Here is a 113556-nt window from a genome sequence, read left to right as displayed (position 1 = left end):
CGTTGCAGCAGCGGCGTCAAAGCCGGTGGTGCGCACGGTGAGCACCTTGGTCGCGTCCAGGCTCTGCACCGTGGCAATGGCGTTGCCCGCGTAGATGGGGCGCTCAAAGGTATCGGCGCTGATCACCTTGGTGATGTCGCTGACCTGGGCCACGTCCAGCTTCGCGGCCACACGCGGGGCCACGTTCTTGCCACTGGCGGTGGCGGGGAACAGGAGGTGGCTGTAGCCTGAGGCGATGGCCAGGACTTGGGCAGCGACGTTCTCGGCCAGGCCATGGGCCAGGCCGGCGTCGTCGGCGTGGATGACTTTGCTCACACCGGCGATTTGGGCGGCTTGTGCGGCAGCGGCAGCGGCGTTGTGCCCGGCCACCAGCACGTGCACATCACCCCCACAGGCCAGGGCTGCGGTCACGGTGTTGAGGGTGGCGCCTTTGATGCTGGCGTTGTCGTGTTCGGCAATAACAAGTGCTGTCATGGTCAGATCACCTTGGCTTCGTTTTTCAGTTTGTCGACGAGGGCGGCGACATCAGCCACCTTGATGCCGGCCTTGCGCCCGGCGGGCTCGGCCACCTTGATCGTTTTGAGGCGCGGCTTCACATCCACACCCAGGCCTTCGGGCTTGACCACGTCGAGCTGCTTCTTCTTGGCCTTCATGATGTTGGGCAGCGTCACGTAGCGCGGCTCGTTCAGGCGCAAGTCGGTGGTGATGACGGCTGGGATGGACAGAGCCACGGTTTCCAGGCCACCGTCCACTTCGCGGGTGACGTTGACCTTGTCGCCAGCCACTTCAACCTTGGAGGCGAAGGTGCCTTGGGGCAGGTCGGCCAAAGCGGCCAGCATCTGGCCGGTCTGGTTGGCGTCGTCGTCGATGGCCTGTTTGCCCAGAATGACCAGGCCGGGTTGTTCCTTGTCCACCAGGGCTTTCAGGAGCTTGGCCACGGCCAGGGGCTGGAGTTCTTCGCTGGTTTCGACCAGGATGGCGCGGTCGGCGCCGATGGCCATGGCGGTGCGCAGGGTTTCCTGGCACTGGGTGACACCGCAGGAGACGGCGATCACTTCAGTCACCACACCTTTTTCTTTCAGGCGCACCGCTTCTTCGACGGCGATCTCGTCAAACGGGTTCATGCTCATCTTCACGTTGGCGATGTCCACACCCGTGCCGTCCGACTTCACCCGGACCTTCACGTTGTAGTCCACCACGCGTTTGACGGGGACCAAGACTTTCATACCTGCGGCTCCTGAAAGGTTGTAAAAAAAACGTGCCAACGAATTTACGTTTACGTCAACGTCAACTTCGTCTTCGATTGTAGAACGAGATCAGCAGAAAAAACGAACGACCGTGCTTTTTTATGGATTATACGGGTGGAGCGCCTTTGGCAACGTGCATGACACGTTGCGGAAACGGTATTTCAATGCCATGGCTCCGGAAAGACTTGAGGATGGCGCGGTTGATCTCCGACTTGAGGTTGTTCTGGCCATTTTCGGGGTCGGCCAACCAGTAGCCAACCGTGAACTCCAGCCCATCGGCGCCAAACGCGGTCATGGCCACCGAGGGGCCTGGGTCTTGGAGCACACGGGGCGACGCCCCTGCCGCCTCCAGCAGCAGGCGAGTCACCAGCTCCACGTCGCTGTCGTAGGCCACCGACACCACGGTGGACTGCCACACCTTGGGATCGGCCAGCGACAGATTCTCCACCCGGCTGGTGATGAGGGTTTCATTGGGCACGATGGCTTCACGCCCGGCCAGCGAGCGGATCACTGTGTAACGAGCATTGATGTCCGTGATGCGGCCCTCGAACGTGTCCACCCGCACAATGTCGCCAATGCGCATGCTGCGCTCGGCCAGGATCACAAATCCGCTGACGTAGTTGGCCGCCAGCCGCTGCAGACCCAAACCAATACCCACCCCGACCGCGCCACCCAGCACCGACAGAGCAGTCAGGTCGATGCCGACAGCAGACAGCGCCACCAACAGGCCGACAAACATCAACAGCGCACGCGTGGCGTTGCTGATGGCCTTGCGCAACGAAAGCTGGCCGCCCACCGCCGAACGCAGCAAACGCGCCTCGATGGCCGATGACACCCACAGGCTGAGAATCAGCACACCACCTGCGGTGATGGCACCTTCGATCACGTTGCGCAAACTGATCTGGCTGCTGCCCACCTTCCAGGAAATCTGGTCCATTTCGGCCAGCACCACGGGCAACAGGCCACTGACCCACAACACCATGGCCAGCCAGGCCACCCACGAAATGGTGCGCTCCACCGCGCGCACCCAGGCGGTTTCCTCAAAGGCCGCGCGCATCACCTTGACGCACACGCGGATGACCACCAAGGACACCAGCACCGGGATCACCACCTTGAACGCCGCCAGCGGCGCCCACTTGAGCAGCAGCGCGCGCGCGATGTAGCTCAGGCCCAGCAACAGCGTGGGGAACAACACGCCGTCGAACAGGCTGCGACCAAACAGAATGGAGCGAGGGTCGATGCCGCCACCGAGGGAGCGTCGCAGCAGCGCCACCAGGCCCAAGGCCAACAACACACACAGCGCCAGCGCGGCGAGTTCGACCAGCACGCCGGGCTGGGAAAAGCCCTGCAGCCAGGCAGAAAAGTCGTCGATGGGGCGGGCGGACGTGGTGCTGCTCATGCCTGGCCCTCCTGGCCGGGCGCGACGGGACGCCATGCGGGGGCCCGCTTCTCGATGAAGGCGGCAACGCCCTCTTGCGCCACACCGTGCACCATGTTGCACGCCATGGTCTGACCGGCAAGCTGGTAGGCGGCTTCTATGCCGGTCTCACGTTGCTGGTAGAACAGCGCCTTGCCCATGGCCACCGCCTCGCGGGGTTTGGACAGGATGGCGGCGACCAGGCGTTCGACCTCGGCATCCAGGCTGCCCAGCGGCACCACCCGGTTCACCAGCCCGCGCGTTTTCGCTTCCGCCGCGCCGATGAAGTCACCCGTCAGCAACATTTCCATGGCCTGTTTGGCGGGCATGTTGCGCACCAGCGGCACGCTGGGCGTGGCACAGAACAGGCCCACGTCGATGCCGTTCACACCGAAACTGGCCGTGTCGGCCGCGACCGCCAGGTCACACTGAGCCACCAGTTGGCAACCCGCCGCCGTGGCCAGGCCCTGCACCCGCGCAATCACAGGGACCGCAAGCTTCTGGATGGACAACATCACCCGGCTGCACTGGGCAAACAGGCGCTGGTAGTAGGCCAGTTCGGGCCGCGCACGCATTTCCTTGAGGTTGTGACCGGCGCAAAACGCTTTGCCGGCCGCCGCCAGCACCACGGCGCGGGCGTTGTCGTCGCGGGCCACGTCGTCCAGGGCTGCTTGCAGCGCCACCAGCATGGCCTCGCTGAGCACGTTGTAGGCCTGAGGGGTGTGGAGCGTCAGGGTGTGCACGCCGCGTGGGTCACGGGCGTGCAGCAAGGGTGTGTCTGAAACAGGGACTTGGTTCATCCCCGAATTGTGAACCAAGGCCCATGACCGTTGCATGGCACGGGCCGCTCTGCAGCCCGCGCGTGGTGGCTCATCAAGGCTGCGACGAGCCGTCGTCGCGCCAATAACGCGACAGCCAACGCGTCATCAATTTGCCCGCAGCTTCACGCCCACCCAAACCGAAGGACAGCGCCACCGCCACCGCAATCGCGCCCAGCGTCAGGCCGAACGCGAGGTTGACGATGTCGTCTGCAATACCCATGGCCCGCAAGCCCATGGCCACCACCAACGCCACGATGGCCACGCGCGCGATCCGCGCAAGCCCCTGCGAGTGGGGTCCGCTGGCCCGGTCGATGGCGTCATGGGCCAGGTTGGCGAGCCAGAAGCCGATGATCAGGATGACCGAGCCCAACAGGATATCGCCGCCAAACCGGATGAAGGTGGACACGATGTCGCCCACCTGCGTGAAACCCAGTTGCTGCGCCGCCTCGACCGTGGCAAACAACATGGCAAAAAACAGCGCAACGTGCCCCACGAAGGCGGAGGCAGTCGTCCGCTCGAAGGCGTGCTGCAAGCCAATCAGGCTGGGCAGGCGATCAAACCCCAGCGTGGTCAGAAGACCGGCCAGCAAGCGGGTGGCAAACGAGGCCACGAGCCAAGTCAGCACCAAAATGAGGCCGGCCGCAATGATGTGTGGAACAGCAGCCATCATCATGCCCAGCATGTCGGTGGCAGGTCGCGAGATGGCCTCGATTTTGAGTGCATCGAGTGCCGCGATCAGCGCCGGCACAAACACCGCCACGAACACGATCATGCCCGCCACCTGCGACAAGCGCACCGTGTCGCCCAAGCCGGCGCTTTGCGCCAGGCGGTCGCTGCCCGCCGTCTGCAGCAGCTTGGCGCTGAGCTTGCTCAACACGGTGGCAAGAATCCAACCCACCCCACCGATGACAACTGCGGCGACCGCATGAGGCACCATGTCCAGGGACTTGGTCACCATGGCGCGCAATGGGTCGAGCAAACCTTCCATTTGCAGCGCGCCAAGAATGGCCGGGACGAACAGCAGGATCACCAGCCAGAACAAGGCCTGCGCCAACCCATCGCTGATCGGCGCCATGTCCGCGTGTTCGGCCAGCGATTCGTCCAACGATGTTTTGGCCAGCACTTTGGTGACGGCCAACCGCACCACGCTGGCGAGCAGCCAGGCCACCAGCGCCAGCACCAGTCCGGCCATCAACCTGGGAGCGTATTCAAACACCTCGGTGAACAGCGCCCCCAGAGGTCCAGACACCAAGGTCAAATCGAGCGAATTGAGCACGGCGGCCAACACGAACAAGAGCACGGCCCAAAACAAGGTCAGCGCAACACCGCTCTCCAGATTCAACGCCTGCCCGGTGATGCGTTGAAACCCGCTGTTCAGCCCCAGCAGGCCCAGCCCACGGCGTGCACCGGCCCGCACCAGCACAGCGGCCACCCAGCCCAAAACCAGCACCGCCAGCGCACCCAACAACTGCGGCACCTGCCCGCCCAGCCCGGCCTGCACCGCATCCCACATGGTGTTCCAATGGATGTTCATTTGTTTCCTCCCCTGTTGTCACGGTAAAAAAAGTGGGCCACAGGAGGCCCGCCGCCAAAAAAATCAGACGTCGGCCAGCACCCTCAGGTGTGCCTCCACGCTGCGCGCCAGGGCGCTGAGGTTGTAGCCCCCTTCGAGGCAGCTCACGATGCGGCCCTGGGCGTGCCGTTTGGCCACCTGCACGATGCGCTCGGTGATCCAGGTGTAGTCGTTCTCCACCAGTCCCATCTGCCCCATGTCGTCCTCCCGGTGGGCGTCAAAGCCGGCGCTGATGAAAATCATCTGTGGCCGGAACGCCTCCAGCCGGGGCAGCCACATCATGTCGATCAGTTCGCGCACGTCCATGCCACGCGTGTAGGCCGGCACCGGCAAGTTGACCAGGTTGGGGGCGTTCGAGTGTTCGCACTCCGGGTAGAACGGGTGCTGGTAGAAGCTGCACATCAGGATGCGTTCATCGCCCGCTACGATGTCTTCGGTGCCGTTGCCGTGGTGCACGTCAAAATCGATGATGGCCACACGCTTGAGCCCATGCCGCGCCAGTGCGTATTTGGCGGCAATCGCCACGTTGTTGAAAAAACAAAAGCCCATGGCCTTGTCATGGGTCGCGTGATGGCCGGGCGGGCGCACCGCACAGAACGCGTTCTCCAGCTCGCCAGCCATCACCGCGTCGGTGGCGTCGATGGCCGCACCCGCCGCCATCAACGCGGCCTCCCACGTGTGGCGGTTGATGGAGGTGTCCGGGTCGATGTTGGCGTGGGAGGGACCACCGGCCTGCATGTCCTCGATGAGGCGATCACTCAGCCCACGCAAGGCGGCCACGTGCATGCGGTCGTGCGCCAGTTCAACATCCGACAGCGCCGCCGGGGTGGGCTCTCGGCGCTCCAGGGCGTGGTCCAAGCCCGTGATCAGCAGCCGGTCTTCGATGGCGTCCAGGCGTTGGGGGCATTCGGGATGGCCCTCGCCCATCTCATGACGCCTGAACAGGGTGTGGGTGAAATATCCGGTCGGCTTCATGGCAACAAATTTCCGCTATGGTGCCGGCATGGACGACACACGCCGACAAATTCACGATCTGCTGGATCAGCTTAACACGGTCATCTTGGGCAAACCTGACCAGGTGCACGATGGCGTGGCCTGCCTGCTGGCGGGAGGCCACCTGCTGATCGAAGACGTGCCTGGGGTGGGCAAGACCACCCTGGCCCATGCCCTGGCCCGCTGCTTCGGCCTGCAGTTCTCGCGCGTGCAGTTCACCGCCGACCTGATGCCCAGCGACCTCACCGGCGTATCGATCTACGAACGCGAAAAACAGGGCTTTGTCTTCCACCCCGGCCCGGTGTTCGCGCAAGTGCTGCTGGCCGACGAGATCAACCGCGCCAGCCCCAAAACCCAAAGCGCCCTGCTCGAAGCCATGGAGGAAAAGCAGGTGACGGTGGAAGGGGAAACCCGGCCCTTGCCTGAACCTTTTTTTGTGATCGCCACCCAAAACCCACACGACCAACTGGGCACCTATGCCCTGCCTGAGTCCCAGCTCGATCGGTTTCACATGCGCCTGTCGCTGGGTTACCCAGACCGAGCCGCAGAACGCGCGCTGTTGCGGGGCGAAGACCGGCGCGACATGCTGAGCACCCTGAAACCGTTGATGGATCTCGCTGGCCTGCGTGCGGCACAAAAGTCGGTGCTGGCGGTGCACACCGCCGATGCGGTGCTGAATTACCTGCAAGACCTGGTGGCCGCCACGCGCTCGGGGCGGTGGTTTGTGCAGGGCTTGAGCCCACGCGCCGCGCTGGCCGTGCTGAAAGCGGCCAAGGCCCAGGCCTGGCTGGACCAACGCGACTATGTGGCACCGGACGACATCACGGCCGTGTTGCCACAAACCATCGCCCACAGGCTGGTGGTGACCGGCGATGCCGGGCGGGGCCCGCAGGAGCAGGTGCGCGCCATGATCGCCGCAGTGGCATTGCCGTGACCAAGACCCCGGAGCGCCCCAGGCTGCGTGGCCGCCTCACGCGCTGGTTCATCAACCGGCTGCCACGCGCCGACCAACTGCGGTTGACCCACCGCAACGTCTACATTTTGCCCACGCGCGCCGGCCTGATGCTGGGGCTGACCCTCATGCTGCTGCTCGTGGGCAGCATCAACTACCAGCTCAACCTGGGCTACCTGCTCACCTTTTTGCTGCTGGGCTGCAGCGTGGTCGGCATGCATGTGTGCCACGGCAACCTGCGCGGCCTGCAGCTGCGGCTAGAGCCACCCGAGCCGTGTTTTGTCCGCCAGAATGCGGTCATCAACATCACCCTGGACAACCCGGGCCGCGCCCGCCATGGCATTGCGATGGGGGAGGCCGGCACCGACCACTGGAGTTGGACCGACGTGCCCGCCGAGGGCAGCGCCCGTGTGCAGGTAGGCTGGTCGCCGCCAAGTCGGGGGCGCCACCCGCTGCCGCGGCTCACGGCCCAGACCGGTTTTCCCCTGGGCACCTTCCGGGTTTGGACCTACTGGCGGCCGGCGGCAGAGCTGCTGGTCTACCCCGCGCCCGAGTCGCCCGCGCCGCCGCTGCCCCCCGGTGAACCTCGACCAGGTGGCGTGAACGCACGCCATGCGCACCGCAGCGGCGAATTCGACGGTGTGCGCAGCTACCGCCGGGGCGATCCGATGAAAGCCGTGGCCTGGAAAAAAGCCGCGCAGGTGTGGGCCGCTGGCCGCGATGAACTGGTCAGCCGCGACCAGTCCGCCCACTTGCAAACGCATGAGCTGTGGCTGGACCCCGCACAGTGTGGCGGCGCGGACATCGAACACCGGCTGTCCCGCGTTTGCGCCTGGGTGCTGGCAGCCGAGCGGCTCGGGTTGGACTACGGTTTGCGGCTGCCCAGCCAGGAGATCCCACCCGACCAGGGCCCGGCCCACCAACGGCGTTGCCTGGAGGCACTCGCGCTGTGCTGAAGCCCCTCAACACCCCATTGGCAGGCCTGCCACGCGAGGTGCGCGATACCCTGTTCCTGCTCACCGTGATCGGCTGGGTGGTACTCATGCAGGCCGCGCACATCCCACCGTGGTGCCTGGGCCTCACCGGCGCCCTGCTGGGCTGGCGCGCCTACCTCACCGTCCGGCTGCGCCCTCTGCCCGGCCTGTGGACACGGGTGGCGCTGCTGGCGCTCGCGGTTGGCGCCACGTACGCCACCCACCGCACCATCCTGGGCCGCGACGCCGGGGTCACGCTCATCGTGGTGCTGCTGGCCCTCAAGACACTGGAGCTGCGCGCCCGCCGCGACGCTTTTGTGGTGTTTTTCTTGTCCTTTTTCACCCTGCTGACGCATTTTTTCTACTCGCAGTCCCTGCTGACTGCGGTGGGCATCCTGCTGGCGCTGTGGGGGTTGCTGACCGCGCTGGTCAACGCCCACATGCCCGTGGGGCACCCGCCGTTGTGGTCGGCCGCGCGGCTGGCCGGTGGCATGGCCTTGCTGGGCGCGCCCATCATGTTGGTGCTGTTCATGTTGTTCCCACGCATGGCGCCACTGTGGGGCATTCCCAGCGATGGCATGACCGGGCGCAGCGGCCTGTCGCCCACCATGAGCGTGGGCAGCATCGCCTCGCTGGCGCTGGACGACAGCATCGTCATGCGCCTGAGCTTCGATGGCCGCCCCCCCCCACAACGCACCTTGTACTTCCGGGGGCCGGTGCTGAGCCGCTTTGACGGCCGCACCTGGCAACCTGCGGTCGATGGTCTGCTGCCCGGCCGAGGCATGCGTGCGCCCGTGACCACCCAGGGTTCGCCGGTGCGCTACCAAGTCACCCTGGAACCCAGCAACCGGCCCTGGCTGCTGTTATTGGACACCGCCACCGAGACTCCCACCGGGCCGAGCCTGGGTCCACAAGACCTTGTCCGCACGCCCGACCTGCAATGGCTGCTGCGCCGGCCCGTGACCGACCTGCTGCGCTACGACGCCCAGAGTTTTGTGGACTTTCAATACGGGCCGCAGCAGGCTGTGCTGGGCCTGCAAGAGCACGTGGACCTGCCACCGGGCTTCAACCCCCGCACCTTGGCGCTGGCACAAAGCCTGCGCCAGAACACACCCAGCGCCACGCCCCAGCAGTTGGTGGAGCAGGCCCTCGAACGCCTGCGCACCGGTGGCTACACCTACACGCTGGAGCCAGGCCTTTATGGCGAACACACGGCCGACGAATTCTGGTTCGATCGCAAGGCCGGCTTCTGCGAACACATCGCCTCCAGCTTTGTCGTCCTGATGCGCGCGCTGGACATCCCGGCACGCATCGTGACCGGCTACCAAGGCGGCGAGGTCAACTCGGTGGACGGGTTCTGGACCGTGCGCCAGAGCGACGCCCATGCCTGGGCCGAGGTCTGGCTGGCCGGGCGTGGCTGGGTGCGCGTGGATCCCACTTCGTCGGTGGCGCCAGGGCGCACCGGCACGCTGCAGCGGCTGCGGCCCGAGCCCGGCCTGCTGGGCGCCGCCATGCTGACCGTGAGTCCTGACATGGCCGCCCGCCTGCGCGCGCTGTGGGAAGCCGCCAACAACAGTTGGAACCAATGGGTGCTCAACTACACCCAAAGCCGCCAGTTCGATCTGCTGCGCCGGCTGGGTCTTCAGGCCACCGACTGGACCGACCTCCTCCACGCTATGGTGGCCGTGGTGGTGGGCGCCGCCGCCCTGGGCGCACTCTGGACCTTGTGGGAACGCCACCACACGGACCCATGGCTGCGACAGCTGGAGCGCGCCCGCGCGCGCCTGCGGCGCGAGGGTGTCACCGTGCCCTTCAACAGCACGCCACGCCAACTGGCACAACTGCTGCCCACCCACCTCACACCCGAAGACCGCGCAGAACGCCACCGCTGGCTGATGGAAATGGAAGCACAGCGTTACCGCGCGGCGTCCGCGTCAGGTCAAAGGACATCCGGTTCCAAATTGTGATGCCCCCGCAAGCGAGGGTTTTGTTCAGCGTGGGAGGAGGTCAGCGAGGTCGCCGCGCTCCTTCAGCTTGGTGTACGCCCGGTTCAGGCGCTGCAAGGCCTCGGTCTTGTTCAGCGATTTCGGGATCGCGAGGTGAAGCGGATCGACGGCAACGACCTTGGGCAGGACCACGAACTCATCGGCCCGGTCCTTGAATTCGGGCGTGGATTCGATCATCGTCTTCACGCCCACGCGTCCAGCGCCGACAAAAATGGCATCGACACGGCCGGAGAGCAGCTTGCGCATGCGGTTGAGCTGGTTCGGGTCGCGATCGACCAGGATGTCGCCGCGAGCGATCGCCGCGTCGACCTCGTCGCGGTAGCTGGAACCGAGTCCGGCACCGATCAACTTGCCCTTCAGATCGCTCAGCGACTCGAAGCGGAACTCACGCCCCTTCTTCACCACCAGCACCACCTCGGTCGGGTAGATCGGCACGGAGTAGTCCATCTGCATCGACCGCTCTGTGGTCCATGAAATATTGGCCACCGCGCCCTGCTCCCGCTGCGCCATCCAAAGTGCCCTCGCCCACGGTACAAGCTGAATCTCATACCGGTCACCAGTTTCCTTTTCCAGGCGCGACAGGATGGCCGGAAAGGCCCCGGCCACCACGCCAGCGTTCATGTAGGACACAGGGGGAAATTCGTCGCTGCCGTAGACCGTGATGACCTCGGCGTGGAGCGGGAGCACGATCACGAAGAGCAGACCTGCCAGGCGGCGAGTGATCGAAGCGGATGACAAAACCATAGCTTTCAAGTGTGCCACGGCTTCGCATCAAAGCGCCTGCAGCGCAGCTTCCCATTGAGGGTTCGCCCCGTTGGGCTTGTGGATGCCGCGCCGCGAATGCACGTGCGCAGGCTCAATGCCAGGACTTTGTCCAGACCCGCCGGCTGTGGCTACACTCAAACGCGAACCCAGTTGATCGCCATGGCCTTCCCTTCCTTCTCCGCCGTCCCCAATACTCCTGCCTATGTCAACCGCCCAGCCTGGGGCTTTGTAGGTGCCGCGCTCGCGAGCCTGCTGATGATGGGCACCGCCCCGGTTGAGGCCAACACCACTCAAACCACCCAAAAGACGGGCCCAAAAGAGCGCGCCACGCCCTCGTTCCGGTATGCGGGCCACGAAGCCGCGATGGCTTTCGCCGATCAGGTCGCTGCCCGCCACGGGCTGGCCCCCCAGTGGGTTCGGCAGCACATCGGCCAGGCCGAACGTGTGCCAGCGGTGCTCAAACTCATTGCCCCGCCACCCAGCCCAGCGGCCAAGAACTGGGCCGCCTACCGCGAGCGCTTCATCGAGCCGGTGCGGGTACAGGCCGGTTTGCGCTTCTGGCAAGCCCACAGCGATGCCTTGGCGCGCGCGCAGGCCGAATACGGTGTGCCGGCCGAGCTGGTGGTCGGCATCATCGGGGTGGAGACGTTGTACGGCCGGCACACGGGCAACTTCCGTGTGCTGGACGCCCTGGCCACGCTGGCCTTTGACTTCCCTACCAGCCACCCGCGTGCCGCCGCACGCGCCGAGTACTTTCAAGGTGAACTGGCGCAGCTGTTGCTGATGTCAAAACGCCACAACGTGCCCCCCAGCCAATGGCGGGGCAGCTATGCAGGCGCCATGGGGTTGCCCCAGTTCATGCCCACGAGCTGGGAGCGCTTCGCGGTTGATTTCGATGGCGATGGCAAGGTCGACCTGCAAGGCAGTCCGGCGGACGCCATCGGCTCGGTGGCCCACTACCTCAAAGCCTACGGCTGGCAAAGCGGCATGCCCACCCACTACCCCGCGCGCTTTGATGAAGCCACGCTGGATCTCGACACGCTGTTGGCACCTGACATCCTGCCCAGCTTCAGCGTGGCCACCCTGCAGTCCAAAGGGGTGCGGCTGGACGAGGACGCCCAGCGCCATGTGGGTTTGCTCGCACTGGTGCAGCTACACAACGGCGACCCGGCAGCGGGGGGCGCCCCACCCAGCTACGTCATTGGCACCGACAATTTCTACACCGTCACCCGCTACAACTGGAGTAGCTACTACGCCTTGGCGGTGATCGAATTGGGCCAAACCGTGGCACGCGAGCGGGCGGCCCAAATGTCAAAACCCAAGCCCACCGATTAACAAAAATTGCCGACCAACGGCACTTGACTCACACTCCCGCTGTTGAAAAACAGCAATATTTTGGGGAGTGGACATGGAGTTTTTTGCGACAGCGCCGGCGCCTTCGGCAGCGCCCCGGTCCGCGACTGTCCCGTGGTGTGTCCTGCTGGTGGATGACGACGCGGAAGTGCACGATGTGACCCGCTTGGCCCTGCGCAAGTTTGAGTTCCAGCAGCGTGGGCTGGAGTTGCTGTCAGCCTACTCTGCCCGGGAAGCCCAGCAGGTGTTCCAGCGTCGCAACGACATCGCTCTGGCGGTGGTCGACGTTGTCATGGAAACCGAACACGCGGGCCTGGAACTGGTGCGCTGGCTGCGCGAGACCGACCAAAGCCCGCTCACCCGCCTGGTGTTGCGCACCGGGCAGGCCGGCCTGGCGCCCGAGGAGCAGGTGATCCGCCAGTTCGACATCGACGCCTACAAGGAAAAAACCGAACTGACCACCCTGAAGTTGCGCAGCGTGTTGTACACGTCTCTGCGCAACTACCGCGCGCTGGCCGACAAAGACCTCCACATGGACAGCCTGCTGATGCTGATGCGCGAACTGCCGGCGTTGCGCGCCGCTGGCCCTTATGAGGCGGAGCTTCGTGCCAAGGCCTTGTTGCGCTCGGGTTTCCAGATCGACGCAGCCGAACTCAGCTGGGCTGAAGCCCCCCTGTCAGGCGGCACAAGCCCACGCATGCGCGTGCATGAAGGTGCGCTCCTGCGCCTGAGTCAACGACAACAAGCCCATCTGAACGCCTGGCTGGACGCGCTGAGCGCCGCCTGGCCACAGCCCTCCACCGCCGCCTGAGTTTCCCTGCCACTGGTCGCCAGCGCGATGCCACCGTTGACCCAAGGCCCCGCACGGCGGTCCTTGTCCGGGTTGCTGGTCAAGTCGATCCTCATCGTCGCCTGGACGGTGGGGCTGCTCATCAGCTTGGTGCAGGTGGCCTACGACCTGCACCAGGTGCGGCAGTTGCCTGCAGACAACCTGGCCACAGTCCGCGGCATGACACAAGAGCCGCTGGACGCCAGCGTCTACGGGATGGATCAGGCCCGGGTGGCAGATATGCTGGCCGGCCTTCTGACGCTCCCCTACATACGCGAAGCACGGGTGGTGTTGGACGACGGATCGGTTCTGGCCGAGGCCACTGGCCCCAAAAGAACGCATGGGCAACCCTGGCTCAACGACCTGCTGTTTGGGCCGGCACGCCAGTACATGTGGTCCATACATTCGCCGCCTGGACGCGAATTCCAGTGGCTGGGCGAGATCCACATCACCTACGACACCCACGCGGAAGCGAATGCGTTTCTCGCGCGTGCTGGTGCCATCTTGGTCGGCACCATGTTTTACGCGCTGGTGCTGGCCGCGCTGCTGCTGCTGACCTACGACCGGGTGTTGCGCCGCCCCCTGGTCAACATCATCCAGTCCATCCAGTCGGCCGACGTGGACCGACCCGAATCGGCCCGCCTGGCCGTGCCCGCCGGCCACGAAATGACCGAAATTGGGCAACTGGCCGCCATCGCCAACCAGCACCTGGGTTCCATCGACCGCCTGCTCACCCAGCTGCGCGAAGCAGAACAGCGTCTCAACGACTACTCGGACCAGCTCGAAGTGACGGTGGCCGAGCGCACACGCGAACTCAGCCTCAGCCTGGAACAGCTGCAGAACGCCCGCGACCAGTTGATCAACAACGAACGCCTGGCCTCGCTGGGCACGCTGGTGGCGGGGGTGGCGCACGAGGTGAACACGCCGCTGGGCATTGCCGTGACCGCAGCGTCTGTGGTGAGCGAGGCCCTCGATTCGATCCGAGACCACTTTCAGGCCGACAGCCTCACGCGGGAAACCTTCTCAGCGCTGATGCGGGAGGCCCACGAAGGCCAGCTCATTGTGGTGGGCAACCTGTCCAGAGCGGCCAAGCTGGTGCGCGACTTCAAACAGGCTGCGGCCAACCAAGCGGACGAAACGCTGTGCGAATACGACATCGCCCAGACCACGCGAGCGCTGATCGCCAGCCTGCACCCGGAGACCAAAAAAATCCCCGTTGTGCCCCACTTCGAAGGCCCTGTGTCGCTCAAAGGCATGGGCTACCCCGGTGTCCTCATGCAGGTGCTGACCAACCTCATCATGAACAGCGTGCGCCACGCTTTTGAGGGTGTTGCCAAACCGTTGATCGCCATCGAGTTGCGTGAGGCCCACGGTCAGGTGGAACTGATCTACCGAGACAACGGCATGGGCGTGCCGGCGGCACTGCACAACCGCATTTTTGAACCCCTGTTCACCACCCGGCGAGGCCGGGGTGGCACCGGCCTGGGGTTGAACATCGTCTACAACCTGGTGACACAAAAAATGGCCGGGCAACTTGACTTCTGGTCAGCACCCCAGCGCGGCGTCACCTTCCGCCTGCGTTTTGCGCTCAAGCAAGCCTGGGACCAACACGACGCACCTGAAGGTTTGAAGCCAGACGTTGTTGTGCCGGTTTGAACCGAACGCCACCAGCACAGCGAGCCACAAGCACAGCGAGGCCATCACGGCAGCTCACTGCGACAGCAGCGGCAGGTGTTTTCGCTGCAGTTCCCGCAAGCCGTCGGTGGCTTGCAGCTTGAGCAACTCTTGGTCAAAACCTTTGCGCAAAACCTCACCGTGTGGATGTTGTTTGGAAAAGGCAACGCCAAAACCATCGTTCGACACCTGACCCACCATGCGAACCTTCACGTTGCGAAGTTCCGGGTTGGTCTGAAGTCGCCAAGCGGCGACCGTTGCGCCCGTCACCGCAAGCTCGATGCGCCCCCGCTCCAGCATGAGCAACAAGGCCGAATCGCTGGCCGCCGAGACGCGGACGATGGCTTTGTTGTTCTTGAACCAGCCGGGGTACTGGTAGCCCTGGACAAAGCCCACTGTGCGCCCCTCCAGGCCATTGGCATCGATGGTTTGACGTGGCGCTGCGGCGCGGGCCAGCACCGCCAGCGGCTCGTTGAACAAGGGGGTGGAGTGCAACGCATAGTCTTTGCGTATGTCGTCGCTGAAAACCGAATTGAAGCAGCCGGCGATCTTGCCTATCCGCGTTTCGTGCATGCAACGGCCAAAGGGCATGACCACGAGCTCAACGGGCACGCCCATGTTGCGAAACACCAGGCGCACCACCTCGACCGCGTAACCACGTGGTGGTTGCCCAGGCCCGTCAACCCAGGCAAACGGCGGCCAGTCGTCTTCGACACCGATGACGGACACGGTGGTGTTGGCGGGCGGCTCCGCCTCCGGGTCGGCCGCGACCGACCGCACCACCACCACACCGGCCACCACACCGGCCACTGCCGTGGCCAGCGACGCCCATACCCACGCCCCAAGTCTCATACCGCCCTCCCAAGCCTTGCGCATACAGGCGCACTTTTTTCATTATGGTGCCCAAAGTGACATACAAAACCAGCAAAAAATCACCCGTCTGCTCAAAATGCATGCCCGGTAGCGCCGCAACCAATGCTGCCGTCAAGGCTCCAGAGCAGACAGGTGTTTGCTCCGCAAAGCGGTGAAAACGCCCCGGGCCTGCAGCTTCACCAGCGCCTGATCAAAGCCGTGGCGCAGTGCCTCACCCTGGGGGTGGCGACGCGAAAACGCGACCCCAAACCCGTCGTTGGACACCTCCCCCACCAAGCGCAGTTTCACACCGCGCAGTTCCGGGGCCGTTTGCAGGTACCACGCGGCCATGGTCGGACCGTAGAGGGCAAAATCCACACGCCCCCGGGCCAGCATGAGCAACAAAGCCTTGTCATTGCGGGCCGGCACCCGGGTGATGGTGGTGCTTTTGATGAACCAATCCGGGTACTGATAAGACTGCACATAACCCACCGTGCGGCCTTGCATGGCCTGTTGGTCCACCACCTCACGCGGGGCAGACGCCAGGGCCAACACACCCAGCGGTTCATGGAACAGCGGTGCCTGGTGCAGGTGGAACTCCTTGGCCGTGTCTTCGTTGAACATGGAGTTGAAGCAGGCCGCCACTTTGCCCAAACGCGCTTCACGCATGCAGCGCTCAAAGGGAAGGACCACAAGCTTCAAGGGCACCTTCATTTCACTGAAGGCCAAGCGCACCACATCCACCGAGTAGCCCTGGGGCTGACCGTCTTGCCCCACCCAGGCAAACGGCGCGCAATCGTCTTCCACACCCACCACCACCGGCTTCGGCGCGGAGGGCGTCGGCGTGGCGCCGGCATGAGACAACACACCGCCCAACACCAACACCGCGGCCAGCAGCGGGCGGCAGACGCTCTTTTTCATCGACACACTCCCTGTCCACGTCCATCTGCGTGGTTGCCCGGTATTGTGCCGAACGCCAGGGCTGTGGCAAGCCCGGCGACGCCTGCGCGCCGGGTCAGTCGAGGCTGGGCACCAAAAAGTCCTGGCTGATGCGCCCACCCAGTTCGTTCACCCGGTCGAGGAACTGCGTGAGGAAGGCGTGCAACCCGGTGGCCAGGATTTCGTCGATGCGCCCGTACTGCAGATCGGCACGCAACTTGCCCGCACGCCGCTCGGTTTCAGACGAGTGGTCATTGGCCACCACCGCCAGGTTGCTGACCAGCTCGTTCATGCTGGCGTGCAGGCTGCGCGGCATGTCGGCACGCAGGATCAGCAATTCGGCCACACGCTCCGGTTTGATCACGTCGCGGTAGACCTTGCGGTAGACCTCAAAGCCGCTGACCGAACGCAGGATGGCACTCCAGTGGTAGAAGTCGTACTCCTGATCGAGTTCGCTGGCGGTGCCAAAAAAATCGCTATGCACCGCGTGAAACTTCACGTCCAGCAGGCGCGCCGTGTTGTCGGCACGCTCCAGAAAGGTGCCCATGCGGTAGAAGTGGAAGGCTTCGTCTTGCAGCATGGTGCCGATGGCCACGCCACGCGAGAGGTGGGAGCGGAACTTGACCCATTCGAAAAACTGACCCGGATCGCGCTCGAACTCCTTGCCCTTGAGCATGCGCGTGAGTTCCAGCCAAGTTTGGTTCTGGGTTTCCCACAGTTCGGTGGTGAGGGCGCCGCGCACGGCGCGCGCGTTTTCACGCGCCGCACGCAGGCAGGACACGATGCTCGAGGGGTTGTCCTCGTCGCGCACCATGAAGTCCAGCACATCGCGGGGTTTGACCTCGCCCTGTCCGTAACGGCTGCGGTAGCTGGGCATCAGCTCGCTGATGGTGAGCAGGCCTTCCCAGCCCACTTCGGCCACGGCGGCCGATTGGGGCAGCAAGGAGGTCTGGTAGTTGACATCCAGCATGCGAGCGGTGTTTTCGGCGCGCTCGGTGTAGCGGGACATCCAGAACAGGTGATCGGCGGTTCGTGACAGCATCTTGTTTCGCCTTCTTTCAGTCTTCCAGAATCCAAGTGTCTTTTGTACCGCCACCCTGTGACGAATTCACGACCAGCGAGCCTTCCTTGAGGGCCACACGGGTCAGGCCACCGGGCACCATCTGCACCTCCTTACCGGAGAGCACAAAAGGACGCAGGTCGATGTGGCGCGGGGCCACGCCACTTTGCACGTAGGTCGGGCAGGTGGACAGGCTCAGCGTGGGCTGGGCGATGTAACCGTCGGGCTTGGCCTTGACCGCCTGACGAAACGCCTCCACCTCGGCCTTGGTGGCCGCCGGCCCCACCAGCATGCCGTAGCCACCAGCGCCGTGCACCTCCTTGACCACCAGTTCCTGCATGTGGTCCAGCATGTACTTGAGGTCGTCGGGCTTGCGGCCCATGTAGGTGGGCACGTTGTTCAATATCGGCTTCTCGCCGAGGTAGAAGTCGATCATCTGCGGCACGTAGGGGTAGATGGACTTGTCATCGGCCACACCGGTGCCAACGGCGTTGCAGATGGTCACATTGCCCTTTCGGTAAGCATCCAGCAGGCCGGCACAACCCAGGGTGCTGGTGGGGCGGAACACCAGGGGATCGAGAAAATCGTCATCGACCCGGCGGTAGATCACATCCACCCGCACCGGCCCGCGTGTGGTGCGCATGTAGACGAAGTGGTCCTTGACGAACAGGTCTTGTCCCTCGACCAGCTCCACACCCATCTGCTGCGCCAGGAAGGCGTGTTCGAAGTAGGCGCTGTTGTACATGCCCGGTGTGAGCACCACCACCGTGGGTTCGGCGGTGTGGGCGGGGCTGGAGGCGCGCAGGGTCTCCAGCAGCAGGTCGGGGTAATGGGCCACCGGGGCCACCCGGTTCTGCGCGAACAGCTCGGGAAACAGCCGCATCATCATCTTGCGGTCTTCGAGCATGTAGCTCACGCCGCTGGGCACGCGCAGGTTGTCTTCGAGCACGTAGTACTCGCCCTCGCCCGCCGCGTTCGGTGCCCGCACGATGTCGATGCCAGCGATGTGGGAGTAGATGTGGTTGGGCACATCCACGCCCACCATCTCAGGCCGGAACTGGGCGTTCTGGGTGATCTGATCGGCGGGAATGACACCCGCCTTGATGATCTCCTGGCCGTGGTAAACATCGTGGATAAAGGCGTTGAGCGCGGTCACGCGCTGGACCAAACCCTTTTCCATCGAAGCCCACTCGTGGGCAGGAATGATCCGGGGAATGAGATCGAAGGGAATCAGACGCTCGGTGCCGGAGCCGTCTTCGTCCTTGGCGCCGTAAACGGCAAAGGTGATGCCGACACGGCGAAAAATCATCTCGGCTTCTTCGCGCCGGGCCGCCATCACCTCGGGTGGCTGTTCGCCCAGCCAGGTGGCATAGGCCTTGTAATGTGGCCGCAGGCTCTCGGGCCCGGTGTACATCTCGTCGAACTGCTGAAGTTGCATGTGATCTCACTCCTGTCTGATTCAAGCATAGCAAGTACCGCGCCAACTGACCGCAAGCCACGGTCACGGTGTGGCCTAGTCGGCGGCTGGCATCGCATCGTCGCCCCGCTCGGGCATGGTATGCCGATCGGGACGCTGGGCGGGCGCCCGCCAATGCCAGTAGCGGCGCGCGGCGTCGCGGTGGCAGTGCAGCTGATCGGGTTGGGCACTGCTCCAGCGCATTTCGCCGCACGATGGCGACGCTCGCCACTGCGCACCTCGGGCCTCGTACCGCGCCACGACTTCGGGCGCCGGGTGGCCAAACCGGTTCAGATGCCCGGCCTGTATGAGTGCCCAGGTCGGCATCAATTCGTTGAGCCAGACCGGGCTGGACGATGAGCGGCTGCCGTGGTGCGGCACCACCAGCACGTCGGCCCGCTCGCCCGGGTGGCGGGCCGCCAACCTCACCTCCTGGTCGTGTCCGACGTCGCCGGTCAACCATGCCACCTGCCGGCCGTTGCTGATCCGCAGCACGCAGGACAGCGCATTGGCCGGCGCGCCCACGCGCAGGTGATCGGCCGGGTCGGGGTGCTTCACCTCAAAGGTCACGCCGTCCCAGACCCAGCGCTGGCCCGTTTCGCACAAGGCGGGGCCCGTGGGTGCGAAACCACGTGTGGCATGCGTGGGCACATAGGACGCCAGCCAACCCGCTTGTGGCTGGGCCCGCAAGACCGAATCGGCGCCGCCTGCGTGGTCGCTGTCGCGGTGGCTGATCACCAGCACATCGAGCCGTTCGCCCAGGCGCCGCAGCCAGGGCACCAGCACCCGCTCGCCCACATCCCCACCGCTGCGGTAGCGCGCGCCGGCGTCAAACAGCAGGCTGTGGTGGGCGGTCCGAACCAGTATCGCGCTGCCCTGCCCCACGTCGGGCGCCCACACATCGAACGCGCCAGCGGCAGGGCGCGCCGGCACAAAAGCCAGGGCGGGCCATGCCAACAGGGCACCGAGGCAACGCCAGGGCAACGGCACCCTCACCACGGCCAGCACCGCACCACACACACCCATCACCGCCACCGGCCACGGCGGTGCTGGCGCATGCCAAACAGCCAGCGGCCACTGGGCCATCGGTTGGAGCACCGCCGACATCACCGTCAACGCCCAGGCGGCCACGTCCCACACAGGGGCGGCCAACACGCCCAACAAAACCAGTGGCGTGACCAGCAGCGTCACCCAGGGAATGGCCAGCAAGTTGGCCAACAGCCCGACCACCGACACCTGACCAAACAACAACAGGGTGAGGGGCGCCAGCGCCAGCGTCATCACCGACTGCTCGCGCAGCATCGAGCGCAGGGCCTGCCCCGCAGAGGCCGTCTGTTGGCCCTGGGGGTTTGACACAAACAGCAGCATCACCGCCACAAAGCTGAGCCAGAAACCGGGCTGCAGGCCGGCCCACGGGTCTGCGGCCAGCACCAGCGCCAGGCACCACAACCACACCAGGGGCCACGGCCAGTCCAGCCCATGCCAGCGCAGCACCACCACCGTGGCCAGCATGAACACCGTGCGCTGAGCCGGCACACCCCAGCCCGCCAGCAGCGCATACGCTGTGGCCAACAACAGCCCACCCAACGCGGCCGCCACCGGTGTCGGCCAACGCAGCAGCAGCCCGGGCCACACCGGTGCCAGCCGCCGCCAAACCAGCCCCACGAGGCGGGTGGCCAGCCAGGCGAACAGCGTGATGTGCAGGCCAGAGATGGCCATCAGGTGGGCCACGCCGGTGTCGCGGTACACCTGCCAGTCGTCGCGGGCGATGGCCGACTGGTTGCCCACCAGCAATGCCGCGATCACACCAGCGGCGCGTGCATCCGTCACCCGCTGCACCACCGCCGATGTCAGCTCGCCGCGCCAGCGGTCGATCGGGTGGCGAGCGCTGTCGCCAACCCACTCGGGAGCGGGCACCTGGCGCCCGCTGCGCACCACACCCGTGGCACCAATGCCCTGCTCCCACAGCCACAACTCGCGGTCAAACCCGTGCGGATTGGCCAAACCATGCGGTGCACGCAACCGCACAGGCCAGCGCCACACCTGGCCGGCCTTCAACGTGTCGGGCGCGGCGGGCCAGAACAGCCGCACCCGCTTGGGCAGCTCGACGGGACGTCCGTCCAGGTCGGCCGAATCGACACGGACCACCAGCATCTGCCCATCGGGATGGCTCTGGGGCAAATCGGCCACGACCCCACGCAACCACAGCGGGCGCTCCTCCCACTGCGGCGCCAGGACATCGGCCTGCAGCGGCAGCGCACGCCACCCTGTCGTGGCAAAACCCAGCAACGCGGCACACAGAAGCGCGAGGCCGGGTTGCCACACACGCCCGCCCACGGCCGCCGCCGGCGCCACCCGCCAGGCCCAAGCGGCAACCAGAGCCACGCACAGAACCACCCCATAGGCAGCAACAGGCCACAGCTGCGGCTGCTGCCATTGCAGCGCCACCCCGATCGCCCATCCCGCCAGCCACGGCCACATGAAACGGCACTCATTCCATCAACACAGGCTGCCCCATTTGAGTGGATGGTGTCGGATGTCATGAAATGTTGGCGCGGTCCTTGCTAGTATGGCCGTGCGGCATTCTGTTCTGTGCATGCTGCTGTTCTCCCTGACGAAAGCTTATCGCATGGCCATCCACGTTGCCCTGAACCACGTCACCCACTACACCTACGACCGCCCCATCAAACTGGGGCCCCAGGTGGTGCGCTTGCGGCCGGCGCCACACAGCCGCACCAAGGTGCTGTCCTACTCGCAGCGGGTGGAGCCGACCCAGCATTTCATCAACTGGCAACAAGACCCGTTCGCCAACTACCAGGCACGCCTGGTGTTCCCGGAGTCCACGCGCGAATTCAAAGTCACGGTGGACCTGGTGGTCGAGATGGCGGTCTACAACCCCTTCGATTTTTTCCTTGAACCGCATGCTGAGGAATTCCCTTTCGCCTACTCGGCCGACCAGCTCAAGGAGCTGCAGCCCTACCTGGCCAAAGGCGAGCTCACGCCCGCGTTCAAGGCCTACCTGGCCAGTGTGGACAACAAGAAGCAGCGCACCATCGACTTCCTGGTCGGCATCAACCAGAAGCTGCAGGGCGACATCGGCTACCTGATCCGCATGGAGCCCGGTGTACAGACGCCGGAAGAAACTCTGACCAAGGCCAGCGGCTCCTGCCGCGACTCGGGCTGGCTGCTGGTGCAGTTGCTGCGCCACATGGGCCTGGCCGCGCGTTTTGTCTCGGGCTACCTGATCCAGCTCGCGCCCGACGTGAAGGCGGTGGACGGTCCCAGCGGCCCTGAGGCCGACTTCACCGACCTGCACGCCTGGTGCGAGGTCTTCCTGCCCGGTGCTGGCTGGATTGGCCTGGACCCGACCTCGGGCCTGCTGGCCGGTGAAGGCCACATCCCGCTGGCCTGCACACCGCAGCCCAGCAGCGCCGCTCCGATCGAAGGCGCGCTGGACGAATGCGAAGTGACCTTCAGCCACCACATGGGCGTGAGCCGGGTGTACGAATCGCCGCGCGTGACCCGTCCCTACACCGACGAACAATGGACCGCCATCGACGCCCTGGGCCAGCAGGTGGACAAGGAGCTGGTGGCCGGCGACGTGCGCCTGACCATGGGCGGCGAGCCCACCTTTGTGGCCACGCGCGACCGCGACGCCGCCGAGTGGAACACCGACGCCCTGGGCCCCACCAAACGCCATTACGCCACCGAGCTGTTGCACCGCCTGCGCCTGCAGTACGGCGACGGCGGCTTTCTGCACCTGGGCCAGGGCAAGTGGTACCCAGGCGAGCAGCTGCCGCGCTGGGCCTTGTCGCTGTTCTGGCGTGCCGATGGCGAGCCGATTTGGCACAACCCCGCCCTGTTTGCCGACGAACGCGAACCGGCCAAATACACCGCCGACGATGCCCGCCGTTTCAGCCAGGCGCTGGCGCGCAAGCTGGGTCTGTCCACCCAGCACATCACGCCCGGTTACGAGGACACGTTTTACTACCTGTGGCGCGAACGCCGCCTGCCGGTCAACGTGGACCCCTTTGACGCCAAGCTGGACGACGAGATGGAGCGCCAGCGCCTGCGCCGCGTGTTTGGCCAAGGGCTGGAGGCGGTGGTGGGCTACGTGTTGCCGCTGCAGGCCCACGCCATGCCCGGCCCCAACGCCGCCAAGGGCGTGCGCACCCTGGGACTGGGCGGCACCCGCTGGACCACCGGCCCCTGGTTTTTCCGCGACGAGCGCATGTACCTCATGCCGGGCGACTCGCCCATGGGCTACCGCCTGCCGCTGGACTCGCTGCCCTGGGTCAGCAAGGCCGACTACCCCTACCTGATCGAACAAGACCCACTGGGCCAGCGCGACGCCTTGCCCGAGGGCAGCGCCTTCAAGCGCCAGTACGCGCCGCACCAGATCGGCGGCGGTTTCGCCGAAGGCGGCGTGGTCTCCATGCAGAACGCCGAGTTCGGTGTGCACAGCGACGACGGCACACCCGCCTGGCAAGGCGACCCCAGCGGCCAGGGCGTGCCCGGGGCCGCACCCGCCCAGCCCATGAGCACACGCTACCCGGCACGTGGCGAATCGGCCGCGTGGCTGACCCGCACCGCGTTGTGCATCGAAGCCCGCGACCCACAACGCGCCAACGGCCCCAAAGCCGAAGCCAGCGTGGGAGGCAAAAGCAGCCACCTCTACATCTTCATGCCGCCGCTGGCGCGTCTGGAGGACTACCTGGATCTGCTTGCCGCCATCGAGGCCACGGCCGAGAAGCTGGGCGTGCAGGTGGTGCTGGAAGGCTACCCGCCACCGCGCGACCCGCGTCTGAAAATGCTGCAGGTCACGCCCGACCCCGGCGTGGTCGAGGTCAACATCCACCCCGCCCACAACTGGGGCGAGCTGGTGGAGCACACCGAGTTCCTGTACGAGGCCGCGCACCAAACCCACATGTGCGCCGAGAAGTTCATGACCGATGGGCGACACACCGGCACCGGTGGCGGCAACCACTTCGTCATGGGCGGCGCCACACCGGCCGATTCGCCCTTCCTGCGCAAGCCCGAGCTGCTGGGCAGCCTGGTGGCCTACTGGCACAACCACCCCTCGCTGAGCTACCTGTTCAGCGGCCTGTTCATCGGCCCCACCAGCCAGGCACCGCGGGTGGACGAGGCGCGCAACGACCAGCTCTACGAGCTGGAGATCGCGCTCAACCAGATCGAGAAGAACCGGGGCATACACGGGCAGGACATGCCGCCCTGGCTGGTGGACCGCACGCTGCGCAACATCCTGGTGGACGTGACCGGCAACACCCACCGCAGCGAGTTCTGCATCGACAAGCTCTACTCGCCCGACAGCAGCACCGGCCGCTTAGGACTGCTGGAGCTGCGCGCCTTCGAGATGCCACCTCACGCCCGCATGAGCGTGGCCCAGCAGCTGCTGCTGCGCGCCCTGGTGTCGCGCTTCTGGAAGCAGCCCTGGAAAGGCCGCCTGACCCGCTGGGGCACCGAGCTGCACGACCGCTTCCTGCTGCCCACCTTCGTGCGCATGGACTTCGAGGACGTGCTGGCCGACCTGCGCGATGCCGGCTACCCCTTCGAGATGGGCTGGTTCGAGCCGCATTTCGAGTTCCGCTTCCCGCTGGTGGGCCAGGTGCGTGCGCGCGGCATGGAACTGACCCTGCGCAACGCGCTGGAGCCCTGGCACGTGATGGGCGAGGAAGGCTCGGCCGGTGGCACCGTGCGCTACGTCGATTCGTCACTGGAGCGCCTGGAGGTGCACATCAGCGGCTGGAACGACAGCCGCTACGTCGTCACCGTCAACGGTCGCGCCCTGCCGGTGCAACCCACCGGCACCACCAGCCACTATGTGGCGGGCGTGCGCTACAAGGCCTGGAACCCGCCCTCCGCCCTGCACCCCAGCATCGGCGTGCACGCCCCGCTGACCTTCGACATCGTGGACACCTGGATGAAACGGTCGCTGGGCGGCTGTCAGTACCACGTGACCCACCCGGGCGGGCGCAACTACGACAGCTTTCCGGTCAACGCCTACGAGGCCGAAAGCCGGCGCTTGTCGCGCTTCTTCCAGATGGGGCACACGCCCGGGCAGATGGTGGTGCAGCCGGCCCAACACAGCCAGGAATTCCCCTTTACCCTCGATTTGCGACAGTGAAATGTCAATTCAATCAACCGTCTGAAGCCGGGCATACTCGGGGGCCGTGAAAGCCCCCGACCCCACCCTTTTTGGCGACAACGCCCACGAGAGCCCGGCCCAGATGGCGGCGGCCATGGGTGGCCGCGCCGACGCCGGTCACCTCGACGAACTGCGTGACGAGGCTGGTGCCATCCGTCCGCACTGGACCGAGTTTTTCGAACACGTGGGCTTTGAGGGCCTGGGCGACCTGAACCGGCGCCAGCACAACCTGGCCCGCCAGATACGCGACAACGGCGTCACCTACAACGTCTACGCCGACGACCAGGGCGGCCAGCGCCCGTGGGCACTGGATTTGTTGCCGATGATCGTGACGCCCGACGACTGGGCCAGCATCGAAGCCGGCGTGCTGCAGCGTGCCGACCTGCTCAACCGCATCTGCGCCGACATCTACGGCCCCCGTGAACTGCTCAAGCGTGCCTTGCTGCCGGCGGCGCTGGTGCAAGGCCACCCCGGTTATGTGCGCGCCATGCACGGTGTGAGCCCGCCTGGCGACACCTGGCTGCACATCGCAGCGTTCGATCTGGCGCGGGGCCCCGACGGCCGCTGGTGGGTGGTGTCGCAGCGCACCCAGGCACCCTCCGGTCTGGGCTACCTGCTCGAAAACCGCATCGCCATCAGCCGCCAGTTTCCCAAAGCTTTTGGTGGCATGAAGGTGCAGCGCCTGGCGGCCAGCTACCGCGCGCTGATGGAGGGTATACAACGCATGGTGCCCGAAGGGGCCAACGCCCGCATTGCGCTGCTGACGCCCGGCCCGTACAACGAAACCTATTTCGAGCACGCCTACCTGGCACGTTACCTGGGCCTGAGTCTGGTCGAAGGCAGCGACCTCACGGTGCGCGACCAACGCGTGTACCTCAAGACCCTCCAGGGCCTGGAGCCGGTGCACGCGCTCATCAAACGCCTGGACGACGAGTGGCTGGACCCGCTGGAGCTGCGCAGCAACTCGGCCTTGGGTGTGCCCGGCCTGCTGCAAGCCCTGCGCGCGGGCAACCTGCTGCTGGCCAACGCACCCGGCACGGCACCGCTGGAGTCGAGCGCGCTGCTGGGCTTTTTGCCCGCACTGAGTCGGCATCTGCTGGGGCAGGAACTCGCCCTGCCCTCGCTGGACACCTGGTGGTGTGGCGAGGCCGCCGCCTTGCAGCGGGTGCTGCCCCTGCTCAAGCAGAGCGTGATCAAGCCGACCCGGCCCGACCTCGGCAAAGGCACCCAGATGGGCCAGCGCCTGAGCGCCGACGCGCTGGACCAGCTCACCGGCCGCATGGTGCGCCAGCCCGAGAACTACACGGTGCAGACCTACCTGCCGTTGTCGCAGACCCCCACCTGGAAGGGCGACCACCTGGCGCCCCGCTCGGCCATGCTGCGCGTGTTTGCGCTGGCCGAAGGACCGCAGTCGTGGCGGGTGTTGCCCGGCGGCATGGTGCGCCTGGCGCCGCGTGGCCAGCTCATGGCTTCCATGCAGCGCGGGGGCAGCAGCGCCGACTGCTGGGTGCTCACGAGGGGCGAGGTCGACCACACCACGCTGTTGAACCAGGCGCCCATTCCCATCGATCAGCTCGAACACAAGCGCCCGGTGACCAGCCGGGCGGCTGAAAACCTGTTCTGGCTGGGCCGCTACACCGAACGCGCTGAAAACAGCGTGCGCCTGGCGCAAATCGCGCTGCGCAGCCTGCACGGCGAAGACCAGAGTTCGCCCGCCCTGCTCAACTGGCTGGGTGCCAGCGCGATGGGCAACGGCCTGGTGTTGCCCGATGTGCCCAGCGCAGCCCAGTCGCCGCGTGTGTTCGAACGCTCGCTGATCGCGATGCTCGCACCCGACAGTGGCGCCCACAGCGTGGGGTTCAACCTGCGCGCGCTGTCGCAGGCGGCGGCCAGCGTGCGTGAACGCCTGTCGCAAGAGCAACGCAACCTCATCGAACGGGTGCTGGTGGCCTTCTCTGACGCTTGCGAGCAGCTCAGCGCCGACGCCGAGTACGCGCCACAGGAAGCCCTCAACGCGCTGGAGTTGACCAGCGAAGGCCTGGCCGCCATCACCGGCGCACAAACCGACCGCATGGTGCGCGACGACGGCTGGCGCCTGCTCAGTATTGGCCGCCACATCGAGCGCCTGGGCACGCTGTCGCAAGCGCTGGCCGACGGCCTGACCCACGCCAGCCTGTCCGAGGACGGCGGCTTCGAGGCCCTGGTGGCCTTGTTCGACAGCACCATCACCTTCCACGCCCGCTACCAGCAGCGACGCGATCTGCCCGCCCTGGTGGACATGCTGGTGCTCGACCGCGACAACCCGCGCTCGCTGGCCTGGGTGTTGGGCACCCTGCGCTCGCGGCTGTCCAAGCTCGCCAACACGGTGCACGGCGAGGTCTCGGAACTGGCCCAGCCCCTGCCCGACCCCGCCGGCTGGACGCTGACCGCGTTTTGCGACACCACCGCCCGGGGCCAACCGTCGGCCCTGCTGGCGGTGCTGAGCCAATGTCGGCAAGCGGCCATGGACCTGTCGGACGACATCAACCGCCGTCACTTCAGCCACGCCGACCGCGACAACCAGGCCTTGATGACCTGACCCCAGCCGGAGCCCGCGATGGAACTGCGCATCGTCCACGAAACCTGCTACGACTACGCGGCGCCCGTGATGCTGGCGCAGCACATGGCCCACCTGCGGCCCAGCGCCGAGCTGGCGGGCCAGACACTGCTCTCACACCAACTCAGTGTCACGCCCGAACCCGCCCAGGCCATGGAGGGCGAAGACGCCTTTGGCAACCCGCGCCACTTCTTTGCCCTGCAAGTGCCCCACGACCGCTTGTGTGTGCACGCCGACATGGCCGTGCGCACCGAGGCGCCGCAGCCCTTGCCCGAATCCCCGGCATGGGAGGCGGTGCGCGACCATTTCCGCTACCACGCCGGCGCAGCCTTTGACGCCGCCAACGAATTCCTGTTCGCCTCGCCTTTTGTGCCGCGCGATGAGGCCTTTATCGATTTCGCCCGCGCCGTCTTCACGCCCGAACGTGCGCTGTTCGACGCTTGCGAGGCGCTGATGACGCGGATACATGCCGAGTTCGAATACCGCAGTGGCAGCACCGAGATCAACACCCCGGCCCTCACCGCGCTGGAGCAGCGCCAAGGCGTCTGCCAGGACTTTGCCCACATCATGCTGGGCTGCCTGCGCAGCCTGGGGCTGGCGGCGCGCTACGTCAGCGGTTACCTGCTGACCCAGGTGCCCGAGGGCCAGGCGCGGCTGATCGGCGCCGATGCCTCGCACGCCTGGGTGGCGGTCTATTGCCCCGGTGCAGACGGCGAGGACGGTGTGTGGTGCGACTTCGACCCCACCAACAACCGCTGCGGTCTGGGCCGCCCCGGCGAAGACTACGTGACCCTGGCCCTGGGCCGCGATTTTGGCGACGTGTCGCCGCTGCGCGGCGTCATCCAGGGCGGTGGCAGCCACAATCTGCACGTGGGCGTGACGGTGGCGCCGGTGGACCAGTTTCCAGTCGCTGACCCAGCCACCGCTCAAGAGGGTGGCCGATAGAATGGCCCGCTTCACATCACACACACCCTGGAGCCCCACGTGTCCGTCTACGACCAACTCAAAGCCCTCGACATCACGCTGCCCCCCGTGGCCGTGCCTGCCGCAGCCTATGTGCCTTTTGTGCAAACGGGCAAGCTGGTGTTCCTGAGCGGCCACATCGCCAAAAAAGACGGCAAGGCCTGGGTCGGCCAGCTGGGCACCAACATGGCTACCGATGAAGCCAAGGCTGCTGCCCGTGCCGTCGCCATCGACCTCATGGGCACGCTGGACGCGGCCTGCAAAGCCGCCGGTACCGATCTGAACGGTGTCAAGCGCATCGTCAAGCTCATGAGCCTGGTCAACTCCAGCCCCAATTACACCGAGCACCACCTGGTCACCAATGGCTGCTCTGAACTGATCGGCCAGGTGTTTGGCGACAAAGGTCTGCACGCCCGCAGCGCTTTCGGTGTGGCGCAATTGCCCATGGGCACCTGTGTTGAAATTGAAATGATCGCCGAGTTGGCCTGATTCAAAAGCGCCATACTGGTGCACTTCGCATTCGTATGGTGCATTTGGCGCTTTTTTGGGAGCCCCGGCTTCGGCGCCCTGAAACGGGGCGGGCACTTGGTCAGAGCGATCAACGGGGCGCGAGAAACTGCTCGAAACGTGCCAATTCGGTGTTCAAGGCCGAATCGAAAGCGGGCTCGCTGGGCCGACCTGTGACGAAGCCCAGTTCGTGCCGTAAGGTGCCCCGTTCCAGCCGCAGGTTGGCCCAACCCACCACCTGCTCGCCCCACAGCAGGGGCAAGGCGTAGTGGCCCATGGTGCGTTGGGGGGCGGGCACGTAGGCCTCGAAGCGGTAGGCCCACCCCCACAGCAGCTCAAAGCGTGGCGGTCCCACACCACCGGGTCGAAGGGCGCCAGCAGGCGCACCGTGGGTTCGGGCCGGTGACGGCGCGAGGCAGGGTTTTCGTCGGCCGGCCAGAACCAGTCCACACCGTCCACCCGCGCATGGCCGTAGCGGCTGGCAGCGGCCTTGGCCACGGCACGGGCCTCGGTCATCAGTTGGGGCGCGCCGTAGCGCAGCAGGGTCACGAGGTAGCCCAGGCTGGCGGCCGGCAGCGGCGCGTAGAGGTTCACGATGTGGTCCACCAGGGCCTCGGCGCGGGTGCGGCGTGTGACCGGGTCGTCGTCCTGCGGCGGGTGCGCCACCGCTTCATAAACACGGGTGCCCGATTCGCGGCGGCGCACGCGCAACCAGCCGTGGCGGTGCATCTCCTCCAGCAAGCGGGTGCTGGCGTTCAGGTCGCCGCCCCAGTAGCCAGCCACGCGGCCGTGGTGCGCAAAGGCTTCGCCGACCTCGCGCGGGTGCACGGCCCCCCGTTCGCGCACAAAGGCCAGCAACTCGTGGGCGCGGCGGGTAGCGGCGGCGTCCCAGGCGCGGCGTGGGGAGCGCGGGTGCAGCAGGGCGGTCCAGTCGCGTGGCACAAACCCATAGTTGACGAAGGCCTCTTCCTCAATGGCCAGCCGCTCGTAGCGCCGCTCCAGGTCACCGGCGCGGTAGCCCTTGACCCGCTGGAAGAGGATGAGGTCTTGCGCGCGCGCCGGCGCCCGCATGGGGTCGGCCTGCACAAAGCCGAGCCGTTTGATGGCGGCCGACAGCGTGGTGGGCTTGAACAGGCTGCGCGCAATGGCGTGGCGGCGCAAGTGGTCCAGCGTCACGCCCATCGCAGCCCCGCCTCAGACCTTGCCGCGGCGGGCCTGGGCGCGGCGCACCTGGCGGCTTTGCCGGCTCGCCGCCAGGGCCTTGTCCCGGGCCTGGTGTTTTTGGCGTATGCGGGTCGATACCCACTTGGCCACCCCAAAAGCGACGACAAAACCGCCAATCGCGAGCAGCGCCCCCACGGCGTTGTTGTCCATCATTCCACCCGCGTCACACGGTTGGGCTTGAAGCCCAGGTCGGCGGCCTTGCCCTTGCGCCCACGCGCGGCGCGGGCGTTGTTGAGGCTGCGGATTTCCAGTGTTTCGTCGCGCTCCTTGCCGCCGCGTCCAATGCCCTCGATCTTGATGCTGCGGGTGTAGGCCACCGCGCCGGCCAGCGTGTCTTTGGCCTCCAGGTCGATCAACATCAGGCCGCGCCCGCCCTTCTCCATCTGCTTGAGTTCGCCGATGTCAAAGGTGAGGATGCGCCCGCCGGTGGACGCGCAGGCCACGTGCGTGGCGGGCGCCAGCGCCTGGCTGCCGCTGGTGAACGCGGCGTGTGAAGGCGCACAAATCGTCTCGCCCTCGCCCAGGTTGAGGAAAGCCTTGCCGCCCTTCTGGCGCGAGACCATGTTCTCCACCGTGGCGATGAAACCGTAGCCGCCCGAGCCACTCAACAGCAGCGCGGCGTTGGCCGGTCCGGCAAAATAATGCAGCGGCTGGGTGCCGGATTCGAGGTCGATCAGGGTGGTGATGGGCTGGCCGTCGCCCCGGGCACCCGGCAGCGCAGACACGGGCACCGAATACACGCGCCCGTTGCTGCCGAACACGATCAGCGTGTCCACCGTGCGGCACTCGAAGGTACCGTACAGGCCGTCGCCCGCCTTGAAGGCGAAGCCGCCCGCCTCGTGGCCGTGACCGGTGCGCGCACGCACCCAGCCTTTTTGCGACACCACCACCGTCACCGGCTCGTCCACCACCTTGACCTCGGCCACGGCTTTCTTCTCGGCCTGGATGAGGGTGCGGCGGGCGTCGGCAAAGGTCTTGGCGTCTGCCTCGATTTCCTTGACCATGAGCCGGCGCAGCGTCGCTTCACTGCCCAGAATGTCTTCGAGTTTGCCCTGCTCTTCGCGCAGTTCTTTCAGCTCCTGCTCGATCTTGATGGCTTCCAGCCGCGCCAGTTGGCGCAGCCGGATTTCCAGGATGTCCTCGGCCTGCCGGTCGCTCAGATTGAAGCGCGCGATCAGCGCCGCCTTGGGCTCATCGCTCTGGCGGATGATGGCGATCACCTCGTCGATGTTGAGCAGCACCAGCTGCCGGCCTTCGAGGATGTGGATGCGGTCCAGCACCTTTTGCAGGCGGTGCTGGCTGCGCCGGGTGATGGTGGTCTGGCGGAAGCTGACCCACTCCAGCAACATCTGGCGCAGCGACTTCTGGATGGGTTTGCCGTCCAGGCCCACCATGGTCATGTTGATGGAGGACGAGGTCTCCAGGCTGGTGTGGGCCAGCAGGGTGGTGATGAGCTCCTGCTGCAGGGTGCGGCTGGTCTTGGGTTCGAACACCAGGCGCACGGCGGCGTCCTTGCTCGACTCGTCGCGCACGCCGTCCAGCACCGCCAGCACGGTTTGTTTGAGCTGGTTCTGGTCTTGTGTCAGCGCCTTTTTGCCGGCCTTGAGCTTGGGGTTGGTCAGTTCCTCGATTTCTTCCAGCACCTTTTGCGAGCTGACACCCGGCGGCAATTCGTTGACCACCAGCTGCCACTGGCCCCGCGCCAGTTCCTCGATCTTCCAGCGTGCGCGCACCTTGAGACTGCCGCGGCCGCTGCGGTAGGCGTCGGCAATGTCGGAAGACGTGCTGATGATTTGGCCGCCGCCGGGGTAGTCGGGGCCGGGCACGAGCGTGAACAGGTCCTCATCGCTCAGTTTGGGGTTCTTCACCAGCGCCACGCAGGCGTCGGCCACCTCGCGCAGGTTGTGGCTGGGGATTTCGGTGGCCAGGCCCACGGCGATGCCGCTGGCGCCGTTGAGCAGCACAAAAGGCAGGCGCGCCGGCAGCTGGCGCGGTTCTTCAAACGAGCCGTCGTAGTTGGGGATGAAATCCACCGTGCCCTGGTCGATCTCGTCGAGCAGCAGGCCGGTGATTTTGGCCAGCCGGGCCTCGGTGTAGCGCATGGCGGCGGCACCGTCGCCATCGCGGCTGCCGAAGTTGCCCTGGCCGTCGATCAGCGGGTAGCGCTGGGAAAAGTCCTGCGCCATGCGCACCAGCGCGTCGTAAGCAGCGCTGTCGCCGTGCGGGTGGTACTTGCCCAGCACATCACCCACCACACGGGCACTTTTCACCGGCTTGGCCGCCGTGTTGCCCGAGTAACCCAGGCCCATGCGCTCCATGCTGTAGAGGATGCGCCGCTGCACCGGCTTCTGGCCGTCGCACACATCGGGCAGCGCCCGGCCCTTGACCACGCTCAGCGCGTATTCGAGGTAGGCGCGCTGGGCGTAGGCGGCCAGGCTGTCGTCGTCAGGCTCCACGGGCGGGGGCGGCGCAGGGGGTTCGGCGGGCGGTGGGGTCTGCGGCTCGTCGGGCAGGATCAGTTCTTCGGTCATGTGGTCTTCAGGGTGGCCTCAGGCCATCCAGTCTTGCCACTTGAGGTCGGGCACGACCTCGAAGTGGCGGGTGTTGTGGGTCACCAGGGTCAGGCCGGTGGCCAGGGTGTGGGCGGCAATCTGGGTGTCGATTTCGCCGATGGGCCGACCCATGGACATCAGGTGGTGCTTCACATGTCCGTATGCCTCCGCTGCGTCGGCTGTCCAGTCCAGCACGGGCAATTGCGCCAACAAACGGTCGATGCGTGGGCGGCGCTTGTCATCTGCCTGCATGCGGTTTTGGCCATAGCGGACCTCGGCCAGGGTGATCGCAGAAATCGCCACCGCGCGGTTGAACATTTCGTCGCGCATGCGCATCAGCAGGCCGTCGTGCCGGCCTTTGATGAAGTCGCTGAGGACATTGGTATCGAGGAGGTACATGCCCAGAAGCGTCACGCAGCCGAACCATCGCCGTCGAACGGATCGGGGCGGTACGCGTCATCGCGCGGCGGGATGAACTCGTCGGCCACGGGCGCCTCACGTATCTCGCGAATCAAGTCGTCAATCTCGCGGCGCCGCGCGCGCTCATCCCGTTTGGGCCGCAAGACAAGATCGCCCGTCGCCTCGTTGCGCGTGATCCAGACCTCTTGGGCATCCAGCCGAAAGGCCTTGGGCAGTCGCACGGCCTGGCTGTTGCCGGTGGTGAATACTTTGGCGGTTGCGGTCATGACACACTCCTGACGTATATACGCATTGTATATACATGGAGGTCAAATATCGATGTCCACCTCGTCGCCGCGCAGCTCCATCAGCTCGCGGCGCGCCGCCGCCTCGCCCTTGCCCATGAGCTTGGTGATCTCGGCCTCGGTGCGGGCGAAGTCGATGTTGCCCAGTTGCACTGGCAGCAGCCGGCGCGTGTCGGGGTTGAGGGTGGTGTCCCACAGTTGTTCGGCGCTCATCTCACCCAGGCCCTTGAAGCGGCTGATGGGGCATTTTTCGCGTGGCACGCCGTCTTTGGCGCATTTGTCGAGGATGGCGGTCAGCTCACCGTCGTCCAGCGCGTAGTGTTTGGCCGCCGGCTTTTTGCCGCGCGCGGGCACGTCCACCCGAAACAGCGGCGGGCGCGCCACAAACACGTGGCCGGCCTCGATGAGCTTGGGAAAGTGTCGGAAAAACAGCGTGAGCAGCAGCACCTGGATGTGCGAACCGTCCACATCGGCGTCCGAGAGGATGCAGATCTTGCCGTAACGCAGGCCACTGAGGTCGGGGCTGTCGGTAGGGCCGTGCGGGTCCACACCGATGGCCACCGAGATGTCGTGAATTTCGTTGTTGGCGAACAGGCGGTCGCGCTCCACCTCCCAGGTGTTGAGCACCTTGCCGCGCAGCGGCAGCACGGCCTGGCATTCTTTGTCGCGGCCCATTTTGGCGCTGCCACCGGCCGAGTCGCCCTCCACCAGAAACAACTCGTTGTGGGCGATGTCGCGGCTTTCGCAGTCGGTCAGCTTGCCGGGCAACACCGCCACGCCACTGCCTTTGCGCTTTTCCACTTTCTGGCCGGCGCGCTGGCGCGTCTGCGCGGCCTTGATGGCCAGCTCGGCCAGCTTCTTGCCGTGGTCCACGTGCTGGTTGAGCCAGAGTTCGAGCGTCGGGCGCACAAAGCTGGACACCAGCCGCACCGCGTCGCGCGAGTTGAGCCGCTCCTTGACCTGGCCCTGGAACTGCGGGTCCAGCACCTTGGCGCTCAGCACGTAGCTGGCGCGGGCAAACACGTCCTCAGGCAGCAGCTTGACGCCCTTGGGCAGCAGGCTGTGCAAGTCGATGAAGCTCTTGACGGCGTTGAACAGGCCATCACGCAAACCGCTGTCGTGGGTGCCACCGGCGCTGGTGGGGATGAGGTTGACGTAGCTCTCGCGCACCGGCTGGCCGTCTTCGGTGAAAGCCACGCACCAGTTGGCGCCCTCGCCTTCGGCAAAACTCTCGCTGCTGGCGTCGGCAAAACCTTCACCGTCAAACAGGGGGATCACCGGCTCGCCATTCAGGGTCTGCTGCAGGTAGTCGCGCAGGCCGCCTTTGTATTGCCAGGTCTGGGTTTCCTTGGTTTTTTCATTCACCAGGGACACCGCCACACCAGGCATCAGCACCGCCTTGCTGCGCAGCAGGTGGGTCAGCTCGCCCAGGGGCAGTGTGGCCGAATCGAAGTACTTGGCGTCGGGCCAGGCGCGCACCGTGGTGCCTTGTTTGCGCTCGCCGTCCTGCAGCGGGCGGATGGCGATGGGTTCCACCACGTCGCCGGCAGCAAACACCAGGCGGGCGAATTGCCCTTCGCGGTGGCTGCTCACCTCCAGCCGGGTGGACAGCGCGTTGGTCACGCTCACACCCACACCGTGCAGGCCACCCGAAAAGCTGTAGGCGCCGCCCTTGCCCTTGTCGAACTTGCCGCCCGCGTGCAGGCGGGTGAACACCAGTTCAATGACGGGCGCGTTTTCCTCGGGGTGCAGGCCGTGTGGGATGCCCCGCCCGTCGTCCTCCACGCTCACCGAGCCGTCGATGTGCAGGATGACCTTGATCTTCTTGCCGTGGCCAGCCAACGCCTCGTCGGCGGCGTTGTCCAGCACCTCTTGGATGATGTGCAGCGGGTTGTCGGTGCGGGTGTACATGCCCGGCCGCTGCTTGACCGGCTCCAGGCCCTTGAGGACGCGGATGGAGCCTTCGGAATACTCGGGAACGGGTTTGACTGCCATGGGCGCGGATTGTAGGCGGGGCGCCGGCGCCGTCCGACCACTCTACCGCCAGAGGGGCCTCAGGGCACCGCGCGCTCGATGGCCCGGTTCAGGCGCTCGATCAGGCTGTCGGGTGTGTTCAGGCTGCACATGATGTGCCTTTTTTCACCCGCTGGCATCCCCACGAGGCGAACCACGCGGGTGCCGGCCAGTGCGAGCCCCAACACCTCCTGCAGGCCTCGCACCTCTTCGGGCGCGGTCAACATGAAGTCCACCCGGCCCAGCGCCACCATTCGCGCCATGCTGACGTTGTCGCTGGAGGTTTCACGCCGGTTGAACTTGGCCGTGCCCACCAGGGCGTCCAGCTCGGTGCCGAAGGAGTAGCCCTGCTTGAACAGCGCCACCAGCGACGCATCGTTCAACAGCGAGGCGATGGGGTCCCCGTCCCGCAAACGCTCGGGCGGCAGATTGGTCAAGACCACATGCGCCGAATCCTGGTAGATCGGCTGGGTGAACTTGGCAAAACGCTGGCGCTCGGGCCGCATAAACCAGCCCACCGCACAGTTCACCGGGCTGTCATCGCGGGCGTTCTGAATCATGTGCAGTTGCCGTGCCGAGGGAAAGGACGCCACCTGGAAGGAAATGCCCACCAGCTCGAAAGCACGCATTGCCGGAGTGCCGGTCAGTCCAACCAGCCGCCCGTCGCGGATCATGTTGTAGGGCGGACGGTCATGGATGTGGAGCAAGACCGGCCCCGCCGCCGCGGGCGAGCCCACGAGCAGCCCCGCCAGCCCGAGGAACAGCAGCATCCACAAGCGCAGGGCCTGCTGGGCCACGCAGACCCCGGCTCTGCCATGGCAGGGCCGACGCCACTCAGCCACGGCCTGTCTCCAAGGTGAAAGCACCCACGGTGTGCAGCAAACGCTCCACCTGGTCATTCACCACCGCCGAAGCCGCCGCCGACTCCTCCACCAACGCCGCGTTTTGCTGGGTGGTGCGGTCCATCTCATGGATGGCCTGACTGATCTGGTCGATGCCTGCGCTCTGGTGTCCGGTGGACTGGTTGAGTTTGTCGATGATGCCGGCCACCTCCTGGATGCCCGTGACGATCTCGGTCATGGTGGCCCCGGTGGCACGCACACGTTGGTTGCCGGTGTCCACACTGCGGCGCGAGGCGTCGATCAAGTCCTTGATTTCCTTGGCCGCGTTGGCGCTGCGCTGCGCCAGGCTGCGCACTTCGCTGGCCACCACCGCAAACCCGCGCCCATGTTCACCGGCCCGGGCGGCTTCCACGGCGGCGTTCAAGGCCAGGATGTTGGTCTGGAAGGCGATGCCATCGATCACACCAATGATCTCGCCGATGCGCGATGAGGCTTCGGCGATCTCGCCCATGGTGCTGACCACCCCTTGCATGGCCTCGCCGCCCTTGCCTGCCGCCTGGTTGGCCGAGGCTGTGAGCCGGCTGGCCAGTTGGGCCGAATCGGCCAGTTGGCGCACGGCGTTGTTCAGCTCGTCCAGCGACGCCGCCGTCTCCTCGATGTTGCCGGCCGAACGTTCGGTGCGACTGGACAAGTCCATGTTGCCGACCTTGATTTCGTTGGTGGCCGCGTGCACCGCCTGCGCCCCGTCGCGGATGTCGCACAGCACCAGGCCGATCTTGCTCACAAAGGCATTGAAAGCGCGGGCGATCTGGTCCACCTCGTCGCTGCCCACCACCGGCAGGCGCCGGGTCAGATCGCCGCCGCTCTGGCTGATCTCGTCCAGCGCGTCGCGCACCGCATTCAGGCGGCGGAAGGACTGTGCGGTTAGCAGCGCGCTCAAGCCCGCCGTGGCCAGAGCCAACAAGACCACAGACAACACCATCAGGCGCACGATTTCGCGCAGGCTGGCGGTGGCATCGCCCACGTCCAGGCCCACCGCCAGGTACCAGTCGGTGCCCTTGATCTCCTTGATCTTGAGCAGCTTTTCGCCACCCAGGTCGAGCGGGGCCACCATCGACCCGCTTGCCAGCTCACGCAGCCGTTCGGGTGTGAGCGCGGGAGACAGCTCGGTGGAGGCCTTGAGCGTCATTTCACTCGCGGGTGCGGCCAGCAGCATGCCATCCTTGTCCACCACAAAGGCCACGCTGTTGGGCGTGGGGCGGATGGCGGCCGCCACCTCTTGCACCACCTGCAGCGGCATCACGCCGCTGAGCACGCCGGTGGCCTTGCCTTCGCGCATCAAGGGCGCGGCAAACGACACGAAAGGCGCACCGGTGGTGGCGTCGGCGTACGGCTTGGTCACCAGCAGGCGGCCAGCGGCCACCGCACTTTTGTACCAGGGCCGTGCCGTGGGGTCGAAGGTGGCGGGTGTGTTGGGGTTGCTGGACACGAAGGATTTGTCCTCCCAGCCCACCGTGGCGATGCGAAAGCCATTGGACTTGGCCATGTGCACCACCAAGCCCTGGGGATCGCCAGGCCTGACGGCATCGGCCGTGGCCTGCACCGCCGCAGCCTTGCTGGACACCCAGGTTTCAATCGTTACGGTGTTGCCTTCGGTGATGGCACGCAGGTTCTGCTCAATGGCCTGCATGGTGTTGCTGCGCACGATCTGGTAAGACACAGCCCCCGTGATGGCCAAGGCGGTGACCACCGCCAGCGATGAGATGACGAGGATGCGGGCGCGGATGGTTTTGATCATGACAATCACTCCTTGTTGTTATGCGATGGGAAACGGCCAGTGGGCGGACCGCACTTGGCCGCCAGGTGCGGCGCAGCGCCCGGAACGGCGATGGGCGCCCACATGGGGGCACACGGCTGCCAGCGCGTGGGCGCCGTGGGCGTGTGGATGGGGGTGGGTGCGGTGACCCGCTGGTGGGATGAGGCCGCAGGCGGTGTGCACAAAACACACGCCTATGGGCCGGGTTTCAAATGACCATGACATGAGACGCTCCCTGTTGTCGCTTGATTGCGATCTAACGTTTTTTGACACTGTAGGGCCACCAATGTGACCTATCAATTCATTTACTTAACAATTTGAGGCAATGGTCACATTCGCAACAAACACCCTGTATTCGCCATTCGCACCGGCGCCCGGCCCCACCCATATCTCGGGGTGCTTGAGCTTTCCCCGCCAGCCCGTCAGGCGGCTTCTTTGAGCGCCACCAAACCACCGTGCGCGCGCGGCGAGCCCGCCGGCAACAACTGCGGTGGTTGGCGGGCAAAGGCCTCAAAATCGCTGGGCGTCAACGGCTTGCTGTAGATGTAGCCCTGGATCTGATCGCAGCCGTGCTTTTGCAGAAACGCGAGTTGCTCAGCGGTCTCCACGCCCTCGGCAATCGTGGTCATGTTCAGGCGCTTGGCCATCTCGATCACGGCGGTGACGATGGCGCGGTCGTCGGCATCGCGAGAAATGTCGCGCACGAAGGACTGGTCGATCTTGAGCTTGTGGGCGTTGAACTTCTTGAGGTAACTCATGGAGGAGTAGCCCGTGCCAAAGTCATCGATGGCCAGGTGGATGCCTTGCGCGCGCAACCCGTTCATCACATCGATGGCCTGCTGCGGCTTCTGCGCCACCGCGCCTTCGGTGAGCTCCAGTTCCAGCTCGCCGGGGTGCAGGCCCTCCTCCTGCAGGATGTGGCCCACCATGGCCGAGAGGTCGGCATGCCGGAACTGCGCGGCCGACAGGTTCACCGCCATGCGCAAAGGTGCACCGCCGGCCGCTCGCCAGGCCACAGCCTGCCGCACCGCTTTGCGCAATACCCAGCCGCCCACCGGCACGATCAGGCCACTGGACTCCGCGATGGGAATGAACTCAGCCGGCGAAATGAAGCCCAGCTCGGGATGGGTCCAGCGCAGCAGCGCTTCGGCGCCCACCAGACTGCCGTCCTTCAGACTCATTTGTGGCTGGTACACCACCGACAGTTGCTGGCCCTCGATGGCCTGACGCAGAGCGGTCACGATACGCAAGTGGCGCGCCGACCTGGCCTGCATCTCGTGTGTGAAGAACTCGCAGCCGTTGCGCCCCGCTTCTTTCACGCGGTACATGGCGGCGTCCGCGTTGCGGTAGAGGGTGTGGAAGTCGTCGCCGTCGGCGGGGTACATCGCCACACCGATGGAGGCGGTCACCACCAGCTCGTGCGAGCGCACCTGGCACACCTCGGTCACGGCCTGCAGCAGCTTGTCGGCCACGTGGGCGGCGCCGTCGGCGTCCACGCCCGGCAGCATCACCACAAACTCGTCGCCGCCAGACCGCGCCAGCAAATCCTGTTCACGCAGGTGCCCCTGCAGGCGCTTGGCCAGCTCCACCAGCAGGCAGTCGCCCACCTCGTGGCCCAGAGCGTCGTTGACGTCCTTGAAGTCATCGATGTCGATGTAGAGCAAGGCCAGCGTGCCCTGGCTGCGCGCGGCAAAACTGAGCGCATAGCTGGCACGTTCGGTGAGCAGGGCGCGGTTGGGCAGGCCGGTCAGGGGGTCGCGCGTGGCCAGGTACAAGGCGCGGTCTTCGCTGCGGCGGCGCTCCAGCATGAGGCGCAGTTTGGACAAGGCGATGTGCAGCTGTTTGCGCACATCGTCCAGGAAGCGGATTTCCTCGCTGGACCACACGGCCTCGTCCGCTGGTTTGACCAGCACCAGCAGCTTGAGCACCCCGTCGCTCACTTCGATGGGATAGAGCAGCAAGCTGTCGAGCGCAAACACACCGAGCTCGCGCTGGCGCGTGGCATGGCCCTCGTGCTGCGCCAGCAGATCGGCGCCGCGCAAGGTCTGCCAGCGTTGTGTGTGAACCAAGGGCACCACCAGCTCGGCCAGTGCGTCCAGCGCGGCGCCACCCAAGAGCGCCCTTCCCTGCACGGTCGCGTCCTTTTCCCACAAGGCCAGCTCGCGGGTGGAGCGGTCGCCCAGCTCCACCTCGTACATCACGGCCAGGTCGGCGTCGAGCGTGACCGCCATGATGCGGGTCGAATCCTGCAGCAGGCGATTGACATCGCCCACCTTGAGCACCAGTTCGGACAACTCGTTGATAGAACGTGAAAAGCCATAGAGCGCGCTGATGCGGGCCTCCGATCGCCGGGCCTGCGCCTCCTGCTCCTCAGCTTTGGCAATGGCACCCAGCAGGCGGCCGGTGAGGTCAGAAAAAGAACCCATCAGCGCGCTCAACTCCTTCGATTGCATCTGGGGCATCTGGGCGGCCGCCTGCTCGGGGCGCCATGACACGACCCAGGCCGTCAAGCGCCGCAGCGGCAACACCACCACCGCACGCAGCACCACAAACTGCACCACAAACAACACCGCGCAGTAGGTCAGGAGCTTGAGCAACAAGTCCAGCGACTCCTGGCGCATCACGCTGTCGATCACCTCCGGGTTGCCATAAACAGACACCACGCCCAACAACATGTCCCGGTTCACCACGTCGGCCCTGGCCACCAGCTGGTTGTTCGCAAAACGGCGCTTCAAATCGTCGCCATTGGCGAGTGACCGGACCATGGTGCCCCCCAGCTCGTCACGCAGGTAGGCCAGATGGCCCTCAACATCCACCCGGGCCACCACAATGGCCTGTATCGCATCGACCTGAGCCTCGCTGCGCACAAGGCGCGCCGCCTCGTCCTCGTCCATGTTCCACAAGGGGTAGGCCAGTGTGCGCGAGAGCCGAGCCGCTGCCGCAGACTGGGTATCGCGCAGCTGCAACTCCGTCTCGGCCACCACGCGCCGCAGCTCCACGTAGCCACCGCTGCCAATCACCAGCAACACGGTGACCAGCAGCGATGCGAGCAATTGCCGTGTGATGGTGTTCATTGCGGCCTCCTGAGGGGGGTGCGGCTGCCCGGGCCGTCAGGCGGTTTCGACTTCCTGCACCGAATCGAGCAAGCCAATGTCGTCGCTGGACATGAGCCGCTCGATGTCCACCAGGATCAGCATGCGCGCCTGGTCGCCCTGGGCCTCGGTGGCGATGCCGGTGACGTAGGCCCCATCCAGCCCACTGGAGAGTGACGGTGGTGGTTTGATCTGCTCGCGTGTGAGCGCCACCACATCCGACACCGAATCGACCACGATGCCGATCACCCGTTTGCCGATGTTGAGCACGATGGTGGCGGTGATGTCGTTGTATTCGGGTGTCTGGCCGAACTTGATGCGCAGGTCCACGATGGGCACGATCACACCGCGCAGGTTGACCACACCTCTCATGAACTCGGGTGCGTTGGCAATGCGGGTGGGCTCGTTGTAACCCCGGATTTCCTGCACCGTCAGGATGGGGATGCCGTATTCCTCTTGGCCGAGCCGGAAGCTGAGGTATTCGCCCGCATGGGCGTCGGGGATGTTCTTGTCGTGTGGCATGGCGTGCATGGCCTCCCTGATTCTTCGTTGTAAAAAACGCCCCCATCGCTGGGGGCCAAGCACGGGCGGGTCATCTGTGCGCCCGTGACACTCTCAAATGAACAATGCGGTTGAACGCTCGAACGACTGGTTAAAAGGACGTCCAGTCGCCATCTGCGCCACCCGCCGCCCCGGCGCCGGCCAAAGCCATGGCGGGCAACTTGGGTTCGGCCGGGCGGGCGGCCACTTTGCGCTGCGCAGCGGGTTTGGACACCGGCGCCCGCACCACGGGTGCAACCGGTGCCGCACGGGGCGCCGCTTGCGCCACCGGTGCCACACGCGCCACGCCACCAGACGGCAACTGGAACACCGAGACCACCTGCAGCAACTGGGCCGCTTGCTGGCGCAAGCCATCGGCCGCCGCCGCGCTTTCTTCCACCAAGGCCGCGTTTTGTTGGGTGGCCTGGTCCATCTGGGTGACGGCTTCACCAATCTGCGACACACCGGCGCTTTGTTCAGCGCTGGCGGCGGTGATTTCGCCCATGATGTCCGTCACGCGGCGGATGGCATCGACCACCTCCTGGATGGTGTGGCCGGCCTGGTCCACCAGGGTGGTGCCCTGGTCCACCCGCTGGGTGCTGGCGCTGATCAGCTCCTTGATTTCCTTGGCCGCACCGGCGCTGCGCTGCGCCAGGTTGCGCACCTCGCTGGCCACCACCGCAAAACCCCGGCCCTGTTCACCCGCGCGGGCGGCTTCCACGGCGGCGTTGAGCGCCAGGATGTTGGTCTGGAAGGCGATGCCATCGATGACGCCGATGATGTCGGCGATGCGGCGCGAGGCCTCGTTGATGCTGCGCATGGTGGCCACCACCTCCTGCACCTCGGCACCACCCTTGACGGCCACACTGCTGGCGCTCACCGCCAGTTGGTTGGCTTGGGATGCGTTGTCGGCGTTCTGCTTGACGGTGGTGCTCAGTTCTTCCATGGACGCGGCTGTTTCTTCCAGCGCGCTGGCCTGCTCTTCGGTGCGGCCCGACAAGTCCTGGTTGCCGGTGGCGATCTGGGCCGAAGCCGAGGCCACCGATTCGGCGTTTTGGCGCACCTGCCCCACCACGCCCGCCAGTTGCTCCCGCATGCGGGCCATGGCCGCCAGAATGCTCTGGTTGTCGCCCGCCCGGGTCAGCACGTCCATGGCCAGTTTGCCGTCGGCAATCTGGCTGGCCACGGCCACGGCGTAATGCGGCTCACCGCCGAGTTGGCGCGACAACCAGCGGCTGAACATAACCGCCGCCGCCACCGCCAGCACCACCGCAATGGCCGACGCGATGATCAAGGCGATGCGTGACGAGGCATACACCTCGTCGGCATACACACTGGCGTCCTTACCGCCTTTGGTGTTGAGGTCCACCAGTTCCAGCAGGCGGTTCGAACCTTCGTCGAACATTTTTTGCGACTCGCCACGCAACAGCGCGCGCGCCGCGTCGTTTTGGTTGGACCGGGACAGCTCCACCAAGCGGCGATTGACCGCGAGGTAGTTGCTCCAAGCCGTCTCGAAGCGCTGCCAGATGGCGCGCTCAGCGTCAGACGAAATCAGCTGGTCGTATTCCTTCGACTTGCGCTCGATGGTGGCCAGCAGCTCCTTCATGTCCGCTTCGGCGGCCTGCATGTCGCGTTCATCCGTGGACAACACATGCTGGAACTCGGTGATTCTGAAATCGGAGGTGTGGGTGTTGAGCGCCGACACAACAATGGAACTGGGCAACCAGTTGGTGGTGACTTCGGTGGACGCGTCGTTGATCTGCGCCATGCGCAAGATGGCCAACACGGCGGAGCCACACAGCAGCGCGATCACCAAGCCGAAGGCAATGGACAAACGGGCGGCCACGGAGAGGGGGGTTTTGGTTTGCATACCGGCCTCACTGCTGTTGTTTGTTGGACGGCGTAGGTGCCGATGCGGCCCGATGCTGGCCCTGGTGGTGTGTGCACGCGGCACGCGCCGACACCCTTGATGACTGATGCAACTTCATTGTTTTCTCCCTGGAATGTTCAACCGACCGCACGAACACACACACCCGGGGCTGCGGCGAGCCCCCGGCGCTGACAAAAACGGATCACCCGGCAGCAGCAGGCCGCGCAGCCCGTGGTGGGCGCGTGCTGGCAACTGAGGCAGGCGTAAAGGGGGTGAGGTGCGGCGCGAAAAGCGCCACACGGGCTTGTGCGGAAACCGCTGGCGCAGCAGATGCGCCTAAACCGTGAACAGACATGACCTACTCCCTGACATCGCCTTGGTGACGAACTAACTTTTTTTGACACTTTACGCGAGCCACCGCGTGAAAGCAAAAACAATTTCACACATTCCACGAACAACCTGACGCAATGGTCGCCTTCGCAACAATTGTCAAATCCATCCGCGCGGCGTTTGCTACATTTGCCCGATGCAATCCCCTGCCCGCCTTTCCATCGCCCAGGTGCTGATCTGTGGCGGCGCCATCGTCACCCTGTCCATGGGCATACGCCACGGCTTTGGCCTGTGGCTGCAGCCCATCACCCAGGCCCACGACTGGACGCGCGAAAGTTTTGCGCTGGCCATCGCGGTGCAGAACCTGGCCTGGGGCGTGTTCGGCATCTTTGCTGGCATGCTGGCCGACCGTTTTGGCGGCGCGCGGGTGCTCATGGGCGGTGCGCTGCTGTACGCGGCCGGCCTGGCCGGCATGGCCCTGACCACCACCTCCCTGGGTTTTGCGCTGACCGCCGGTGTGCTGATTGGCATGGCGCAGGCGGGCACCACCTACGCCGTGGTGTACGGCGTGATCGGGCGACAGATACCTGCCGACAAACGTTCCTGGGCCATGGGCATGGCGGCAGCGGCTGGTTCCTTCGGGCAATTTCTGATGGTGCCGGTGGAAGGGCTGCTGATCGACCGCTTGGGCTGGCAAGACGCGTTGCTGGCCCTGGGCGTGGCGGTGTTGCTGATCGCGCCGCTGGCCTTGGGTTTGAGAGAACCGGGCTTTGCGACCGGCGCACCGGCCAAACGTGAGCAATCCATCGCCCACGCGCTGCGCGAAGCCTTCCGCTACCGCAGCTTCCAGTTGCTGATGGCGGGCTACTTTGTGTGCGGTTTCCAGGTGGTGTTCATTGGCGTGCACATGCCCAGCTACCTCAAGGACCACGGCCTGTCGCCCCAGGTGGCGAGTTATGCGCTGGCCATCATCGGGCTGTTCAACGTGGTGGGCACCTACGCGGTGGGCGTGCTCGGCCAGCGCCTCTCGCGCCCCAAAATCCTGTCCTTCATTTATTTCGCGCGTTCGGTGGCCATCACCGTGTTCCTGCTGGCGCCACTGACGCCGGCCAGCGTTTACGTGTTCTCGGCGGTCATTGGTCTGCTGTGGTTGTCCACCGTGCCACCCACCAACGCGGTGCTGGCGCAAATCTTCGGTGTGGCCCACCTGTCCATGCTCAGCGGTTTTGTGTTCTTCAGCCACCAGATCGGCAGCTTCATGGGCGTGTGGCTGGGCGGTATGTTGTACGACCGCACGGGCAGCTACGACATCGTGTGGCTGATCGCCATCGCGCTGGGCGTGTTTGCTGGCCTCGTCAACCTGCCGGTGCGTGAAACACCCATCCAGCGCGCCCCCAGCGGAGCCGCCGCATGAGCACACCACGCCGCCTGACACTGGCCGCCCTGGCCGCCGCCGCGCTGCTGGCGGTGTTCGCGCTCTACACCCGGCCCGACTTTCTGCTGCAACTGGCCGATCAGGTCTGGGCCTGTTTCTGATGATGGCCAAGATGCCCCATGGCGCAGAAGCGCCCTCTGAATGGATCACCCGCTGGGCCCACCTGCTGCCACCCAGCGCACGCGTGCTGGACGTGGCGTGTGGCGCCGGCCGCCACACGCGCTGGCTGGCGAACCAGGGCCACCGACTCACCGCCGTGGACCGCAACCCCGAAGCGCTCGCCGGTCTGGAGCATGTGGCGCGCGTGCTGTGCGCCGACATCGAAAACGGCCCCTGGCCACTGAACGCCGAGCGTTTTGACGCCGTGGTGGTGACCAACTACCTGTGGCGCCCGCTGTGGCCCACCTTGCTGGACAGCCTGGCCCCCGGCGGCGTGCTGCTGGTTGAGACCTTTGCCCATGGCAATGCCAGCGTGGGCAAGCCCTCACGGCCCGACTTTCTGCTGCAACCCGGCGAGCTGCTGCAATGCTGCCACGGCCTGCGTGTGGTGGGTTTTGAAGACGGCTTCTGTGAGGCGCCAGCACGCTACGTGCAGCGCGTCTGCGCGGTCCGCGAGGCCATGCCGCCGGCCGACCCGCCCGCCCGCTACCGCCTGCCCAGCAAGGGACAGATGCCGCCCCAGTGAGCCCCCGGGCTCTGGGTAGAATGTGGCGATTGCGCCCCCGGCGCGGCTCACTGACACGGATTCGAGCTATGACCCCCATCACCGGCAGCATTGTTGCCCTCGTTACCCCCTTTCTCCCGGACGGCAGCGTCGACTACCCCGCCCTGCGCAAGCTGATCGACTGGCACATCGCCGAAGGCACCGATTGCATCGGCGTCGTGGGCACCACCGGCGAATCGCCCACGGTCAATGTGGACGAACACTGCGAGATCATCCGCGTGTCGGTGGAGCAGGCCAAAGGCCGCGTGCCCATCATGGCCGGCTGCGGAGCCAACTCCACCGCCGAGGCCATCGAACTGGCCCGCTTCGCCAAAAAGGTCGGTGCCGACTGCCAACTGCAGGTCGTGCCCTACTACAACCGGCCGACGCAGGAAGGCCAGTACCAGCACTTCCGATCAATAGCCGAAGCCGTGGGCGACCTGCCCATGGTGCTCTACAACGTGCCCGGCCGCAGCGTGGCCGACATGTTGCACGACACCGTGCTGCGCCTGGCCCAGGTGCCCGGCATCGTCGGCATCAAGGAAGCCACCGGCAACATCGAGCGGGCGCAGTGGCTGATCAAGGAAACGCCGGCGGACTTCGCCGTCTACTCCGGCGACGACGCCACCGCCGTGGCGCTGATGTTGTGTGGTGGCCAGGGCAACGTGAGCGTGACCGCCAACGTGGCGCCGCGCCTGATGCACGAGCTTTGTGTGGCCGCCATCGCGGGCGACCGCGCCCGCGCCATGCAGATCCAGCTGCAGCTGCTGCCGGTGCACAAGCACCTCTTCGTCGAAGCCAACCCCATCCCGGTCAAGTGGGCCGTGGAGCGTATGGGGCTGTGTGGCGGCACCATGCGCCTGCCCATGACGCCGCTGTCTGCTAGCGCGCAGCCGGTGGTCGAGCAGGCCCTGCGCGACGCCGGCCTGCTGGCCTGAGCGTTGCCCGGCGCCCCCTTTTTGTTTCCAGTCTTTTTTGGGTACACCATGCCTGCACGACGCACCGTCTCATCCTTCCGTCCTCACCACAGCACCCGCCTGGGTGTGCTGGCACTGGCCGCACTGCTGGTCAGCGGCTGCAGCGTGCTGGAGACCGACAAGATCGACTACAAAAGCGCCAAACGTGCCAGCACCCTGGAAGTGCCGCCCGATCTGACCCAGATCAACCGCGAGTCGCGTTATGTGGTGCCTGGCACCAGCGTCACCGCCAGCGGCTTCCAGACCACGCAGACCACGGCAGCAGCAGCGGCCGGCACCGCTGTGGCGGCCGCCTCGTTGGGTGACGTTCGCATCGAGCGTTCGGGCTCTCAGCGTTGGCTGGTCATCAAACGGCCTGCCGACCAGCTCTGGCAACCGGTGGTGGACTTCTGGCAGGAGAACGGCTTTCTGCTGACCCAAGACCAGCAGGCCCTGGGCATCATGGAAACCGACTGGGCAGAGAACCGCGCCAAACTGCCACAAGACGTGATCCGCAGCACCTTGGGCAAGGTGTTTGACTCGCTCTACTCCACCGGCGAGCGCGACCGTTTCCGCACCCGGCTGGAGCGCACCGCCGATGGTGGCACCGAGATCTACATCAGCCACCGCGGCATGATCGAGGTGTACGCGAACGACCGCAAAGACCAGACCATGTGGCAGCCGCGCCCGGCCGACCCGGAACTGGAAACCGAATTCCTGCGCCGGCTGATGGTCAAGCTGGGCGTGCCCCAAGAACAGGCCAAAGCACAGGCCGCCAGCACGACCGTGCCGAGCGCCGCCCGTGCCACCACGCTCAACGGCGCGCCGGCGCTGGAGTTCGACGACAACTTCGACCGCGCCTGGCGGCGCGTGGGCCTGTCGCTCGACCGCACGGGCTTCACCGTGGAAGACCGCGACCGCGCCCAAGGCCTGTACTTTGTGCGCTATGTGGCGCCCGATCCCAACACGTCGAAAGAACCCAGCTTCCTGGGCCGCCTGTTCGGCGCCGGCAAGCCCGCCGACGCCACCCCGGTGCGCTACCGCATCCTGGTGCGCAGCGTTGGCGACAAAACCACCGTGTCCGTGCTGGACGCGCAAGGCCAGCCCGACAAATCGGCCAATGCCCAGCGCATCACCCAGGTGCTGGTGGACGACCTGAAGTGACACCCCACTGAGCCTGTGTGATCGATACAAGGGCCACCTTCGGGTGGCCCTTGGCACGTCTGGGGCGCCCGTGCCACAGCAGAGGCATTCGTGTGCCGTGCAACCCCCTGCAAGACGCCGGGTTGTCACGAAATTGAAACGCCGCTGCCGCATTCTCTGCGGCATCGCATCAACACGTTTCCCCCATGCATTGGTTGCTCTCGCTGCGCATAGGCACGCGCCTTGCGCTCGCTTTTGGCGCCCTCCTCCTCTTGCTGACCGCCCTGGCGGCCAGCGCCCTGATAGGCACCCAGCGCCTGGCCACCAGCGGTGAGGTGTTGTACACCCAACGCACCTTGCCACTGGTCGAGCTGGCGCGGGTCGATGCCCTGCTCGGCCAGAGCCGCAGCTCCGTGATGGAGATGCTGATCGACCCCGGCACCGCCAACATCGAACGCCGCAGCGCCGAACTGCGCCGCCAGGTGGTGCAGGCGCGCAGCGCATGGGCCGCCTACCGCAAAGCCAACCAGGCACCCCCCCAGGCCATCCTTGACTTGGCCGTGGCCTTCGAGCCCCTGCTCACCGCCTACCTGGACCAGGGCCTGGCGCCCGCAGCCCAGGCCGCCTCCGAGGGCCGCTACGACGACACCGTGGCGCAGTACAGCGACCACATCGCCCCCCTGGCGCCCCGTGTGGCACAGGCCATGGCCGCGCTCACCGACGCCGAGGTGGCGCTGGCCCAGGCCGAGTTCGCCCGAGTGCAGCAAGTGGCCCACTACACGCGCTGGCTGATGTGGGCCGGCACATTGCTGGCCTTGCTGCTCGGCGCCTGGCTGGCCTGGGCCATCACGCGCTCGGTCACCGGGCCGCTGCGGCAGGCGGTGGCTGCGGCGGCGGCCATTGCCCAAGGTGACCTGCGACCACCGCTGGCCCCCCAGGGGCGCGACGAGTGTGCCGAGCTGCTGCACGGCCTGCGCGGCATGTGCGAACAGCTCAGCCATGTGGTCGAACAGGTGCGCCTGGGCAGCCAGGGGGTGGCCCACGGTGCCGACGATGTGACTTCGGGCACGGGCGACCTGTCTGGCCGCACCGAACAACAGGCCGCCAGCCTGGAAGAAACCAGCGCGGCCATGGAAGAACTCACCCGCATGGCCGACCACGGCCGGCACACCGCCCAACAGGCCAGCACGCTGGCGCGCTCGGCCAGCCAGACCGCCAGCGCGGGTGGCGCCGCCGTGGCCCAGGTGGTGGCCACCATGGCGGGCATACACGACAGCTCGCGCCGCATCGGCGACATCATCGGCGTGATCGACGGCATCGCCTTCCAGACCAACATCCTGGCGCTCAATGCCGCCGTAGAAGCCGCGCGGGCCGGCGAGCAGGGTCGGGGATTTGCGGTGGTGGCCGGCGAGGTGCGCAGCCTGGCACAGCGCAGCGCCCAAGCCGCGCGCGAAATCAAGGCCCTGATCGGCGACAGCCTGAGCCAGGTGAGCGCCGGTGCCTCACAAGTGCGCGAGGCCGGCGAGCGTGTGGGCGGCCTGGTGGCCGAGGTCGATGAAGTGCGCAGCCTCATCGACGTGCTGCACAACGCCAGCCAGCAGCAGAACAGCACCGTGCAACAGATTGCCCAGACCGTGGGCCTGATCGACCAGAACACCCAATCCAACGCGGCCCTGGCCGAACAAAGTGCCGCCGCCGCCGACAGCCTGCGCCAACAGGCGCAGCGCCTGATGGGACTGGTGGCCACTTTCCGCACCCACAACCCGCCCCTGGCCCTGGGCCGGGACTGACCGCCCGATCACACGAGCCCCTGAACCATGACCGACCACGAAGACCTGGTGCGCCGCATCGAACGCGACCTGATGGACAGCTACGACGAAGAACTGGAACTCGAAATCGAGGACCGCCACCCGGACCTGGCCACCCATGCGCTGGGCGCGGGCGACACAGAGGCCGAAAAATCGCAACGCATCGCGTATTTCCGCGAACTGTTCCGCCTGCAGGCCGAGCTGGTGAAACTGCAAGACTGGGTGGCGGCCAGCAAACAAAAGGTGGTCATCCTGTTCGAGGGACGCGACGCGGCCGGCAAGGGTGGCGTCATCAAACGCATCACCCAGCGACTGAACCCACGTGTGTGCCGCGTGGTGGCCCTGCCCGCCCCCAACGACCGCGAGCGCACCCAGTGGTACTTCCAGCGCTACGCCACCCACCTGCCTGCGGCTGGCGAGATGGTGTTGTTCGACCGCAGCTGGTACAACCGCGCCGGCGTCGAACGGGTGATGGGTTTTTGCAGCGACGACGAGTACGAGGAGTTTTTCCGCTCGGTGCCCGAGTTCGAGCGCATGCTGGTGCGCTCGGGCATCAAGGTGCTCAAGTACTGGTTCTCCATCACCGACGACGAGCAACACCTGCGCTTTCTGGGCCGCATCCATGACCCGCTCAAGCAGTGGAAACTCAGCCCCATGGACCTGGAAAGCCGCCGCCGCTGGGAGGACTACACGCGCGCCAAGGAAACCATGCTGGAGCGCACCCACATCCCCGAAGCGCCGTGGTGGGTGGTGCCGGCCGACGACAAGAAGAAAGCGCGGCTGAACTGCATCCACCACCTGCTGTCGCAGTTCGAGTACGCGGAGATCCAGCGCCCCGAGGTGCAACTGCCGGCCCGCGTGCGCAACCCCGACTACCTGCGTCACCCGGTGCCGGCCGACATCATCGTGCCAGCGGTGTACTGAGTCCGGTGTCCACATTGGTTCAAGGTGTTGGCCCCACGCCCACGCTCCTGCCCACCCCCATCCAGCCCACCACATCGCTGCCGGCGCTGGCCCGCCGGATCTCGCTGACCTGGGTCAGCCTGACCCTGGCCAGCGCCGCCTTGATCGTCATCTGGGCCGCCACCTGGCAGCGCACTGCGTCCGAACAGCGCCTGATCGAGTCGAACGCGCTGGCACAACAGCGCAGCGTGGCCATCATCCTGTCGGAAAACCTCACGCAGGTGGTGGACCGGGGCCGCCTGCTCGCGCTGTCCGCCGACGACTGGTTCGAAGGCCGACGCAGTACCACCGTTGCGCGTGTGAACCTGCAGCTGGCCACCGACCAGGTGTTTCTGCGCGCTGCGCTGTACAACCCCGCGCTGGCGTTGCAGTTCCAGTCCGCACCCGCGCCAGTGGACGCACGGCTGGAAGCCGCGGTGCGTGAAGCCGCCTTGCGACTGAAGGCGGCCGCTGAACCCTCGCTGGAAATCGTCGCTGCGCCGCCCGGCGCAACCGAGAGCTGGTCGTTGCCGCTGCTGTATGCCGTGATGGACCGCCACGCCCAAGTGCGGGGCTACCTGTTGTTGCACATGGACCTGGGCTACCTGCTGCAGTTGTACCGTGACGTGGAGCTCGGCCACACCGGCTCCATCAAATTGCTGGCGCCCGATCACACGCTGCTGGCCGAGGTGCGCGCCGAAGGCCTGTCGCTCCCCGTCCAGCCCCAACGTATCCAAGGGCTGGACGGCACCCTTGCCACCGAGGGCCACCGCACCATCGACATCGACGGCCGTGGCGATGTGCAACTGCTGGCGTTCCGGCGCGCGGAACGCACGCCCTTCTGGGTGGCAGTTGGTCGCAGCGCCGACGAAATCCTGGCGGGGCATGAACGCTTCAACCTGCGGGTGTGGGCCACCCTGGGGCTGCTCTCGGCGGTGTTGCTTGCCGCCGCATCGCTGCTGCTGCGCAGCCTGCGCCGCCAGCAGGCGCTGATCGATGCGCTGCGCCGCTCTGACCAGGAAAAACAAAGCCTCATCCTGCAACTGGAGGACGAAAAATCGCGTGCGCTGGCGCTGGCCTCGCTCGACCACCTCACCGGGCTGAACAACCGCCGCATGTTCAACCAACTGGCCGGCAGCCACCTCGCGGCCGCACGGCGCAGCCCCAAACACTACGCCCTGCTCTACCTCGACCTGGACCGCTTCAAGCTCATCAACGACAGCCTGGGTCACCACGTGGGCGACCTGCTGTTGCAAGCGGTGGGCCAGCGGCTGCGCACCCACGTGCGCAGCGGCGACATCCTGGGCCGCATGGGTGGCGACGAGTTCGCCCTGCTGGTCACCGGTGTCGATCAGGCGGCCGATGTGGGCCAGATCGCGGCCAAACTGGTGACCGAACTCAGCCAGCCCTACGTCGATCTGGCGGGCCACGACCTGCACGTCACGCCCAGCGTGGGCATCGCCTTCTTTCCGCGCGATGGCCACGACATCACCGTGTTGTGCCGCAGTGCAGACACCGCCATGTACCAGTCCAAACGGGCCGGGCGGGGCCGCTACACCTTCTACGACGCGGCACTCAACCCGGCGGGCCCCAAACGCTATGCGCTGGAGCGCCAATTGCCACGCGCCATCCAGGACGGCGAGCTGGTGCTGCACTTCCAGCCCAAAGTCCAGCTCAGCGACATGCGCATCGTCGGCATGGAGGCCTTGGTCCGCTGGCAACACCCCGAATTCGGTCTGGTGTTTCCAGGCGACTTCATCCCCATCGCCGAACAGGCCAGCCTGATCGGCGCGCTGGGCGACTGGGTCATGCAAGCCTGTTGTGCCCAGCAGGCCGCCTGGCGGGCCGCCGGCTTGGCCCCGGTGCCGCTGGCCTTCAACGTGTCGCCCCAACAACTGCGCGACCCTTCGTTGCCCAGCCGCCTGGGCAAGCTGTTGCGACAACACGGACTGTCTGCCACCGACATCGAAATCGAGATCACCGAAAGCTGCCTGGTGGAGCCGGTCGAAGTGGCGGTGAAGGCGCTGAGCGAACTCGAACGCATGGGTGTTCACATCGCGCTGGACGACTTCGGCAGCGGCTTTTCCAGCCTGGGCCAGATCCGCCAATTGCCCATCCACAAACTCAAGATCGACCGCTCCTTCGTCAACGACCTGCGCAGCAACAGCGACGTGGGGGTCATCGTCACCTCCATCATCACCCTGGCGCACAACCTGAGCATGCGTGTGGTGGCCGAAGGGGTGGAACTGATGGACCAACTGGTCTACCTCAAAACCGCCGCCTGCGACGAAGTGCAGGGCTACTTCCTGAGCCGGCCGGTGGCCGCCGAGGACGCGGCGAAGTTGATGCAACACACCCACCTCCGACCACCATGAACCGACACCGATTCCACCCGCCCGTGGCCTGGACCCTGGCCCTGGCCGCCTGGCTCTGGCCCCTGTTCGGCCATGCCCAGCCAGCCTGCGATGACCCCCACCCGCTGCGCATGGCACTCATCCCCAAGTCCCAGGCGCAACAACAGCGCTTGCAGCTCGCGCCGCTGTTGCGGGTGCTGGAGCGCAGCACCCAGCGGCGCGTCGAGCTGAGCCTGCCCAGTTCCTACGCCGCGGTCATCGAAGGATTGTTGGCCGGCACCGTCGATGTGGCCGAGCTGGGTCCCGCCTCCTACGCCATGCTGATGGCACGGGCCGAAGACGTGCAGGTGTTTGCCGCGCTGGCGGCCCGCGATGGCACCCCACCGGACCAACCCGGCCGCTACCACGCGTTGCTCCTGACCAACCGGGACGCCGGCCTGGACAGCGTGGCCCAGTTGCAGGGCAAGCGGGTGAGCCTCACCGACCCCGCCAGCACGTCGGGCGCCCTGCTCCCCCGCGCCGGCATGCGCCAGCTCACCGGACGCACGCTGGAACAACACTTCGCCCGGGTGAGCTACGCCGGCTCGCACGACCGCGCGCTGCAGGCCTTGCGCCGTGGCCTGGTGGACGCGGCGTTTGTGTCCAGCACACGGCTCAACGAAGCGCTGCAGCAAGGCCGCCTGAAAGCCGGCGACGTGGTCGAACTCTGGCGCTCGCCACCCGTGCCCACCGATCCGTTTGTGGTGCGCAAACGCCTGTGTGCCCCGCTGCAGGCGCAGATCCGTGAGGCGTTTCTTGGCCACCAGGCCGAGCTGGCACCAATGTTCCAGCAACTCGGCAGCGGCGCGTTTGTGCCGGCCGACGATGCGGACTACCGCGCCGTGCGCGACCTGCTGCAACAGGCCCGGCCCTGATGCGCTGATCCCACCTCGGCGCGCGTGGACACACAGGGCGTGTTTTCACGCCACTGTCACCGCATCGCCACAGCCGCTTCACCGCCGCCTCGCAGCATGGGCCTGAACAAGCGGAGAACAAGCCATGAAAATTGCGGTGGTGGGTGCGGGGTATGTGGGACTGGTGACGGCAGCCTGTCTGGCCGAGCTGGGCAACGACGTCATGTGCATCGACAAGGACCACGGCCGTGTGGCCCTGCTGCAGGCCGGCGGCGTGCCCATCTACGAACCCGGTCTGGACGACTGGGTGCAGCGCAACCAGCACGCGGGCCGGCTGCGTTTTGGCACCGCCATGGCCCCTGCGGTGACACACGCGGAGCTGATTTTTATTGCCGTGGGCACGCCGCCACAGGAAGACGGCTCGGCCGACCTGCAACACGTGCTGGCCGTGGCCCAGCACATTGGCCAACACCTCAATGGCTTCAAGGTGGTGGTGAACAAATCGACCGTGCCGGTGGGAACGGCCCGGCAGGTGGAGCGGGTGCTGCATGAGGCCCAGCAAACACGCGGCACGTGCGTGCACGAAGTGGCCGTGGTCTCCAACCCCGAGTTCCTGAAGGAAGGCGCGGCCATCCACGACTTCATGCACCCGGACCGCATCGTCATTGGCCTGCCCGAGGGGGCCACAGGCGACCGCGCGCGCACGCTGCTGGCCCGTCTGTACGCGCCGTTCAACCGCCACCACGAACGCACCGTGTGGATGGATGTGGCCAGCGCCGAGCTGACCAAGTACGCATCCAACGCCATGCTGGCCATGCGCATCTCCTTCATGAACGAGGTGGCCCTGTTGGCCGACGCCGTGGGCGCCGACATCGACGCGGTGCGCCGTGGTGTGGGGGCCGACAGCCGCATTGGTCCCAGTTTTTTGTACGCGGGCACGGGCTACGGCGGCAGCTGTTTCCCCAAGGACACACGCGCACTGGCGCACAGCGCGGCCGGCCACGGGCTGCGCATGCGCCTGGTGGAGGCCACCGAGGCCGTCAACGCCGCCCAGAAGCAGGTGCTGGTGCAGCAGGTGTGCGGGCGATTTGGCGGTGATCTGCGGGGTCTGCGCTTCGGTATCTGGGGCCTGGCCTTCAAGCCCAACACCAACGACATGCGCGAAGCCCCCAGCCGCACCGTCATCGCTGAGCTGCTGGCGCGCGGCGCCGAACTGCAGGTGCACGACCCGGTGGCCACCAGTGAAGCCCGGCGTGCGCTGTCGCAGGACCTCGGCCGACCGGTGGCCGAGATCGATTCACTGCGGTTTGTCGATGAACCGCTGGACGCCTTGCTGGCGGTGGACGCGCTGCTGGTGCTGACCGAGTGGAAGTGTTTCCACCACCCCGACTTCGCGGCGATGGCACAACACATGCGCGCGCCCATCATCTTTGACGGCCGCAACCTGTACGACCCGGCACAGCTGCAGGCGCTGGGTTTTGTGTACCAGGGCATCGGCAGGCGCAACCAAGCCGCCAGCCGGGCGCGCGTCAGCCCCCAGGCCGAGACCCACCGCCGCGTTGCCCACCCGGGTTGAACAGGGCGGGCTCACCGCCGCGCTGCCTCAACAGCTGCTCCCAGACGGCCTCAACCTGGCCGACGATCTGGGACCAGTCCTGCGCCAGCGTGGTGCTGCGGGCGCTCTCGCGCAGGTGCTGCACCAACATCGGGTTGGCCGCGAGATCGGCGGCACGGCGCACAAAAGCAGCGGCATCGCCAAAAGGCGCCAGCAAGCCGTTGTCGCCGTGGCGCACCAGCTCGGCGGCGGCCGCGTAGTCAAAAGCCAGCAGCGCCAGGCCGCTGGCCAGCGCCTCCGGTGTCACATTGCCGTAGGTTTCCGTGAGGCTGGTGAACACAAACAGGTCGGCGCTGGCGTAGTGCTGGGCCAGGCTGTCGCCGTGCAGCGCCCCCACCAGCAGTGCGTCGGGGCAGGCCTGCTGCAATGCCGCCCGTTCGGGGCCATCGCCCACCACCACGAGCTTGAGCACGGGACACACCTGGCGCATGGCCCGCCAGCTGCTGACCAGCAGATCGAGGTTTTTTTCAGGCGCGAGCCGCCCCACCGACAGCACCACCGGCTGATCGGGTGCAACTCCCCACTGCGCGCGCAAAGCGGCGCTGCGCCGGGCCGGGCTGAAGCGCTCGGTGTCCACCCCACGCGCCACCACCAGCAGGCGGTCAAATCCCATGGCGCCCAGCTCTCGCTGCAACTCGGGCGTGGGCACCATGGTGCAGTGGGCCAGGTTGTGAAATTTGCGCAGGTAGGCGGCGATGGGCTGGCGCAACCAGCCCACGCCGTAGTGCCGGCTGTAGGCGTGGAAGTTGGTGCGGAAATCGGTGCTCACCGGCAGGCGCAGTTTGCGCGCGGCCTGCAGCGCCGACCAGCCCAGCGGGCCTTCGGTGGCGACATGCACGAGGTCGGGCCGGCGCTGGCTCCAGTGCGACAGCAGCACGCGCTTCATGGGCAGGCCCAGGCGCAACTGGGGATAACGCGGGATGGGCAAACCCCGCCCCAGCAACTCGTCCAGGGCCGCGTTGCCAGTGGCACCGTCACAGGCCGGCTGGCGGGGGCGCACCAGCTGGATGGCGTGGTTGCGGGCCTGCAGGCGCAAGACCAGCTGCTGCACCGTCAGAGCCACACCGTTGACTTCGGGTGGGTAGGTTTCGGTCACCACCGCCACCCGCAGCGAAGGGCGGGGCAACGGCAGTTGTTCGAGCAGGAGGGCGTGGGTGCTGGGGTCCATGCCCAGCATGCTGGCCGGGCCGCATGACAGCCTGATGGCAGGTGGCGCATCGGTGGCAGCGCCATGAAAGGCTGCGCCCTGTCACCGCGTTTTCACGTGGCGCGGCCAACATGCGCCGCAGGGCAACCTTGGCCCACATCTCTGCACAGGAAACGCATGAACACCTTCATCCAGACCCTTGAGGCACAGCGTTGGGACGACCACCGCTACTACCACCACAGCCGCATCAACCAGAGCCTGCACCTGCTCAGCGCCATGGGCTTCCTGGTGGCCTACGCGCTCCTGTTCAAAGACCCGGCGCTGGCCGCGCTGGTGGCGTGGTTGGTGTCCATGGTCAGCCGCCAGGCTGGGCATTTCTTTTTCGAACCCAAGGGCTACGACCACATCAACCAGGCCACGCACGAACACAAGGAGGCCATCAAGGTGGGTTACAACCTGCAGCGCAAGGTGGTGCTGATGGCCATCTGGGCAGGCTCACCCTTGTTGCTGGTGTGGCAACCCGAGCTGTTCGGTCTGCTCGACGCCCACAGTAACTGGCAAGCGCTGGCGCGCAACGTGGGCTGGATGTGGCTGTGGGTGGGCGTGGGCGGGTTGTTGTTCCGCGTGGTGCAGCTGTGGGCACAGCAAGACCTCATGACCGGCCTGGTGTGGGCCACCAAAATCCTCACCGATCCGTTTCACGACATCAAGCTCTACCACCGCGCGCCGATACACCTGCTGCGCGGGGAGCTGATGGACCCGGGCCCCCACAAAAGCTGATCAGCGTGCGCGCCACATCTCCCTCAGGATCTGGCGGCCAAAGTCCCTGCCCGTCTTGCCCTCTGGCACGCTCCACCAGCCATCCGCTCTCATTTGCTGGCAGGCCAGCACAAACCGGCGCTGGATGTCGGCCATGTCGCCATCGGTGTGCGCCAGGGTGAACACCAGCCGCCCGGTGCCCACCCAGCTCAGTGCCAGGCCTTGTTCGCGCAGGTAGAACTGCAGCATCCAGTGGTAGCGCGAAGGCGCGGTGAAGTTCACCGTCCAGATGCTGGACAAGCCGGCCACACGCACGGGCACATCGGCCAGCTGCAGGCCATGGTTGAACTGGTCGAGGCGGCACTGCCAACGTTCATCCAGGCCGTCGTACAAGGCACGCACTTCGTCGCTGTCGAGCCGGCGCAGAAACGCGTTCATGGCGCCCATCACATAGGGGTGAGCGTTGAAGGTGCCACGGGCGAAGCAGATGTCGGCCGGACGCTCGGGGCGGAAACGCTGCATCCACGCGGCCCGCCCACACACCACGCCCACGGGCAGGCCACCGCCCAGCGTCTTGCCGTAGGTGACGAAATCGGCTTGCACGCCGTAATAAGCCTGGGCACCGCCTGGGGCCAACCGAAAACCCACGAACACCTCGTCGAAGATGAGCGCAATGCCACGTTCGGTGCAGACGGCGCGCAGGCGCTGTAACCACTGCGCGTAGGCCTCGCGTGTGGCCGGCAAGCTGGTGCGTCCGCCCACCAGCGAGGCGTCGCCGGGCGCGTTGTGGTTGGGGTGCAAGGCTTGCAGCGGGTTGACCAGCACACAGGCGATGTCGCGCCGGCTGCGCAGCACCTGCAGGCTGCGTTCGTCCATGTCCTTCAACGTGAAAGTGTGGTCAGGGGGCATGGGGTTGCCGGGGCCGGGCTGAACGTCGTCCCACCAGCCGTGGTAAGCGCCACAAAACCGCACCAGGCGCTTGCGGCCTGTGTGGTAGCGGGCCAGGCGCACGGCCTGCATCATCGCTTCGGTGCCCGACATGTGAAAGCTCACCGCGTCCATGCCAGAAAGCGCCTTGAGCCGCCCCACGTTGTCGGCCACACAGGGGTGGTAACCACCCAGCACCGGCCCCAGTGTGGCGCCCAAAGCCGCGCCTTCGGCCATGGTGGCCTTGTAAAAATCCACACCCAACAGGTTCACGCCGTAGGCGCCGGTGAGGTCGTGGAAACGGTTGCCGTCGAGGTCGCTCAAGCCCACACCGGACGCCTGGGCCCAGAAGGCGGGCAAGGGGAGGTGCTGGCGCACCAGATCGCTGAACTGAAAAGGCACGCGGTAGCGGCCGGTGAACTGCAGGTCGGGCAAGCCTTCGCGTGCCTGGGCGGTGAGCGCCAGGCCAAGCGGCGCCATCGCCTGCAAGGTGGCGCTGAGTCGGAAAAACCCCGCGCGGCGCTGCGCCGCCACGCTGGCAGACGCACCGTCGGCATCAAAAAAGCGCGCTTCGCCAAAGCTGTAGCCCGGCACCCAGCTCGCCAGCCGCTTGGCCAGGCGCGCATGCCCGGCCAGCGAGCGGTGTTTGGCGCGCGAGAGTTGCACCCGCTGGTGCACAAAAGGCAGCGCGGCGGCCAGGGCGGCGGCGGACAAAACCCATTCGGTGGTCATCTGACACATGCCTGCAAAGTGAAGGTGTGACAGTTGTAGGCAACGGCTTTGACAGAACCATGAACAAACCCACCTGGCGCGAAAAAATCCTGCTGCAGGAAGACCTCAATTTCCTGCTCACCAACCGGGTGCCCCGCATCGCGCTGACACGTTTCATGGGCTGGTTCAGCCGCATTCAAAGCCCCAGGCTCACGCGCCTGTCCATCGCCGTCTGGCGGCTGTTCACCCCGCTGGACCTGAGCGACGCGCGCCAGCAGCGGTTTGACAGCCTGCACGCTTGCTTCACGCGCGAGCTCAAGCCAGGCGCCCGCGCCTTTGATCAGCGGCGCGACGTGATCTGCTCGCCCAGCGATGCCGTCGTGGGCGCCTGTGGCGTGGTGGACGGCGCCGACATCTTGCAGGCCAAGGGCTTCCCCTACCCGGTGCGCGAGCTGCTGCAAAGCGAGGCACTGGCACACCATGCAAGATGGCCGCTACGTGACGTTGCGCCTTACCTCCGCCATGTACCACCGCTTCCACGCGCCCCACGACCTGGTGGTGGACCGCGTGACCTACCTCAGCGGCGACACCTGGAACGTCAACCCCATTGCCCTCAAGCGGGTGCAAAAACTGTTCTGCAAAAACGAGCGCGCCGTCATCGAAACACGCTTAAGTGCCTTCGGTGGCGCCCCTCTGGTGCTGGTGCCAGTTGCCGCCATTCTGGTGGCCAGCATCCGCCTGCATTGCCTGAACGTGTTGTTGCACTTGCGCTGGCCTGGCCCCAGCGTGATGACCTGCAGCGCGCCACACGCCAAAGGGCAGGAAATGGGCTGGTTCGAACACGGCTCGACCATCATCGTTTTTGTGCCCTACGGCTTCGATCTGGTCACGGGACTGGCGCATGGGGCACGGCTGCGGGCGGGCGAGGCACTGTTTGAACGTGACACGTTGCCGCCATGCAACCCAGCCAGGGAGCCTATCGCGCGTTCTGCCCATTTTTTGAGCACCCCCCGCCAAGCCAGCAACGGCGCGGCCCCGCCGACTTGTTCATGAGGTTTTCCACAAGCTTGGGCACGGTGGGTGGGGACAAACCCTGAACTGTTGTACCGGGACACCAAGCGAGTGGCCGGGTGGGTTTCAGCTTGACGCGTTTTGAAAACTTTTTTCAAATTTCAGTGGTCGGACACGCATCTTTGTGAAAACATGTGAGCTCCATTCGCATCCCACGACGACCATGAATTTGTCTCAGTTCCGCATTGCCACCAAACTGGTGGTGGGTTTCATCATCGTGGCGCTGATTGGCGCGGCGCTCGGCCTGTACGCCATCGGCAACATGAAACAGCTCGATGATGCAGATACCTATTTGTACGAAAAGAAAACCCTGGGCATATCGCTGATCAAGGAGGCCAACCTCCAGCGCTACGCGGGCGTGGTGGGCCTGCGCGATGCGTTGCTGGCCACAAACCCGGGCGACCGCGACAGCGCCATCAAGCGCTTGGAAGCCGCACGCGCCAAAAGTGTCGAGTTGTTGGAGCAAGCCAAGCAGCGGCTGGACGCCCCTTCCGAGAAGGCCGTGTTGGCCAAGGTAGAAAGTGCCTGGAAAGCCGATGCGGAGGCGTTGGCCGGTTTGGTCAAGTTGTTACCTCAGTCTGAAATCCAGCCCGACACCCCCGTGCTGCAGTTCCTGCGCAGCAGTGTGGTGCAACCCAGCATTGCGTTGGGCGGCGCCATGTCCGAACTGAGCCAATTGGCGGAGCAGGATGCGGCCAAAGTGGCCGCCAACAACACCGCACTGTACGAACAAAGCCGCAACATCACCCTGTTGCTCATCTTGGTGGGCGTGGTGGTGGGCGTGGGTCTGGGCGTGGTGATCAGCCGCAGCGTGACGAAGCCCGTGCAACAAGCGGTGGACAGTGCCACCCGCATGAGCCAGGGGGACATGTCGGTGCCCATGACGTCACAGGGGCAGGACGAGGTGGCCCAGTTGCTGCGGGCGCTGGAGAACATGCGCGGCCAGTTCGGCCAAATCGTCAACCGCATCCGTCAGGGCTCGGAAAGTGTGTCCACCGCCAGCAGCGAAATCGCCGAGGGCAACCAGGACCTGAGCGCACGCACCGAAAGCCAGGCCAGCGCGCTGGAGGAAACCGCCGCGTCGATGGAGGAACTCAGCTCCACCGTGCGCCAGAACGCCGACAACGCCCGCCAGGCCAACCAGCTGGCCCAAAGCGCCTCCACCGTGGCGGTGCAAGGTGGCCAGGTGGTCAGCCAGGTGGTGGACACCATGAAGGGCATCAACGACAGCTCGCGCAAGATCGCCGACATCATCAGCGTCATCGATGGCATCGCCTTCCAGACCAACATCCTGGCGCTCAACGCCGCCGTGGAAGCGGCGCGCGCAGGCGAACAAGGCCGGGGTTTTGCGGTGGTGGCCGGCGAGGTGCGCAACCTGGCGCAGCGCAGCGCGGCTGCCGCCAAAGAGATCAAGGACCTGATCACCGACAGCGTAGGCCGGGTGGAGCAAGGCAGCGCCCTCGTGGACAAGGCCGGCACCACCATGGAAGAGGTGGTGGGCAGCATCCGCCGTGTGACCGACATCATGGGCGAGATCAGCGCGGCCAGCGCCGAGCAGAGCGCGGGTGTGGGCCAGATCGGCGAGGCCGTGCAGCAGATGGACCAGGCCACGCAGCAAAACGCGGCGCTGGTGGAAGAGATGGCAGCGGCGGCCAGCAGCCTGCGCAGCCAGGCGTCGGACCTGGTGCAGGCGGTGGCGGTGTTCAAGCTGTCGGCCAGCGACACGGGCCACCGCGCCAGTGCGCCTGCGCCAACCCCGATGCAGGCCTTGCACAAACCCCGGCCCGTGAGCAAACCCGCCGCCCCTGCGGCGGCCCCACGCCCTGCCGCGTTGAAAAAGCCCACGCCAGCCCCCAGCGCAGCTCGCCTTCCGTCATCGACCAAGGCGGTGGCCGCACCCAAAGCAGCCGCCGACGGCGGCGATTGGGAATCGTTCTGAGCGCTGTGGCAGTGCGCTGAGCCCCGGAATGGCTGGCCTATACTGGCCGCATGAACGAAACGGTACGTTCCGAGCACGCCGGAACCAGCAAAAAGAAGGGTTCTGCCAAAGAGCCCACGCGCACCAACGACCCCGCACGCACCACCGCCAACATTCTGGAAGTGGCCATCGCGGAGTTTTCGCTCAAAGGGCTGGCCGGGGCCCGCATCGACGAGATTGCGGCCGAGACCCACACCAGCAAGCGCATGATTTACTACTACTTCGGGAGCAAGGAAGGCCTTTACCTGGCCGCGCTCGAAGAATCGTACCGACGCGTGCGTGAAACCGAAAGCGGCCTGCACCTAGACGATCTGGCGCCGGTGGCGGCGCTGCAGCGGCTGGTGGAGTTCACCTTCGACCACCACCACGGCAACGAAAACTACGTGCGTCTGGTGATGGCCGAAAACATCAACCATGGCCAGTTCCTGGCACAGAGCCAAAGTATCCAGGCGCTCAACGTCCCCGCCATTTCGGCCATCGAGCGCCTCTACCGGCGTGGTCTGGAGGACGGCATTTTCCGCCCCGGCCTGGACCCCATCGACATCCACGCCTCCATCTCGGCGCTGTGTTTTTTCAATGTCTCCAACCGCTACACCTTCGGCTTGATTTTCAAGCGGAACATGGGCGCACCCGACGTGCTCGCCCAACGCAAACGCACCATCGTCGACATGGTGCTGCGCTTCGTGAAGGTCTGAGTCACTCCGCTTCTCCACTCAAGGGAAAACCCTAGTTACACAGAAACTAACCAGTTCGTACATTAACGCCACCTCGTTGACTGGAGTTGCGAATGGTTCAGAAACTGATCACGGCCTACTGCCGCTCCTTGTCGGTGCTGATGGTGGTGTGCCTGGCCCTGATGGTGGTCATGGTGTTTGGCAACGTGGTCATGCGCTACGGCTTCAATTCGGGCCTCACGCTGTCGGAAGAGCTGTCACGCTGGCTTTTTGTGTGGATGACTTTCCTGGGCGCGGTGGTGGCGCTCAACGAGCGTGGTCACCTGGGCACCGACTCGCTGATCGCTCGCCTGCCCGAGGCCGGCCAGAAGATTTGCCTGGGCCTGAGCCTGCTGGCCATGCTGTGGATCTGCTGGTTGATATTTGACGGCGCGTGGGCGCAGGTGAAGATCAACTGGGACACCACCAGCGCGGTGATGGAAGTGTCCATGGCGTGGTTCTACGCCAGCGGCATGGCCTTTGCGGTGCTGGGCGCGCCGGTACTGCTGCTCATGCTGATGCGCCTGCTCACCGGCCGCATGTCAGGCCACGAACTGGTTGGGGTGCGGGAAAACGAAGACATGCCCCACGGGAACCCCCAGCCCTGAGCCCAGCGCCGAGCGAGACAAACCCATGACGATTGCAATATTCCTAGGGGCCCTGCTGGCCGCCATGGCCGTGGGCGTGCCCATCGCCTTCTCACTGTTGCTCAGCGGCGCCGCATTGATGTGGCACCTCGACATGTTCGACGCGCAAATCCTGGCACAGAACGTGATCGAGGGTGCCAACAGTTTTCCGCTGTTGGCTGTGCCCTTTTTCATGCTGGCCGGCGAGATCATGAACGCCGGTGGCCTGTCGCGGCGCATCGTGGTGTTTGCCATGACCATGGTCGGCCACGTTCGCGGCGGCCTGGGTTATGTGGCCATCATGGCGGCGGTCATCATGGCTGCGCTGTCGGGGTCGGCGGTGGCCGACGCGGCTGCCCTCTCCGCGCTGCTGCTGCCCATGATGGTGCGAGCCGGCCATGACAAGGCACGCTCCGCAGGCCTGCTGGCATCGGCCAGCATCATCGCGCCCATCATCCCGCCCAGCATCGGTTTTGTGATCTTCGGCGTCGCCGCCAACGTGTCCATTTCCAAGCTGTTCCTTGCCGGCATCGCGCCGGGCGTTCTGCTGGGCATGGCGCTGTGCTTCACCTGGTGGTGGGTGGCGCGCCGCGAAGCCGTGACCCCGCCACCGCGCAAACATACCGCCGAGGTGGTGGCTGCGCTGAAGGACGCGGTGTTTGCCCTGGGCCTGCCCATCATCGTGGTGGTTGGTTTGAAGTTTGGCGTGTTCACACCCACCGAAGCAGCCGTGGTGGCCGCCGTGTACGCCCTGCTGATCTCGGTGTTCGTGTACCGCGAGCTCAAGCTCAACCAGCTCTACGGTTTGTTCCTGGCAGCGGCCAAAACCACGGCCGTCATCATGTTCCTGGTGGCGGCGGCCATGGTGTCGGCCTGGCTCATCACGGTGGCGCAACTACCGGCCCAGCTGGTGGCTCTGCTGGAGCCGCTGCTGGAGCACCCGCGCCTGTTGATGGCGGCCATCATGCTGCTGGTCATCGTTGTGGGCACGGCCATGGACATGACCCCCACCATCCTCATCCTCACGCCGGTGCTCATGCCCATCGTCAAGGCCGCTGGCATCGACCCGGTGTACTTCGGCGTGCTGTTCATCATGAACAACGCCATCGGTCTCATCACCCCGCCGGTGGGCACGGTGCTCAACACCGTGGCGGGTGTGGGCAAGGTCAGCATGGACGACGTCACCAAAGGCGTGTGGCCCTTCATGCTGGCGCAGTTCGCGCTCATGTTCCTGATGGTGCTGTTCCCGCAACTGGTCATCTGGCCTGCGCGGTGGCTGGCCGGCTGAACTTCTCCCCTCGCTTTTTACTGTCCAACAACCCAGGAGACACCATGAAACGTTTGATCCTCAAGACCCTCGTCGCGGCCGCAGCCGTGGCCGCCTTCGGCGCCGCCCAGGCCCAAGACAAGACCATCAAGTTCGCCACCCAGAACCCCAAGGGGCACCCCATCGTGATGGGCCTGGAGAAGTTCGCGGAAATCGTGCAGACCAAATCGGGCGGCAAGATCAAGGTCAACCTCTTCCCCGGTGGCACGCTGGGCGGCGACCAGGCCAACGTCTCGGCCCTACAGGGTGGTTCGCTGGAAATGGTGTCGCTGAACTCGGGCATCCTGGCCAGCCAGGTGAAGGAATTCGCGGTCTACGACCTGCCCTTCATGTTCGCCAACAGCAAGGAAGCTGACGCCGTGGTGGACGGCTCCTTTGGCAAGAAGCTGCACGACAAGCTGCAGGACAAAGGCATGGTGGGCCTGGCCTACTACGAGCTGGGCTTTCGCAACATCACCAACAGCAAGCGCCCCATCACCAAGGTGGAAGACATTGAGGGCCTGAAGCTGCGCGTGATTCCCAACCCCATCAACGTGGACTGGGTCAAGGCCTTGGGCGCCAACCCCACCCCCCTGCCCTTCCCCGAGGTCTACGCGGCGCTGGAGCAGAAGGCGATTGACGGGCAGGAAAACCCCATCACCGTCATCAACGCCAACAAGTTCCACGAAGTGCAGAAGCACATGGTGCTGAGCAACCACCAGTACAACCCACAGTCGGTGATCATCAGCAAGAAGTTCTGGGACGGCCTGAACGCCGAGCAGAAAAAAATCATCAGCGAAGCGGCCATCGAATCGGCCAAGTACCAGCGCGAGCAGGCACGCAGCCAGGTGGCGTCGGCACTGGACAACATGAAGAAAGCCGGCCTGCAAGTGACCGAGTTGCCCTCGGCCGAGCAGGGCAAGCTGCGCGACAAGCTGCGCCCGGTGGTGGCCAAGTACGCCGTGAACGCAGGCCAGGACACCGTCAAGGAACTGCAGGACGAACTCGCCAAGGTGCGCAAGTAAGGCGGAGATGGCAGTGAAAGTTCTCGTCCTGCACGGCATCAACCTCAACATGTTCGGCAAGCGCGATCCGGTGCAGTACGGCACCACCACGCTGGCCGAAATCAACGACCACCTGGCCACGCTGGGGGCCGAGTTGGGCGTGGAGGTCGAGACCTTTCAAAGCAACTGCGAAGGCAGCCTGTGCGAACGCATCCACCGGGCACATGGCGCGCCGGTGGACGCGGTGCTCATCAACGCCGGCGCCTGGACCCACTACAGCTACGGCATACGCGACGCGTTGGCGATCCTCCACTGCCCCATCGTGGAGCTGCACATGTCCAACGTGCACGCCCGCGAGCCCTTCAGGCACCAGTCGGTGTTTGCTGATGTGGTGATCGGGCAGATCGCGGGTTTTGGCGCCGACAGCTATGCACTGGCCTTGCGCGCGGCCGTGCAGCACGTGCGCGCCCGCAGCGACTGATTTCCCATCGAGACCGCCATGATCAACGGCCACACCGAACTCATCGCCCACATTGGCTACCCGACGCACAGCTTCAAGTCGCCGATGATCTACAACCCCTACTTCGAGCACACCGGCATCAACGCGGTGGTGGTACCCATGGGTTGCCAGACGCCGGACTACCCGTCCTTCCTGAAGTCGGTGTTTTCGCTCACCAACATCCGGGGCGCGCTCATCACCATGCCACACAAGGTGGTGACGGTGGGCCTGCTCGACGAGGTGACCGCCACGGTGAAAGTGGCCGGCGCCTGCAACGCCGTCAAACGCCTGCCCGACGGCCGTCTGGTGGGCGACATGTTCGACGGGGCAGGTTTTGTGCGCGGCGTGCTGCGCAAGGGCCAACCCATCCAGGGCGCGCGTGCGCTGGTGGTGGGCAGCGGCGGCGTGGGCTGCGCCATCGCGGCCTCGCTGGCCGGCGCGGGCGTGGGCGCGATCACGCTGTACGACGTGCATGCGCCATCCGCCGGAGCGCTGGCACAGCGCATACGCACCGAATACCCCGCCATCGCGGTGTCCACCGGCAGCAACGACCCCGCCGGCATGGACCTGGTGATCAACGCCACGCCCATGGGCATGAACGAAGGCGACCCACTGCCGCTGGACGTGTCGCGCCTGGACGCGAGCACCTTTGTGGGCGAGGTGGTGATGCGCACCGAAATGACCGCCTTCCTCACCGCTGCAAAGGCGCGCGGCTGTCGTGTGCAGGTCGGCTCGGACATGCTGTTCGAGCAGATTCCCGCCTACCTGGAATTTTTTGACCTGCCCACGAGCAGCGCCGACGAACTGCGCGCGCTGGCCCGGCTGGCTGACTAGGAGCCCTCCATGAGCGACTTACTGACCAAGCCCGAACCCACACGCGAGCCCCTGCAGGCCTCGTTCAGCGACGCCGCCAACCCGGTGGGCCTGGACGGCCTGGAATTCATCGAATACGCCACAGCGAAGCCACAGGCGCTGGGCCAGGTGCTGGAGATGATGGGTTTTCGGCCCATCGCGCGCCACCGCGCGCGCGAGGTGTTGCTGTACCGCCAAGGCGGTCTCAACATCATCGTCAACGCGCATCCCATGGACGCACTGGCCGCCAGCCACGGCAGCGACGTGCCGGTGATTTCCGCCGTCGCCCTGCGCGTGCGCGATGCCCGCGCCGCTTTCGAATACGTGCTGGAGCGCGGCGCCTGGGACGTGCCCTCGCACGCGGGCGTGATGGAGCTGCACATCCCCGCCATCCACGGTGCGGGCGGCAGCCGCATCTACTTCGTTGACCGCTACAAGCACTTCAGCATCTACGACGTCGATTTTGTGCCCATCCCCACAGTGGACCAGCACCCGCCGGCCACCGCCGGCATCCATTTCTTCGGCATCGTGCAATACATAGGGCCGCAGCGCAGCTACGACTGGATCGAGTTCTATACCGAACTGTTCGGCACCACGCTGATTCCCGACGAGGAACGGTTCGGCATCATGCCCAAGGGCAAGTTGTTGCGCACACCGGCACTGAGCGCCTCGCAGCGTTTCATGCTGCAGTTGGTGGAGCCCGACCCCAATGTGTACGACGCGCAGGAGCGCCTGCAACGCATTGGCCTGGGCGTGCCCGACGTAGCGGCCGCCGTGGCCGCGCTGCGCGCCCTGGGCGTGGAATTCGTGGAAACCGAAGCCGCTCACACCGACCGCCGTGGCGCCATCTCCAAAACCTACCTCGGGTCGGTGGTGTTCGAGCTGGTGCACAGCGAACCCAGCGCGCAGGAGGCCTGAACCATGGCCAGCAGCGAGCGCAGCCACCAGGCCATCTCGGCCTTCGGCATGGACACCATCACCCTGGCCGGCCCGCTGGAGGCCAAGCTCGACGCCATGAAAAGCGCTGGCTTCAGCCAGGTGATGCTCAAGGCCAACGACCTCGTGGGCCACCCCAACGGCTGGCAGGCAGCGGTGAAGGCCGTGCGCGACAGCGGCCTGCGTGGCACCGGCTTTCAGGTGCTGCGCGACTTTGAAGGCCTCTCGGGCCACCTGCACCAGTACAAGGTGGACATCGCCAAGGCCATGCTGGAGATGTGCGCCGCCCTGGGCTGCGACGTGCTGCTGGCCTGTTCATCGACCTCGAAACACGCCAGCGAAGACCTCGACCACCTGGCGCGTGACCTGCGCAAGCTGGCCATGCTGGCCATTCCCTACGGCATACGCATCGCCTATGAGGGCTTGTCCTGGGGGCGCACGGTCAACGAATTCACCACCGCCTGGGACGTGATCACCCGCGCCGACTGCCCCAACCTCGGTTTGGGCCTGGATTCCTTCCACCTGTTCGCCGCCGAGACGGCGCTGGAGGAAATCGACTACCTGCAGCCGGACAAAATTTTCCTGGTGCAGCTGGCCGACTTCATGTGGCAGGAAACCAAAACCTTTGAAGAACGTATGAGCACCGCACGCACCTTCCGCGTGTTCCCCGGCGAAGGCGTGCACAGCAAACAGCTGGTGCAACTGGTGCTCAAGCTCGACGCGCTGGGCTACCGGGGGGATTACAGCTTTGAGGTCTTCAACGACGATTACGTGCAGATGCCCCTGCCCATGGTGGCGCAACGCGCACGGCGTTCGGCCCAATGGTTGGCCGACGATGTGCTGCGCCTGTCGGTGCCGCTGCCGAATCAAATGCGGCTGCGCGGCTGAACCAACCCTTTCAACGGAACCTACTTGAACTTGTAGTGGTCGCGGTTGATGACGGCGGCCACGGCATTGACCTCTTCGGGAAAGAGGCCCAGGTTGAGGGTGGAGTTGCATTGCTCCACCATGCCGCGCAGAAAACCCGCCGTGTTGATGCGACCCTGCGGCTTGTAGATGGCGCTGCCATCGCCCCCCACCTTGGTGGCATGGCAGGCGGCGCACTTGTGTTCGGCAATGAGTTTTTCACCCAAGGCGATGTCGGCGTCTTTGAAAATGGCCGGTGTTTGTGCGCTCACCGAGCCACAAAAACCAGCGGCCAACACCAATGCCGGCAATGACGTGAGAACTTTCAAAGACATGCGTTCACCTTTCTGATGGGTTACCGGGGTGGGTATGTGCAAAGATACCGCAGGCGTGCCCAAGGTCAATGGGAAGATGCCCTGCCCCACAAACTAGGCACAAAAAAAAGCGCCGGACAACGCCGGCGCTTTCAGAGCGGTATGTGAACCGATCAGCGGATCACGGACAAGGTGGTGCGGGCACCGGCCTTGTAGGTCATCAGCGTCAGGGCGCCGTTCTTGATGTCGCCCTTTTCGTCAAAGGCAATGGCGCCAGTGACGCCCTTGTAGTTGGTCTGCTTCAGAGCTTCCAGGTACTTGGCCGGATCGGCCGAGTTGGCGCGGACCATGGCATCGGCCATGACCTTGGTGGCGTCGTACACGTAGGGGGCGTACACCTGCACGTCGGCGTTGAACTTGGCCTTGAAGTCGGCGCGGAACTTGTCCATGCCTGCCTTCTCTTCGCCTTCCACACCACCGGCTTCGGCACAGTAGACCATGTCGTCGGCCATGGCGTCGCCAGCCAGCTTGGGCAGCTCGGAGGAGCAAATGCCGTCGCCACCCATGAACTTGGCCTTGATGCCCAGTTGCTTCATCTGGCGCAGCATCGGACCGGCCACGGCGTCCATGCCACCGAAGAACACGACGTCGGGCTTCTTGGCCTTGAGCGTGGTCAGGATGGCGTTGAAGTCGGTGGCTTTGTCGTTGGTGAACTCACGGCCCACCACCTTGCCGCCGGCAGCGGTCACACCCTTTTCAAACTCGTCGGCCACACCCTGGCCATACGCGGTGCGGTCGTCGATCACAGCCACGGTCTTGGCCTTGAGGCTTTCCACCGCGTACTTGCCCAGGGTGCCGCCCAGGTGCACGTCGTCAGCCACCACGCGGAACACGCCTTTGTAGCCCTGGCGAGTGTACTTGGGGTTGGTGGCGGAGGGGGAAATCTGGGGAATGCCGGCCGCGTCGTAAATCTGCGAAGCGGGGATGGTGGTGCCAGAGTTCAGGTGACCGATCACGCCGTTGACCTTGGCGTCCACCAGCTTGGTGGCAGCGGCGGTGCCTTGCTTCGGATCGCCTGCGTCGTCTTCAGCCAGCAGTTCGAACTTGGCCACTTTGCCGTCGATCTTGAGGCCAGCGGCATTCAGTTCGTCGATGGCCATGCGGGCGCCGTTTTCGTTGTCCTTACCCAGGTGGGCGATGGCGCCGCTGGTGGGGCCGACGTGACCGATTTTGATGGTCACCGACTCGGGTGCGGGTGCTGCTGCAGGAGCGGCTGCGGGTGCAGGTGCAGGCGCTTCTTCTTTTTTGCCGCAAGCGGCCAGAATCACGGCCGCAGAAATCACGGCCAATTTCATCTTCATTTGCATAGTTACCCTTGTGAATGGAAGGACGACAAAGACATTGTTGAGCGGAGCTATTTTTTCTCCACACCCATAAAGATACCCCAAATTTGACCTTCGAATGACGCTCAACCCCCATTCGGTTGAGGCTTCAAGGGTTAGCCCGGATCAATATCAGCAGCACTCATGGCTGAAAAGCCACGTTGCGGCTCGCCGGGAGAATGTGCCTCGGTCGCGGGAAAGGACGCTCGAACTGCCGCGTGCACCATGTGAGGCAATTCACTGCGAAGCTGTTGCGACACACCGTCGGTCAGACGCGCCACCACATCGGCCGCTTGGCGCTGAAGCAGCGCGGGCAAGTGTTGTTCCAGTTGCAGCAGCACACGCTGCGTGATCAGGTCGGCCCAGGCGTCAAGTGTGTCGGCCGTTGGTGGTGGCAGCGCCACGACAGGATCGCCTGCCACCGGCGGCACCCCATAGGACGGCGGTTGCTCGAAAGGCGCATCGACCAGGGGCGCTGGCATGGCCAGCGCAGCCACCAGCCCCTCAGGCAGGTCCACCACCTCGGTGAGCGTGGGCACAAAACGCGGTGGCGTGCGGGGATCTTGGGGGCCGTTCATGTGGGTTGTGCGGCTGCCAGGTCGTGCCGAACCAACTGGTGCCCCTGTCCGGCGTAGAGGCGCCAGCGTTGGCGCGCACCCTGCCGGTCCGTCTCGTCCTGTGTCACCACCTCGATGATGCGCTGCCCCGGCGGCGCCGCCAGCCATGCCTCGGGCACGTGCGGCAGCAGGTTGACCCAGATGGTGCCGGTGGGGGCCGCCACACTTTCGTCTGCCAGCACCACGGGCGAGCGTGCCAGCACATGGGCCGGCGCGTGGTGTGTGGCGTGCGGCAAAAACTCCTCGGCCGCAAAGGTCCACAAGGCCATGTCCAGTGCGTGCAACGCAGCGGCGTCCACGGCAACATGGGCACGTTGCCCGCTGCGCCACACCTTGCGCAACAGGCGGCAGGTGTAGGCGGTGCGCTCCGGCACGTTGAAATGGAAGGCAACCTCGGCCATGGGCTGCAAACGTTCAAGCCGCGCGCTTGACGGGTGCTTTGACCGTTGTTTTCACTGGCGCCTTGCGCGGGGCCTTGGCTGCCGGCGTGGCTGCGGGTTGGGCAAGCTGTGCAACGTCCGCCAGGTACTGCATCAGCAGCCCCACAGGGCGACCGGTGGCACCCTTGGCGGCGCCGCCTTTCCAAGCGGTGCCAGCGATGTCGAGGTGTGCCCACGGCGCTTCACCCACAAACTTCTGCAGGAACTTGGCGGCGGTGATGGCACCCGCCGGCCGCCCGCCCACGTTGCCCATGTCGGCGAAGTTGGACTTCAGGCCCTCTGCGTACTCGTCGTCCAACGGCAGCCGCCAGCACGGATCGAGAGCGGCCTCTCCAGCCTGGGTCAGGGCGGTGGCCAGGGCGTCGTCCGTCGCGAACAAGCCACTGCGCACCCCACCCAGCGCGATCACGCAGGCGCCGGTGAGGGTGGCGATGTCGATCACGGCGCGGGGCTTGAATCGCTGGGCGTAGGTCAGCGCGTCGCACAGAATGAGGCGACCTTCGGCATCGGTGTTGAGTATTTCGATGGTCTGCCCGCTCATGCTGGTGACCACATCCCCCGGCTTGACCGCTCGGCCATCGGGCATGTTTTCGCAACTGGGAATGAGACCCACCACGTTGATGGCCGGCTGCGCTTCGGCCAGTGCGGCGAACACGCCCAACACGCTGGCGGCGCCGCCCATGTCGAATTTCATCTCGTCCATTTCGGGCGCCGGCTTGAGCGAAATGCCCCCCGTGTCGAAGGTGATGCCTTTGCCCACCAGCACCACCGGTGCCTGCGTTTTGGCCGCGCCGTTGTAGTGCATCACGATGAAACGCAGCGGCTCCTCCGAACCCTGGGCCACGGCCATGAAGGCCCCCATGCCCAGCTTGGCCACCTCGCGCGGGCCCAGCACCTCGGTTTTGATGCGCGGCGCCTTGCCCAGCTTGCGCGCCACATCGGCCAGGTGGGTGGGTGTGGCGTGGTTGCCGGGCCGGTTGGCCCACTCCTTGGCCAACTCGACACCTTTGGCGACAGCACAAGCCTGCTTGAACTCGGCCTGTGACTGGGCACTGCTGGCCACGCCCACCACCAGTTGCTGCAGGGTGCGGCCCGTGGCCTTGGACTTGGTGGTGGTGTAGACGTAGCTGCTGTCTGCGGCAGCGGCCAACGCGGCCTGCAGTGCCCCTGCCCTGGCTGGCAAGGCCGCCAGGCACAACACCACCTTTTTGATGCCGGGCGCCTTGAGCGAACCCATGGCCGCAGCAACGGCCTTGCGTACACTGGCCGGAGCGCCGTCTGTGGCATGAACCAGCACCAGCCGCGCCGCCTTGACCACCGACAGCCCGTGGCTGCTCCACATCTTGGCCAAACCGCGCTCCCAGTGGGCACCTGAGGCTTCACGCAACACCAGCTCGCCCAAGGCGCCTTCGCCGGCGCCGGCCACCGGCTGCTCCGGCCACAGCACCACCAGGGCATCACAGGGCGTCGCAGCGGCCTGCAACAGCGTCAAGGTCTTGAGTTCAAAGTTCATAATTGGGCACCGTTCGATATTCCACGATGTTATTTCATTCTTCCATTCGCAAGGAGCTGGCGCGCAGTTTCGGCGCCACCCTGGTGGTCTTGTTCACCATCGTCATCACCATGCTGCTGATCCGCACGCTGGGGCTGGCGTCCAAAGGCAGCGTCAACCCCGAAGAGGTGATGGTGGTGCTGGGCTACACGGTGGTGGGCCGGCTGCCCACCATCCTGACCATCGCGCTGTTCATTGCCATCGTCTCCACGCTGTCGCGCATGCACAGCGACAGCGAAATGGTCATCTGGTACAGCGGTGGGCGCGGCCTGATCGGGTTCCTGTCGCCGGTGTTCCGCTTTGCCTGGCCAGTGCTGCTGGCCGTGGGCGTGTTGGTGATGGTGGTGTGGCCTTGGGCCAACGAACAAATCGCCCTGTTGCGCGACCGCTTTGAACAGCGCAGCGACCTGCAACGGGTGGCCCCGGGCCAGTTCCAGTCCTCGTCGGACGGGCGAAGGGTGTTTTTCATCGACAAGGACAGCGCGAGCACCTCTGACGGGCGCAACGTGTTCATCTCCAACCAGGAAGCCGATGGCAGCCAGAGCATCACCTCGGCGCGTTCGGGCCGCGTGGAATGGGTGGATGGGCGGCAGATGTTGCTGCTCAACAGCGGCCAGCGCCTGGACATTCCGCCACCAGGTGCCAACGCACCGGTGCGGGTGAGCGAGTTCGAGGAATACGGCATTCAGATCGGCGACGGCCACCCACTCATCGGGGCGGACAGAGGCGTCAAATCCATGCCAACCTGGACGCTGCTGGACGAGCCCAGCCGGGCCCGCCTCGGTGAACTCGTGTGGCGCATCGGCATGGTGATCACGGCCATCAACTTTGTGCTGATCGCCGTCAGTGTGTCGTCCGCCAATCCGCGTGCCGGGCGCGGTGGCAACCTCGCCTTTGTCCTGTTTGCCTTTGTTGTTTACTACAACCTGCTCAACCTGAGCCAGAGCTGGATGGTCAGCGGACGCCTGGGTTTCTGGCAGGTCATGTTGGGGTTGCACGGCTCGGTGCTGGTGTTGTCGCTGGCCTGGCTGCTCAAACGGCACCACAACTGGACCTGGCGCGACGTGCTGCCTGCACCCAGGCGCAGCCCGACCAGCACCTCGGAGGCCGCCACATGAGCACGATTCGCCGCCTGATCTATGGCGAAATCTTCACCGCCGTGGCCTATGTGTTGCTGGCGTTCCTGTCGCTGTTCTTCTTTTTCGACGTGGTGGACGAGCTGCCCTCGCTCGGCAGGCCATCGGCCCTGGGCGACGGCGCCACCTACGAACTGCGCCATGCGTTGCTGTATGTGCTGCTGCTGCTGCCCAACCGCGTGTACGAGTTGCTGCCCATCGCGGTGCTCATCGGCGCGGTGTTTGTGATGGCGCGGCTGGCACAAAGCTCTGAATTCACCATCCTGCGCACCAGCGGGCTGGGGCCGTGGCGGGCGCTGCGCTCGCTGCTGGGCCTGGGCCTGGTGTTTGTGCTCCTCACCTTCGCCGTGGGCGACTACCTGGCGCCGCTGTCAGACCGCAGTGCACAGGTGCTCAAGGCGCGCTTCCAGGGCGGCCTTCAGCTGGGGCAAAACGGTGCCTGGCTCAAGGAACGGCAGAACTACAGCAGCTATTCGGTCAATGTGGGGTCACTCACCGCGCTGGGCGCCATCGGCAACGTGCGCATTTACGAAATGGACAACCGAGGCTTTCTGGTGTCGGCCCTGCAGGCCGAATCGGGCCAGATCGGGGACGACGGTGCCTGGCACCTCAAGCAGGTCACACGCCGCGAGTTCAACACCGGCGCTGATGCGTTGTCGCTGATCCAGGAAAGCCTGGCCGAGTACCGCTGGCCCACCGACCTGAGCACGGAAATGGTGTCGGTGGCCCTGCTCAACCCCGACCGCATGCGCACCTCCGACCTGTATGCCTACATCCAGCACCTCGAATCCAACGGCCAGACCGCGCAGAAACACGAGATCGAGTTCTGGCGCAAGGTGTTTTACCCATTGAGCTGCCTGGTGATGGTGGTGCTGGCCCTGCCTTTTGCCTACCTGCACTTTCGCTCGGGCGGCATCGCCGGCTACGTCTTCGGCGGCGTCATGACCGGCATCAGTTTTTTCCTGCTCAACAACGTGTTCGGCTACATCGGCAACCTCAACCAGTGGCAACCCTGGCTGGCGGCGGCCGCGCCGGCCATGATTTATTCGCTCATGTCGCTGGGCGCCTTTGGTTGGCTGGTGCTCAAACGATGAACCACATGAACAAACTCGCCGTGATCGTGTTCGCCCACGGCTCGCGCGACCCGTTGTGGCGCGCCCCCGTGGAGGCCGTCGCCTCCCGCATCGCTCAACAAGCGCCCGGCACATTTGTCAGCTGTGCCTACCTCGAAATTTGCACACCTGCGCTGCCCGATGCCGTGGCACAGGCGCTGGCCGCAGGCGCCCAGCGGGTGCGCGTGCTGCCGCTGTTCTTTGGCATGGGCAAACACGCGCGTGAAGACTTGCCCGCCCTGATGGTCGATCTGCAAACCGAGCACCCCGACGTGCGCTTTGAGCTGATGCGCCCGGCCGGCGAGGATGAACGCCTGACCGCGCTGCTGGCCGATCTGGCCCTGGAAGACCGCTCATGAACCTGCACCAGTTCCGCTTCGTGCAAGAGGCGGTGCGCCGCAACCTGAACCTCACCGAAGCGGCCAAGGCCTTGCACACGTCGCAGCCCGGCGTGTCCAAGGCCATCATCGAGCTGGAGGACGAGCTGGGCGTGGAGATTTTTGCGCGCCACGGCAAACGCATCAAACGCGTGACCGAGCCGGGCCAGCACGTGCTGCAAAGCATCGAGATCATCCTGCGCGAGGTGCAAAACCTCAAGCGCATCGGCGAGCAGTTCTCCAAGCAGGACAGCGGCAAGCTCAGCATCGCCACCACCCACACCCAGGCGCGCTACGTGCTGCCACAGCCGGTAGCCAAGTTGCGCCAGATCTACCCCAAGGTGGGCATCGAGCTGCACCAGGGTTCGCCCGACCAGGTGGCGCAAATGCTGATGACCGATGTGGCTGAAATTGGTATTGCCACCGAGTCGCTCTCTCAGTACGAAGACCTCGTCACCCTGCCCTGCTACGAATGGCAACACGTGCTGGTGCTGCCGTTTGGCCACCCGCTGCTGGACAAGGAGCGCGTTGGCCTGGACGACCTCGCCAAGGTGCCGCTGATCACCTACCACCCGTCCTTCACGGGGCGCACCCGCATCGACCGCGCTTTTGCCGCGCGCCAGCTTGCGCCCAACATCGTGCTCGAAGCCATCGACTCCGACGTGATCAAGACCTACGTGAAGCTGGGCATGGGCGTGGGCATCGTGGCCGAAATGGCCATGGCCGGCGAAGAAAAATCACCCGAACTGGTGGCCCGTCCGGCTGGTGAGCTGTTCGGCCAGAACATCGCCCGCGTGGCCTTCAAGCGCGGCGTGTACCTGCGCCATTTTGTGCTGCGCTTCGCCGAACTGCTGAGCGATCGCCTCTCGCGCGACCTGATCCAGAAAGCCATGCTGGGCACGCCCGATGACTACAACCTCTGACCATTGACCCGAGACCGATGAACGCACCGACCACGCCCGCCCACACCCCTGCGCTTGCATCCCGCCTGCCCAACGTGGGCACCACCATCTTCACCGTGATGTCGGCCTTGGCCACCGAAACCGGCGCCGTCAACCTGGGCCAAGGTTTCCCCGATTTCAACTGCGACCCGGCCCTGGTGGACGCGGTGAGCACCGCCATGCAAGCCGGCCTCAACCAGTACCCGCCCATGCCGGGTGTGCCGGCGCTGCGCGAAGCCATCTCGAAAAAGATCGAAGCCCTCTACGGCCGCCACTACGCTGCCGGCAGCGAGATCACCGTCACCGCCGGTGCCACGCAGGCCATCATCACCTGCATCCTGTCCACCGTGCACCCGGGCGATGAGGTCATCGTGCTGGAGCCGTGCTACGACAGCTACGTGCCCAACATCGAACTGGCCGGTGGTGTGGTGGTGCGCGTGCCACTCACGCCTGGCACCTTCCGCCCCGACTTCGACAAGATCGCCGCAGCCATCACGCCCAAAACGCGCGCCATCATCGTCAACACCCCGCACAACCCCAGCGCCACGGTGTGGAAGCGCGAGGACATGCTCCAGCTGCAAGACCTGCTGGCGCCCACCAACGTGCTGCTCATCAGCGACGAGGTGTACGAGCACATGGTGTTTGACGGCCAACCGCACGAAAGCGCCGCGCGTTACCCCGGCCTGGCTGCACGGGCCTTCATCGTCAGCAGCTTCGGCAAGACCTACCACGTGACCGGCTGGAAGGTGGGCTTCGTGGCAGCGCCTGCCGCGCTCAGTGCCGAGTTCCGCAAGGTGCACCAGTTCAACGTGTTCACGGTCAACACGCCTGTGCAACACGCCCTGGCCGCCTACATGGCCAACCCCCAGCCCTACCTGGACCTGCCGGCCTTCTACCAACACAAACGCGACCTCTTCCGCGCCGGTCTGGCCAAGACCCGCTTCAAGTTGCTGCCCAGCGAAGGCAGCTACTTCCAGTGTGTGGACATCTCCGAGCTGGCCGTGCCCGAACGCAGTCTGCCCGAAGCCGACTTCTGCCAATGGCTGACGCGCGAAATCGGCGTGGCCGCCATCCCCTTGTCGGCCTTCTACGGCAACGGCTTCGACCAGCACGTGGTGCGCTTCTGTTTTGCCAAAAAGGATGAAACGCTGGTGTCAGCGCTGGAGCGGCTGGCCCGCCTCTGATCACGAAGCGACGCACGGTCGCACAACCGACATGAGCGCGTCATGAACGTGTCACGCCTCTCACCAGAATGGGAAGACCTGCCGATCGGGCAGGCTTCTGATTCGGGAGACACCCTATGTTCCGACCGACGCGCCTGGCGCTCGCATTCACCACGCTGACCAGCCTTGCTCTGCTGCAAGCCTGCGGTGGCTCCGACCCCGCCTTCAACACCCTGAGCGGTGACGCCCCCCTGGTCATTGGCCACCGTGGCGCCTCGGGCCTGTTGCCCGAACACACGCTGGAGTCCTACCGCAAGGCCATCGAGCAGAACGCCGACTTCATCGAACCCGATCTGGTGTTGACCCAAGACGGCGTGATGATCGCCCGCCACGAACCCATGCTCGACGGCACCACCGACGTCGCGACCAAGTTCCCCGAGTCGCGCAAAGCCACGCGCAACGTGGACGGCGTGGCCACCACCGCCTACTTTGCCAGCGACTTCACCCTGGCCGAAATCAAGACGCTGCGCGCGGTGCAGGCACGCGCCAACCGCGACCAAACGCTCAACGGCCTCTACAGCATCCCCACGCTGGACGAAGTGATTGCGCTGGCCAAGGCCGAAGGCAACAAACGCGGCCGCACCGTGGGCATCTACCCCGAAATCAAGCACTCGGTGTTCCACGCCACCGAGGCTGGGTTTGGCGCCAACGTGTTTGAAGACAAATTGGTGGCCACCTTGCACGCGGCCTACGGCAACACCGGCAGCGCACCGGTGTTCATCCAGTCCTTCGAGGTGTCCAACCTGCAGTACCTCAACACCAAGACCAACATCAAGCTGGTGCAACTGATCGATGCCGACGACGTGAAGGACGACGGCAGCATGTCGCTGGTGGCGCCCTACCACAAGCCTTATGACTTCGTCGTCAACAACGATGCGCGCAGCTTCCTTGACCTGCTCAAGCCGACCGGGCTGGACTTCATCAAGACCTACGCCGATGCCGTGGGCCCTTGGAAGCCGTATCTGGTGAAGACTGTCAACGACGGCGTGGACCGCAACGGTGACGGCAAGGTGGACATAAACGACCGCCGCGTGGACGGCAGCACCGGCGTGGTGGAAGCCGCCCACCAACGCGGGCTGATGGTCCACACCTGGACCTTCCGCGACGATGCCAGCGGCTACGGCTTCAAGGATCCCAAGGCAGAAATGGCCTACTACATGAAGCTGGGCGTGGACGGCGTGTTCACCGACTTCCCCGCCACCGGCGTGGCGGCACTGAACAGCCTGCGCTGAAAAGTCCGTGCTCAGCTTGACAGCTGAGCCCAGACTTTTTCCAGGCGTTTGACGCTCACCGGCTGCGGCGTCCGCAACTCTTGCGCGAAGAAGCTGACCCGCAGCTCCTCCAGCAGCCAGCGCAACTCCACCATGCGCGGGTCCAGCACCCCCTTGCGCTCGGCCACCAGGCGCCAAAAACGCTGCTCCTGCGGGCGCAATTCGGCCAGCTTGGCGGCATCGCGCGCCGGGTCGGCCCGCCACTTGTCCAGTCGCAAGGTGATGGCCTTGAGATAGCGCGGCAGGTGCTGCAACTGCGCCCACGGCGTGTCCATCACAAACCGTTTGCCACACAGGCGCTGCAGTTGTTGCTGGGCGTCGGCCACCGCCTCGGTGGCGTTTTTGGTGTCTTTGATCTTGCGCGTGACCGTGGCAAACTCGGCCAGCACCGTCGCAGCCAGGCGCGACACTTCGTTGGCGATCAGCGTCAGGCGCCCCCGGCCTTCGTCGATGCGGCGCTTGAAATCGGCCTCGTTGGTGGGCAGTGGGTCAAGCAGGAAAGCACGCTCCAGCGCCACGGCAATCAACTGGTCGCGCAGTTCTTCCTGCGTGCCCAGTGGCATGTAGGCCACGGCCATCTTCTGCAGGTCGGGCAGATTCTTTTCGAGGTATTTGAGTGCGTCGCGTATTTGCAGCGCGAAGAGGCGACGCAGGCCGGCGCGGTGTTTGGCAGCCGCCACCTCGGGCTCGTCAAAGACCTCGATGGTGACGGCATCGCCCTGATCAATCAGGGCCGGAAAGCCAATCAAAGTCTGTCCGCCCTTGCGGATTTCCATCAGCTCAGGCAACTCGCCGAAGGTCCAGGCGGTGTGGCGTGTATCGGCGGCCGGGGCTTTGACTCCCTCTCCCCCCGGGAGAGGGTTGGGGTGAGGGCCCGCGCGCTTGGGGGCGTCTTTGCTGGCGGCGCCCTCACCCTGCCCTCTCCCAGAGGGAGAGGGTTCAGACAGCTTCAGCCCCGCCAACGCCTGAAACGCCCCGCGCGCCTTTGCACCCAGCTCGGCCTTGAGCGCACCCAGGTTGCGGCCCTGGCCCAACTGGCGGCCGTGTTCGTCCACCACCCGCAGGTTCATGAACAGGTGCGGCGGCAGCATGTCGAGCTTGAAATCGCCGCGCTTCACATCCAGGCTGGTTTCTGCCCGCACTTGTTTGAGCAGCGCATCGGTGAGGCCACCCACACACCAGCGCTCGGTTGCGCTGAACAACTCGGCCAGCCGCGCTGCGTTTTCGGGCAAAGGCACAAAGCGGCTGCGCGGCTTCTGGTGCAGGCTCTTGAGCAAGGCCTGGATTTTGTCCTTGAGCATGCCGGGCACCAGCCACTCGCACCGCTCCTCGCTGACCTGGTTGAGCACGAACAGCGGCACCGTCACCGTGAGGCCATCGCGGGCGTCGCCGGGTTCGTGCAGATACTCGGCCGCGCAGTCCACGCCGCCCAACTTGATGACCTTGGGGAAGGCGCTGGTGGTGATGCCGGCGGCCTCGTGGCGCATCAGCTCCTCGCGGCTGAGCTGCAGCAGCTTGGGATTCTGTCGCGAGGCCTCGCGCCACCAGCGCTCCAGCCCTGGGCCGCTGCACACGTCGGCGGGAATCTGCGCGTCGTAGAAGGCAAAAATCAGTTCGTCATCGACCAACACGTCCTGGCGGCGCGACTTGTGCTCCAACGATTCGACCTGGGCAATCAGCTTGCGATTGGCCGACAGGAACGGCAGACGTGTCTCCCATTCCTGCCCCACCAGCGCCTCGCGGATGAACAGCTCGCGCGCGCCCACCGGGTCGACCTTGCCGTAGTTGATGCGCCGGCCCTGGTAGATCACCAGGCCATACAGCGTGGCGCGCTCCAGTGCCACCACCTCGCCGGCCTTCTTTTCCCAGTGCGGGTCCAGCAGTTGCTTCTTGAGCAGGTGCCCGCCCACCTGCTCCAGCCATTGCGGCTCGATGGCGGCAATGCCCCGGCCAAACAGGCGCGCGGTCTCCACCAGTTCGGCACAGACGATCCAGCGGCCCGGCCGCTTGCTGAGGTGGGCACCCGGGTGGCGGTGGAACTTGATGCCACGCGCGCCCAAGTAGACGTCTTCGGTTTCGTGCTTGAGGCCGATGTTGCCCAGCAAGCCCGACAACATGGACAGGTGCAGTTGCTCGTAACTGGCCGGCGTGGTGTTGATGGCCCACTTGTGCTCCGCCACCACCGTGTGCAGCTGGGTGTGGATGTCGCGCCATTCGCGCACGCGCCGGATGTTGACGAAGTTCTGCCGCAGCAACTGCTCGTACTGGCGGTTGCTGAGCTTGTGTTCACCATGGCCACCCTTGGCCTCGTTGATCCACTTCCACAGCTTGAGGTAGCCGCTGAATTCGCTCTTGTCGTCGTCGAACTTGGCGTGGGCCTGGTCGGCTTGCGCTTGCGCCTCCAGCGGGCGGTCGCGCACGTCCTGCACGCTCAAGGCGCTGGCAATCACCATCACCTCGTCGAGCGCGCCGCGCGTGCGCGCCTCCAGGATCATGCGGCCCACGCGCGGGTCCAGCGGCAGCTTGGACAGCTCGCGCCCCAGCGGCGTGAGCTCGTTGTTGTCGTCCACCGCGCCCAGTTCCTGCAGCAGCTGGTAGCCGTCGGTGATGGCACGGCGGCTGGGCGCTTCCAGGAAGGGGAAGTCGTCCACATTGCCCAGGTGCAGCGCCTTCATGCGCAGGATCACGCCCGCCAGCGAGGAGCGCAGAATTTCGGGATCGGTGAAGCGGTCCCGGCCGTTGAAGTCGGCCTCGTCGTAGAGGCGGATACAGATGCCGTTGGCCACGCGGCCGCAGCGGCCCAAACGCTGGTTCGCCGCCGCCTGACTCACAGGCTCCACCAGCAACTGCTCCACCTTGCTGCGCAGGCTGTAGCGCTTGACGCGCGCCGTGCCCACGTCGACGACGTAGCGGATGCCGGGCACCGTGAGCGAAGTCTCGGCCACGTTGGTGGCCAACACGATGCGCCGACCGGTGTGTCCGTCGAACACGCGGTCCTGCTCGGCCTGGCTCAAGCGGGCGAACAAAGGCAGCACCTCCGCACTGCGCAGCGCGGGCTGGTGGCTGAGGTGTTTGCGCAAGTGGTCGGCGGCCTCGCGGATTTCGCGTTCACCGGGCAAGAACACCAGGATGTCGCCGGCCTGGCGCGGGTCGTGCCACAACTCGTCCACGCCATCGGCGATGGCGTCGTTCAGGTCGTACTCGCGGCTTTCCTCAAACGGGCGGTAGCGGCACTCCACCGGAAATGTGCGCCCGCTGACCATGATGACCGGTGCGGGGCCTCTGCTGGATGCAAAGTGCTGCGCAAAACGGTCGGCATCGATGGTGGCCGAGGTGACGACGATCTTCAGATCGGGCCGGCGCGGCAGGATTTGCCGCAGGTAACCGAGCAGAAAGTCGATGTTGAGCGAGCGTTCGTGCGCCTCGTCGATGATCAGCGTGTCGTAGGCTTGCAGCAGCGGGTCGGTCTGTGTCTCGGCCAGCAAAATGCCATCCGTCATCAGCTTGACCGAGGCGTTTTTGCCCAGCCGGTCGGTGAAGCGCACCTTGTAGCCCACCACCTCGCCCAAGGGCGTCTGCAACTCCTCGGCAATGCGCTTGGCCACCGAGCTGGCGGCGATGCGCCGGGGCTGGGTGTGGCCGATCAGGCGAGGTTTTTCGCCCGGCTTGGCGTTCAGCCGGCCACGGCCCATGGCCAAGGCGATCTTGGGCAGCTGGGTGGTTTTGCCCGAACCCGTTTCGCCACAGACGATGACCACCTGGTGGGCCAACATAGCAGCCTCGATCTCGTGGCGGCGGCCACTGACGGGCAGGTTCTCGGGAAATTCGATCACGGGGAGGGACATGCCGAGATTATCGCTGACCACACAGTTTCACATGTTCACGTGCTACACTGATTCCAGGAGGTGATGCCATGTCCAATCTGACGATTTCTGTGGATGAGCGCTACATCAAGCAAGCCCGCGTGCGTGCCATACAAGAAGGCACGTCTTTGAGTGCGCGCGTGCGCGAATTCATTGCTGCCTACGCGGCAGGCACCACTCAGCCACTGGATGGCGACCCCACCGACCACCTCATGCGCATGATCACAGAGGTGCGCGCGCAGCTTCAGCAGCCTGACGCCGAGGACGAGCAGTTGCCCCGGAAAACGCTGCGGGAAGAAATGTATGAAGGGGATTTCCGTGCCCGGGCACGGCTTGAAGCCCAACAGGAACGTGAGCGCGGCTCGCCCAAAGCGCCATGAGTTCGGATGGTCTGTGTTTCTTCGACACCAATGTGCTGCTCTACAGCTTTGACAACCGCTATCCGCACAAGCAGCAGCAAGCCTTGACCCTGGTGGACACCCTGGGGCACAAAAAGCAGGCCGTGATCAGCACGCAGGTGTTGATAGAGCTGTTCACCAACCTTACCCGGAAATTCAAGGCGGAACGGAAAACTGCCTCGTTGATGGTGTCCAGCTTCTGCCATTGGCCTGTGATTGACAGCGACATGCAACTGGTGCTGCGGGCCATGGCCCGATCAACAGAGCATCAAACCTCCATTTTCGACGCCATGATCGTCGAGGCGGCCTTGCGCAGCGGCGCCACCACGCTCTACAGCGAAGACATGCAACACGGCCGACGCTTCGGTTCGCTGACCATCACCAACCCTTTCATCTGAGCGCCCCCATGTCCGCCGTCTTCAACTTCACCTTCGTGCCCTGGTTCCGCTCGGTGGCGCCCTACATCCACAAATTCCGCAACCAGACCTTTGTGGTGGGCGTGTGTGGCGAGGCCATCGCCGCCGGCAAGCTGCCCAACCTGGCACAAGACCTGGCGCTGATCCAGAGCATGGGCGTGAAGATCGTGCTGGTGCACGGTTTCCGCCCTCAGGTCAACGAACAACTGCGCGCCAAGGGCCACGCCGCCAAGTACTCACACGGCATACGCATCACCGACCCCGTCGCGCTGGACTGCGCGCAGGAAGCCGCCGGCCAACTGCGCTACGAAATCGAAGCCGCCTTCAGCCAAGGCCTGCCCAACACGCCCATGGCTGGCGCCACGGTGCGCGTCATTTCGGGCAACTTCATCACCGCCCGGCCGGTGGGCATTGTGGACGGCGTGGACTTCCAGCATTCGGGCCTGGTGCGCAAGGTCGATGTGGCCGGCATCAGCCGCACGCTGGACATGGGCGCCATGGTGCTGCTGTCGCCCTTCGGTTTTTCGCCCACGGGCGAGGCCTTCAACCTCACCATGGAAGAGGTCGCGACGTCCGTGGCCACCGCGCTGCAGGCCGACAAGCTCATCTTCATCACCGAGGTGCCGGGCATTCGCTTGCGCCCCGATGAACCCGAGAGCGACGACAACCCCATCGACACCGAGCTGCCGCTGGCCCAGGCCGAGCTGATCCTGAAAAACGCGCCACCGGGCCAGAAACCCACCGACACCGATTTCTACCTGCAGCACTGCGTGCGCGCCTGCAAGGCCGGCGTGGAACGCAGCCACATCATCCCGTTTGCGGTCGATGGCTCGCTGCTGCTGGAGGTGTATGTCCACGACGGCATCGGCACCATGGTCGTGGACGAAAAATTGGAAAGCCTGCGCGAGGCCACGCCCGACGACGTGGGCGGCATCCTGCAGCTGATCGAGCCCTTCGAAAAAGACGGCACTCTGGTCAAGCGCGACCGCACCGAGATCGAGCGCGACATTGGCCACTACACCATCATCGAACACGATGGCGTGATCTTTGCCTGCGCCGCGCTCTACCCCTACCCCGAAGCCAGAACCGCCGAAATGGCCGCGCTCACCGTGTCGCCGCAAAGCCAGGGCCAGGGCGACGGCGAAAAAATCCTCAAGCGCATCGAACAGCGCGCCCGCGCCATGGGCCTGGACAGCATCTTTGTGCTGACCACGCGCACCATGCACTGGTTCATCAAGCGCGGCTTTGCGCAGGTGGACCCGGACTGGCTGCCCGACGCCCGCAAGCGCAAGTACAACTGGGACCGCAGGAGCCAGGTGCTGGTCAAAAAACTGTGACCGGCTGATGCACCGGCACGCACCGGCTTGATGTGCATCAAGACGGCGGCTGGGGGCTGCTTTGATACTGTGACATTCACATGCCAAGGGGATGACAAGGCCATGACCGACCGCACAGCCGCCAGCCGCAACAGCAACACAGCCTCCGCAAGCAGTCCGCCCGCCAACCGGCGTCCTGCCCGGCCTCGCCGCTCGTCAGCAGGCGACGTTGTGCCGGGTAGCGCACCCCAGGCCATCGCCCGCGCCACGGTGAACGATGTGGTGGATGCCCGCCAGCAAGCACAACTGGCCGCTGCGCGCGACGTGATGGCCCGCGCCACCGACCACCAGCAGCAAGAGCGCGACCTGCGCACCCTGCTCGAAGGCGCCTCGCCCGACGACGCCCGCGCGCTGCGAAAGCTGCTGCGAGAAGACATGCTCAACACCCGGCGCACCGCCGAGGAAGCCGATCCGGACGACATCCTCGCATCCGACTGGCGCAGGGGCGGCTACCCCTACAAACACCTGCTGTCGCGCAAGACCTACGAGGCGCAAAAATACCAGTTGCAGGTGGAGCTGCTCAAGCTGCAGGCCTGGGTGAAGGAAACCGGCCAGCGGGTGGTCATCCTGTTCGAAGGGCGCGACGCGGCCGGCAAGGGCGGCGCCATCAAGCGCTTCATGGAGCACCTCAACCCACGCGGTGCGCGGGTGGTGGCGTTGGAAAAACCCACCGAGGTGGAGCGCGGCCAGTGGTACTTCCAGCGCTACGTGCAGCACCTGCCCACCGCAGGCGAGATCGTGCTGTTCGACCGCAGCTGGTACAACCGCGCCGGTGTAGAGCGGGTGATGGGCTTCTGCCAGCCCGACGAGTACCAGGAGTTCATGCGCCAGGCGCCGCAGTTTGAGCGCCAACTGGTGCGCAGCGGCGTGTTCCTCATCAAGTTCTGGTTCTCGGTCAGCCGCGATGAGCAGCGCCGTCGCTTCAAGGAGCGCAAGACGCACCCGCTCAAGCAATGGAAGCTCAGTCCCATCGACATGGCCTCGCTGGACAAGTGGGAGGACTACACCCAGGCCAAGGAAGCCATGTTTTTCGAGACCGACACCGCCGACGCGCCATGGACGGTGATCAAAAGCGACTGCAAAAAGCGCGCACGCCTCAACGCCATGCGCTACGTGCTGCACAAGCTGCCGTACACCAACAAAGACACCGAGCGCATCGGCACGCTCGACACCCTGATCGTGGGCCGCGCCCATGTGGTGTACGAGCGCGGCGAGCACCCGGGCAACGCCATCCTCTGAACCGCAAGCGTCAGGCGATTTTGTCGGTCGCCTGCAGCGGCAGATGGCGGGCAAACTGCTCGGCCAAAAACGACTCGCCACGCTCCAGCACAAAGTAGCGAAACGCCTCGGCCGCTGGTGACAGCAGCTTGGACAGCGTGTGCACCACGTTCCAGCCACGCACCACCGGCGCGCCTTCCACGTCCAGCACGGCAATCAGTCCGTGGTCCAGCTCAAGACCGAGGGTGTGCAGGGAGACGAAGCTGATGCCGAGATCGGCCATCACCACCTGCTTGATGCTGGCGTTGCTGCGCATCTCCATCACCACGCGGGGCTCGACACGAGCGTCGCGCAAAAAACTCTCCAACGCCGCGCGGGTGCCAGAACCGGGCTCGCGCATCACAAAGCCGTAGGGGCGCAACGCGTGGGGCGAGATGTCGCGCTCGCGCGCCAGCGGGTGCGTGACGGCCGACACGAACACGTGCGGGTGGGCCGCAAACGGCTCGGCGCGGGTGGCCAGCTCTTTGGGCGGGCGGCCCATGATGGCGATGTCCACCTCGTTGGCCTGCAGCATGGCCACCAATTGCTCGCGGTTGCCCACCACCAGCTTGAGTTCCACCCCGCCATGCTCCCGTTTGAACTCGGCCAGCAACTGGGGCAAAAAGTACTTGGCGGTGCTGACCATGCCGATGGTCAGCGTGCCCACCTCCAGTTTCTGCAGTCGCAGCGCGGTGTCTTCGGCGTCCTTCAGCGTGGCGAGGATTTTGCGGGCGTGCACCAGCATGTATTCGCCCACGGTGGTGAGCGCCACACGCCGGCCCTCGCGCTGAAACAGCGGCAGGCCCACGTGCGATTCGAGTTCTTTGACCTGCATGGTCACGGCCGGCGGCGTGAGGTGCAGCGCCTCGGCGGCACGGGCAAAACTGAGGTGGCGGGCCACCTCGGTGAACACCCGGAGTTGGCGGAAGGTGGCATTTCTCATTCAGTAAAGCCTTAAGCAAAATCAAACTATTTCTGAATTTACCTTATTTAAGTGGATTCTTATAGTTCATCCATCGCACCACCACCTGGAGACATGGATGACCCAAATCACCGACGCCAAAAAACGCTACAGCGCAGGCGTGCTGAAGTACAAGCAGATGGGCTACTGGATGCCCGACTACGTGCCCAAGGAGACCGACACGCTGTGTCTGTTCCGCATCACGCCACAAGACGGCGTGGACCCTGAGGAAGCCGCTGCCGCCGTGGCCGGTGAATCCTCCACCGCCACCTGGACCGTGGTGTGGACCGACCGCCTGACCGCCTGCGACAGCTACCGCGCCAAAGCCTACAAGTGCGAGCCGGTGCCGGGCCGACCGGGCGAGTTTTTTGCCTGGGTCGCCTACGACCTGATCCTGTTCGAAGAAGGCTCCATTGCCAACATGACGGCCAGCCTGATCGGCAACGTCTTCAGCTTCAAGCCGCTCAAGGCCGCCCGCCTGGAGGACATACGCATCCCGGTCGCGTACGTCAAAACCTTCAAGGGCCCACCCACCGGCTTGGTGGTCGAGCGCGAGCGCCTGGACAAGTTTGGCCGCCCGCTGCTGGGCGCCACCACCAAGCCCAAGCTGGGCCTGAGTGGCCGCAACTACGGCCGCGTGATTTACGAAGGCCTCAAGGGTGGTCTCGATTTCATGAAAGACGACGAGAACATCAACTCGCAGCCCTTCATGCACTGGCGTGACCGTTTCTTGTACGTGATGGACGCCGTCAACAAGGCCCAGGCGCAGACCGGTGAGGTCAAGGGCAGCTACCTCAACATCACCGCCGGCACCATGGAGGCGATGTACGAACGCGCCGAACTGGCCAAGGAGCTGGGCAGCGTGGTGGTGATGGTCGATCTGGTGATCGGCTGGACCGCCATCCAGAGCATGGCCGAGTGGTGCCGCAAGAACGACATGGTGATGCACATGCACCGCGCCGGGCACGGCACCTACACCCGGCAGAAGAACCATGGCGTGAGCTTCCGCGTGATTGCCAAGTGGCTGCGCCTGGCCGGCTGCGACCACCTGCACACCGGCACCGCCGTGGGCAAACTCGAAGGCGACCCGCTGACCGTGCAGGGCTACTACAACGTCTGCCGCGACAGCTACACCAAGACCGACCTGCCGCGTGGCCTGTTCTTTGACATGGACTGGGCCGACACCAAGAAGGTCATGCCGGTGGCCTCGGGCGGCATCCACGCCGGCCAGATGCACCAGTTGATCGATCTGTTCGGCGACGACGTGATCCTGCAATTTGGCGGCGGCACCATCGGCCACCCACAAGGCATTCAGGCCGGCGCCGTGGCCAACCGCGTGGCGCTGGAGTGCATGGTCAAGGCGCGCAACGAAGGCAAAGACATCCTGCAGGAAGGCCCTGAGATTCTGAAGAAGGCGGCCCAGACCTGTGGCCCGCTGAAAGCCGCGCTCGACACCTGGGGCGACATCAGCTTCAACTACCAGAGCACCGACAGCAGCGACTACGCCGTGACCCCAGCCCTTGCCTGAACACTTTGGAGCACACCAACATGATGACCAACCCCACCGGCCGCATCACCCAGGGCCAGTTCAGTTTCCTGCCCGAGCTCACCGACGCCGAGATCACGCTGCAGATCGAATACGGCCTGGCCAAGGGCTACGCCTGGAGCGTGGAATACACCGACGACCCACACCCACGCAACACCTACTGGGAAATGTTTGGCATGCCCATGTTCGACCTGAAAGACGCCGCTGGCGTGCTGATGGAAGTGAACGACTGCCGCAAGGCCTTCCCCAGCCACTACATCCGCCTGATGGCGTTTGACTCCACCCGTGGGGTCGAGTCCATCGTGATGAGCTTCATCGTCAACCGGCCGACCAACGAGCCCGGATTCACGCTGGAGCGCCAGGAAATCGGCGGGCGCAGCATGCGTTACACCACGCGCGGCTACGGTGCCGACAAGCCCGAAACACAACGGTATTGACCCCTGCAGAGGCCCGCCATGTACGCCATCCCCGGACAGACACCCGCCCCGGCCGCAGCTGCGCCCGCGCCAGAGGCCGCGGCAGTCGCGCCGCGCTCGGTGGCCCAGGTGCTGAGTGACTCCAACGTGCTGGCGGTGCTCGATGAACTTGAGCGCGATCTGGTGGGCCTGGCGCCGGTGAAGGCACGCATACGCGACATCGCCGCCCTGCTCGTCATCGACAAGCTGCGGTTCGGCATGGGCCTGGCCAGCCAGGCGCCCAGCCTGCACATGTGCTTCACCGGCAACCCAGGCACCGGCAAAACCACGGTGGCCCTGCGCATGGCCGAAATCCTGCACCGCCTGGGCTATGTGCGCAAAGGCCATGTGGTCAGCGTCACGCGCGATGACCTGGTGGGCCAGTACATCGGCCACACCGCGCCCAAAACCAAGGAAGTGCTCAAGAAGGCCATGGGTGGCGTGTTGTTCATCGACGAGGCCTACTACCTCTACAAACCCGAGAACGAGCGCGACTACGGGCAAGAAGCCATCGAAATCCTGCTGCAGGTGATGGAGAACCAGCGCGACGACCTGGTGGTCATCCTCGCGGGCTACAAAGACCGCATGGACACCTTTTTCCAGTCCAACCCCGGCATGAGCTCGCGCATCGCCCACCACATCGACTTTCCCGACTACGCGCCGCACGAGCTGACCCAGATCGCCGACCGCATGCTGGCTGCGCAGAACTACCGGCTGACGCCCGACGCCCAACAGGCCTTCGAGCGCTACCTGGCGCTGCGGGTGCAGCAGCCCCACTTTGCCAACGGGCGCAGCGTGCGCAACGCTTTGGACCGCGCCCGCCTGCGCCAGGCCAGCCGCCTGTTTGCCGACAGCCAGCGCGTGCTCAGCGCCGACGACCTCTGCACGCTGGAGGCGTCCGACATCTTGGCCAGCCGCGTGTTCAACCAGGGGGCCGCCGCATGACGCTTCAAGCCCTGATTTTCGATGTGGACGGCACCCTGGCCGACACCGAAGCCGCCCACCTGGCCGCCTTCAACCACGCCTTCGCCGAAGAAGGGCTGGACTGGCGCTGGGACACCGCCCTCTACACCGAGCTGCTGGAGATCTCTGGCGGCAAGGAGCGCATGCTGCATTTTTGGCAACGCACGCGCGGCGACATCGTGGACATCGGCGGTGCCGGGGTGCGCGACACCATCGACCGCCTGCACGCCCTCAAGACCGCCGCCTACGAGGCCATGGTGCAAAACGGTGCGGTGGAACTGCGCCCTGGCGTCTTGCGCCTGATGAGCGAAGCGCTGGCACAAGGCCTGCGCCTGGCCATTGCCACCACCACCTCGCCAGTCAACATCGCCGCTTTGCTGCGCCGAGCGATAGGCCCCGACTGGCGCACCCACTTTGCCGCCATCGGCGACGCGTCCACCGCACCCCTCAAAAAACCGCACCCGCAGGTCTACCAACAGATGCTGACCGCGCTGCAACTGCCGGCCGGCGCCTGCCTGGCGTTTGAGGATTCATCCAACGGCCTGCGCGCGGCCACCGCTGCGGGCATCGCCACCGTGGTCACGCCCAACAGCTTCACAGCCCACCACGATTTTTCGGGTGCGCTTCGTGTGGTGCCCGATCTGCAGCAGGTGCATTTGGCGCAACTGCGCTTGTGGCATCGGGCGCCGGTCGCCCACTGACACGCATTCTTCAAAACCGCGAGGCCACCATGCCACTCAGCCAACGTTTCACCCTCACGCAGTACCTGATCGAACAGCGCCGCCGCTTCCCCGACGCCAGCGGCGACTTCAACGCCCTCATCCTGGACGTGGCCCTGGCCTGCAAGGCCATCGCACGCACCGTGGCCTTTGGCGAACTCGGCGGCGTCACCGGCAACCACGAGGTCGAGGGCGGCGCCAGCATCAACGTGCAAGGCGAAACCCAGAAAAAACTCGATGTGTTGAGCAACCAGGTGTTCATCCAGATGAACGAATGGGGCGGGCACCTGGCCGGCATGGCGTCCGAGGAGATGGACGCGCCCTACCAGATACCCACCAGCTACCCGCGCGGCAAATACCTGTTGGTGTTCGACCCACTGGACGGCAGCAGCAACATCGACGTCAACGTGTCCGTCGGCAGCATCTTCTCCGTCCTGCGCGCACCGGCCGACGCCATCGCCAGCGGACGCGACCTGACCGAAGCCGACTTCCTTCAGCCGGGCGCCACCCAGGTGGCGGCCGGCTACGCGCTCTACGGCCCCACCACCATGTTCATCCTCAGCGTGGGCAATGGCGTGGCCGGCTTCACGCTCGACCCCAACCTGGGTGAATTCCGCCTCACCCACCCCGACATCCGCGTGCCCGAGCAGACACAGGAATTCGCCATCAACGCCTCCAACAGCCGCTTCTGGGAGCCGCCGGTCAAGCGTTATGTGGACGAATGCCTGGCCGGCAAAACCGGCCCGCGAGGCAAGGACTTCAACATGCGCTGGATCGCCAGCATGGTGGCCGAGGCGCACCGCATCCTCATGCGGGGAGGCGTGTTCCTGTACCCGCGCGACACCAAGGACCCGAGCAAGCCCGGTCGCCTGCGTCTGCTCTACGAGGCCAACCCCATCGGCTTCATCATGGAACAGGCCGGTGGCCGCGCCAGCACCGGCCACCAGCCCGTGCTGGGCGTGCGCCCCAGCGAACTGCACCAGCGCATCGGCCTGGTGTTCGGCTCGCGCGAGGAGGTCGAACGCATCGAGCGCTACCACCACGAGCCCGCGCCCCGCGCGTCCGAAACCCCGTTGTTCGCCGAACGCAGCCTGTTCAGAGTCTGAAAGCCCACCATGTCCGAACGCCATCCCATCATCTCCATCACCGGCTCCAGCGGTGCGGGCACGTCCACCGTGACGCGCACCTTTGCCAACATCTTCCGGCGCGAAAACGTCAAGGCCGCGGTCATTGAGGGCGACAGCTTCCACCGCTACGACCGCAAGGAAATGAAAGCCCGCCAGGCCGAAGCAGAGAGCACCGGCAACAAGAACTTCAGCCACTTCGGGCCCGACAACAACCTGTTTGGCGAGTTGGAGAACCTGTTTCGCACCTATGGCGAAAGTGGCCAGGGCCAATCGCGCAAGTACCTGCACAACGACGAAGAAGCAGCGCCCCACCAGCAGCCGGCCGGCACCTTCACCGCCTGGGAGCCGCTGCCCGCCGACACCGACATGCTGTTCTACGAAGGCCTGCACGGCGCGGTGGTCACCCCCGAACACAACATCGCGCGGCATGCCGACCTGCTGATCGGCGTGGTGCCGGTCATCAACCTGGAGTGGATACAGAAGCTCTGGCGCGACAAACACCAGCGCGGCTACAGCACCGAGGCGGTGACCGACACCATCCTGCGCCGCATGCCCGACTACGTGAACTACATCGTGCCGCAGTTCGCGCACACGCACGTCAACTTCCAGCGGGTGCCCATGGTGGACACCTCCAACCCCTTCATCTCGCGCGACATCCCCAGCGCGGATGAGAGCCTGGTGGTGATCCGTTTTGCCCAGCCCAAGGGCATCGACTTCCAGTACCTGCTGAGCATGATCCACGACTCCTGGATGAGCCGGGCCAACACCATCGTGGTGCCCGGCGGCAAGATGGAACTGGCCATGCAGCTCATCTTCACGCCCTTCATCTGGCGGATGATGGAGCGCAAAAAGCGTGCGCTGGCGAATTGACCCACCCCCGCGCCGCGCCTGTGGCGCGTCACCCCCTCAAGGGGGCAACACCTGCGGACCGGCAAAGCCGGCTCCGCGGTGTTCTTGGCACAGACACTTCTTTCGATCAAGGGACTCGCATGCAAACAAGCTCTCCTCAACTGGCCCGCCGCATGGCCAACGCCATCCGCATGCTCGCTGTCGATGCGGTTGAAACCGCCAACTCAGGCCACCCCGGCGCCCCCATGGGGATGGCCGACATCGCCGAGGTGCTCTGGAACCGCCACCTCAAACACAACCCGGCCGACCCACACTGGCCCGACCGCGACCGCTTTGTGCTGAGCAACGGCCACGGCTCCATGCTGATCTACGCCCTGCTGCACCTCACCGGCTACGACCTGCCCATGAGCGAGCTCAAGGCCTTCCGCCAGCTGCACAGCAAAACACCGGGCCACCCCGAAGTGGGCATCACCCCTGGTGTCGAAACCACCACCGGCCCGCTGGGCCAAGGCCTGGCCAACGCCGTGGGCATGGCACTGGCCGAGAAGCAACTGGCCGCCGAATTCAACCGCCCCGGCCACACCGTGGTGGACCACCACACCTACGTCTTCCTGGGCGACGGCTGCCTGATGGAAGGCATCAGCCACGAGGCCTGCTCGCTGGCCGGCACGCTGCGCCTGTCGCGCCTGATCGCCTTCTACGACGACAACGGCATCTCCATCGACGGCCAGGTGGAGGGCTGGTTCACCGACAACACGCCGCAGCGTTTTGCCGCCTACGGTTGGAACGTGATCGCGCCGGTGGACGGGCACGACCCCGTCGCCATCAACGCCGCCATCCAGTCCGCCAAGGCGCAGGCCATCAGCACCGAGGGCCGCCCCACCCTCATCTGCTGCAAAACCGTGATCGGCCAGGGCTCGCCCCACAAGGCGGGCACCCACGACGTGCACGGCGCCGCGCTGGGCCAAGCCGAAGTGGCGGCCACACGCGCTGCCCTGGGTTGGGAGGCGGCGCCTTTTGAAGTGCCCGCCGAAATCGCCCAGGCGTGGAACGCCCGCACGCGCGGCGCCACAACACAGGCCGTGTGGGAAGCCCGTTTGACCGCCTACCGCGCCGCCCACCCGGCGCTCGCCGCCGAGTTCGAGCGCCGCATGGCGGGTGAACTGCCCTGCGCCTACCACCCGGGCGCAGCCGCTGCGTTCGACAGCATCGCCGCGCAAGCCGACGCGGTGGCCACACGCAAGGCCAGCCAGAACGCGCTGAGCGCACTCGCCCCGCTGCTGCCCGAGCTGTTTGGCGGCAGCGCCGACCTCACCGGCTCCAACCTCACCAACTTCAAAGGCTGCGTGCTGGCCGGGCGCGACCAACCCGGCAACCACCTGAGCTACGGCGTGCGCGAGTTCGGCATGGCCGCCATCATGAACGGCGTGGCCCTGCACGGCGGTTTCATCCCCTACGGCGGCACCTTCCTCACCTTCAGCGACTACAGCCGCAACGCCATCCGCATGGCCGCGCTCATGAAGCTGCGTGTGGTCCACGTGTTCACCCACGACAGCATTGGCCTGGGCGAAGACGGCCCGACCCACCAAAGTGTGGAACACGTGCCCAGCTTGCGCCTCATCCCCGGGCTGGACGTGTGGCGCCCAGCCGACGCGCTGGAAACCGCCGTGGCCTGGGCCAGCGCCATCGAGCGCGAAGACGGTCCCAGCGCGCTGTGCCTGTCGCGCCAGAACCTGCCGCAAGTGGTGAGTGATGCACAACGCGCGCCCTGCATCCGGCGCGGTGGCTATGTGTTGTCCGACATGGAAGGCGCGCAGGCGGTGCTGATCGGCACCGGCTCCGAAACCCACCTGGCGCTGGCCGCACAGGCAGAACTGGCCAGCCACGGCATCGCCACACGGGTGGTGTCCATGCCCTGCACCAACGCCTTCGACCGCCAGGACCCCGGCTACCAGAACGCCGTGTTGCCGCCGCACCTGCCCGCCGTGGCCGTGGAGGCCGCCCACCCCGACTTCTGGCGCAAGTACGTGGGCCGCAGCGGCGCGGTGGTGGGCATCGCCTGCTTTGGCGAATCGGCCCCGGCCAAAGCGCTGTACCAGCACTTCGGCATCACGCCAGAAGCCATCGTGGCGGCGGTGCGCCAACGCGTGCCACAAGGCGTGTCACAAGGCGTTTCACAACGCGTGGCCCAAGCCGAGCTTGCCTGAGGACACGCCATGCACACCCCTTTCGATCTCGTGCTGTTCGACCTCGACGGCACCCTGGTGGAAACCGCGCCCGAAATCTGCGATGCGGTCAACGACACGCTGCGCCGCTTCAACCTGCCCGAGGCCACGCTGGCGCAGGTGGCGGCCTGGATAGGCCACGGCACCCGCGAGCTGCTGATACAGGCCCTGGCCCAGGCCAGCGGCACCGATGTGGCCACCGTGCGCGCCAGTGGCACCCTGCCCCTGATCGCCGCCGAATTTGACCGTCACTACGCGGCACGCTGTGGCACCCGCAGCCAGCCCTACCCGCATGTGGTGGATACCCTGCACACCCTGCGCGCCCAGGGCGTGAAGCTGGCCGTGGTGACCAACAAGGAAGGTGTCTACACCCGCCGCGTGCTCGATGCGCACAGCCTGACACCGCTGTTCGACCGTGTGGTGTCTGGCGACAGCCTGCCCAGCAAAAAGCCCGACCCGGCCGGTGCGAAGGGGTGCATGGCCGAGCTGTGCGTGTCAGCTGATCGCACGCTGTTCGTCGGCGATTCCTCCATCGACGCCGCCACCGCCCGCAACGCCGGTGTAAGGGTCTGGCTGCTGCCCTATGGCTACAACATGGGCAAACCCGTCAGCGCCTGCAAGCCCGACCGCGTGATCGCCGACCTGCGTGCCCTGCTGTCCCCCACACCTCTTCCTGTCTGACCTTTCCCTTCCCTCCACACCATGAGCATTCGAATAGGTATCAACGGCTTCGGCCGCATCGGTCGCAACGTGTTGCGCAGCGCCATCCAGAATTTCTCGGACATCGAGATCGTGGCCATCAACGACCTGCTGGAGCCGGACTACCTGGCCTACATGCTGCAGTACGACAGCGTGCACGGCCGCTTCAAGGGCACCGTGGCCGTTGAAGGCAACACCCTGATCGTCAACGGCAAGAAGATCCGCCTGACCCAGGAGCGCGACCCCGCCAACCTCAAGTGGAACGAGGTTGGCGCTGACGTCGTCATCGAGTCCACAGGCCTGTTCCTGGACAAGGTGACCGCCCAGAAGCACCTGGACGCGGGTGCCAAAAAGGTGATCCTGTCGGCCCCGTCCAAGGACGACACCCCCATGTTCGTGTTCGGCGTGAACCACGACACCTACAAAGGCGAAGCCATCGTCTCCAACGCTTCGTGCACCACCAACTGCCTGGCCCCGCTGGCCAAGGTGCTGCACGACAAGTGGGGCATCAAGCGCGGCCTGATGACCACGGTGCATGCCGCCACCGCCACCCAAAAAACCGTGGACGGCCCCAGCAACAAAGACTGGCGCGGCGGCCGTGGCATCCTGGAAAACATCATTCCTTCGAGCACGGGCGCTGCCAAGGCCGTGGGCGTGGTGATTCCTTCGCTCAACAAGAAGCTGACCGGCATGAGCTTCCGCGTGCCCACCTCCGACGTGTCGGTGGTGGATCTGACCGTGGAGCTGGAAAAGGCCGCTACCTACGACGAGATCAAGGCCGAGATGAAGGCGCAGAGCGAAGGCGCCTTGAAGGGCGTGCTGGGCTACACCGAAGACAAGGTGGTGGCCACCGATTTCCGTGGCGACACCCGCACCTCCATCTTCGACGCCGACGCCGGCATCGCGCTGGACGGCACCTTCGTGAAGCTGGTGAGCTGGTACGACAACGAGTGGGGCTACTCCAACAAGTGCCTGGAGATGGTGCGTGTGGTCGGAGACCGGCCATGACACAGGCATTGCGCTTCACCGATGTCGTCAATAGCGGCTTTGCCGAGGGCAAGCGCGTCTTCATCCGCGCCGACCTCAATGTGCCGCTGTTGCCCCCCACGCTGCGCTGCCCCCCCGAGGGGGGCTCAGCCGCCTTGGGGCGGCCCGGCGGCGGCTGGGACGACAGCGGCGCCATCACCGAAGACACCCGCATCCGCGCCAGCGTGCCCTGCATCCGCCTTGCCCTGGACGCCGGGGCCGCCGTCATGGTGACGTCGCACCTGGGCCGCCCGGTGGAGGGTGAGTTCAAGCCTGAGGATTCGCTCGCTCCCGTGGCCACGCGCCTGGCGGAGTTGCTGGGCCAGCCCGTGCGCCTGGTGGCCCACTGGGTGGACGGCGGCTTCGACGTGAAACCCGGCGAGGTGGTGTTGCTGGAAAACTGCCGCCTCAACGTGGGTGAGAAGAAGAACAAGCCCGAGCTCGCCGCCAAGCTGGGCAAGCTCTGCGACATTTTTGTGCACGACGCCTTTGGCACCGCCCACCGCGCCGAGGGCACCACCTACGGCATCGCCGAAACAGCGCCCATTGCCTGCGCCGGCCCACTCTTGGCGGCCGAGATGGACGCGATTGCGACTGCGCTGCAAGGCACGTTCGCCGGGCCGCCCCAAGAACGTGCCGTCCCCCTGGGGGGAAGCGGCGCAGCCGCTCAGGGGGGAGCCATGCCCAAGCGCCCGCTGATCGCCATCGTGGCCGGCTCCAAGGTGTCCACCAAACTCACCATCCTGCAAAGCCTGGCCAAGAACGTGGACGGCCTGATCGTGGGCGGCGGCATCGCCAACACCTTCATGCTGGCCGCCGGCCTGAAGATTGGCAAAAGCCTGGCCGAGCCCGATCTGGTGGGCGAGGCCAAGGCCGTCATCGACGCCATGGCCGCGCGTGGTGCGGCCGTGCCCATTCCCACCGATGTGGTGACGGCCAAGGCCTTTGCGGCCGACGCGCCGGCCACCGTCAAGAAGGCCACCGAGGTGGCCGACGACGACCTGATCCTGGACATTGGCCCCGAGACCGCCGCTCTGCTGGCCCAGCAGCTCAAGGCGGCCGGCACCATTGTGTGGAACGGCCCGGTGGGGGTGTTCGAGTTTGCGGCGTTCGAGAACGGCACCAAGGTCTTGGCACAGGCGATTGCCGATTCCAGCGCTTTCAGCATTGCCGGCGGTGGCGACACGCTGGCGGCCATTGCCAAGTACGGCATCGAGAAGGACGTGGGTTACATCTCCACCGGCGGCGGCGCCTTTCTGGAGGTGCTGGAGGGCAAGACGCTGCCGGCCTTTGAGATATTGGCCAGACGCGCCGGCAACTGAATTTTCACAGGAGACTTTTCATGGCACTCATTTCCCTGCGGCAACTGCTGGACCACGCTGCCGAACACAGCTACGGCGTACCGGCTTTCAACATCAACAACCTGGAGCAAATCCTGTCCATCATGCAGGCGGCCGAGAGGTGCGACGCACCCGTCATCCTGCAAGCCAGCGCGGGCGCCCGCAAGTACGCAGGCGAGCCGTTTCTGCGCAAGATGGTGGAGGCGGCGGTGGAGATGTACCCACACATCCCCATCGTCATGCACCAGGACCACGGCGCTTCGCCGGCCGTGTGCCAGCAGTCCATCCGCAGCGGTTTTTCGAGTGTGATGATGGATGGTTCGCTGCTGGAAGACGCCAAAACACCCGCAAGCTACGACTACAACGTGGCTGTCACGCGCGAAGTGGTGAAGTTTGCCCACGCGGTGGGCGTGTCGGTGGAGGGCGAGCTGGGTTGCCTGGGATCGCTGGAAACCGGCGAGGCGGGTGAAGAAGACGGCGTGGGCGCCGAGGGCAAACTCAGCCACGACCAGATGCTGACCGATCCCGAGCAAGCACGCGACTTTGTGGCACAAACCGGCGTGGATGCGCTCGCCATCGCCATCGGCACCAGCCACGGCGCCTACAAGTTCACCCGCCCGCCCACGGGCGACATCCTCGCCATCGACCGCATCGCCGCCATCCACCAGGCCATTCCTAACACCCATTTGGTGATGCACGGATCGAGCAGCGTGCCGCAGGAGTGGCAGGCCGTGATCCGCGAGTTCGGCGGCAACATCAAGGAAACCTACGGCGTGCCGGTGGAAGAGATCGTGCGCGGCATACAGAACGGTGTGCGCAAGGTCAACATCGACACCGACATCCGCCTGGCCATGACCGGGGCCATGCGCCGCACCATGGCACAAACACCGGGCGAGTTCGACCCGCGCAAGTTCTTCAAGGACGCCACCCTGGCCGCTCGCGACATCTGCGTGGCGCGCTTTGAGGCCTTTGGGTGTGCCGGCCAGGCCAGCCGCATTCAGCCGGTGGCCATGGAAAAAATGGTGGCGATGTACGCGTGAGCCCCCACGCTCCGCCGCTGCGCGGGTCGCTGCCCCCCGAGGGGGCTGACCTGGCTTGGGGCGGCCCGGCGCCAGGTTGCCTGGAGGTCAGCCGCGGGCGCGCCAAGCGCCCGCCAGCACGCCCAGGCACAAAGCCATGATCAGCATGAAGTTGAGGAAAGACCAGTTGGCGATCGTCAGGCCCAGGAAAGTCCAGTCGATGGCCGCGCAGTCGCCGCCGCCTTTGAAGATCATCGGAATGGCGCGCTTGAGCGGGAAGGTTTCGATCATCCCGTAGAAGTCGCGCCCGCAGGTGACGATCTCGGGCGGGTTCCACTGCAAAAAGCTCTGGCGGGCGGCCACAAAGGCACCGAACCCGGCGATGAGCACCACCAGGCCGCTGGCGCCCAACGCGGCCTTGCGGCCGGGTATGAACGCCGCCAAGCCGGCCACCAAAGCCACCAGCACCAGCGCATAACGCTGCACGATGCACATCGGGCAAGGCTCCAACCCCTCCACGTGCTGCAGGTACAGGCCAAAGGCCAACAAGGCAATGGCACCCAGAGCGATGACAGCCAATACGGTTCGGGGGTGCAGGCCCATGCGCTCAAGCAGGCTGGGGTGGTAGGTGGGCAAAGCGGTGGACAAAACTCATTCCTCAGGACAAAACACACATAAAACGGGGCAGGCGCCTGGGCCCACATTGTCGTGCAAGGCGTGGCAGCACTTGAACGCCTGCCCTCCAGAGCCACCGCAGCGCACAAAAGTTCCAGCGGCCGGCGACCGTGCCACCCTCGGCAGCCAAGGGCCGTCCAAAGCTTGCTACAGTCTCGCCACTTCGCATTCCCAAGGATCCCCCATGGCACGCACCGTCAACTGCATCAAGCTCGGCAAAGAAGCCGAAGGCCTCGACTTCCCGCCCTACCCCGGCGAACTCGGCAAACGCATTTATGAAAGCGTCAGCAAAGAGGCATGGCAAGGCTGGCTCAAGCACCAGACCATGCTGCTCAACGAAAACCGCCTGAACCTGGCCGATGCGCGTGCCCGCCAGTACCTGGCACGCCAGATGGAAAAACACTTCTTCGGCGAAGGCGCCGACGCTGCGGCCGGCTACGTGCCGCCTGCCGAACAGTGAAAGTGAACGGGGGCGTGGTCTGCGGGACTGAGGGCGGCAAGCCTGACCTCCCCCGCGTTGACGGCGTCTCCCGTGCTCACACTGGCGCCGAAGGCCTGCAAGAGGCCCGACAGGTTTTCCTCCAGGGTGGCGGTCTGCCGCCCCATTGGCGTGGCCGAGACGCTTTCATCGTGCTTGAAACCCGTTTTGGTCTGGGCCTGAACTTTTTGGCCACCTGGGCCGCCTGGCGCGACGACCCACATCGTCCCCGTTTGCTCCACTACGTGGCAACCGAGGCCCATCCGGCAAGCGCCCAAGACCTCCTCCAGGCGGCCGAAAACTGGCCTGAACTCGCCCCCATGGCGCAAGCCCTTGCCCACCGCTGGTGGGGCCTGCTGCCCGGCACACATCGGATCAGCCTGGACAGTGGCCAGGTGCTGCTGACCCTGGGCATAGCCGACGGCCACGAATGGCTGGCCCATCAGCACTTCTTGGCCGACACGCTGTACCTCAGCAGCATCGATGCCGACCATTCCTCCGGGATGTGGGCGCCAGAACTGATGAGCGCTCTGGCCCGCCGTTGCCGGCCCGGCGCACCGTTCGCCACCTCAACAGGGGCAGAACCGGTGCGTGCGAGCCTGACTGTCCACGGTTTTGTCGTCGAAACTGAGTCAAGGCGGCCAATCGAGCAAGACAGCCTGCACGGTCGCTTTGCACCGCCTTGGTCTGCACACAAGCCGCTGCCCCAACGCCCCCAGTTGACCTCGGCTGTTGTCATTGGCGGCGGCCTGGCAGGTGCCGCGATGGCAGCCAGCTTGGCACGCCGCGGGCACACGGTCACCGTGCTGGACCAAGCGGCACACCCCGCAGCCGGTGCCTCGGGATTGCCTGCAGGTCTGTTTGGGCCCCACCTGTCCACCGACGACGCTTGGCTCTCGCAAATCACCCGCGCCGGCATGCGCTGTACGTGGCAAACCCTGCATGACTACGCCGATCTGGACGGCTCCTGGGGTGCCACGGGCGTACTGGAGCACCGCGTTGGACGTGGCCGCCACTGGCCTCATGCCAACGTTGAAGCCGGCCGCGACTGGACCCGGCCTGCCGACCCCGACACACTGCGCGCAGTCGGCCTACCACCCGACGCGCCTGCCTGGTGGCACGAGCGGGCTGGCTGGATACAACCGGCCGCCCTCGTTCGCGCACTGCTGGCCCAGCCTGGCATCCAATGGCAGGGGCGCTGTCATGTCAGCACCATCACGCGCACGGCCAGCGGCTGGCACGTGTGCGACCCCACGGGCAACACGCTGGCCGAAACCGACTGGCTCATCGTGGCCGCCGGCCCCGCTACCCGCACGCTGCTGGCGGGGCCATTGGCTGCGCTGCGTCCGCAGGGCTTGCCCCTGAACGAGGTGCGTGGTCAGATGACCGGCCAGCTACACGCTGCCCAGACACCGCGCCTGCCCCGCTTCGCCATCAACGGCCACGGCGCGCTGATTCCGCATGTGCCCAGCGCCGAGGGGCCCGCCTGGTACTGCGGGGCCACCTTCGACCGCAGCCGCCAGACCGCACTGCTCGATGCGGCCGACGACGCCGCCAATCTCGCCAAATTGGGCGAGCTGCTCCCGGAACTGGGAGGCGCCTGCGCAAACAGTGCGCGTGCCGAGATGAGCCGCCCCTGGTCGGGCGTGCGCTGCACTGTGGCCGATCGCGTTCCCCTGGTCGGCCCCATCGCACCCCATGCACTGCCCGGCCTGTGGGTGAGCACAGCCATGGGCGCACGCGGCCTGTGCCTGGCACTGCTGTGCGGCGACATTGCAGCGGCGTGGCACGGCCACGAACCCCTTCCGTTGGATGACCGGCTGGCGCGGCACCTCGCCGCTCAGCGTTTCATGCATCAGTTGTGAAGCATCAGGAGGTGCTTACTGACCTCTTGATGCGCAACATCGGAGGCTGGCAGCCAACAGTGACGATGACTACGCGCTCGCTCAAGACGGCACCCGTTCCCAGACGCGCTTGATCCACGTGCAGCTCGCGCGAGTGAATGGTGCCAGGCAGATCTAGGGCCTGTTCACACTATTTTTCCGAGATGCGTTGCGAGTCAAAAAGGCCATGCGCAAGGCGCGAAACGCCGCCGGGGTATGCCCCCGGCAAGGCTTCGCAACGCCGCGCATGGCCTTTTTGGCCGCAACCCGAAGGGAACAGGGTTAAAACAGCGCCACTCGTCGTTGCACTCCTAGGCCAGACGCCCAGTCTGGCCGTCGTCGCGCGCCTAGATTGGCGCTGTTTTCACCTCGTTCGCACTCGGAAAAATAGAGTGAACAGGCCCTAATCGGCACTGCCCCAAAAGGGCAGCACCAGACCTTACTTGACGATACCGCCCACCGGGGCCGCGATCTGCACCCAACGGCCAGCACGGACCTGGTCGATGGAGACCAGCTCGGGTGTCACGTGGTTGTTGGCCCAGCTCTGACGGGTGTAGGTGGTGAAGTCCTGATGAGGCACCGACTGCATGGTCTTGGCGAACGACTCGGCCGTGACATTGCGACCAGCGGCCTCGAGGCCAGCAATGAACCAATCCAGGTAAGAGTACGCATTGGCCGCGTTTTCGTCGGCGTCCTGGTTGAAGCGGGCCTTGTAGTCGGCCTGGAACTTCTTGGCCGCAGCATCGGTGGTGTCGTTGTCGTGCAGCTTCCAGCCACCCAGGCCGTAAAGCCCCTCCACTGCATCCTTGCCCAGACGGGCCACGATGCTGCTGCGCCCTGGCAGGGAGGTGACGACCTTGACATCGTTCCAGCCCAGCTTCTTGACCTCGGCCATCACGCCCACGGTTTCGCGCACCACGGTGCCGGCCAGGATCAGGTCCACGTTGGCAGCCTTCATGCGAGCCACCTGCGAGGAAAAGTCGATATCCCCCACCTTGTAGGCGGCCTCGGCCACGGGTGAAAGGCCCGCGTCCTTGAGGCCTGCCGACACGCCGGCGCGGATCAGGTCACCAAAAGGACCTTCCTGATAAATCACGCCGATGCGCTTGACGCCCCAGTTTTTCACCGCCCACGAAAGCCCCGTGGCGGTGGTGGTGTCGTAGTTCTGCACCGTGGTGAACAGCAGTGGGCTGTTGCCCGCAACCTTTTGAATGATGGCTGATGCCGCCCAAGGGCCAAACACCACCACCCCCGCGTCGGTGGCCATTTTGACGGTGGCCGCGTTGGGGCCAGAACCAAAGCTGTTGACGATGGCAAACACGTTGTCGCTGCGGATGAGCTTTTGCACAGCGCGCACGGCCAACTGGGGCTGGCTGCCGTTGTCTTCCGTCACCAGGCGCAGCTTGCGGCCATGGACGCCTTTGACGTTGGCTTCGTCGATGCGCATTTGCATGGCATTGCGCAGCATGGGAGAACCGGCGGCCGTGGGGCCAGAGAGGTCCAGGTGGGTACCGATCACAATTTCCGTGTCGGAAACGCCGGCGGCATGGGCATTGCCCAAGACCAGCGCGGCGGCCGCTGCGGCGGTGGCGATCAGGTGGCGTCGATTGAGTGTCATGCCTTGTCTCCTTGTGGGTGGCTAAAAAAACGTCAGTCGGTGTACATGCTGTCGATCAGGTGCGCGTACTTGCGTGCGATCACCTTGCGCTTGAGCTTCATTGTGGGTGTGAGCTCTTCGTCCTCGGCGGTCAGCAGTTCGCCGATGATGCGGAAATCCTTGACCTGCTCCACCCGCGCCAGTTGCGGGTTGATGCGATCAATCTCAGCGCGGATGAGCGCCACCACCTCGGGCGCACGGGTCAGGCTGGCGAAGTCGGTGTAGGGCACTTGGTGCTCCTGCGCGTGGCGCGCCACGTGTTCCTGGTCCAGCATGATCAGGCAGGTCAGGTACTTGCGCCCATCGCCGATGACGACCGCATCGGTCACGTAAGGGCTGAACTTGAGCAGGCTCTCGATGTGGCTGGGCGTGATGTTCTTGCCGCCCGACGTGATGAGAATGTCCTTGATGCGATCGCGGATGGCCAGGTAGCCGTTCTCGTCGAGTTCACCACAGTCGCCCGTGAGCAGCCAGCCCTCGGCGTCCAGCGCCTCGGCGGTCTTGTCGGGCAGCTTCCAGTAGCCGCCGAAGACGTTGGGCCCGCGCACCTGAATTTCGTTTTCGGCGCCAATGCGGATCTCCATGCCCGGCCCTTTGACGCCGGCCCAACCCAGCTTGATGCCACCTTTGGGCGTTGCGGCGCAAAAGCCGGTGGTCTCCGTCATGCCGAAGGCCTCGCGCAGCTCGATGCCACAACCCAAAAACCAGCGGATCAGGTCCGGCGGCACGGGCGCAGCGCCAGTAAGCGCACTCTTGCAGTTCTGCAGCCCCAAAAAGGTACGGACATTGCGCAGCGCCATGCCTTGCAGCAGGCGGTCTCCCAATGGGGGTTTGGCCACCGTCTCGCCGCGCAGGTGAGCTTCCACCGCCGCAGCACCACGTTCGCGCGCGCGCTGATAGACCCAACGCGCAGGTGCGATCGCATCGCGCATGAAGAGATCGATCTGCGAGTACATCTTTTCCCAGAAGCGTGGCGGCGCAAACACCACATGCGGCGCCACTTCGCGCAAGTCATTGAAAACGGTTCCCGCGCCCTCTGGAAAATGCACAATCAGCCCCACCGCCAGCGGGTTGAACACCGACGCCATGCGCTCGGCAATGTGGCACAACGGCAGAAAAGACAGCGACTTGTCGCCCGGCACCACATCCAGGTAGACCGGCGCCTGGTTGAGCTGGAACACCACATTGCGGTTGAGGATCATCGCGCCTTTGGGCGCTCCGGTGGTGCCCGAGGTATAGACCAGGAAGGCGAGATCCTCCGAGCGACCGGCATCGATGGCGCCCTCGAAGCGCGCAGCGTCGCGCGCGGCCAGTGCCTCGCCTTGCGCCAGGAAGTCGTCAAAGAAGAAGACCTGTTCATCCTCGAAGCCACGCAGGCCGTCGCGCTCCATCACCACGATGCAGCGCAGCGCCGGGCATTGGGCGCGCACGGCCAACGCCTTTTCAAACTGTTCCTGGTTCTCAACGAAAAGTGCCTCGGCGTCGCTGTCGGCCAGGATGTGCAGCACCTGATCGGACGATGACGTGGGATAGACGCCATTGCCCACCATGCCCATGCACTGCGCGCCCATGTCCACATACAGCCATTCGGGTCGGTTCTCGGCGAGCACGCAGACCACGCTGCCGCGCGACAGACCCAGCTCCTCCAGCCGCAGGCCGATGGCGCGCGCATGGGCGTAGTACTCGGCCCAGGTGGCGCTCTGCCACAAGCCACGGTGCTTGCGGCGCAGCGCAGGTCGGTCGGCCCACTCACGGCAGCGCTCGCGGAACAGACGGGCGGGCGTGTCGTGCCCATGGAATCGGGAATAGTCAACCATCTTTTTCATCGCCATGTCTTCCGGCGCTTCCAGCGCTGAGTCGTGCCGCTCAGCCCCTGCTGTTCGCCACCGCCCAAATAAGAGGACTGCACGTCGGCCTTGCGCGACAACGCCTCGCAGGTGTCTGCGGCGACGATGCGGCCCAGCTCCATGATGTAGCCATCGTCGGCGTGTGCCAGTGCGATGGCTGCGTTCTGTTCCACCACCAGGATCGCGGTCCCGGTCTCGTCGCGGATGCGGCAGATGATGGAGAAGATCTCCTTGGTCAGCAGCGGCGACAGACCGAGCGACGGTTCGTCGAGCATCAGCAGGCGCGGCTGGGCCAGCACCGCGCGGCCAATGGCCAACATCTGCTGCTCGCCGCCCGAGAGCAGGCCAGCGTGCTGCTGCTCGCGTTCCTTGAGGCGCGGGAACCACTGAAACACGCGCTCGAGGTCGCGGATCACACCATCCGTGTCGCGCCGGGTGTAGGCACCCATGGCGAGGTTGTCGCGTACGCTCAGGAAAGGAAACACCTGGCGCCCCTCAGGCACCAGCACCAGGCCGCGCCGGCATACCTCGTCGGCGTCCAGCCCATGCACCGCTTGGCCCAAGAACAGCACCTGACCCTTGAACGGATCGATCACACCGGCCAGGGTGTTGAGCAACGTGGTCTTGCCAGCGCCATTAGCCCCCAGCACCGCCACCATGCGACCGGGTCGGACCTCGATGTTGACGCCTTGCATGGCCGCGATGGGGCCGTACCAAGTTTCGAGGTTCTTGACTTGCAGCAATGCCTGCATGTTCGCGTTTCCTTCTGTCATCCTCACGCCCCCAGGTAGGCGGCGATCACCACCGGATCGGCCTGCACCTGAGCCGGTGTGCCCTGCGACAGCACCGCCCCTTGTGCCATGCAGATGACGCGATCAGCCACGGCGCTGACCAGCGACATGTCGTGTTCAACCATGACCACGGTGATGCCCAGATCAGTGCGGATGTCATCGATCCAAAAGGCCAGGTCGCGCGTCTCCTCGGGGTTCAAGCCCGACGCGGGTTCGTCCAGGAACAACAACTCGGGCTGGGTGCAAAGCGCACGGCCGAGTTCGACCACCTTGCGCACGCCATACGGCAAGCCAGCGATGACGGCGTTGCGCCAGGGCGAGAGCTCGAGGAACTCGATCACTTCCTCGGCGGCTGCGCGGGCCTCTTCCTCCAGGCGCGTGACGGCGGGCGTGCGCAGTACCTGCTGCCACCAGGCCCCGTGGTCAAAGCGGTGACGGCCCAGCAGCAGGTTGTCCATCACGGTGGCGGCCTCAAACAGCTCAATGTTCTGAAAGGTGCGGGCAATGCCGTGGGCCGCGATGCGGTGGCGGGGCACCTGGGTCAGGTCCTGACCCTTGAACACGATCTGACCCGCCGTGGGGTCGAAGACGCGGGTGACGGTGTTGAGCATTGAGGTCTTGCCTGCCCCGTTGGGACCGATCACGGCCAACACCTCGCCGACGTTGACCTCGAGGCTGAGTCCTGCAATGGCCTTGACGCCGCCAAAGGACAGCGACAAATCGCGCACGCTCAACAGCGGCGCGTGGGGGGTGGAAGGGGTGCTCATCGGTAACGCTCCGACTTCATATAACGTTTCTGGCGCTTGAAGGTGTCACGCCGGTAGAGGGGGAAGGACTCGAACAGCGCGCGCAACTTGAGCCAGCGTCCGTTGAGGCCAGCGGGTTCGAATAGCACGAACAGTGCAAGCACCAGACCAAAGATGAAAATCTCCAGGCCGAACTGCTTGGCCACGCTCTCGGGCAGCATGGGCTTGATACGCGAGATGGCGGTGGGGAGCAGGCTGATGAGCACCGCGCCCAGGATGGCCCCGCGCAAGCTGCCCAACCCACCGATCACAACCATGAGCACCAGCTCCAGCGACAGCAGCAGTGTGAAGCCGTCGGGCGTGAGGTACTTGATGTGGTGAGCCAGCAGTGCACCGGCCAGGCCGGTGATGGCGGCTGACAGTGCGAAGGCCGATGCCTTGACCGCGTTGACGTGAATACCCAGCGAATAGGCCGCTGCCTCTGAATCGCGCACACCCACAAACGCGCGGCCGATGGCCGAGCGCAGCAGATTGAGCAGGCCCAGCAGCACCGCTACCAGCACCACCAGGCACAAGTAGTAAAAGGCCTTGGGACCGCCCAGCGACCAGCCTGCGATCCTCGGATCTTCGACCGCCAAACCAGTGAAGCCGCCGGTGACCGAATCCCAGTGACCTATGAGCTGCTCGACGATGATGGCGAAGGCCATGGTGACCATGGCCAGGTACAGCCCCGAAACGCGGATGGCCGGAATGCCCACCAGCAAGCCAGCCAAGCCAGTCACCAGCGCCGCCAGCGGCAGCGACAGCAGCAGCGGCACACCCTTAGACAGCGCGTAGGCATGGGCATAGGCGCCGATGGCCACGAAGGCCGCGTGACCCAACGACACTTGGCCGGTGAAGCCCGTTAGCGCCATCAGGCCCATGCTGGCCACGCACAGGATGAACACATACGTCAGCTCGCCCAGCAGGAAGGGCGTGGCAAACAGCGGTGTCAGCAGCAAGGCCGCCAGCAGCAGGCCATAGAGCACACGCTGGTCAGCGTGGCGCAGAAGCGCGAAGCCGTCGCGGTATCGGGTGTTGTAGTCGAACTTCATGGCGTTTCAAACTCGGCGGCCGTGGGCTTCGCCCAGCAGGCCACGGGGGCGGATGATGAGGACGGCGATCAGCACCAGGTAAGCCACGATGTCCTTGGTTCCCTGAGGCATGTAGACGCCAGCGTACTGCTCGATGAGGCCGATCAGCAGGCCGCCGAGGATGGCACCGGGGATGCTGCCGAACCCGCCGAGCACCAGCGCGGCCAGCGCCTTGAGGGTGACGAACCAGAGGCTGATGTCCACCAGCGTGATGGGTGCGAGCAGCACGCCGGCCACCGCCGCAGTGGCGCCGGCCAGCGCCCACACCAGCGAATTCACCCGTTTGACGCGCACGCCGTTGAGGTAGGCCGCCAGTTGGTTCTGCGAAGCCGCCTGCATGGCCACACCCAGCCGCGTGTGGCGGAAGAACAGGAACAGCACCACCGTCACCGCCAGCGCAAAGCCCAGGATGACCAACTGAAGTTGGGTGACCACCAGCCCGCCCACCTCTGCCGTCTGGTTCGTCCATGGCGTGGCGTAGTTGCGCGACTCGGGGCCAAACACCATGCTGACCAAACCGCGCAGCATGAAGGCCAACGCGATGGTGAGCATGACCCCCGCGAACTGCGGTTGGCCAGCGATACGGCGGATGACAAGCGCGTCCAGTCCGTAGGCCAACAGCGAGGCCATGGCCACGGTGATGAGCATGGCCAGCCAGAAGGGCAGCCCCATCACGGTGATCAGCCCCCAGGCGGTGAAGGCCGAGACGACCAGCAGGTCACCGTGGGCGAAGTTGAGCACCTCGGTGGCCTTGTAGATGAGTACGATGCCCAGCGCGACAAGCGCATAGATAGCGCCCACGGCAATGCCGTTGGCGGTGAGTTGAGCGAAGACCTGCAGACTGCTGTTCATGGCTGGGGGTGGGTTGGCATCTCGAAATCGACCTCCCACGGCAGCAACGGCTGGTGGCAATGACCGCAGGTGGTTCGGGGTATGAAGTCCTGCCCGCAGGCCATGTGCGTGGGTCGGATGGAAGTGGGTTCGTGAAAGTGTTTCGCGCTGGCCCAGGTGGACAGGCACACGATGTAGCCGAAGAGTCCTCGGCTCGACGGGGTGAGGCGGTAGATGCGTCGGCGCGCATCCACTCGATCGGGTTGCTGAATCAGGAGACCTGCCTCCACCATACTGGCCAAGCGGCGCGCCAGCACGCTGGGGCCGATGCGCAGCACGTAGGAGAGTTGGTCAAAGTAGTGGCAACCGAGCACCACCGCAGAGATGATCAACACGCTCCAACGATCGACGCGCAAGCCCAGCGCCATGTCGGCGCCGCTGCCGGCGGTCAGGCGCGGGGTGCGCAGCGGCGCGGCGGTGTCGTGGGGCAGTCGCGGGTTGGGCTCCAGACTGAAGCGGAGGTCGGTCATGGCAACGACCTCACCACAGGCGGTGCACGAGAGCTCGGGGTAGAAGGCACGGCCGCAGGTTTTGTGCACCAGGCGCGTGGGCAGCGGCAAGTCCCGGTCGCCATAGCGGTGCTCCCAATCCCAGATCATGAGCACAGCGTCGTACAGCGCCAGACCCTTGCGCGTGAGGTGGTAGGCATAGCGCTCGGGGCGTTCCTGGTAGAGGCGTGGACGCAGCACGTCCATATGCACCAGTGCCTTGAGGCGGTCGGCCAGGGTGTGGCGCGGAATGTGCAGGCGCGCCTGCCAGTCGTCGAACCGGCGAAGGCCGGTGAAAGCGCCCAGCGCGACTTGCGTCGTCCAGCGGTCACCGAACAGCTTGAGCCCGTGGCTCAGTGTGCTGCTCGAGAGCGCCTCGCGCATCAGCTCGCGGTCGATGGTGTTGGGCATGAGGTGAACCCAGGTCAGACCCGTTCCACAACCATGGCCACCGCAACACCAGCAGCGCCGCAGATGGCAACAACGGCGCGCCGCGCACCCCTGCGCTCCAGCTCGTCCAGCGCCAGGCCCACCAGCGCGCTGCCGGTGGAACCCATGGCGTGACCCAGCGCGATAGCACCGCCATTGACGTTGAGGCGCTCGTGGGGCACACTCAGGTGCTTCATGTAGTGCAGCATCAGCGCAGCGAAGGATTCATTCACCTCGAACAAATCGATGTCGTCCACGGTCAGCCCTGCCCGGGCCAGCGCCTTGCGGGTCGCGTCCACCGCTGCCGTGAGTGCCAAGGTGTGGTCCACCGACGCATCGGCCGTGGCGAGGATGCGCGCACGCGCCTTCAGGCCCAAGCGCTCGGCGGCGGCCGGGCTGGCCACCAGCACCGCCGCCGCGCCGTCGGCCGTGGCCGGTGAGTTGCCAGCGTGCTGCACATGGTCCACGCGCGACAAGCCGTAGTGTTTGCACAGCAGCGCATCGACACCGTACTTTTCGCCCATCGCGGCAAAGGCGGGCGCCATGGCCGCCAGGCCCTCGATCGATGTCTGTGGACGCGGGGTTTCGTCCTGCGCCAACAGCACGCTGCCGTCAGGACCCGTGACCGGCACCACCGAGCGGAAATGCCCCGCATCGCGGGCCGCCCCAGCGCGCTGCTGCGAGGCCACGGCGTAGGCGTCGCATTGCTCGCGGGTGAAGCCCTCCCGCGTCGCAATGGCATCGGCAGCCACGCCAATGGGCACCAGCATGGTCTCACGCTGGAATTCCAGGTCGTGTGTCAACGGCCCCTGGTCGGACGCCATGGGCACGCGCGACATCATCTCGATGCCCCCGGCCACAGCCAGCGCATCGTTGGCCAGCGCTTGGCTCGCCGCCCACTGCACCGCGCTCAAACCGGAAGCGCAGTAGCGGTTGAGCGTGAAGCCCGAGACCGAATCGCTCCAGCCGGCGCACACCAGGGCCAGCTTGCCGATGTTGGCGCCCTGCTCTGCGGTCTGCGTGACGCAACCGAAGGCACCATCGACCACCTCGGTGGTGTCCACGCCGGTGCGGGTTTGCAAAGCCTTGAGTTGTTGGGCCAGCAAGTCCACCGGCTTGATGGCCTTGAGGCTGCCTTTGTCGTTGCCACGGCCGCGCGGGCTGCGCACGGCGTCGATGATAAGTGCGTGGGTCATGGGGTGATCTCGTTCTGTGAGGCGGAGCGTGGCCGCGGCCAGCGCGGGAAGAAGGCCGGTACACGCGCGCAGTACGCGGCGTAACCGGGCTTGGTTTTCTGCATGTGGCGCTCCATCAACGAGGTGGCGGAGCCCCGGTACATGAACCAGGTGATGTAGGCCGCCGAGGCCAGCCCCAACCAGCCCCAGGGCGAGGCCACCGCCACGATGGCGTACCCCCACCACATGGCGGTCTGGCCAAAGTAGTTGGGGTGGCGGGTCAAACCCCACAGCCCGCTGTCCAGCAACTGCGACGAGTTGGTCCGGTTGCGTTTGAAGCGGGTGAGCTGCCAGTCGCCGCCAGCCTCGAACACAAAGCCCAGCAGCCACACCAGCGCGCCCAGCACATGCCAGATACCCAACGGTTGCGGCGATGCGATCGATGCCACCAGCGGCATCACCCACACCCAGAGCACCACGCCCTGCAGCAGAAAGATCTGGAAGTAGCTCCACCACCACCAGCGGGCACCCCCGCGCTCGCGCCAGCGGGCGTAGCGCGGGTCCTCGCCATGCGGCAGGTTGCGCCAGGTGATGTAGAGGCTGTAGCGGCCAAAGCCCAGGGTGCTGATGACCAGCAGCGGCCAGGCCAGGGGGTTGGCCCCCAACCTCAGCCACAACCACCATGGCAGGGCGAGCAACAGGTAGCCGAAGGCAACGTCCATGATGCTGGCGTCGCGCCTGATGAGGCTGAGCACCCACACCACGGTGAGCCCGCCCCACAGCCACACGCCCGCCAGCATCCAGTGAGCGAGCAAGCTGTCGCCCAGTGCGGACTCGCCCAGTACCAGTACCAGCACCGCACCAGCGCCCACGGGCAGCAGCGGGTACCACCAGCCCGGCCCCCACGGCCGTGGCATGGCCCACAACCACACGGCGCTCAGCAGCACCCAGGCGGACCAGATCCACAAACTGGTGGTTGGCATCACGCGCCCCGCTCCACCACAAAGCTGACCACGGTGGCGCAGGAGCCGCCGATGTTCAAGGTCTGCATGCGCCGCGCGCCCTCGATCTGCATCGCCTCGGCCTGCCCCGTCACTTGCCGTGCCGCGTCCCACACCATGCGCGTGCCCGTCGCACCCACCGGGTGCCCGCAGCCGATCAGGCCGCCGCTCATGTTGATGGGGCACTTGCCCCCGGGCTCAATGGTTCCGTCTTCCACCGTCCGCCAGCTTTGCCCCGGCGCCGTCAGCCCCAGGTGGTCGATGGCCACGTACTCGGTGGTGGTGAAACAGTCGTGTGTCTCGATGCCGTCCATGGCTTGCACGCCTTCAACGCCGGCACGTTTCCAC

Annotated in this window: 96 protein-coding genes and 3 pseudogenes; 56 read left to right on the top strand and 43 right to left on the bottom strand. The window is 65.5% G+C overall.

Going from position 1 to position 113556, the window contains the following annotated elements:
• The 6 genes and pseudogenes from ACFQPB_RS14695 to ACFQPB_RS14670 form a co-directional block, all read right to left on the bottom strand.
• Window positions 1-474 (bottom strand): annotated as a pseudogene (locus ACFQPB_RS14695) (electron transfer flavoprotein subunit alpha/FixB family protein); the annotation flags it as partial.
• A gap of 2 nt (window positions 475-476) precedes the next feature.
• Entirely contained in the window at window positions 477-1226 is a 750-nt protein-coding gene (locus ACFQPB_RS14690; RefSeq protein WP_382224716.1) for an electron transfer flavoprotein subunit beta/FixA family protein, read from the bottom strand.
• Window positions 1227-1353: 127 nt separating this feature from the next.
• On the bottom strand, window positions 1354-2646 hold the full coding sequence (locus tag ACFQPB_RS14685) for a mechanosensitive ion channel family protein (protein ID WP_382224713.1): 1293 nt from the start codon (window positions 2644-2646) through the stop codon (window positions 1354-1356).
• Complete coding sequence (locus tag ACFQPB_RS14680) at window positions 2643-3464, bottom strand: enoyl-CoA hydratase (protein ID WP_382224710.1); 822 nt, start codon at window positions 3462-3464, stop codon at window positions 2643-2645. The genes ACFQPB_RS14685 and ACFQPB_RS14680 overlap by 4 nt, the downstream gene beginning before the upstream one ends.
• 73 nt (window positions 3465-3537) lie before the next feature.
• On the bottom strand, window positions 3538-5019 hold the full coding sequence (locus ACFQPB_RS14675) for a mechanosensitive ion channel (RefSeq protein WP_382224707.1): 1482 nt from the start codon (window positions 5017-5019) through the stop codon (window positions 3538-3540).
• A 63-nt stretch (window positions 5020-5082) separates the two neighbouring features.
• Window positions 5083-6033, bottom strand: a complete 951-nt coding sequence (locus ACFQPB_RS14670) for a histone deacetylase family protein (RefSeq protein ID WP_382224705.1) — start codon at window positions 6031-6033, stop codon at window positions 5083-5085.
• Between ACFQPB_RS14670 and ACFQPB_RS14665 the strand changes: the two genes are divergently transcribed.
• The 3 genes from ACFQPB_RS14665 to ACFQPB_RS14655 are packed head-to-tail and all read left to right on the top strand — an operon-like array spanning window position 6032 to window position 9944.
• Window positions 6032-6985, top strand: a complete 954-nt coding sequence (locus ACFQPB_RS14665) for an AAA family ATPase (RefSeq protein ID WP_382224702.1) — start codon at window positions 6032-6034, stop codon at window positions 6983-6985. The genes ACFQPB_RS14670 and ACFQPB_RS14665 overlap by 2 nt on opposite strands.
• Window positions 6982-7959, top strand: coding sequence for a DUF58 domain-containing protein (locus ACFQPB_RS14660; RefSeq protein WP_382224699.1), 978 nt, complete (start codon window positions 6982-6984; stop codon window positions 7957-7959). Before ACFQPB_RS14665 ends, ACFQPB_RS14660 begins: the two co-directional genes overlap by 4 nt.
• Window positions 7956-9944, top strand: a complete 1989-nt coding sequence (locus ACFQPB_RS14655) for a transglutaminase TgpA family protein (RefSeq protein WP_382224725.1) — start codon at window positions 7956-7958, stop codon at window positions 9942-9944. Before ACFQPB_RS14660 ends, ACFQPB_RS14655 begins: the two co-directional genes overlap by 4 nt.
• A 24-nt stretch (window positions 9945-9968) precedes the next feature.
• Here the strand turns inward: ACFQPB_RS14655 and ACFQPB_RS14650 are convergent, their stop codons facing one another.
• Entirely contained in the window at window positions 9969-10745 is a 777-nt protein-coding gene (locus tag ACFQPB_RS14650; protein WP_382224696.1) for a substrate-binding periplasmic protein, read from the bottom strand.
• A 258-nt stretch (window positions 10746-11003) separates the two neighbouring features.
• Between ACFQPB_RS14650 and mltB the strand changes: the two genes are divergently transcribed.
• The 3 genes from mltB to ACFQPB_RS14635 all read left to right on the top strand — a co-directional run bounded on the left by mltB (window position 11004) and on the right by ACFQPB_RS14635 (window position 14586).
• Complete coding sequence (gene mltB / locus ACFQPB_RS14645) at window positions 11004-12083, top strand: lytic murein transglycosylase B (protein WP_382224722.1); 1080 nt, start codon at window positions 11004-11006, stop codon at window positions 12081-12083.
• Window positions 12084-12231: 148 nt separating this feature from the next.
• The gene (locus ACFQPB_RS14640; RefSeq protein WP_382224694.1) at window positions 12232-12912 is read left to right on the top strand and encodes a response regulator; all 681 of its coding nucleotides are present in this window, start codon (window positions 12232-12234) and stop codon (window positions 12910-12912) included.
• Window positions 12913-12939: 27 nt separating this feature from the next.
• On the top strand, window positions 12940-14586 hold the full coding sequence (locus ACFQPB_RS14635; protein ID WP_382224691.1) for a sensor histidine kinase: 1647 nt from the start codon (window positions 12940-12942) through the stop codon (window positions 14584-14586).
• 54 nt (window positions 14587-14640) lie between these two features.
• Here ACFQPB_RS14635 and ACFQPB_RS14630 read toward each other — a convergent pair whose 3' ends face one another.
• The 5 genes from ACFQPB_RS14630 to ACFQPB_RS14610 all read right to left on the bottom strand — a co-directional run bounded on the left by ACFQPB_RS14630 (window position 14641) and on the right by ACFQPB_RS14610 (window position 21392).
• Complete coding sequence (locus tag ACFQPB_RS14630; RefSeq protein ID WP_382224688.1) at window positions 14641-15456, bottom strand: substrate-binding periplasmic protein; 816 nt, start codon at window positions 15454-15456, stop codon at window positions 14641-14643.
• A 132-nt stretch (window positions 15457-15588) separates the two neighbouring features.
• On the bottom strand, window positions 15589-16377 hold the full coding sequence (locus tag ACFQPB_RS14625; protein WP_382224685.1) for a substrate-binding periplasmic protein: 789 nt from the start codon (window positions 16375-16377) through the stop codon (window positions 15589-15591).
• Between the two features lie 94 nt (window positions 16378-16471).
• Entirely contained in the window at window positions 16472-17437 is a 966-nt protein-coding gene (locus tag ACFQPB_RS14620; protein ID WP_382224682.1) for an alpha-E domain-containing protein, read from the bottom strand.
• 16 nt (window positions 17438-17453) lie between these two features.
• A complete protein-coding gene (locus ACFQPB_RS14615; protein WP_382224679.1) occupies window positions 17454-18893 on the bottom strand; it encodes a circularly permuted type 2 ATP-grasp protein in 1440 nt (479 codons plus the stop codon).
• Between the two features lie 75 nt (window positions 18894-18968).
• A complete protein-coding gene (locus ACFQPB_RS14610) occupies window positions 18969-21392 on the bottom strand; it encodes a DNA internalization-related competence protein ComEC/Rec2 (RefSeq protein ID WP_382224676.1) in 2424 nt (807 codons plus the stop codon).
• Between the two features lie 148 nt (window positions 21393-21540).
• Here ACFQPB_RS14610 and ACFQPB_RS14605 point away from each other — a divergent pair, with 148 nt between their 5' ends.
• The 4 genes from ACFQPB_RS14605 to ACFQPB_RS14590 all read left to right on the top strand — a co-directional run bounded on the left by ACFQPB_RS14605 (window position 21541) and on the right by ACFQPB_RS14590 (window position 29125).
• Window positions 21541-25056 (top strand): transglutaminase family protein, encoded by a 3516-nt coding sequence (locus ACFQPB_RS14605; RefSeq protein WP_382224673.1) that lies wholly within the window; start codon window positions 21541-21543, stop codon window positions 25054-25056.
• A gap of 103 nt (window positions 25057-25159) precedes the next feature.
• Window positions 25160-27655 (top strand): circularly permuted type 2 ATP-grasp protein, encoded by a 2496-nt coding sequence (locus ACFQPB_RS14600; RefSeq protein WP_382224719.1) that lies wholly within the window; start codon window positions 25160-25162, stop codon window positions 27653-27655.
• 18 nt (window positions 27656-27673) lie between these two features.
• The gene (locus ACFQPB_RS14595; RefSeq protein ID WP_382224670.1) at window positions 27674-28618 is read left to right on the top strand and encodes a transglutaminase family protein; all 945 of its coding nucleotides are present in this window, start codon (window positions 27674-27676) and stop codon (window positions 28616-28618) included.
• A gap of 39 nt (window positions 28619-28657) precedes the next feature.
• Entirely contained in the window at window positions 28658-29125 is a 468-nt protein-coding gene (locus ACFQPB_RS14590) for a RidA family protein (RefSeq protein WP_382202838.1), read from the top strand.
• A gap of 109 nt (window positions 29126-29234) precedes the next feature.
• Here ACFQPB_RS14590 and ACFQPB_RS14585 read toward each other — a convergent pair.
• The 8 genes and pseudogenes from ACFQPB_RS14585 to ACFQPB_RS14550 form a co-directional block, all read right to left on the bottom strand.
• A pseudogene (locus tag ACFQPB_RS14585) lies at window positions 29235-30325 on the bottom strand (DNA glycosylase AlkZ-like family protein).
• A gap of 12 nt (window positions 30326-30337) precedes the next feature.
• Complete coding sequence (locus tag ACFQPB_RS14580; protein WP_382202843.1) at window positions 30338-30517, bottom strand: hypothetical protein; 180 nt, start codon at window positions 30515-30517, stop codon at window positions 30338-30340.
• The gene (gene parC, locus ACFQPB_RS14575) at window positions 30517-32898 is read right to left on the bottom strand and encodes a DNA topoisomerase IV subunit A (protein WP_382224667.1); all 2382 of its coding nucleotides are present in this window, start codon (window positions 32896-32898) and stop codon (window positions 30517-30519) included. The genes ACFQPB_RS14580 and parC overlap by 1 nt, the downstream gene beginning before the upstream one ends.
• A gap of 18 nt (window positions 32899-32916) precedes the next feature.
• Window positions 32917-33318, bottom strand: a complete 402-nt coding sequence (locus tag ACFQPB_RS14570) for a type II toxin-antitoxin system VapC family toxin (RefSeq protein WP_382224664.1) — start codon at window positions 33316-33318, stop codon at window positions 32917-32919.
• A gap of 11 nt (window positions 33319-33329) precedes the next feature.
• The gene (locus ACFQPB_RS14565) at window positions 33330-33605 is read right to left on the bottom strand and encodes an antitoxin (RefSeq protein WP_382224661.1); all 276 of its coding nucleotides are present in this window, start codon (window positions 33603-33605) and stop codon (window positions 33330-33332) included.
• Between the two features lie 42 nt (window positions 33606-33647).
• The gene (locus ACFQPB_RS14560) at window positions 33648-35618 is read right to left on the bottom strand and encodes a DNA topoisomerase IV subunit B (protein ID WP_382224659.1); all 1971 of its coding nucleotides are present in this window, start codon (window positions 35616-35618) and stop codon (window positions 33648-33650) included.
• Between the two features lie 59 nt (window positions 35619-35677).
• Window positions 35678-36478 (bottom strand): substrate-binding periplasmic protein, encoded by an 801-nt coding sequence (locus ACFQPB_RS14555; protein WP_382224656.1) that lies wholly within the window; start codon window positions 36476-36478, stop codon window positions 35678-35680.
• Window positions 36471-38276 (bottom strand): methyl-accepting chemotaxis protein, encoded by a 1806-nt coding sequence (locus ACFQPB_RS14550; protein ID WP_382224653.1) that lies wholly within the window; start codon window positions 38274-38276, stop codon window positions 36471-36473. The genes ACFQPB_RS14555 and ACFQPB_RS14550 overlap by 8 nt, the downstream gene beginning before the upstream one ends.
• A gap of 90 nt (window positions 38277-38366) precedes the next feature.
• Between ACFQPB_RS14550 and ACFQPB_RS14545 the strand changes: the two genes are divergently transcribed.
• Window positions 38367-38510: a hypothetical protein gene (locus tag ACFQPB_RS14545; RefSeq protein ID WP_382224650.1), complete on the top strand. Its 144-nt coding sequence runs from the start codon at window positions 38367-38369 to the stop codon at window positions 38508-38510.
• A gap of 206 nt (window positions 38511-38716) precedes the next feature.
• Here the strand turns inward: ACFQPB_RS14545 and ACFQPB_RS14540 are convergent, their stop codons facing one another.
• From ACFQPB_RS14540 to ACFQPB_RS14530, 3 genes are all read right to left on the bottom strand, one after another.
• Window positions 38717-41368 carry a putative bifunctional diguanylate cyclase/phosphodiesterase gene (locus ACFQPB_RS14540; RefSeq protein WP_382224647.1) on the bottom strand — a complete coding sequence of 884 codons (2652 nt, stop codon included), beginning with the start codon at window positions 41366-41368 and terminating at the stop codon, window positions 38717-38719.
• Between the two features lie 36 nt (window positions 41369-41404).
• The gene (locus ACFQPB_RS14535) at window positions 41405-41917 is read right to left on the bottom strand and encodes a chemotaxis protein CheW (RefSeq protein ID WP_382224645.1); all 513 of its coding nucleotides are present in this window, start codon (window positions 41915-41917) and stop codon (window positions 41405-41407) included.
• A gap of 121 nt (window positions 41918-42038) precedes the next feature.
• On the bottom strand, window positions 42039-43796 hold the full coding sequence (locus tag ACFQPB_RS14530; protein WP_382224642.1) for a methyl-accepting chemotaxis protein: 1758 nt from the start codon (window positions 43794-43796) through the stop codon (window positions 42039-42041).
• Between the two features lie 526 nt (window positions 43797-44322).
• On the opposite strand from ACFQPB_RS14530, the gene ACFQPB_RS14525 reads away from it, so the two are divergent.
• From ACFQPB_RS14525 to ACFQPB_RS14480, 10 genes are all read left to right on the top strand, one after another.
• Entirely contained in the window at window positions 44323-45540 is a 1218-nt protein-coding gene (locus ACFQPB_RS14525; RefSeq protein WP_382224639.1) for an MFS transporter, read from the top strand.
• Window positions 45537-45662, top strand: a complete 126-nt coding sequence (locus ACFQPB_RS14520; protein ID WP_382224636.1) for a hypothetical protein — start codon at window positions 45537-45539, stop codon at window positions 45660-45662. The genes ACFQPB_RS14525 and ACFQPB_RS14520 overlap by 4 nt, the downstream gene beginning before the upstream one ends.
• Before the next feature lie 2 nt (window positions 45663-45664).
• The gene (locus ACFQPB_RS14515; protein ID WP_382224634.1) at window positions 45665-46246 is read left to right on the top strand and encodes a class I SAM-dependent methyltransferase; all 582 of its coding nucleotides are present in this window, start codon (window positions 45665-45667) and stop codon (window positions 46244-46246) included.
• Between the two features lie 68 nt (window positions 46247-46314).
• Window positions 46315-47202, top strand: a complete 888-nt coding sequence (dapA, locus tag ACFQPB_RS14510; RefSeq protein ID WP_382224631.1) for a 4-hydroxy-tetrahydrodipicolinate synthase — start codon at window positions 46315-46317, stop codon at window positions 47200-47202.
• Window positions 47203-47250: 48 nt separating this feature from the next.
• Window positions 47251-48384, top strand: a complete 1134-nt coding sequence (bamC, locus tag ACFQPB_RS14505) for an outer membrane protein assembly factor BamC (RefSeq protein ID WP_382224628.1) — start codon at window positions 47251-47253, stop codon at window positions 48382-48384.
• 185 nt (window positions 48385-48569) lie between these two features.
• The gene (locus tag ACFQPB_RS14500; protein WP_382224625.1) at window positions 48570-50153 is read left to right on the top strand and encodes a methyl-accepting chemotaxis protein; all 1584 of its coding nucleotides are present in this window, start codon (window positions 48570-48572) and stop codon (window positions 50151-50153) included.
• 27 nt (window positions 50154-50180) lie between these two features.
• The gene (ppk2, locus tag ACFQPB_RS14495; RefSeq protein WP_382224622.1) at window positions 50181-51095 is read left to right on the top strand and encodes a polyphosphate kinase 2; all 915 of its coding nucleotides are present in this window, start codon (window positions 50181-50183) and stop codon (window positions 51093-51095) included.
• Between the two features lie 5 nt (window positions 51096-51100).
• Window positions 51101-53488 (top strand): putative bifunctional diguanylate cyclase/phosphodiesterase, encoded by a 2388-nt coding sequence (locus ACFQPB_RS14490; RefSeq protein WP_382224619.1) that lies wholly within the window; start codon window positions 51101-51103, stop codon window positions 53486-53488.
• Entirely contained in the window at window positions 53485-54381 is an 897-nt protein-coding gene (locus ACFQPB_RS14485; protein WP_382224616.1) for a phosphate/phosphite/phosphonate ABC transporter substrate-binding protein, read from the top strand. The genes ACFQPB_RS14490 and ACFQPB_RS14485 overlap by 4 nt, the downstream gene beginning before the upstream one ends.
• Window positions 54382-54505: 124 nt before the next feature.
• Complete coding sequence (locus tag ACFQPB_RS14480; RefSeq protein ID WP_382224614.1) at window positions 54506-55936, top strand: UDP-glucose dehydrogenase family protein; 1431 nt, start codon at window positions 54506-54508, stop codon at window positions 55934-55936.
• Here the strand turns inward: ACFQPB_RS14480 and ACFQPB_RS14475 are convergent.
• Entirely contained in the window at window positions 55890-57143 is a 1254-nt protein-coding gene (locus ACFQPB_RS14475; protein WP_382224611.1) for a glycosyltransferase family 4 protein, read from the bottom strand. The two genes, ACFQPB_RS14480 and ACFQPB_RS14475, sit on opposite strands and share 47 nt — an antisense overlap.
• A gap of 156 nt (window positions 57144-57299) precedes the next feature.
• Here ACFQPB_RS14475 and ACFQPB_RS14470 point away from each other — a divergent pair, with 156 nt between their 5' ends.
• Window positions 57300-57902, top strand: coding sequence for a hypothetical protein (locus ACFQPB_RS14470; protein ID WP_382224609.1), 603 nt, complete (start codon window positions 57300-57302; stop codon window positions 57900-57902).
• Here ACFQPB_RS14470 and ACFQPB_RS14465 read toward each other — a convergent pair whose 3' ends face one another.
• Window positions 57903-59540 carry an aminotransferase class III-fold pyridoxal phosphate-dependent enzyme gene (locus ACFQPB_RS14465; RefSeq protein WP_382224607.1) on the bottom strand — a complete coding sequence of 546 codons (1638 nt, stop codon included), beginning with the start codon at window positions 59538-59540 and terminating at the stop codon, window positions 57903-57905.
• A gap of 59 nt (window positions 59541-59599) precedes the next feature.
• Here ACFQPB_RS14465 and ACFQPB_RS14460 point away from each other — a divergent pair.
• From ACFQPB_RS14460 to ACFQPB_RS14410, 11 genes and pseudogenes are all read left to right on the top strand, one after another.
• Window positions 59600-59935: pseudogene (locus tag ACFQPB_RS14460) on the top strand (phosphatidylserine decarboxylase); the annotation flags it as partial.
• A gap of 64 nt (window positions 59936-59999) precedes the next feature.
• A complete protein-coding gene (locus tag ACFQPB_RS14455) occupies window positions 60000-60572 on the top strand; it encodes a phosphatidylserine decarboxylase (protein WP_382224604.1) in 573 nt (190 codons plus the stop codon).
• A 181-nt stretch (window positions 60573-60753) separates the two neighbouring features.
• The gene (locus ACFQPB_RS14450; RefSeq protein WP_382224601.1) at window positions 60754-62529 is read left to right on the top strand and encodes a methyl-accepting chemotaxis protein; all 1776 of its coding nucleotides are present in this window, start codon (window positions 60754-60756) and stop codon (window positions 62527-62529) included.
• Window positions 62530-62579: 50 nt separating this feature from the next.
• Complete coding sequence (locus tag ACFQPB_RS14445) at window positions 62580-63263, top strand: TetR/AcrR family transcriptional regulator (RefSeq protein WP_382224598.1); 684 nt, start codon at window positions 62580-62582, stop codon at window positions 63261-63263.
• Between the two features lie 92 nt (window positions 63264-63355).
• On the top strand, window positions 63356-63889 hold the full coding sequence (locus tag ACFQPB_RS14440; RefSeq protein WP_382224595.1) for a TRAP transporter small permease: 534 nt from the start codon (window positions 63356-63358) through the stop codon (window positions 63887-63889).
• Between the two features lie 25 nt (window positions 63890-63914).
• Entirely contained in the window at window positions 63915-65195 is a 1281-nt protein-coding gene (locus ACFQPB_RS14435; RefSeq protein ID WP_382224592.1) for a TRAP transporter large permease subunit, read from the top strand.
• Window positions 65196-65239: 44 nt separating this feature from the next.
• On the top strand, window positions 65240-66238 hold the full coding sequence (locus ACFQPB_RS14430; protein WP_382224589.1) for a TRAP transporter substrate-binding protein: 999 nt from the start codon (window positions 65240-65242) through the stop codon (window positions 66236-66238).
• Window positions 66239-66245: 7 nt separating this feature from the next.
• The gene (gene aroQ, locus ACFQPB_RS14425) at window positions 66246-66698 is read left to right on the top strand and encodes a type II 3-dehydroquinate dehydratase (RefSeq protein ID WP_382224586.1); all 453 of its coding nucleotides are present in this window, start codon (window positions 66246-66248) and stop codon (window positions 66696-66698) included.
• Between the two features lie 18 nt (window positions 66699-66716).
• On the top strand, window positions 66717-67550 hold the full coding sequence (locus tag ACFQPB_RS14420) for a shikimate dehydrogenase family protein (RefSeq protein WP_382224584.1): 834 nt from the start codon (window positions 66717-66719) through the stop codon (window positions 67548-67550).
• Between the two features lie 9 nt (window positions 67551-67559).
• The gene (locus tag ACFQPB_RS14415; RefSeq protein WP_382224581.1) at window positions 67560-68486 is read left to right on the top strand and encodes a VOC family protein; all 927 of its coding nucleotides are present in this window, start codon (window positions 67560-67562) and stop codon (window positions 68484-68486) included.
• A gap of 3 nt (window positions 68487-68489) precedes the next feature.
• On the top strand, window positions 68490-69392 hold the full coding sequence (locus ACFQPB_RS14410; RefSeq protein ID WP_382224578.1) for a sugar phosphate isomerase/epimerase family protein: 903 nt from the start codon (window positions 68490-68492) through the stop codon (window positions 69390-69392).
• Window positions 69393-69412: 20 nt separating this feature from the next.
• Here the strand turns inward: ACFQPB_RS14410 and ACFQPB_RS14405 are convergent, their stop codons facing one another.
• The 5 genes from ACFQPB_RS14405 to ACFQPB_RS14385 form a co-directional block, all read right to left on the bottom strand.
• The gene (locus ACFQPB_RS14405) at window positions 69413-69745 is read right to left on the bottom strand and encodes a hypothetical protein (protein ID WP_382224575.1); all 333 of its coding nucleotides are present in this window, start codon (window positions 69743-69745) and stop codon (window positions 69413-69415) included.
• A gap of 152 nt (window positions 69746-69897) precedes the next feature.
• A complete protein-coding gene (locus ACFQPB_RS14400) occupies window positions 69898-71091 on the bottom strand; it encodes a branched-chain amino acid ABC transporter substrate-binding protein (RefSeq protein ID WP_382224572.1) in 1194 nt (397 codons plus the stop codon).
• Between the two features lie 131 nt (window positions 71092-71222).
• A complete protein-coding gene (locus ACFQPB_RS14395) occupies window positions 71223-71684 on the bottom strand; it encodes a hypothetical protein (protein ID WP_382224569.1) in 462 nt (153 codons plus the stop codon).
• Entirely contained in the window at window positions 71681-72124 is a 444-nt protein-coding gene (locus ACFQPB_RS14390; protein WP_382224566.1) for a DNA polymerase III subunit chi, read from the bottom strand. Before ACFQPB_RS14390 ends, ACFQPB_RS14395 begins: the two co-directional genes overlap by 4 nt.
• 13 nt (window positions 72125-72137) lie before the next feature.
• Window positions 72138-73676, bottom strand: a complete 1539-nt coding sequence (locus ACFQPB_RS14385; protein WP_382224563.1) for a leucyl aminopeptidase — start codon at window positions 73674-73676, stop codon at window positions 72138-72140.
• Between the two features lie 26 nt (window positions 73677-73702).
• On the opposite strand from ACFQPB_RS14385, the gene lptF reads away from it, so the two are divergent.
• The 6 genes from lptF (at window position 73703) to ACFQPB_RS14355 (ending at window position 79736) form a co-directional block, all read left to right on the top strand.
• Entirely contained in the window at window positions 73703-74833 is a 1131-nt protein-coding gene (lptF, locus tag ACFQPB_RS14380) for an LPS export ABC transporter permease LptF (RefSeq protein ID WP_382202906.1), read from the top strand.
• A complete protein-coding gene (gene lptG, locus ACFQPB_RS14375) occupies window positions 74830-75945 on the top strand; it encodes an LPS export ABC transporter permease LptG (RefSeq protein ID WP_382224560.1) in 1116 nt (371 codons plus the stop codon). The genes lptF and lptG overlap by 4 nt, the downstream gene beginning before the upstream one ends.
• Before the next feature lie 5 nt (window positions 75946-75950).
• Window positions 75951-76322: a sirohydrochlorin chelatase gene (locus ACFQPB_RS14370; protein ID WP_382224557.1), complete on the top strand. Its 372-nt coding sequence runs from the start codon at window positions 75951-75953 to the stop codon at window positions 76320-76322.
• Window positions 76319-77263: a CysB family HTH-type transcriptional regulator gene (locus ACFQPB_RS14365; protein WP_382224554.1), complete on the top strand. Its 945-nt coding sequence runs from the start codon at window positions 76319-76321 to the stop codon at window positions 77261-77263. The genes ACFQPB_RS14370 and ACFQPB_RS14365 overlap by 4 nt, the downstream gene beginning before the upstream one ends.
• 17 nt (window positions 77264-77280) lie before the next feature.
• Window positions 77281-78465, top strand: coding sequence for a pyridoxal phosphate-dependent aminotransferase (locus tag ACFQPB_RS14360; RefSeq protein ID WP_382224551.1), 1185 nt, complete (start codon window positions 77281-77283; stop codon window positions 78463-78465).
• A 116-nt stretch (window positions 78466-78581) separates the two neighbouring features.
• Window positions 78582-79736, top strand: a complete 1155-nt coding sequence (locus ACFQPB_RS14355; RefSeq protein WP_382224548.1) for a glycerophosphodiester phosphodiesterase — start codon at window positions 78582-78584, stop codon at window positions 79734-79736.
• An 11-nt stretch (window positions 79737-79747) separates the two neighbouring features.
• Here the strand turns inward: ACFQPB_RS14355 and hrpA are convergent, their stop codons facing one another.
• A complete protein-coding gene (gene hrpA / locus ACFQPB_RS14350) occupies window positions 79748-83620 on the bottom strand; it encodes an ATP-dependent RNA helicase HrpA (RefSeq protein WP_382224545.1) in 3873 nt (1290 codons plus the stop codon).
• 68 nt (window positions 83621-83688) lie between these two features.
• Here hrpA and ACFQPB_RS14345 point away from each other — a divergent pair, with 68 nt between their 5' ends.
• From ACFQPB_RS14345 to ppk2 (ACFQPB_RS14330), 4 genes are all read left to right on the top strand, one after another.
• Window positions 83689-84018, top strand: a complete 330-nt coding sequence (locus tag ACFQPB_RS14345) for a DUF6364 family protein (RefSeq protein WP_382202919.1) — start codon at window positions 83689-83691, stop codon at window positions 84016-84018.
• A complete protein-coding gene (locus tag ACFQPB_RS14340) occupies window positions 84015-84434 on the top strand; it encodes a PIN domain-containing protein (protein WP_382202921.1) in 420 nt (139 codons plus the stop codon). The genes ACFQPB_RS14345 and ACFQPB_RS14340 overlap by 4 nt, the downstream gene beginning before the upstream one ends.
• Before the next feature lie 8 nt (window positions 84435-84442).
• A complete protein-coding gene (gene argA, locus ACFQPB_RS14335; RefSeq protein ID WP_382224542.1) occupies window positions 84443-85789 on the top strand; it encodes an amino-acid N-acetyltransferase in 1347 nt (448 codons plus the stop codon).
• 102 nt (window positions 85790-85891) lie between these two features.
• Window positions 85892-87067 carry a polyphosphate kinase 2 gene (gene ppk2 / locus ACFQPB_RS14330; RefSeq protein WP_382224539.1) on the top strand — a complete coding sequence of 392 codons (1176 nt, stop codon included), beginning with the start codon at window positions 85892-85894 and terminating at the stop codon, window positions 87065-87067.
• 10 nt (window positions 87068-87077) lie between these two features.
• Here the strand turns inward: ppk2 (ACFQPB_RS14330) and ACFQPB_RS14325 are convergent, their stop codons facing one another.
• Complete coding sequence (locus ACFQPB_RS14325) at window positions 87078-88028, bottom strand: LysR family transcriptional regulator (RefSeq protein ID WP_382224536.1); 951 nt, start codon at window positions 88026-88028, stop codon at window positions 87078-87080.
• A gap of 97 nt (window positions 88029-88125) precedes the next feature.
• Between ACFQPB_RS14325 and ACFQPB_RS14320 the strand changes: the two genes are divergently transcribed.
• The 11 genes from ACFQPB_RS14320 to fba all read left to right on the top strand — a co-directional run bounded on the left by ACFQPB_RS14320 (window position 88126) and on the right by fba (window position 100035).
• Window positions 88126-89574, top strand: a complete 1449-nt coding sequence (locus tag ACFQPB_RS14320) for a form I ribulose bisphosphate carboxylase large subunit (RefSeq protein WP_382202927.1) — start codon at window positions 88126-88128, stop codon at window positions 89572-89574.
• Window positions 89575-89594: 20 nt separating this feature from the next.
• Window positions 89595-90029 carry a ribulose bisphosphate carboxylase small subunit gene (locus ACFQPB_RS14315; protein WP_382202929.1) on the top strand — a complete coding sequence of 145 codons (435 nt, stop codon included), beginning with the start codon at window positions 89595-89597 and terminating at the stop codon, window positions 90027-90029.
• Between the two features lie 18 nt (window positions 90030-90047).
• The gene (cbbX, locus tag ACFQPB_RS14310; RefSeq protein WP_382224533.1) at window positions 90048-90992 is read left to right on the top strand and encodes a CbbX protein; all 945 of its coding nucleotides are present in this window, start codon (window positions 90048-90050) and stop codon (window positions 90990-90992) included.
• Window positions 90989-91711 carry an HAD-IA family hydrolase gene (locus ACFQPB_RS14305; protein ID WP_382224530.1) on the top strand — a complete coding sequence of 241 codons (723 nt, stop codon included), beginning with the start codon at window positions 90989-90991 and terminating at the stop codon, window positions 91709-91711. Before cbbX ends, ACFQPB_RS14305 begins: the two co-directional genes overlap by 4 nt.
• Window positions 91712-91740: 29 nt before the next feature.
• On the top strand, window positions 91741-92835 hold the full coding sequence (locus tag ACFQPB_RS14300) for a class 1 fructose-bisphosphatase (RefSeq protein ID WP_382224527.1): 1095 nt from the start codon (window positions 91741-91743) through the stop codon (window positions 92833-92835).
• Window positions 92836-92844: 9 nt separating this feature from the next.
• Window positions 92845-93726 (top strand): phosphoribulokinase, encoded by an 882-nt coding sequence (locus ACFQPB_RS14295; RefSeq protein ID WP_382224524.1) that lies wholly within the window; start codon window positions 92845-92847, stop codon window positions 93724-93726.
• A 119-nt stretch (window positions 93727-93845) separates the two neighbouring features.
• A complete protein-coding gene (gene tkt, locus ACFQPB_RS14290) occupies window positions 93846-95912 on the top strand; it encodes a transketolase (protein ID WP_382224521.1) in 2067 nt (688 codons plus the stop codon).
• Window positions 95913-95921: 9 nt separating this feature from the next.
• Window positions 95922-96611 (top strand): phosphoglycolate phosphatase, encoded by a 690-nt coding sequence (gph, locus tag ACFQPB_RS14285; protein WP_382224518.1) that lies wholly within the window; start codon window positions 95922-95924, stop codon window positions 96609-96611.
• Between the two features lie 21 nt (window positions 96612-96632).
• Complete coding sequence (gap, locus tag ACFQPB_RS14280; RefSeq protein ID WP_382224515.1) at window positions 96633-97637, top strand: type I glyceraldehyde-3-phosphate dehydrogenase; 1005 nt, start codon at window positions 96633-96635, stop codon at window positions 97635-97637.
• Complete coding sequence (locus ACFQPB_RS14275; protein ID WP_382224512.1) at window positions 97634-98977, top strand: phosphoglycerate kinase; 1344 nt, start codon at window positions 97634-97636, stop codon at window positions 98975-98977. The genes gap and ACFQPB_RS14275 overlap by 4 nt, the downstream gene beginning before the upstream one ends.
• Window positions 98978-98997: 20 nt before the next feature.
• Window positions 98998-100035 (top strand): class II fructose-bisphosphate aldolase, encoded by a 1038-nt coding sequence (gene fba / locus ACFQPB_RS14270; RefSeq protein WP_382224509.1) that lies wholly within the window; start codon window positions 98998-99000, stop codon window positions 100033-100035.
• Between the two features lie 87 nt (window positions 100036-100122).
• Here fba and ACFQPB_RS14265 read toward each other — a convergent pair whose 3' ends face one another.
• On the bottom strand, window positions 100123-100617 hold the full coding sequence (locus tag ACFQPB_RS14265; RefSeq protein WP_382200781.1) for a disulfide bond formation protein B: 495 nt from the start codon (window positions 100615-100617) through the stop codon (window positions 100123-100125).
• Window positions 100618-100873: 256 nt separating this feature from the next.
• Here ACFQPB_RS14265 and ACFQPB_RS14260 point away from each other — a divergent pair, with 256 nt between their 5' ends.
• Window positions 100874-101149 carry an oxidative damage protection protein gene (locus ACFQPB_RS14260; RefSeq protein WP_382200660.1) on the top strand — a complete coding sequence of 92 codons (276 nt, stop codon included), beginning with the start codon at window positions 100874-100876 and terminating at the stop codon, window positions 101147-101149.
• Window positions 101150-101319: 170 nt separating this feature from the next.
• Complete coding sequence (gene mnmC1 / locus ACFQPB_RS14255) at window positions 101320-103032, top strand: FAD-dependent 5-carboxymethylaminomethyl-2-thiouridine(34) oxidoreductase MnmC1 (RefSeq protein WP_382224506.1); 1713 nt, start codon at window positions 101320-101322, stop codon at window positions 103030-103032.
• A 457-nt stretch (window positions 103033-103489) separates the two neighbouring features.
• Here the strand turns inward: mnmC1 and ACFQPB_RS14250 are convergent, their stop codons facing one another.
• From ACFQPB_RS14250 to ACFQPB_RS14205, 10 genes are all read right to left on the bottom strand, one after another.
• Window positions 103490-104668 carry an ABC transporter substrate-binding protein gene (locus ACFQPB_RS14250; RefSeq protein WP_382201565.1) on the bottom strand — a complete coding sequence of 393 codons (1179 nt, stop codon included), beginning with the start codon at window positions 104666-104668 and terminating at the stop codon, window positions 103490-103492.
• Window positions 104669-104700: 32 nt separating this feature from the next.
• A complete protein-coding gene (locus ACFQPB_RS14245; RefSeq protein WP_382224503.1) occupies window positions 104701-106533 on the bottom strand; it encodes an AMP-dependent synthetase/ligase in 1833 nt (610 codons plus the stop codon).
• Window positions 106530-107306, bottom strand: coding sequence for an ABC transporter ATP-binding protein (locus ACFQPB_RS14240; RefSeq protein WP_382201561.1), 777 nt, complete (start codon window positions 107304-107306; stop codon window positions 106530-106532). Before ACFQPB_RS14240 ends, ACFQPB_RS14245 begins: the two co-directional genes overlap by 4 nt.
• A gap of 23 nt (window positions 107307-107329) precedes the next feature.
• A complete protein-coding gene (locus ACFQPB_RS14235; RefSeq protein WP_382224500.1) occupies window positions 107330-108112 on the bottom strand; it encodes an ABC transporter ATP-binding protein in 783 nt (260 codons plus the stop codon).
• On the bottom strand, window positions 108109-109185 hold the full coding sequence (locus ACFQPB_RS14230) for a branched-chain amino acid ABC transporter permease (RefSeq protein ID WP_382201557.1): 1077 nt from the start codon (window positions 109183-109185) through the stop codon (window positions 108109-108111). The genes ACFQPB_RS14235 and ACFQPB_RS14230 overlap by 4 nt, the downstream gene beginning before the upstream one ends.
• Window positions 109186-109191: 6 nt before the next feature.
• Entirely contained in the window at window positions 109192-110076 is an 885-nt protein-coding gene (locus tag ACFQPB_RS14225) for a branched-chain amino acid ABC transporter permease (protein WP_382201555.1), read from the bottom strand.
• Entirely contained in the window at window positions 110073-111014 is a 942-nt protein-coding gene (locus tag ACFQPB_RS14220) for a winged helix-turn-helix transcriptional regulator (protein ID WP_382224497.1), read from the bottom strand. The genes ACFQPB_RS14225 and ACFQPB_RS14220 overlap by 4 nt, the downstream gene beginning before the upstream one ends.
• A 14-nt stretch (window positions 111015-111028) precedes the next feature.
• Window positions 111029-112228 carry an acetyl-CoA C-acyltransferase gene (locus ACFQPB_RS14215; RefSeq protein WP_382224494.1) on the bottom strand — a complete coding sequence of 400 codons (1200 nt, stop codon included), beginning with the start codon at window positions 112226-112228 and terminating at the stop codon, window positions 111029-111031.
• A complete protein-coding gene (locus tag ACFQPB_RS14210; protein WP_382224491.1) occupies window positions 112225-113190 on the bottom strand; it encodes a DUF1295 domain-containing protein in 966 nt (321 codons plus the stop codon). The genes ACFQPB_RS14215 and ACFQPB_RS14210 overlap by 4 nt, the downstream gene beginning before the upstream one ends.
• Window positions 113190-113556: thiolase C-terminal domain-containing protein (locus ACFQPB_RS14205; RefSeq protein WP_417453575.1), on the bottom strand; the 367-nt coding region annotated here is incomplete at its 5' end. The genes ACFQPB_RS14210 and ACFQPB_RS14205, both read right to left, overlap by 1 nt.

Origin of the sequence: Hydrogenophaga atypica, assembly GCF_042665215.1 — a bacterium.
Taxonomy (GTDB): Bacteria; Pseudomonadota; Gammaproteobacteria; order Burkholderiales; family Burkholderiaceae_C; genus Hydrogenophaga; species Hydrogenophaga defluvii_A.
Note: the sequence above shows the minus strand (reverse complement) of the source record. Positions and strands in the feature narration are given on the sequence as shown.

What these genes read in the sequence shown, in the direction of transcription:
- ACFQPB_RS14690 (WP_382224716.1), bottom strand. Translation starts at nt 1,226, where the DNA reads ATGAAAGTCTTGGTCCCCGTCAAACGCGTGGTGGACTACAACGTGAAG.
- ACFQPB_RS14685 (WP_382224713.1), bottom strand. Translation starts at nt 2,646, where the DNA reads ATGAGCAGCACCACGTCCGCCCGCCCCATCGACGACTTTTCTGCCTGG.
- ACFQPB_RS14680 (WP_382224710.1), bottom strand. Translation starts at nt 3,464, where the DNA reads ATGAACCAAGTCCCTGTTTCAGACACACCCTTGCTGCACGCCCGTGAC.
- ACFQPB_RS14675 (WP_382224707.1), bottom strand. Translation starts at nt 5,019, where the DNA reads ATGAACATCCATTGGAACACCATGTGGGATGCGGTGCAGGCCGGGCTG.
- ACFQPB_RS14665 (WP_382224702.1), top strand. Translation starts at nt 6,032, where the DNA reads ATGGCAACAAATTTCCGCTATGGTGCCGGCATGGACGACACACGCCGA.
- ACFQPB_RS14670 (WP_382224705.1), bottom strand. Translation starts at nt 6,033, where the DNA reads ATGAAGCCGACCGGATATTTCACCCACACCCTGTTCAGGCGTCATGAG.
- mltB (WP_382224722.1), top strand. Translation starts at nt 11,004, where the DNA reads ATGATGGGCACCGCCCCGGTTGAGGCCAACACCACTCAAACCACCCAA.
- ACFQPB_RS14635 (WP_382224691.1), top strand. Translation starts at nt 12,940, where the DNA reads ATGCCACCGTTGACCCAAGGCCCCGCACGGCGGTCCTTGTCCGGGTTG.
- ACFQPB_RS14630 (WP_382224688.1), bottom strand. Translation starts at nt 15,456, where the DNA reads ATGAGACTTGGGGCGTGGGTATGGGCGTCGCTGGCCACGGCAGTGGCC.
- ACFQPB_RS14625 (WP_382224685.1), bottom strand. Translation starts at nt 16,377, where the DNA reads ATGAAAAAGAGCGTCTGCCGCCCGCTGCTGGCCGCGGTGTTGGTGTTG.
- ACFQPB_RS14620 (WP_382224682.1), bottom strand. Translation starts at nt 17,437, where the DNA reads ATGCTGTCACGAACCGCCGATCACCTGTTCTGGATGTCCCGCTACACC.
- ACFQPB_RS14615 (WP_382224679.1), bottom strand. Translation starts at nt 18,893, where the DNA reads ATGCAACTTCAGCAGTTCGACGAGATGTACACCGGGCCCGAGAGCCTG.
- ACFQPB_RS14610 (WP_382224676.1), bottom strand. Translation starts at nt 21,392, where the DNA reads ATGTGGCCGTGGCTGGCGGGATGGGCGATCGGGGTGGCGCTGCAATGG.
- ACFQPB_RS14605 (WP_382224673.1), top strand. Translation starts at nt 21,541, where the DNA reads ATGGCCATCCACGTTGCCCTGAACCACGTCACCCACTACACCTACGAC.
- ACFQPB_RS14600 (WP_382224719.1), top strand. Translation starts at nt 25,160, where the DNA reads ATGGCGGCGGCCATGGGTGGCCGCGCCGACGCCGGTCACCTCGACGAA.
- ACFQPB_RS14595 (WP_382224670.1), top strand. Translation starts at nt 27,674, where the DNA reads ATGGAACTGCGCATCGTCCACGAAACCTGCTACGACTACGCGGCGCCC.
- ACFQPB_RS14580 (WP_382202843.1), bottom strand. Translation starts at nt 30,517, where the DNA reads ATGGACAACAACGCCGTGGGGGCGCTGCTCGCGATTGGCGGTTTTGTC.
- parC (WP_382224667.1), bottom strand. Translation starts at nt 32,898, where the DNA reads ATGACCGAAGAACTGATCCTGCCCGACGAGCCGCAGACCCCACCGCCC.
- ACFQPB_RS14570 (WP_382224664.1), bottom strand. Translation starts at nt 33,318, where the DNA reads ATGTACCTCCTCGATACCAATGTCCTCAGCGACTTCATCAAAGGCCGG.
- ACFQPB_RS14565 (WP_382224661.1), bottom strand. Translation starts at nt 33,605, where the DNA reads ATGACCGCAACCGCCAAAGTATTCACCACCGGCAACAGCCAGGCCGTG.
- ACFQPB_RS14560 (WP_382224659.1), bottom strand. Translation starts at nt 35,618, where the DNA reads ATGGCAGTCAAACCCGTTCCCGAGTATTCCGAAGGCTCCATCCGCGTC.
- ACFQPB_RS14550 (WP_382224653.1), bottom strand. Translation starts at nt 38,276, where the DNA reads ATGATCAAAACCATCCGCGCCCGCATCCTCGTCATCTCATCGCTGGCG.
- ACFQPB_RS14545 (WP_382224650.1), top strand. Translation starts at nt 38,367, where the DNA reads ATGGGCGCCCACATGGGGGCACACGGCTGCCAGCGCGTGGGCGCCGTG.
- ACFQPB_RS14540 (WP_382224647.1), bottom strand. Translation starts at nt 41,368, where the DNA reads ATGAACACCATCACACGGCAATTGCTCGCATCGCTGCTGGTCACCGTG.
- ACFQPB_RS14535 (WP_382224645.1), bottom strand. Translation starts at nt 41,917, where the DNA reads ATGCACGCCATGCCACACGACAAGAACATCCCCGACGCCCATGCGGGC.
- ACFQPB_RS14530 (WP_382224642.1), bottom strand. Translation starts at nt 43,796, where the DNA reads ATGCAAACCAAAACCCCCCTCTCCGTGGCCGCCCGTTTGTCCATTGCC.
- ACFQPB_RS14525 (WP_382224639.1), top strand. Translation starts at nt 44,323, where the DNA reads ATGCAATCCCCTGCCCGCCTTTCCATCGCCCAGGTGCTGATCTGTGGC.
- ACFQPB_RS14520 (WP_382224636.1), top strand. Translation starts at nt 45,537, where the DNA reads ATGAGCACACCACGCCGCCTGACACTGGCCGCCCTGGCCGCCGCCGCG.
- ACFQPB_RS14515 (WP_382224634.1), top strand. Translation starts at nt 45,665, where the DNA reads ATGGCCAAGATGCCCCATGGCGCAGAAGCGCCCTCTGAATGGATCACC.
- dapA (WP_382224631.1), top strand. Translation starts at nt 46,315, where the DNA reads ATGACCCCCATCACCGGCAGCATTGTTGCCCTCGTTACCCCCTTTCTC.
- bamC (WP_382224628.1), top strand. Translation starts at nt 47,251, where the DNA reads ATGCCTGCACGACGCACCGTCTCATCCTTCCGTCCTCACCACAGCACC.
- ACFQPB_RS14500 (WP_382224625.1), top strand. Translation starts at nt 48,570, where the DNA reads ATGCATTGGTTGCTCTCGCTGCGCATAGGCACGCGCCTTGCGCTCGCT.
- ppk2 (WP_382224622.1), top strand. Translation starts at nt 50,181, where the DNA reads ATGACCGACCACGAAGACCTGGTGCGCCGCATCGAACGCGACCTGATG.
- ACFQPB_RS14485 (WP_382224616.1), top strand. Translation starts at nt 53,485, where the DNA reads ATGAACCGACACCGATTCCACCCGCCCGTGGCCTGGACCCTGGCCCTG.
- ACFQPB_RS14480 (WP_382224614.1), top strand. Translation starts at nt 54,506, where the DNA reads ATGAAAATTGCGGTGGTGGGTGCGGGGTATGTGGGACTGGTGACGGCA.
- ACFQPB_RS14475 (WP_382224611.1), bottom strand. Translation starts at nt 57,143, where the DNA reads ATGGACCCCAGCACCCACGCCCTCCTGCTCGAACAACTGCCGTTGCCC.
- ACFQPB_RS14470 (WP_382224609.1), top strand. Translation starts at nt 57,300, where the DNA reads ATGAACACCTTCATCCAGACCCTTGAGGCACAGCGTTGGGACGACCAC.
- ACFQPB_RS14465 (WP_382224607.1), bottom strand. Translation starts at nt 59,540, where the DNA reads ATGACCACCGAATGGGTTTTGTCCGCCGCCGCCCTGGCCGCCGCGCTG.
- ACFQPB_RS14455 (WP_382224604.1), top strand. Translation starts at nt 60,000, where the DNA reads ATGCAAGATGGCCGCTACGTGACGTTGCGCCTTACCTCCGCCATGTAC.
- ACFQPB_RS14450 (WP_382224601.1), top strand. Translation starts at nt 60,754, where the DNA reads ATGAATTTGTCTCAGTTCCGCATTGCCACCAAACTGGTGGTGGGTTTC.
- ACFQPB_RS14445 (WP_382224598.1), top strand. Translation starts at nt 62,580, where the DNA reads ATGAACGAAACGGTACGTTCCGAGCACGCCGGAACCAGCAAAAAGAAG.
- ACFQPB_RS14440 (WP_382224595.1), top strand. Translation starts at nt 63,356, where the DNA reads ATGGTTCAGAAACTGATCACGGCCTACTGCCGCTCCTTGTCGGTGCTG.
- ACFQPB_RS14435 (WP_382224592.1), top strand. Translation starts at nt 63,915, where the DNA reads ATGACGATTGCAATATTCCTAGGGGCCCTGCTGGCCGCCATGGCCGTG.
- ACFQPB_RS14430 (WP_382224589.1), top strand. Translation starts at nt 65,240, where the DNA reads ATGAAACGTTTGATCCTCAAGACCCTCGTCGCGGCCGCAGCCGTGGCC.
- aroQ (WP_382224586.1), top strand. Translation starts at nt 66,246, where the DNA reads ATGGCAGTGAAAGTTCTCGTCCTGCACGGCATCAACCTCAACATGTTC.
- ACFQPB_RS14420 (WP_382224584.1), top strand. Translation starts at nt 66,717, where the DNA reads ATGATCAACGGCCACACCGAACTCATCGCCCACATTGGCTACCCGACG.
- ACFQPB_RS14415 (WP_382224581.1), top strand. Translation starts at nt 67,560, where the DNA reads ATGAGCGACTTACTGACCAAGCCCGAACCCACACGCGAGCCCCTGCAG.
- ACFQPB_RS14410 (WP_382224578.1), top strand. Translation starts at nt 68,490, where the DNA reads ATGGCCAGCAGCGAGCGCAGCCACCAGGCCATCTCGGCCTTCGGCATG.
- ACFQPB_RS14405 (WP_382224575.1), bottom strand. Translation starts at nt 69,745, where the DNA reads ATGTCTTTGAAAGTTCTCACGTCATTGCCGGCATTGGTGTTGGCCGCT.
- ACFQPB_RS14400 (WP_382224572.1), bottom strand. Translation starts at nt 71,091, where the DNA reads ATGCAAATGAAGATGAAATTGGCCGTGATTTCTGCGGCCGTGATTCTG.
- ACFQPB_RS14395 (WP_382224569.1), bottom strand. Translation starts at nt 71,684, where the DNA reads ATGAACGGCCCCCAAGATCCCCGCACGCCACCGCGTTTTGTGCCCACG.
- ACFQPB_RS14390 (WP_382224566.1), bottom strand. Translation starts at nt 72,124, where the DNA reads ATGGCCGAGGTTGCCTTCCATTTCAACGTGCCGGAGCGCACCGCCTAC.
- ACFQPB_RS14385 (WP_382224563.1), bottom strand. Translation starts at nt 73,676, where the DNA reads ATGAACTTTGAACTCAAGACCTTGACGCTGTTGCAGGCCGCTGCGACG.
- lptF (WP_382202906.1), top strand. Translation starts at nt 73,703, where the DNA reads ATGTTATTTCATTCTTCCATTCGCAAGGAGCTGGCGCGCAGTTTCGGC.
- lptG (WP_382224560.1), top strand. Translation starts at nt 74,830, where the DNA reads ATGAGCACGATTCGCCGCCTGATCTATGGCGAAATCTTCACCGCCGTG.
- ACFQPB_RS14370 (WP_382224557.1), top strand. Translation starts at nt 75,951, where the DNA reads ATGAACAAACTCGCCGTGATCGTGTTCGCCCACGGCTCGCGCGACCCG.
- ACFQPB_RS14365 (WP_382224554.1), top strand. Translation starts at nt 76,319, where the DNA reads ATGAACCTGCACCAGTTCCGCTTCGTGCAAGAGGCGGTGCGCCGCAAC.
- ACFQPB_RS14360 (WP_382224551.1), top strand. Translation starts at nt 77,281, where the DNA reads ATGAACGCACCGACCACGCCCGCCCACACCCCTGCGCTTGCATCCCGC.
- ACFQPB_RS14355 (WP_382224548.1), top strand. Translation starts at nt 78,582, where the DNA reads ATGTTCCGACCGACGCGCCTGGCGCTCGCATTCACCACGCTGACCAGC.
- hrpA (WP_382224545.1), bottom strand. Translation starts at nt 83,620, where the DNA reads ATGTCCCTCCCCGTGATCGAATTTCCCGAGAACCTGCCCGTCAGTGGC.
- ACFQPB_RS14345 (WP_382202919.1), top strand. Translation starts at nt 83,689, where the DNA reads ATGTCCAATCTGACGATTTCTGTGGATGAGCGCTACATCAAGCAAGCC.
- ACFQPB_RS14340 (WP_382202921.1), top strand. Translation starts at nt 84,015, where the DNA reads ATGAGTTCGGATGGTCTGTGTTTCTTCGACACCAATGTGCTGCTCTAC.
- argA (WP_382224542.1), top strand. Translation starts at nt 84,443, where the DNA reads ATGTCCGCCGTCTTCAACTTCACCTTCGTGCCCTGGTTCCGCTCGGTG.
- ppk2 (WP_382224539.1), top strand. Translation starts at nt 85,892, where the DNA reads ATGACCGACCGCACAGCCGCCAGCCGCAACAGCAACACAGCCTCCGCA.
- ACFQPB_RS14325 (WP_382224536.1), bottom strand. Translation starts at nt 88,028, where the DNA reads ATGAGAAATGCCACCTTCCGCCAACTCCGGGTGTTCACCGAGGTGGCC.
- ACFQPB_RS14320 (WP_382202927.1), top strand. Translation starts at nt 88,126, where the DNA reads ATGACCCAAATCACCGACGCCAAAAAACGCTACAGCGCAGGCGTGCTG.
- ACFQPB_RS14315 (WP_382202929.1), top strand. Translation starts at nt 89,595, where the DNA reads ATGATGACCAACCCCACCGGCCGCATCACCCAGGGCCAGTTCAGTTTC.
- cbbX (WP_382224533.1), top strand. Translation starts at nt 90,048, where the DNA reads ATGTACGCCATCCCCGGACAGACACCCGCCCCGGCCGCAGCTGCGCCC.
- ACFQPB_RS14305 (WP_382224530.1), top strand. Translation starts at nt 90,989, where the DNA reads ATGACGCTTCAAGCCCTGATTTTCGATGTGGACGGCACCCTGGCCGAC.
- ACFQPB_RS14300 (WP_382224527.1), top strand. Translation starts at nt 91,741, where the DNA reads ATGCCACTCAGCCAACGTTTCACCCTCACGCAGTACCTGATCGAACAG.
- ACFQPB_RS14295 (WP_382224524.1), top strand. Translation starts at nt 92,845, where the DNA reads ATGTCCGAACGCCATCCCATCATCTCCATCACCGGCTCCAGCGGTGCG.
- tkt (WP_382224521.1), top strand. Translation starts at nt 93,846, where the DNA reads ATGCAAACAAGCTCTCCTCAACTGGCCCGCCGCATGGCCAACGCCATC.
- gph (WP_382224518.1), top strand. Translation starts at nt 95,922, where the DNA reads ATGCACACCCCTTTCGATCTCGTGCTGTTCGACCTCGACGGCACCCTG.
- gap (WP_382224515.1), top strand. Translation starts at nt 96,633, where the DNA reads ATGAGCATTCGAATAGGTATCAACGGCTTCGGCCGCATCGGTCGCAAC.
- ACFQPB_RS14275 (WP_382224512.1), top strand. Translation starts at nt 97,634, where the DNA reads ATGACACAGGCATTGCGCTTCACCGATGTCGTCAATAGCGGCTTTGCC.
- fba (WP_382224509.1), top strand. Translation starts at nt 98,998, where the DNA reads ATGGCACTCATTTCCCTGCGGCAACTGCTGGACCACGCTGCCGAACAC.
- ACFQPB_RS14265 (WP_382200781.1), bottom strand. Translation starts at nt 100,617, where the DNA reads ATGGGCCTGCACCCCCGAACCGTATTGGCTGTCATCGCTCTGGGTGCC.
- ACFQPB_RS14260 (WP_382200660.1), top strand. Translation starts at nt 100,874, where the DNA reads ATGGCACGCACCGTCAACTGCATCAAGCTCGGCAAAGAAGCCGAAGGC.
- ACFQPB_RS14250 (WP_382201565.1), bottom strand. Translation starts at nt 104,668, where the DNA reads ATGACACTCAATCGACGCCACCTGATCGCCACCGCCGCAGCGGCCGCC.
- ACFQPB_RS14245 (WP_382224503.1), bottom strand. Translation starts at nt 106,533, where the DNA reads ATGAAAAAGATGGTTGACTATTCCCGATTCCATGGGCACGACACGCCC.
- ACFQPB_RS14240 (WP_382201561.1), bottom strand. Translation starts at nt 107,306, where the DNA reads ATGCAGGCATTGCTGCAAGTCAAGAACCTCGAAACTTGGTACGGCCCC.
- ACFQPB_RS14235 (WP_382224500.1), bottom strand. Translation starts at nt 108,112, where the DNA reads ATGAGCACCCCTTCCACCCCCCACGCGCCGCTGTTGAGCGTGCGCGAT.
- ACFQPB_RS14230 (WP_382201557.1), bottom strand. Translation starts at nt 109,185, where the DNA reads ATGAAGTTCGACTACAACACCCGATACCGCGACGGCTTCGCGCTTCTG.
- ACFQPB_RS14225 (WP_382201555.1), bottom strand. Translation starts at nt 110,076, where the DNA reads ATGAACAGCAGTCTGCAGGTCTTCGCTCAACTCACCGCCAACGGCATT.
- ACFQPB_RS14220 (WP_382224497.1), bottom strand. Translation starts at nt 111,014, where the DNA reads ATGCCCAACACCATCGACCGCGAGCTGATGCGCGAGGCGCTCTCGAGC.
- ACFQPB_RS14215 (WP_382224494.1), bottom strand. Translation starts at nt 112,228, where the DNA reads ATGACCCACGCACTTATCATCGACGCCGTGCGCAGCCCGCGCGGCCGT.
- ACFQPB_RS14210 (WP_382224491.1), bottom strand. Translation starts at nt 113,190, where the DNA reads ATGCCAACCACCAGTTTGTGGATCTGGTCCGCCTGGGTGCTGCTGAGC.